Raw genomic sequence first — 99482 nt, forward strand, 5'->3', positions numbered from 1 at the left:
CTCGCTATGTCGGCATTGCGATCGACATGACGCGTTACGCGCAGTCCGAGGCGCGCCTGTGGTACGTCGCGCACCATGACGGTGTGACCCGGCTGCCGAATCAGACGCTTTTCACCGAACGGCTCGAGCTCACGATCGCGCGCTGTCAGCGCAGCGGCAGCGGCTTTACCGTGCTGATCGCCGAGCTCGATCATTTACGCAAGCTGCGCGACGCGCTTGGTTTGCATGCGGCCGAACTGGTGCTGCAGATCGTCGGCGAGCGGCTGCGCGGTCTCTTTCCCAACGACGGTACGATCGCCTCGATCGGCGGCACGCAATTCGCGCTGCTGATCAACGAAACCGGCGCGGCGGCTGATGCTTTCGCGGCCGAAGCACTGGGCCGCATCGCCGAATCGATCGACTACGCTGGCACCGCGCTGAATATCACGGCGAGTATCGGCATCGTCGCCTATCCCGCCGACGGTGCCGATGCGCCGACGCTGATGCGCCGCGCGGGCGTGGCGTTGTCGGCGGCTTCGGCAGTCAGCGGCAACGCGGTGCGGCGGTTTTCCACCGCGCTCGAAGGTCAGGCGGCGCGCCGTTTCGAACTTGAGGGAATGCTGCGCGAAGCGCTCGAACGTCAGCAACTGCATCTCGTGTATCAGCCGCAGGTGACGCTTGCCAACGGACGCATCGCGCAAGTGGAGACGCTGCTGCGCTGGAATCATCCGCAGCGTGGTTTGATCAGTCCGGTCGAATTCGTGCCGGTCGCGGAGGAGGCGGGACTGATCGAGCAGATCGGCGAGTGGGTGATCCGTACCGCGTGCCGCGATGCCGGCAAATTGCTGCGGCTTGCCGGCACGTTGCCACGGATCGCGGTGAACGTGTCGCCCCAGCAATTCCAGCGGCATAATCTGTTCGAGACGATTCGCGGAGCGCTCGAAGACGCCGCACTCGACCCTTCATATCTCGAAGTGGAGATCACCGAAGGCGTGCTGCTCGGCGACACAGAGCAGGCTTTGCAGACGCTACATGCGTTGCGAGAATTGGGCGTTGAAGTTGCGGTAGACGACTTCGGCACGGGCTATTCGAGTCTCGCCTACCTCACGCGTTTTCCGCTGAATCGTTTGAAAATCGATCGCTCGTTTGTGATGCGCATGAGTACCGATCCGCAATGCGCGGCGCTTGTCGGCGCGATTATTGCCATGGCGCACGCATTGAAGCTGCGGGTGACGGCCGAGGGCGTGGAAACAGCCGAGCAGGCCATGCAACTGGAAGCACTAGGCTGCGACGAAGCGCAGGGCTTCTGGTTTTCGCGGCCCATCACGATTGCGGCGTTGCGTAATTTGCTGAAGCCGTTGGGCACCATGTGACGCCGTAGTCGGAAGCGGGCGCCTAACTCTGGTTTCAGCAAGCCATGTGCCTCGCTTGCCGCGGTGAAAACCGTGGGAACGTATCCTGCTTCCTTGCGTCAAGAGAACATGTACGCAACGAAGGGCAGGCAAACGATGAACGATCTCCTTACCCGTATTTGGCATTTTCAGCCGTCGCTGCTTGTCACATTGACGCACGACGTCCTTCAGATCGTGCTGGCCGCGCTGATTCTGATCGTCGGCTGGTGGTTATCGAACCGCGCAGGGACGATGTTCGCGAGAGCGCTCGCCCGCACGCGCGCGGATCCGACCCTCGCGCCGATGCTGGCCGCCATGGGCACCTGGGCGGTGCGCGTGCTCGTTTTCGTCGCGGCCCTCAGTGAAGTTGGCATTGCCACGGCGAGCGTGCTTGCGGTGCTCGGCGCGGCCGGTCTGGCGATCGGCCTCGCCTTGCAAGGCACGCTGCAGAATATTGCCGCCGGCATGATGCTGCTGATGTTGCGCCCGTTTCGCGTCGGCGATGTGATCGAGGGCAGCGGGGCGGCTGCGGGCATCGTGCGCGAAGTGGGCCTTTTCACGACGCGCATTGAACGCGGTGACGGCAATGCGGTGTTCGTGCCGAATAGCCAGATCTGGAGCAATCCGGTGATCAACTACAGCAGTGGCGGCACGCAACGCATTGAGGTCGAGGTCGGACTCGCGCAGCGTACGGATGTGGATGCAGCGATCGGCGAGTTGAAAAAAGTGGTTGCCGACGAACCGCGTGTGCTGGGCGGTACGACGCTCGCACCGGTCATTACCGTCGCGGACTACCCCGAACATGGCGGCGCAACGCTTCGCATCGCAGCGTGGGTGCGCTCGCCGGACGTGTCGCTCACCACTGACGACCTGCACGATCGCGCGCAGGCCGCGCTTGAACAGGCCGGCTGTCCGGTGGCTGCCTAGCTGCGCGAACAATAGCAAAGGGGCCGTTTGGCCCTCTTTTCGCTGGATAGCGTTGCTACGGATGTACGCGCAATTCAGTGTGCAACGTTTTCATCATGAGGGTTCAAGGGTCCTAAGCGATTCAGTGTGTCTCACGCACGCGGATGAGCGAGAAAGAAACGCAGCATCTCGGCTGACGCGTCGGGACCGGCCGGGTCCGTGTATGAGCCGCGCGGGCTGCCGCCTGCCCACGCGTGGCCCGCGCCATGAATAGACCAGTATTCCGCTTCCGTACCGTTCGCTGCGACACGTCGCTGGACCGTGCAGGCGCGCTGGCCGCCCGCTGTGCCCGCAGCGGACGAGGCAGCGTTGGCCGTCGTGACGGTGGCATCGAAGCCCGCCACGAGCGCTATCGCATTCGAGGGATGCACGGTTGAATCCGCATCGCCATGAAACACGATGAGCGGCCGCTGCGGTTCGACGCGCGGACGGTTGCGAAGCGCTTTGCCGCCTTTCATTGCGGCGAGCGCCGAGGGCAGGTCCTTCGCGCATCCACAGGCGAGCCCGGAATGGATACACGCCGCCGCATAAAGTTCGGGCGAGGTCTTCAGCATGACGTCCGCCATTGCGCCGCCAGCAGACAATCCCGCCACGTACACGCGCGCCGGATCGACGCGATAACGTGCGATCACCTCGCGTGTGATGCCGGCGATCAGCGAAGGCTCGCCCTGATCGCGCTGCTGATCGCCCGGTTTGAACCAGTTCCAGCACGACGAATGATTGGCCGCCTGCGACTGATTCGGATACACGACGATGAAGCCATGACGCTCGGCCATTTCGTTCATGCGCGTGCCGGCCGCGAAGTCGTCGGCGTTTTGCGTGCAGCCGTGCAGCATCACGATGAGCGGCAACGGTTCGTTGGCGTAGACGGCCGGTACGTATAGCTTGTATTGACGTTGGCCCGCGCCATTGCTGAACGTGTGAGTGCTGAAGGTGCCCGGCGTGTCGGCGTCGAAAGTACGTTCGGCGGGGGCGTGGGGCGCGGTGGGTGTTTGTGCCTGCTGCCATGCCTGCTTCCATTGGTCGACACTCTGCGGCATGTGCGGGGCTTGCGCATGACCGCCTCCGGCCGGTCCTTTCGCGAGCGCGCGCTGAACCGCGGCGGTGGCTTCCTTCGGCCCCTTCGTGCGCAGCAGGTCGAAAGCTTCTTTCATCGACTTCAGGAAATCTTCATTCATTTTCATGATCGTAGGCGACTGCGTTGACCTGCTTTGAGCGTGACCGTGTCGGGCGATGCGCTGCACGGTTTCAACAGGGTTTGACTATGAGGACTGCCGCGCGAGACGCGACTATCTGATGCGGCCGGCGAGCACCGCCTTGACCGCCGGTGAGGCGTGAAATGCGCCGAGCACTGTCACCGATGCGATCGTGGCCGCCGCCAGTTCCGGCGACACATCGGCGGCAATGCTCGCGAGGCCGAGCACCTGAATGTCCAGTCGTTCGTTTGCGGCTTGTGCGGTTTCCAGGTCCTGCTTCGAGAAGTGTTGCAAACCGAGCACCAGCGCGCGCCGGGTGACCGTTTCCGTGACGACCTGCGCATGGACCGCGAGCTGGTTGCGGATCGCGGTGCGAATCAGGTCGGTGCGGTTCGAATAAAAACCCTCTTCGACGAGCAAGTCGATCTGACCCAGGTCCACCGGGCCGAGGTTGATGGTGATTTTTTCGGTCTCACCGCCTTTCGGGCGGGAGGTGTCGACGAGTTTGAGGTCGGGCATTTCTCTTCCGTTTGGTAGTCGCGCAGCATCCATGCGCCATCCAAATAACATCCAATGGGATGGTTATACGCGACTCGTCCGAATGGCGTCAACGAGGAAATTGAGGGCCGGTAGAGAATGAGAAGCGCAAATCCGGACTGTTTGAGCGGCAGGCGCGATGGGCTGGACGGTATGGGCGCCTGCGCCAACACCTGACGACTAGCGCTGGCTGCCGGCTCAAATTGGCGTGTGCACGATTTCGCTTACTCAGGCGAGGTCGGCGAGCGGCTGCTTCTGCGGATCGGCCGGACCTCTGAACGGCAGATCGCGTGGGAGGGGTTCTTTCGGCGGATCGAGCGGCGGCTCTGGGGGCGTACTCGACATGCGCATAACGGATGAAGTGTTCCTGACCGGCTTGAATCTGATTTGCACGGCAACCTCCACGGGTGATGGAACGTTCAGGGCGCACACAGGCGCCTATTTGCCATGCCCCTTGCTGGTTCGGGACCCATGCGGATTTTCGGTGGGCGCAAACCAGAAGAAACATGGCGCCTGCTGGATAGAAGGCATGCTGCGTACATCGATTGGTGCAGTTATTTTTATCTGCTGGGTCTTCTCGAGATCGGCCTTGTTCATACCGCCCAGGTAGAAGACCGAGAAAGCGGCGGCGGTGAGCAGGGCTTCAACGACGATCAGGAGATTGATGTTGGAAATATTCTTTGCGCGCTTATCGTTGATTTCGGCATTGGTTGCCTGGCGCTCGAGGTAATTCTTTATTAACAGCTTTCTAACTTCGCTGTCCGATGTAATCCCGAGCGCGCGCGCCGCATTTGGCGATTTTGCTATCGTGGCATCCCACTCGAGCTTGTATTTTTCCAGGTTCGTCGATACGGGCAGGGTTTTGTAGGTGTTTCGATGGAAGATCGAACCCACCGAGGATCTGAAAAAGTAGAATCCCGACGCAAGCAGCGAGGCGAAGGTCAGCGCCAGAAGCGCAAAAAACAGATAGTCCGCGAAGCCGTGCCTGTGTTGGATATCGACGTTGGCGAGCAGAAAACTAAGCGCTCCAATAATCGCGGTGACAAGCGTGAGCGATGACTGCAGTCGCGAGTCGATTTTGTCGCGCAGGTCGAGCTCACGCCAGTGCTGGCTTTCGTAGAGGTCTTCCGAAGTCAACATGCGGCTCTCCTTTAACCCGGCGATTGATGACGGTCCTTGCAGACATCCAGGCGGCACAGCAGTGTTTATTGTAGTAAGGCGTCTCTTCTTTTCGAGAATGAAATCTCGCTCATGTAGATTGAAGCGTCACCCTTTCCGAGCGAGCGCAATGCCGAGGCGTTTGCGCTTCTTCGGCACGCCGACGTTTCTCCCGGGGCAGACCCTGGTCGCGGCGATCTGGGTCATCGTGAACGTCGCCGGGCTGACAAAATTCGACGTCTATTCTTTCATTCTTTTGAATTTGGCCGTCAGTTCGCAGTCCGCGTACGCGGCGCCGCTGATCCTGCTGGCGCGGACGCGCCAAAAGTCCGCGCATGCAGGAGCGCAGGGCAAGCCCTACATCAGAACGATATCGTACTGCTCCTGGCTCAAATTCGACTCCACCTGCAACGACACCGGCTTGCCGATGAAATCGATCAGCATGGCCAGATGCTGCGACTCTTCCTCGAGAAACAGATCGATCACCTGCTGCGAAGCCACCACGCGGAACTCGCGCGGATTGAACTGCCGCGACTCGCGCAGAATCTCGCGCAGCACGTCGTAGCAGACCGTCCGCGACGTCTTGACCTGTCCCTTGCCCTGGCATACCGGGCAGGGCTCACACAGCACGTGCGCCAACGATTCGCGCGTACGTTTGCGGGTCATCTCCACGAGCCCAAGCTGCGAGAAGCCATTCACGGTCACGCGTGTGCGATCGCGCGAGAGCGCCTTCTTCAACTCACCGAGCACCTGATCGCGATGCTCGACGTTCTCCATGTCGATGAAGTCGATGATGATCACGCCACCCAGATTGCGCAGTCGCAATTGCCGCGCGATCGTGTGCGCGGCCTCGAGGTTGGTCTTGAAGATCGTATCGTCGAAGTTGCGTGCGCCGACGTAGCCGCCGGTGTTCACGTCGATGGTCGTCATCGCTTCAGTCTGGTCGATCACGAGATAGCCGCCCGACTTCAGATCGACCCGGCGTGACAACGCGCGCTGGATCTCCGCCTCGATGTTGTACAGATCGAAGAGCGGCCGCTCGCCGGTGTAGTGATGCAGTTTGGAAGACACCGCCGGCGTGAACTCCGCCGCGAAGTCGGCTAGCATCTGATAGGTCTCGCGCGAGTCGACCTGAATGCGCGAGGTCTCGTCATTCACGAAATCGCGCAGCACACGCTGCGAGAGATTCAGGTCCTGGTAGAGCAGGCTGGTCGGCGGCATGCGCTGACCTTGCGAGATGATCGTCGCCCACGTCTTACGCAGATAGGCAACGTCCGCGGCCAGCTCTTCGCTGGTCGCATCTTCGGCGATGGTGCGCACGATGTAGCCGCCTTTTTCATCGGCGGGCAGCACGGCGGTCAAACGCGCGCGCACGGCTTCGCGTTCGGCTTCGCTCTCGATCTTCTGCGAGATGCCGATGTGCGGCTCCTGCGGCAGATACACGAGCGTACGCCCGGCAATGCTCACTTGCGTGGACAGCCGCGCGCCTTTGGTGCCGATCGGATCCTTCACGACCTGCACCATCAGCGTCTGACCTTCGAAGACGATTTTCTCGATCGGCTGGTGCGGCGTTTGATGTTGCGGTTCGCCCGCAATGCGCGGATGCCAGATGTCCGCTACGTGCAGGAACGCGGCGCGTTCCAGACCGATGTCGATGAAGGCGGATTGCATGCCCGGCAACACGCGGACGACTTTGCCGAGATAGACATTGCCGACGCGTCCTCGCGACAGCGTTCGTTCGACGTGAAGTTCCTGGACGGCGCCTTGCTGGACGAGCGCGACGCGCGTTTCCTGCGGCGTGACATTGATCAGGATTTCTTCATTCATGGTGTTATTTTAGAAGTCGATGCGCGCTGCCCGCAGGAGGGCAGCGGTTTCAAAAAGCGGCAAACCCATGATACCTGAATAGGACCCGTCGATATGTTCGATAAACTCCGCGGCGCGTCCCTGCACACCGTACGCGCCTGCCTTGCCGAGCGGTTCGCCGCTCGCGGCATAGCGGCGCACGGCGTCCGCTTGCAGTGCAGCAAAACGTACCTTCGAGACCGATAGCGCCGCGGGCAGCAACGTGCCTTGCGCATCGACCACCGCGACGGCCGTCAACACTTCGTGATCGCGACCCGCGAGACGCGTGAGCATCGAGACGGCGTCGTCGGCATCGACGGGCTTGCCGAGGATCGCATCGTCGATTGTGACCGTTGTGTCGGCAACCAGAATCGGCCGCACGGTGTGGCCGCCCGCCAGGAGACGCGCGCGCGCGGCGTGCGCCTTGGCGATACAGACGCGTTGCACGTAGTCGCGGGCACGCTCGCCGGGCAGCTCGACTTCGAGTGCTTCGGCGTCTTCATCGGGGCGCGGCAGGAGCAATTCAAAACGCACGCCGAGCTGTTGCAACAACTCCTGACGGCGTGGACTCTGGGAAGCAAGGTAGACGAACGGATGCAGCGAAGCGGCGAGCGTGGGCATGAACAGGTCTCGATGAGGCGGGTTGCGTCAATGAGCGAAGAGCGCGCGAAGAGTGGGGCGGCGTATCAGTCAGGCGCCAATCGGCGCGCATGACGACACCTGAAACGAGACCTGAGATGGGATCCAGGCGCGCGATCTGCTCGCGGCCTCGTTCGCTCAAACGCGATGATAGGGGTGATTTTGCGTGATGGTCCACGCGCGGTAAAGCTGCTCGGCGAGCAGCACGCGGACCATGGCATGCGGCAGCGTCAGGCTGGAGACACGCAGCAGCATGTCGGCGCGCGCTTTCAGATCGGGATCGAGTCCGTCGGCGCCGCCGATCAGAAACGCCACGTCGCGAGCGTCCTGCTGCCAGCCGGGCAGGGCGGCGGCGAGCTGCATCGTGGTCCAATCCTTGCCGCGTTCATCGAGCGCGACGATACGCGCGTTCTTCGGCAACGCGGCTTCGATTTTCTGCCGCTCGGCCGCCATCACGCTTTCGGCCGGCCGCCCCGACGAACGCTGCTCGGGCTTGATCTCGCGCAGCTCGATGCGCAGCTCGGGCGGCATGCGTTTCGCGTATTCGTCGAAGCCGGTGGCGATCCAGTCCGGCATCTTGTGGCCGACGGCGAGGATGTGCAGTTTCATGACGGAAGCAATCGCTGATGACAGCCAACGCGCTTACTTGCGTGCGGTCGTCTTGCGCGCGGGCTTTTTCTTCGCAACCGGCGTTTCTTCCTCTTCGTCCTCGTCGTCGGGTTCGCTCGAACGCGCGCCGCCGAACGGGTCCGGCGTGGACAGCTTGATACGCACCGGCTTGTCACCCCAGATTTCTTCGAGGTTGTAGTACTGGCGCAGCGCCGGTTGCAGGATGTGCACGATCGCGTCGCCGCAATCGACCAGCACCCATTCGCCGATGTCCTCGCCTTCGGTGCTGATGATGTCGCCGCCGTTTTCCTTGACGCTCTCGCGCACGCTCGAAGCGAGTGCCTTGGTCTGGCGATTCGAGGTGCCGGAGGCGACGATCACGCGATCGAACAGCGCGGTCAGGTGGCTGGTGTTGAACACCTTGATGTCTTGCGCTTTGACGTCTTCGAGGGCGTCGACGATCACGCGTTGCAGTTTGCGAATATCCATGGGGTTACCGGTGGTACAGATGATGTTGAAGAATATAGTCCCACACCGCGGTGGGGACATGGCTCGCGGCGGCCTGGTCTTGCGGTTCGTCGCCCACGTGGGCGAGTCGTTGGCTCACCTGTTCGCGCAGATGCGCGCGAATGTCGGTGGCCGAGACGTTGAACGCAAGCGTCGTATCGATCAGCAAGTGGCCGCATGGCGTGGCTTGCAGAACGTCGGCGCGGGCACGGCGCGCGTCGATTTCTTTTGCGACCACGGGCGGAATCGACGCAAGGTCGAAACCGGGACGCGTGGCCGCGCAAATATGAGCGAAGTCGAACAGATGACGCCAGTCGCGCCAGGTGTCGAGATGCACCAGTTGATCCGCGCCGATCAGCAGCGCGATCGACGCATCCTGACCTTCGCGCTCACGCCACAACTGCAGCGTGTTGATCGTGTAGGTCGGGCCGTCGTGCTCGATCTCGTCGGTCGCCACCCGCACGGTGACGCCCGGCAGCACTAACGCGCCGGCCGCGGCGCGGGTCATGGCCAACCGGTGAACGGCTGCCGAGACGTCCGTTTTTTGCCACGGCTGGCCGGCGGGCAGCAGCACCAGCTCGGTCAGCTTCAGCACGTCGGCGAAACGCCGCGCGAGCGCGAGGTGGCCGTCGTGGATCGGGTCGAAAGTGCCGCCGAGCAATCCAATCCGGCGAGGCAGGGCGACAGGATGAGCGTTCGGCTTCAGGTGAAGATCCTTTGTCGTGGTCACGTGCAGTGCGGTGCGGGGCCTACCGCCTCACACCCACTCGCGCGGCACGAGAAAATCGCTGTAAAGACGCGCTTCCGGCGTGCCCGGTTCGGGCTGCCAGTTGTAGCGCCAGTTCACCACAGGCGGCATCGACATCAGAATCGATTCGGTGCGTCCGCCGCTCTGCAGCCCAAACAGTGTGCCACGGTCGAAGACCAGATTGAACTCGACGTAGCGGCCGCGCCGGTATGCCTGGAAGTCCCGCTCCGCTTCGCCGTACGGAATGTTGCGGCGCTTTTCGATGATCGGCATGTACGCTTTGAGGAATCCCTCGCCGACGCTTTTCAGCATCGCGAACGACTGATCGAAGCCCGGCGCCGAGAAATCGTCGAAGAAAATCCCGCCGATGCCGCGTGGTTCGTTGCGGTGCTTGAGGAAAAAATACTCGTCGCACCAGCGCTTGAAACTCGGGTAGAGGTCCGCGCCGTAAGGCTGCAGCGCGTCGCGGCAGACCCGATGGAAATGCTGCGCGTCTTCCTCATAGCCGTAGTACGGCGTCAGATCCATGCCGCCGCCGAACCAGAACACCGGCTCTTCGCCGGCTTTGGTCGCGATCAGCAGACGCACGTTCATATGCACGGTCGGGCAGTGCGGATTGTGCGGATGCAGCACGAGCGAGACGCCCATGGCTTCGAAACCACGCCCGGCCAGTTGCGGGCGCGCAGCGCTCGCCGAACCCGGCAACGCGTCGCCTGCGACGTCCGAAAAACCGATGCCGGCCCGCTCGAAGAAGTTGCCGCCTTCCAGAATCCGCGTGCAGCCGCCGCCGCGCAGCTTCTCGCCGGGGGCGCGCTGCCACGCGTCGGTCGCGAACGGCTGGCCGTCGAACGCGCCGAGCGTGTCCGCGATATGCGTTTGCAGGCCTTGCAGCCAGCTGCGCACGGCCTGTGCGTCGTAGCTCGAATCGGTCATGAATGCAGGTGCTGAGGGCGGCACGCTGGTCGCGCCGCGGGTTCTTCGTGAAGGGCGAGGGCCGGGCCTGCGTCAGGATTTTCCTGCGAAGGCGCGGCGCTACGGTCATTCCGGTCATTCGCGCCGGGTGACACGCCGGTCAAACGGCGCGCGCCCACCGGGAACGATGGGCTCCGCAACGATCGCGAAAACCCGCAGTGTAGCGCCGTTGGCGCGGCACGCGGGCAAGTGGGGCTGTGGCTTAGTGCTTGCCGTCGGTCTTGACGTCGTGCTTGCGGTTCAACGCGCGGTAGCCGATGTCGCGGCGATACTGCATGCCGTCGAACGAGATCTGGTTGATCGTCTCGTACGCGACCGATTGCGCGCTGCGCACCGAATCCGCCAGACCGACCACGCACAACACGCGGCCGCCCGAGGTGGTCAGCTTGCCGTCCTTCAGGGTGGTGCCGGCGTGGAACGTGACCGAGTCCGCGGTTTCGGCCGGGATATCGCTGATCCGGTCACCCTTGCGCGGCGTGTCCGGATAGTTGTGCGCGGCGAGCACCACGCCCAGCGCGGTACGGCGGTCCCATTCGAGTTCGATCGTATCGAGCGTGCCGGCGATAGCCTGTTCGACCACCTTCGAGAAGTCGCCTTTCAGCCGCGCCATGATCGGCTGCGTTTCCGGGTCGCCCATCCGGCAGTTGAACTCGAGCGTTTTCGGATTGCCCTGCGCGTCGATCATCAGGCCGGCGTACAGAAAACCGGTGAAGCGGATGCCTTCTTTCTCCATGCCACGCACGGTCGGCTGGATGATTTCGCGCATCACGCGCGCATGCAGTTGCGGCGTGACGATCGGTGCGGGCGAATACGCGCCCATGCCGCCGGTGTTCGGACCCTGGTCTCCGTCGAGCAGACGCTTGTGGTCCTGGCTCGAGGCGAGTGCCAGCACATGCTTGCCGTCCACCATCACGATGAAGCTGGCTTCCTCGCCGGTGAGGAATTCCTCGATCACGACACGCGCGCCGGCATCGCCCAGCTTGTTGTCCGACAGCATCATGTCGACCGCGGCGTGCGCTTCTTCCAGCGTTTGCGCAACCACCACGCCCTTGCCGGCGGCGAGGCCGTCGGCCTTGATTACGATCGGCGCGCCCTTGGCATCCAGATACGCGTGCGCGGCGGCGACGTCGGCGAAGGTTTCGTATTCGGCGGTCGGGATCGCATGGCGCTTCATGAACGCCTTGGCAAAATCCTTCGAGCTTTCGAGTTGCGCGGCTTCCTTGCTCGGTCCGAAAATCTTCAGGCCGCGCGAGCGGAACAGGTTGACGATTCCCGCGGCGAGCGGCCCTTCCGGCCCGACCAGCGTGAAGGCGATCTGTTCTTTCTCGACGAAATCAGCGAGTTCGGCCGGATCCGTGATGTCGATGTTGCGCAGACGCTCGTCCTGGGCGGTGCCGCCGTTGCCGGGAGCAACATAGACGAGCTGAACCCGTGGCGATTGCGCGAGCTTCCATGCGAGCGCATGTTCGCGACCGCCGGAACCGACGACGAGTAACTTCATGTGAATCCCCGAGACTTAAAAACCATAAACGGCTGAAGCATGACGCCTAGCCGTGGAATAACAGCAAGGTTTGCGATGGGCCCGCAGCCGGACAACGGCGCAGGGCACATGGCGAACCCGGGTGGAGGCGGTGCCGCAGGGTCCAAACCCAACGCCCGGCCAATACGCCCGTTCAGCGGCAACGCGAGGGCCCGCGAGGGCCAACCGGCGGCGCGGGCGTGGGCTGGCTCGATGCCGAACCACGCGCCGGGCGCCGCCCGGCACGCTCACTCGTCGGCGATCGCGGCGTTTGTATAGACTTCCTGCACGTCGTCCAGATTTTCCAGTGCGTCGAGCAGCTTCTGCATTTTCACCGCGTCTTCGCCCGTGAATTCGACTTCCGTCTGAGGTTTCATCGTGACCTCGGCCACTTCGGCCTTGAAGCCCGCCGCCTCGAGCGCGGACTTCACCTTCGGGAAATCGTTCGGCGGGCACAGCACCTCGATGCTGCCGTCTTCGTTCGTGAGCACGTCGTCGGCGCCGGCTTCGAGGGCGGCTTCCATCAGCTTGTCTTCCGGCGTGTCGGGTCCGAACAGGAACTGGCCGACGTGATCGAACATGAACGACACCGAGCCGTCCGTGCCCATGTTGCCGCCGTTCTTCGAGAACGCGTGACGCACGTCCGCCACCGTACGGGTGCGGTTGTCGGTCATGGTGTCCACGATTACCGCCGCGCCGCCGATGCCGTAGCCCTCGTAGCGGATTTCTTCGTAGTTTGCGCCGTCGACACCGCCCACACCGCGCTGGATCGCACGGTTGACGTTATCTTTCGGCATGTTGGCGTCGTACGCCTTTTCGACGGCGAGCCGCAGACGCGGGTTCGAGTCGATATCGCCGCCGCCCATGCGGGCCGCCACCTGAATTTCCTTGATGAGCCGCGTCCAGACCTTACCGCGCTTGGCGTCGGCCGCTGCTTTCTTATGCTTGATGTTGGCCCATTTCGAATGACCCGCCATACCTTTCTCCGTCGCGCGCGCCACTGGGCGCACGCATAGTGCAATTGTCGTTGCGATGTCGGGCGCTTGCGCGTGTGAATGCGACCTTGCGCCTCGATGTCAAACCGCTCGGCGCCGGACCGCCCGGTGTCAGGCCTTCATCAGCTTGATCGCGCCCCGCGAGGCCCGGCAAGCGGAGCCGAAAGCCGGCAGCGCGGTTGGAGACGGGGCAGTGCGGTCAGCGGGGGCTCAGCGGCGCCTCAAGCGCGCCGGTTCCGGCAGGTCCCGCGTAAAGGCGCGATGCACCGGGTGGCAGTGCAAGTCGAGCCGCTCTTTGAGCGGATTCGAATTTTATCACGCCGTGAGGGCGCGGCAGAGGGGCGCGTAGCGTGAAACAGCGTGGAAACGGTTCATCAACCGGCGGCGGCCGCGTTTTGTACGCGCCGCCGCTCGATTTTCTCAGTCCGCCGTCAGTTTTTCGTGCCGAACAGGCGATCGCCGGCGTCGCCGAGACCCGGCACGATGTAGGCGTGCTCGTTCAGATGCGAATCGAGCGACGCGACGTACAGCTTGACGTCGGGATGGGCGTCCTGGAACACCTGCACGCCTTCGGGCGCCGCCACCAACGCGAGGAACAGGATGTTTTCGCCGGCCACGTTGCGGCGCTTGAGCACGTCCACGGCGTGCACGGCCGAATAACCGGTCGCGACCATCGGATCGCACAGAATGAACACGCGGTCCTCCAGATCCGGCAGGCGCACCAGATACTCCACCGGGCGGTGGTCCTCGGCGCGATAGACGCCGATATGGCCCACCCGCGCCGACGGCACCAGCTCCAGCAGGCCGTCCGACATGCCGATGCCGGCACGCAGCACCGGCACGATCGCCAGCTTCTTGCCGGCGATCACGGGTGCGTCGATGTCGACCAGCGGTGTGGTGATGCGGCGCGTGGTCATCGGCAGGTTACGGGTGATTTCGTAACCCATCAGTAGCGTGATTTCGCGCAGCAGTTCGCGGAATGTGCGGGTTGAGGTGTCCCGGTCGCGCATATGCGACAGCTTGTGCTGGATCAGCGGGTGATCGAGGATGAAAAGATTGGGAAAACGGCTGTCCTGAGTCATGGCGGGGGCGCAAGCGGCGGCTAGAGGGATCGGTTTGGCGCGCCGCCCGGCCGGAAACCGGCTGACGGACGCGCCACGGCGCAAGTTTACCGAAAGAGTGGCGCCGGAAGATACCGGAGATTGCAGGGGCCCGGCACAGTCCGGCACCGATTCTTCTAGAATCGGGGGAAACTTTGCCGCCATTGGGCAACCGCGGGAGTGTTCCGCGCCACGATTACGTCACAAGGATACGCACATGGACATGGGAATCGCAGGACGCACCGCGCTGGTTTGCGCGGCCAGCAAGGGACTGGGGCGCGGCTGCGCGGAAGCGCTGGCAGCCGAAGGCGTCAATCTGACGATCGTCGCGCGCACGCAGGAGACGCTGGAGGCAACCGCCGCGGAGATTCGCAAGCAGAGCGGTGTTGAAGTGAAGACCGTGGCGTGCGACATCACCACGCCCGAAGGACGTGCCGCGGCGCTCGCCGCCTGTCCGCAGCCGGACATTCTGGTCAACAACGCCGGTGGCCCGCCGCCGGGCGATTTTCGCAACTTCACGCACGAGGACTGGATTCGCGCGCTGGAGAGCAACATGCTCACGCCGATCGAGCTGATCCGCGCGACTATCGACGGGATGAGCGAGCGCGGCTACGGGCGCATCGTCAATATCACGAGTTCGGCGGTCAAGGCGCCGATCGACGTGCTCGGCCTGTCCAACGGCGCGCGCTCGGGGCTGACCGGCTTCGTGGCGGGACTGGCGCGCAGCAAGGTGGCCGCCACGGGCGTGACGATCAACAACCTGCTGCCGGGGCTGTTCGACACCGACCGCATCGCCACCACCTTCGCGGCGCAGGCCAAGGCGCAAAACATTTCCGTCGACGAAGCGCGCAAGCAGCGCATGAAGACGATTCCCGCCGGCCGTTTCGGCAATCGCGACGAATTCGGCCGTGCCTGCGCGTTTCTGTGCAGCGTGCATGCCGGCTATATCACCGGCCAGAACTGGCTGGTCGATGGCGGTGCCTACCCGGGCACGTTCTGAACGGTCCCTTTCGAAGCACCGCCATCGCTCTTTACTACAACAACGACAATCACAACGGTTTCAGGAGTCTTACGTCATGACCACCCGTATTGCGCTGATCGCGCACGATCACAAGAAAGACGACATCGTCAAACTGGCCGGCGAATACGTCGATACGCTGAGGCGCTGCGACATCATCGCGACCGGTACTACCGGCACGCGCATTAGCGACGCGCATGGCCTCACGGTCGAGCGCATGTTGTCCGGCCCGCACGGTGGCGACCTGCAGATCGGCGCGCAACTCGCGGAAGGGCGAGTGGACATGGTGATCTTTCTGCGCGACCCAATGACGCCGCAGCCGCACGAACCGGATATCAACGCGCTGGTGCGTGCCTGCGACGTTCACAATATTCCGTGCGCCACCAACATTTCCACCGCGCGCATGATTCTCGACGTGCTGACCTTGCGCCTCACGCAGCAGGTCTGAATCAATCCCGCGGCGCTTCACGCTCACACTGGATCACACATCAAGGAGACATGATGGTCAAAGCAATCCGATTCGACAAAACCGGCGGCCCGGAAGTGATGAAATGGGTCGACGTCGAAGTAGGCGAGCCGGGCGCGGGCGAGATCCGCGTCAAGCAGAACGCGGTCGGTTTGAACTATATCGACGTGTATTTCCGCACGGGTCTTTATCCGTTGCCGCTGCCGGGCGGTCTGGGCATGGAGGCGGCCGGCGAGGTGACGGCGGTCGGTACCGGAGTGACGGGGCTGAAGGCCGGCGACCGGGTGGCCTACGTTGCGCGTCCGCCGGGCGCCTATGCGCAGGAGCGCGTGCTGTCCGCGGCGCAAGTGGTCAAGGTGCCCGACGCGGTGAGCGACGAGCAGGCGGCCTCCGTGATGCTGCAAGGTCTGACCGCGCAGTATCTGCTGCGCCGTACCTATCCGGTGAAAGCCGGCGACACGATCCTGATTCAGGCGGCGGCCGGCGGCGTCGGCTTGCTGGCCTGCCAGTGGGCGAAGGCGTTGGGCGCGACAGTGATCGGCACGGTCGGCTCCGACGAAAAGGCCGAAATCGCCAAGGCGCACGGCTGCGACCATGCGATTGTCTATACGCGGGAAAACTTCACGAAGCGGGTGCGCGAGATCACCAACGGCGCGGGCGTGCCGGTGGTGTACGACTCGATCGGTAAAGATACGTTTACGGCTTCGCTCGATTGCCTCGCACCGCTTGGCATATTCGTGAGCTTCGGCAATGCATCGGGCCCGTTGCCGCCGATCGACTCGTCCGAATTCGCCGGCCGCGGCTCGCTGTTCTTTACGCGCCCCACGCTGTTTACGTACATCGCGAAGCGTGCCGATTACGAGGCAATGTCGGCTGAACTCTTCGGCATGCTGGTGTCGGGCAAGGTGAAGAGCAGCATCAATCAGCGTTATCCGTTGGCGGAAGTGGGGCGCGCGCATGCGGATCTCGAAGGCCGCCGCACGACCGGCTCGACGATTCTGCTGCCGTAATGCCTGACTGACTGACCGGCCCGCGCCGCGCCGCGGGCTTGTGCCGGCCGGTCAATTCGACGCTTCGCCGGCCGCTCCGGCCCACAGAAGACGCGTGGGTCTGCGCGTCGAGCCGCACCAGCGCGGTCTTTACAGCCCTTTCCATCCGATCCCGACCGACCGGCGCGCTGAGTCAATCGACTCGAGCGCGGCGCATCGCTGCCGCCGCGATCGTTTACACGATTTTTACACATGGTCTCCCACCTTTGACCAGGCCTTTACGCGCATCGGCATAACGTTCCCCCTATCCAAAGTCCGTGTATGGAGAACAAAAATGGATGTGCTGTATGTCGGGGGGCTGGTGCTGTTTTTCGCGCTGACCTTTGCGTTGATTGCCGGCTGCGAGAAGTTGATGCAGTTCCGGCGCGGCCAGGGAGCCCGCTCATGAACTGGATTCTCTGGCTGTCGGGCGCGGCCACCGCGTTGTTGTTTGTGTACCTGGTCTATGCGCTATTGCGCGCGGAGGACATTGAATGAACTCGAACAATGTCCTGCAAGCGGGCCTTTTCCTCGTCGTGCTGCTGGCAGCCGCGGTGCCGATGTCCCGCTACCTGAGCAATGTGATGGACGGCAGCTCGCGCGTGGTTCGCCTGGGCGGCCCGCTCGAACGTTTGCTGTATCGCATCGCGGGCGTCGATCCGTCGGCGGAGATGGGCTGGAAGCATTACGCGATCGCCACTATCGCGTTCAATGCGCTCGGCGCGCTGTTCCTTTACGTGTTGCTGCGCGTGCAAGGCTGGCTGCCGGGCAATCCGCAGCAGTTTGGTCCGATGACGGTGGACGGCGCCTTCAATACGGCAGTCAGTTTCGTGACCAACACGAACTGGCAGGATTACACGCCTGAGCAGACCGTTGGCTATTTGACGCAGATGCTCGGCTTCACCGTCCAGAACTTCTTCTCGGCCGCCACCGGCATTGTGGTGGTGATCGCGCTGATTCGCGGTTTTGCCCGTCATACCGCGCAAACCATCGGCAACTTCTGGGTCGATCTGACGCGTGTGACGCTTTATGTGTTGCTGCCGATGTCGGCGATCATCGCCGCTGTCCTGATGAGCCAGGGTGTGATCCAGAACTTCAAGGCCTATCAGGACGTGCCGACGCTGCAAACCACCACCTACGCCGCACCGAAGCTCGATGCACAAGGCAATCCGGTGAAGGACGCGAAGGGCAACCCGGTCACGGTCGACACGCCGGTGAAGACGCAAACCATCGCGATGGGCCCGGTGGCTTCTCAGGAAGCGATCAAGATGCTCGGCACCAACGGTGGCGGCTTCTTTAACGGCAACTCGGCGCATCCGTATGAAAACCCGACGCCGTTCTCGAACTTCCTGCAGATCTTCTCGATTCTGATCATTCCGGCGGCATTGGCGCTGGTGTTCGGGCGCATGATCGCGGACCGCAAACAGGGCGTCGCCGTTCTCGCCGCGATGACGATTGCGTTTGCCGTCTGCGTGGTCGGCGAAATCAGCGCCGAGCAAAGCGGTAATCCGGCCTTCACCGCGTTGAACGTGGACCAATCGGCGAATGCGTTGCAGTCGGGCGGTAATACGGAGGGCAAGGAAACGCGCTTCGGTATCGCGCAGTCGGGCATGTTCACGGTGGCGACCACGGCGGCTTCGTGCGGCGCGGTGGCGAATACGCACGACTCGCTCACGCCGATCGGCGGCCTCTATCCGATGCTGCTGATGCAACTCGGCGAAGTGATCTTCGGCGGCGTGGGTTCCGGCATGTACGGCATGCTCGTGTTCGCCCTGCTGGCCGTGTTCGTGGCGGGCCTGATGATCGGCCGCACGCCTGAATACGTCGGCAAGAAGATCGAAGCGTACGAGATGAAGATGGTGTCGATCGTGGTGCTGCTCACGCCGCTGCTGGTGCTCGTGGGCACGTCGATCGCGGTGCTGACCGAGGCGGGCAAGGCTGGTATTGCCAACCCTGGTGCGCACGGCTTCTCCGAAATTCTCTACGCATTCAGCTCGGCCGCGAATAACAACGGCAGCGCGTTTGCGGGCCTGACGGTGAGCACGCCGTTCTATAACTGGCTCACGGCTATCGCGATGTGGTTCGGCCGCTTCGGCACGATCATCCCGGTGCTGGCGATTGCCGGTTCGCTGGCTGCGAAGAAGCGTATCGGTGTGACCGGAGGCACGTTGCCCACTCATGGCCCGCTGTTCGTCGTGCTGCTGCTCGGCACGGTGTTGCTGGTTGGCGCGCTGACTTATGTGCCCGCGCTGGCACTCGGACCTGGTGTCGAACATCTGATGATGATGGGCGCCCACTAAGGCGGCCCGTCGAGATGACACCAGTGAGCAACGAGTGAACACGCGCAAACGGGAAATTCGAGGATTCAATGACTGAACATAATGCAACCAGGTCCATGTTCGACCCGGCGCTGGTGCGCCCGGCGATCGTGGACTCCTTCAAGAAGCTCACGCCGCGCACGCAGTTCCGCAATCCGGTGATGTTCTGCGTGTACGTCGGCAGTATTCTGACGACCATTCTGTGGATCGCCGCGCTGGGCGGCCAGGCCGAGGCGCCCGCGGGCTTCATTCTCGCGGTCACCTTGTGGCTGTGGTTCACGGTGCTGTTCGCGAACTTCGCGGAGGCGCTCGCCGAAGGCCGTTCCAAGGCTCAGGCCGCGTCGCTGCGCAGCGCGAAGAAAGACGTGATGGCCAAGAAGCTCAACGAGCCGCATCCGAAGTCGCCGATCCGTATTCTGACGGCGTCCGATCTGCGTAAAGGCGACGTTGTGCTGGTCGAAACCGGCGACGTGATTCCGGCTGACGGTGAGGTGATCGACGGCGTTGCATCGGTCGACGAATCGGCGATCACGGGCGAATCCGCACCGGTGATCCGCGAGTCGGGCGGCGATTTTTCGTCGGTGACGGGCGGCACGCGCGTGCTGTCGGACTGGATCGTCGTGCGGGTCACGGCCAATCCGGGCGAAGCCTTCCTCGACCGCATGATCGCGATGGTCGAAGGCGCCAAGCGGCAGAAAACGCCGAACGAAATCGCGCTGACGATCCTGCTGGTCGCGCTGACGATTGTGATGTTGCTGGCTACCGCCACTCTGCTGCCGTTCTCGATGTTTTCGGTCGAAGCGGCCAAGGCGGGTCACGTGGTCACGATCACGGCGCTGGTCGCGCTGCTGGTGTGCCTGATTCCGACCACCATCGGCGGGCTGTTGTCAGCGATCGGCGTGGCCGGTATGAGCCGCATGATGCAGGCGAACGTGATTGCCACCTCGGGCCGTGCTGTGGAAGCAGCCGGTGACGTCGACGTGCTGTTGCTCGACAAGACCGGCACGATCACGCTCGGTAACCGTCAGGCATCGCAATTCGTGCCGGCGCCGGGTTTGACCGAAGAAGCGCTGGCGGATGCCGCCCAGCTTTCGTCGCTCGCCGACGAAACGCCGGAAGGCCGCAGCATCGTCGTGCTGGCGAAGCAGCGCTTCAATATCCGTCAACGCGATATGGCCTCGCTGAAAGCGGAATTCCTCGCCTTCACGGCACAAACACGGATGAGCGGTGTGGACCTGCCGGGCCGTGAGATCCGCAAGGGCGCGGCCGACGCAGTGAAGAACTACGTCGAAGCGAATGGCGGCCGTTTCCCGAACGAAGTCAGCACGGCCGTGGCCGAAGTCGCACGCCGCGGCAGCACGCCGTTGGTGGTCGCCGAGAAAGGCGAGCAGGGCGCACGCGTGCTCGGCGTGATCGAACTGAAGGACGTGGTGAAGGGCGGTATCAAGGAGCGCTTCGCCGAACTGCGCAAGATGGGTATCAAGACCATCATGGTGACGGGCGACAACCGTCTGACGGCCGCGGCGATTGCAGCCGAAGCCGGCGTGGACGATTTCCTCGCCGAAGCCACCCCGGAAGCAAAGCTCGCCACGATCCGTTCGCACCAGGCCGAGGGTCGTCTGGTGGCGATGACCGGCGACGGCACCAACGACGCCCCGGCGCTCGCGCAGGCAGACGTGGCAGTGGCGATGAACACGGGTACGCAGGCCGCGAAAGAAGCCGGCAACATGGTCGACCTCGATTCGAATCCGACCAAGCTGATCGAGATCGTCGAGATCGGCAAGCAGATGCTGATGACGCGCGGCTCGCTCACCACGTTCTCGATCGCCAACGACGTCGCCAAGTACTTCGCGATCATCCCGGCGGCGTTCGCCACCACGTATCCGGCACTGAACGCGCTGAACGTGATGCATCTGGCCACGCCGGCCTCGGCGATCATGTCGGCGGTGATTTTCAATGCGCTGATCATCGTGCTGCTGATTCCGCTCGCGCTCAAGGGCGTGAAATACCGGGCGCTGGGTGCGGCGATTCTGTTGCGCCGCAATCTGCTGGTCTACGGTCTGGGCGGGATTATCGTGCCGTTCATCGGCATCAAGCTGATCGATATGGTGCTGGCCGCGTTCGGCTGGGTTTGAGAAGCGGCAGCTTAAAAGGAGTTACCCAACATGAAAAATCTGTTCCGTCCGCTGATCGTGATTTTCGCGGTGCTGACCGCCGTCACCGGACTCGCTTATCCCGCGGTAATGACCGCCGTCGGTCAGGCAGCTTTCAACAACCAGGCCAACGGCAGCCTGCTCGAGAAGGACGGCAAGGTGGTCGGCTCGAAGCTGATCGGCCAGCAGTTCGATGCGCCGCAGTACTTCTGGGGCCGTCTGTCGGCCACCAGCCCGATGCCGTACAACCCCCAGGGCTCGAGCGGTTCGAATCTCGGACCGACCAACCCGGCGCTGCTCGATGAGGTCAAAGGCCGCATCGACGCGTTGAAGGCGGCCGGCACGGATATGTCGAAGCCCGTGCCGGTCGATCTGGTGACGTCCTCGGGCAGCGGTCTCGATCCTGAGATCAGCCCGGCGGCCGCCGCGTATCAGATCGAACGCGTCGCCAAAGCGCGTAAGCTCGCCGTGAACGATGTGCAGGCGCTGGTCGATCGTTATACGACTGGCCGCCAGTTCGGCGTTCTTGGTGAACCGCGCGTGAACGTGCTGCAACTGAATCTGGCGCTGGACGAGATGAAGCAGGGTTGAGCGCGGATCAGCGTCATTCATTGATGGCTGTGATTCGAGGAGGCGGCGACCATGCGGTGCCGCCTTCGCCATTTGCGATTGCCATTTGCGGTGGCGCTGCTGCCGTGCCACCATGGATGCACTATCGCTCGCATTATCATGAAAACCATTGAGCATGAACCGCCCCGATCCTGATGAACTGCTCGACAAGCTGCAACGCGACGAAGAAAAGCGTCAACGGGGCCGGCTGAAGATTTTCTTCGGCGCGTCGGCGGGCGTCGGCAAAACCTACGCGATGTTGCAGGCCGCGCGCCGCCGTGCGGATGAAGGCACGGACGTGGTGGTCGGCATTGCCGAAACGCATGGCCGCGGCGAAACCGCTGCGTTGCTTGAAGGTCTCGACGTGCTGCCGCTCGCGGTAATCGAGTATCGCGGCCGCAAGCTCGGCGAGTTCGATCTCGACGCCGCGCTCGCGCGCAAGCCGCAACTGATTCTCGTCGACGAGCTCGCGCATTCGAACGTGCAGGGCGCGCGGCATCTGAAGCGCTGGCAGGATGTCTACGAACTGCTCGACGCGGGCATCGACGTCTACACCACGGTCAACGTCCAGCACCTCGAAAGCCTGAACGACGTAGTCGGCCAGATTACCGGCATCCGGGTCTGGGAGACGGTCCCCGACCGCGTGTTCGATCGCGCCGACGAAGTCACGCTGGTCGACCTGCCCGCTGAAGAATTGCTCGACCGGATGCGCGACGGCAAGGTGTATTTGCCGCAGCAGGCCGAGCGCGCGGTGCGCAACTTCTTTCGCAAGGGCAATCTGATCGCGCTGCGCGAACTGGCGTTGCGCCGCACGGCGGACCGTGTCGATGCGCAGATGCGTGAGTATCGCGCCGACCGTTCGATCGAGCGGATCTGGCAGGCGCGCGAGCGCTTGCTGGTGTGTGTCGGTCCGGGGCCGGAAGCGCCGATGCTGGTGCGCGCGGCGGCACGCCTTGCCGCGAGCCTGAAGGCCGACTGGATCGCGGTCTACGTCGAAACCCCCGCGCTGCAGCGCCTGCCCGATGCGCGCCGCGAACGCACACTGAACGCCTTGAAGCTCGCCGCCGAACTCGGCGCCGAAACCGCGACGCTGGCGGGCACCGATGCGGTCGCCGCGCTGATCGGCTACGCGCAGGCTCGCAATGTCTCCAAGCTGGTGGCCGGCGCATCGGCGCGCAGCGGTTTTCAGCGCTGGGTGCGCCGTCCGCTCGGCGAACGCATCGCGGAACGCGCGGGCGACCTCGATCTCACGCTGATTCGCGCGTCGTCGGAACGCGACGGCGGCGAGCAGCGTCGCTTGCTCAATACCACGGCGAATGCGTGGCGCGAGGCGCTGAGCGCGGCGCGCGAACGCCGTTCGCCGCCGCGCGCCTACGGCATCGCACTGACGATTTGCGCGGCCATTACGCTGTTGTCGAGCCAGTTGATCGACCATATCGACCTGACCAACCTCGTCATGCTGTACCTGCTCGGCGTGATTTTCACGGCCGTGAAGCTGGGGCGTGGGCCAGGCGTCGTACTGTCGTTCATGAGCGTGGCGGCGTTCGATTTCTTCTTCGTGCCGCCGCGCATGTCGCTGTCGGTGTCCGACACGCAGTACCTGCTGACCTTCCTCGGCATGTTGCTGACTTCGCTCGTCATCAGCCATCTCACGTCGAGCTTGCGCCGCGAGGCGAGCGTCGCGCGGCGCCGCGAACAACGCACCGGCGCGATGTATGCGATGGCGCGCGAGCTGGCTGCCGCGCTTACCACCGAGCAGATCGTCGGCATCGGCAGCCGGCATGTCAGCGAAGTGTTCGGCGCGCGTGTCGCGATCCTGTTGCCGGACAGCGCCGATCAGGTGAAGCAGAAAATCGAGGACCCCGATGCGGCAATCACGCTCGAAGGCGAGATGCTCGATAGCGACGTCGGTCAATGGGTCTACGATCAGCAGAAGCCCGCCGGACACGGTACCGATACGCTGCCGGCCGCCGCCGCGCTGTACCTGCCGCTGAAGGCGCCGATGCGCACGCGCGGTGTGCTCGCGGTCGTGATGCGCGACGAGCGCGAGCTGGACGTGCCCGAGCAGCAACGCATGCTCGACGCATTTGCCGCGCAGATCGCGCTGGCGCTGGAGCGGGTGCACTACGTCGACATCGCGCGCGACGCGCTCGTCAATATGGAATCGGAGCGCTTGCGCAATTCGCTGCTGTCGGCGATCTCGCACGACCTGCGCACCCCGCTGACGACGATCGTCGGCTTCTCGTCGATGCTGGCGCAATCGCGCGAGGCGCATCCCGGTGCGCAACCCGGCGACGATCTCGTCGAAGCGATTCACGAAGAGGCGCTGCGCATGACCGGCATCGTCACCAATCTGCTCGATATGGCGCGTTTGCAGGCAGGCAGCCTGCAACTGAACCAGCAGTGGACCCTTCTCGAGGAAACGGTGGGTGCCGCGCTGCGGGCGTGCAAACGCGTGCTGGCCAATCACCCGGTGCAAGTCAAGCTGCCTGCCGATTTGCCGCTGCTGCACCTCGATGCGGTGCTGATGGAGCGGCTCTTCTCGAACCTGTTCGAGAACGCGGCCAAGTACACCCCGCCGGATACGCCGTTGACGATCGGCGCGCAACGTCTCGACGCGGACGGCAAATCGTTCGTACGCGTCGCGGTCGACGATAACGGGCCGGGTCTGCCGGCCGGCATGGAAGCGCGTGTGTTCGAGAAATTCACGCGCGGCGAGAAGGAGTCGGCCAAGCCGGGCATCGGCCTTGGCCTCGCGATCTGCCGCGCGATCGTCGAAGCGCACGGCGGTACAATCGGCGCGCTCAATCGGATGTCACCGGACGGCCGTGTCGAAGGCGCGCGCTTCTGGTTCACCTTGCCGGTGGAAACACCCCCCGAAGCACCCGATGCGCTGGAAGACGAAGGCGCCGATGCCTTGCCCGACCGCGATCCAACTTCTAACCTGCTTTCCAAGCCCAGCCATGAGTGACCCGAGCATCACCGTCGTTCTGATCGAAGACGAAAAGCAGATTCGCCGCTTCGTGCGAACCGCGCTGGAAGGCGAGGGCATTGTCGTGCACGACGCCGAAACCGGCAAACAAGGTCTCGTCGAAGCCGCGACGCGCAAACCCGATCTCGTTATCGTCGATCTCGGCCTGCCCGACACCGACGGTCTCGATGTGATTCGCGAGCTGCGGGGCTGGAGCGAGCTGCCGGTCATCGTGCTGTCGGCGCGCACTCAGGAAACCGAGAAAGTCGCCGCGCTCGACGCCGGCGCGGACGATTACCTCACCAAGCCATTCGGCGTGTCCGAACTGCTGGCGCGCATCCGTGCGCATATGCGGCGGCGCAATCAGGGTGGCGCGAATGAATCGCCGCTGGTGCGCTTCGGCGCGGTGACCGTCGACCTGGCCTTGCGCCAGGTGACGCGCGAGGGCGCCGCCATCCATCTCACGCCGATCGAATATCGGCTGCTCGCGACCCTGGTGCGCCATGCGGGCCGGGTGCTGACGCACCGGCAATTGTTGCGCGACGTGTGGGGGCCGTCCCATGTGGAGAGCCATCACTATCTGCGCATCTACATGGCGCATCTGCGCGGGAAACTGGAGCGCGATCCGGCGCAACCGGAGCACATCGTCACGGAGACGGGGGTGGGATATCGGCTGGTCGGCGCCGTATAACGCGATTTTGGTATAATTACAGTTCGTAAGGACGACCTTGCGCATCTGCTTCAAACGGGGACGGCCCCATCTGATCATGGAGCTGTCTCATGTCCTGGATTCTTCTGCTGATTGCCGGTTTGCTCGAGGTTGCCTGGGCGGCCGGTCTTAAAACCTCCGAAGGCTTTACCCGGCTGTGGCCGTCCGTATTTACGGTCGTGACCGCGCTCGGCAGTTTCGTTCTGCTTGCCATGGCGATGCGTCAACTGCCGCTCGGCACGGCCTACGCCGTGTGGACAGGCATCGGCGCGGTCGGCGCGTTCATCTTCGGCATCGTCATGATGGGCGAGGCTTTGACGGTCGCGCGGGTGGCGAGCGCGGCGCTGATCGTGATCGGCTTGATCGGGTTGAAGCTGTCGTCGGGGCATTGATCTCTCGGTGAATCTCTCATTGAGACCCTGAGATTCAAGTGGATTGGCGTGTCCGCGCGTGCGTGGATCGAGCGCCAATCCTCCGCCGTTACAGGCCAGCATTTGTTCGCCACTCTGCGTTCTGCGAATTAACGTGGCTATAATGAGACTGAATCCAACCTGAAATTGTCCGCGGCCTATTTGGCGCGGCCGGCTTGGCGCGGGTCTGACGACTTCGATGCGGCGGTTTCCTTTGCTTTGCCCGTCGAAGCGCCCGGCACGCACAGCGCGCCTGGAGGCGGCCATGCTTGAATCACTTTCGCTCGCTGCGGGCCTCTCATGGGGCAGCGGTCTGCGCCTCTATCTGACAGTCCTGCTGGCCGGCGTGTTCGCGCGTCTTGGCTTCATCCATCTTCCCGATACGTTGTCCGCGCTGTCGTCGCCGTGGGTCATCGGCGTCGCGGGTGTGCTGACGGTCACCGAATTTCTCGCCGACAAGATTCCCGCGTTCGATTCCTTATGGGACGCAGTCCATACCTTTATCCGGATTCCCGCCGGCGCGGTATTGGCCGCCGGCGCGCTCGGCCATGCCGATCCGGCGCTGCTGACGGTCGCGGCATTGGCGGGCGGCACGCTGGCAGGCACCGCGCATCTGGCTAAGGCGGGCACGCGCGCGCTGATCAATCTGTCGCCGGAACCGGTGTCGAATGTCGTGACCTCGACTGCCGAAGACGGACTCGTGTTCGGCGGCATGCTGCTCGCGCTGTTCGTGCCGCTTCTGTTCCTGATCCTGATGGTGGGCTTTCTGATGCTGGCGGGCTGGGCGTTGCCGCGGTTGTGGCGTGGGGTGCAGGGCGGTTTTCGCGGAATGGCGACGCACATGGTGTCGCGGTTTGCCAGGAGTCGGCACGATTGAGCGATACGGTAAGGAGTGTGACGGCGCGGACCGCCTCACGGCCGACGCGCCGGCTGGGCGGCGCGGATGTGCTGCGCCAGGCCATCCGCATGACGGCGCGCGACTGGCGCGCGGGCGAACTGACGATGCTGCTGCTGGCGCTGGTGCTGGCCGTCGCGGCGTTGTCGAGTGTCGGCTTTCTGGCCGACCGTTTGCATCAGGGGCTTGAGCGCGATGCGCGGCGCATGATCGGCGCCGATTTCATCGTCCGTGCCGATCATCCTGTTGATCCGCAGTTCGCGATGCAAGCTGGCGCGCTCGGTTTGAGCACCGCCAGCACGGCGATCTTCCCCAGTATGGTCAATTCGACCGGCGCACAGCCGGTCTCGCGGCTGGCCGCCGTCAAGGCGGTGTCGCCGGGTTATCCGTTGCGCGGCGAATTGCGGATCGCGTCGGCGCCGGGCGCGGCGGGCCATCCTACCCGCTCGATTCCGGCTCCCGGTACGGTTTGGGTCGATCAGGCGTTGCTCGACGCGTTGAAGCTGCATGTCGGCGACGCCGTGAAGGTCGGGTCGCGCAACTTCACGATCGGTGCGGTGATCACCCGCGAACTCGACCGTGGTTTCTCGTTCGTCAATTTTTCACCGCGTCTGATGCTGCGTGCCGACGATGTCCCATCGACCGGCCTCATCACCTACGGCAGCCGTGTGACTTACCGGCTGCTGGTGGCGGGTTCGGATGCATCGGTGGCGCGCTTCGCGCAATTCGCGCATGACAAGGTAGACGGCGGCAAGATGCGCGGCGTCGCGCTCGAGTCGTTGCAGGACGGCCAGCCGCAGGTACGTCAGACGCTCGACCGCGCGAGTCACTTCCTCACGCTCGTCTCGCTGCTCACCGCGCTGCTCGCGGCGGTGGCGATCGCGATGGCCGCGCATCGGTATATGCGCCGGCATCTGGATGGCTGCGCGGCGATGCGCTGTCTCGGTGTCAGTCAAGCCACGCTGCGCACGCTGTTCACGCTTGAATTCATGGGGCTGGGTCTGATCGGCGGCGCGCTCGGCGTGGCGCTCGGTTATCTGGGGCATATGGCGTTGCTGACATGGCTCGGCAGTCTGATCGATGTCACCTTGCCGTACCCCACGGTCTGGCCGGCGCTCGAAGGTATCGCGGCCGGTCTGGTGTTGCTGCTCGGTTTCGCGTTGCCGCCGCTGTTGCCGCTGACACGCGTGCCGCCGGTGCGCGTGCTGCGCCGCGAATGGGGCGAAGCGGGGCGTACCGCGTGGGCCGCGTATGCACTCGGCATCGTGTTGTTTGCCGCGCTCCTGATCGTTGCCGCGGGCGAGTTGAAGCTCGGCGGCATTGTCGCGGGTGGTTTCGCTGGCGGCCTGCTGGTGTTCGCGTGTATCGCGCGGCTGGCGTTGTGGGGCGCGTCGCGCGTCGTGCGCAGCGAGCGCGTGAATGCGGGAATCGGCTGGCGTTACGCGCTGGCCTCGCTGGAGCGGCGCAGCGGCGCGAGCGCGTTGCAGATCACCGCACTCGGCATCGGTCTGATGTGCCTGTTGCTGATCGCGATGACGCGTAACGATCTCGTGGCCGGCTGGCGCAAATCCACGCCGCCGGATGCGCCCAACGAATTTATCATCGACATCCAGCCCGACCAGCGCGACGCTGTCACGCAATATCTGAACACGCACGGCGTGCCCGGCACGGTGCTCGCGCCGATGGTGCGCGGCCGGCTGATCGCGATCAACGGCAAACCCGTCAATCCGGATTCATTCAAGGGCGAGGATGCCAAACGTCTCGTCGACCGCGAATTCAATCTGTCGTACACGACCGAGCTGCCTGACGACAACCGTCTTTCCGCCGGCACCTGGTATGGCGACACGAAGACGCCGCAGATCTCCATCGAACAGGGCTTGGCGAAGCTGATCAACGTGAAGCCCGGCGATACGCTGCGTTTCGACGTGACGGGTTTGCAGATCGACGCGCCGGTGACGAGTGTGCGCAAGCTCGACTGGGGTTCGTTCAAGGTCAATTTTTTCGTGTTGATGCCGCCGGCCGCGTTGCAGGATTTCCCGGCGACGTTCATTACCAGCTTCCATTTGCCACCGCAAAATCAGTCGATCATCGACGGGCTGATCGCCGCTTATCCGAACCTCACGGCAATCGATATGGGTCCGATTCTGGCCCAGGTGCAGCGCGTCTTGCAGCAGGTAATCGGCGCGGTGCAGTTCCTGTTCGCGTTCACGCTCGCGGCCGGCGTGCTGGTGCTCTACGCGGCGCTGGCCGGCACGCGCGATGAGCGTATGCGAGAATCCGCGCTGCTGCGCGCGCTGGGGGCCTCGCATCGCCAGGTGCGGGCGGTGCAGATCGCCGAGTTTGTGGCGGTAGGGGCGCTGGCCGGCTTGATGGCGGCGATCGGCGCGCAAGTGATCGGCTGGTTGCTGGCGACGCGCGTGTTCGAGTTTTATCTGAGCTTCGATCCATGGCTGTTGCCCGCGGGTATCGCCGCCGGGATCGCCTGCGCGGGTGTGGGGGGCTGGATCAGCTTGCGGCATGTGCTGACGCGGCCCGCGTTGCAATCGCTGCGGGATGCGTGATTTTTCTTTGATGTTCTTTGTGATTGGGTATGAGCGATCTTAACGACGAAGTGTCCGCCGCACAGCCGACGGCCTTCGAGCTGGTGGGTGGTGAAGCGCGCGTGCGCGAACTGGTCGACCGGTTTTATGACCTGATGGATCTCGAAACGGAATTCGCCGGGATTCGGGCCTTGCATCCGGAGTCGCTCGATGGTTCGCGCGACAAGTTTTTCTGGTTCCTGTGCGGCTGGATGGGGGGACCCGATCATTACATCAGCCGCTTCGGCCATCCCAGGTTGAGGGCGCGGCACATGCCGTTTCCGATCGCGTCCAGCGAGCGGGATCAATGGCTTCGCTGCATGGCGTGGGCAATGGAAGACGTCGGGCTCTCCGAATCGCTGCGAGAGCGCCTGTTGGCGTCGTTCTTTGAGACAGCGGACTGGATGCGCAATCGCAATGGTTGAGCGGGTCGCGGGGCTGGAAGCGGCCGAGGCGCGCGCGGTTCTCGACTGCTGGTTTGGCGCGCCGGATACGCCCACCTTCGGCCAGGCGCGCAAGCTCTGGTTTGCCCGCGATCCGGCTTTCGACGCGATGCTGCTGGAACGCTTCGGGACGCTGATCGATGCCGCGCGCGAAGGGGCACTCGATAGCTGGACGGCGACACCGTCTGGTGCTTTGGCACTGATCATTGTGCTGGATCAGTTTTCCCGCAATTGCTACCGCAATACGCCGCGCGCTTTCGCGGCAGATCATCAGGCGCTGCGCGTTGCGCAGCAGATGGTCGCAAGCGGCACCGATCTCCGGTTGCCTACCGCGCATCATCGCGCGTTCGCGTATTTGCCGTTCGAACACGACGAAACGCTTGCCAGTCAGCATGAATCGTTGCGCCTGTTCAAACAACTGAAGGCCGAGCCGGAAGGTGCGTCCTACTACTCATCGGCAGTCGGGCACGCCAGAATCATCGAACGTTTCGGACGCTTTCCTCATCGCAACGCGGCGCTCGGGCGGCAGTCTACGGATGAAGAAAGGGCTTTCCTGAAAGGACCCGGCTCGTCTTTCTAGGCGTTGGAAAAGCGGCGGCACATGGCATGGCGGCGCTCTTTGCCGCCATGCGCTACTCGCCGTCCGCGGGCTTCGCCGGAGTCCGCACAAATACCCGCAGCAACTCGCCGGTATCGCCCGGTCGCGCGCCCGACCAGAACAGCCGCCAATCGCCCGCTGGCGCGCGCGCATTGTCGCGACGGCCCTGGTCGATCAGCCACGTGCATTCGGTTGTCGCTGTGTTCGCGACCGGTTGATGCTCGATACCTGTGTAGTAGTAGAGCATCGGCGCTTCGGATTCGCCGAGTCCGGTACTGGCCATGCAGTCGCCGTCGTTCCATTCGATGTTCATGGCGGCGCCGAGGTTTTCGAACACGGAGCGGTAACTCTTTGCATAATCGAGCCATGGCAGCAGCAGGGTGCTCACCAGCCCCCACGCGAGAATTGCACCCGCGCACCAGCTCAGCGCGCCGCGCCATTTGCCGGTGTGTCTGAAGACCGGCAGCAGCCATAGCCAGCCGAGCGTCATCAGCAGCGCGGCCGCGATCAATATGGGTTTGACGGGTAGCACCCAGTCGAGTGGCAACCAGCGGCCGAGCCAGTGCAGCGACGCATGTGTATCGGCCGGACCGCTCATGATCGACCAGATGATCCAGGCGAGCGTGGCCATAGCGCCGAACAGCACGCGGCTCGCTATGTCCCAGCCTGCGTGCAGGCGCTGCGGCAGCCTGTCGATGCCTCGCGTCGCCACCAAGGCGAGCGGGGCAATGAACGGCAGAATGTACAGTTCGCGAACCGTTGCCGACGTTTGCAGCACGGCGAAACCGATGCCCGAGAACATCACCGGCAACGCCACGCGCGGATCACGCCAGCGGCGCCATCCGCCGCCGGCGAGCGCGGCTACCGCAAGCGGCACGACCGGGAAACCGACGCTCAGCACGGTGCGCAACACGAACCAGCGGCTTTCGTTTTCAGAGCCGAGTTCCGCTACCGAAAAGCCGAAGAAGCGGCCGACGTTGTTGTCCCACAGCCAGACCTTGAAGAGCGCTTCGGAGCGTAGATAGAAGCAGATTGGCCAGATCAGCGCGAAGGGCGCGCAGACCAGTGCGGCGACGCCGAGCGACGCCGCGAAGCTGCGCGTGCGGCAGGCGGGATACAGCACCAGCACGGCGACGGTGGTCGCGCCGAAGACGAGCGGCACGAACAGGCCCTTGGCCAGCAGCGACACGCCGACGCCCGCGCCGAACATCGCCGCGCCGCTCAGAATCGCGTGGCGCCGGTGGTGCACGTCGACCGGCAGCAGGCGCGCTTCGTCGCGCAGATGCACCAGCACCAGTTCGAACAATCCGCGGAAACCGAGCGCGGCGCCGGCCATCAGCGCGACGTCGGTCATCATGTCATGCACGTGCTTGACGACGACGAGCGTGCTCGCGAATAACGCCAGCGTACCGATCACGCGGATATCGAACCAGCTGGACGCGCTCACCGCGCGGCGGGCGACGCGTGCCGTGTAGTAGACGGTCAGGCCCGCGAAGAGCGCGCTCGCAAGGCGGGCAGCATCATGCAGCGGCAGATAGCGGCCGAGCATCCAGGCGAAGCCCGTGGCGACCCAGTCGTAGATCGGTGGCTTTTCGACAAAGGGCTGGCCGGCGTTGGTCGGCACGACCAGGTCGCCGGTATCGAGCATGTGCTGGATGATGCCGAACGTATAGGTCTCGTCCTGTTTCCACGGCTCGTGGCCGAGGGTGCCGGGCAGAAGCCACGCGCACAGGACGGCCAGCGCCGCCAGCCACATGAGCGGACGGGCAGCGGCCAGCGCACGCAAGCGCCGCGCGCCGCGTGAAGCGGGAGCCGACCCCGGCGCGGCGGGTGTCGAGGAGCCGGCAGGCGTGGCGGGCCTTGCGGGCGTTGCGGCTTCGGCCGCCGCCGTGAGGCCGTCTGACAAGACCGCGCCGAACTCGTCAACGCGTGCCGAGCCAGCGTGCGTGCCCGGCGCACCGTCGGCAGAGCCGGCCGGTGCAGGTGTCGCAACCGCGACGGTCCCCGTGCGCCAGGGCGCGGATGAGTTTTCGTACATGAGAATCTCTGATGGCCCTACGCGGCGGCGTTGGCCGCGGGCTTGTGGTCTAGCTGCGCACAGCCTGCGGCCGCATGCGAATGCTGCGATTGTAGACCCGCTTTATTACGAACGATTACAGAAAAAGCGAAGAATATGGCGGTCAGTCAAACGGATCGCGCCGATTCTTCGCCAGATCGAGGGGAATAGGGGGGGGGGAGGAGAAAGCGGCCGCGGGAAGCCGCTGGCCGCGCAAGCAGAAGAGGGGGCGCTTAGGGGCTTAGGGGCCCCTAGGGGCCTTAGGGTCTGCTCAGCGGCCGCCGGTGACGTCGAGCAGCGCGCCCGTCACGTACGAGGCGGCGTCGCTCAACAACCAGACGATCGACTCGGCAACCTCGTCGGCGCTGCCGGGGCGGCCGAGCGGCGTGGTCGCGCCGAGCTGGGCGGCGCGCTCGGGCTTGCCGCCGCTCGCGTGGATGTCGGTGTCGATCAGGCCGGGGCGCACCGCGTTCACGCGCACACCCTGCGGGCCGAGTTCTTTGGCGAGGCCAATTGTCAGGGTGTCGACTGCGCCTTTCGAGCCCGCGTAGTCGATGTATTCGTTCGGCGAGCCTAAACGTGCAGCCGCCGACGAGATGTTCACGATCACGCCCCCCGCGCCGCCACGGGCGGTCGACATGCGGCGCGCCGCTTCGCGTGCGCATAGGTAGGCGCCGAGCACGTTGACGTCGAACATACGCTTCAGGCGCGCAAGCTCCATGTCCGCAAGCTGACTCGACGGCGCGACAATGCCGGCATTATTGACGAGTGCATCGAGCCGGCCGAACTTTTGCTGGAGCGCGTCGAACATCGCGATCACATCGGCTTCACTGGCGACGTCGCCGGCAATCGCCAGCGCCTGGCCCCCAGCGCGTTCCACGTCGGCAACGGTTTCCCGCGCTGCCGCCAGGTTTTGCGCATAGTTCACGCCCACCGACCAGCCCCGTGCGCCCAGCAAACGCGCGGTCGCGCGGCCAATGCCGCGGCTGCCACCGGTGATCAGAACGGCTTTCGTCATCGCAACCTCATCGCTCGGGTGGGGGCCGCGGGAGTGCGCGGCCGGTTTCGTTCAGCGGGGTGAAAGAGGGCGTCGAACAGGCGCGCTACGCGGCGCTCAGACAGCGTCGCGTTTAATCGCCCATTTGTCGCTGGCAGGCGGTTGATAGCGCTGCAGCTTGCCGATCAGCGCGACCGGGTCGGCGTCCCGTTGCAGGATGTCGAAGTAGGTCTGCCGCATGAAGCCTTCGTCTACCGTGTGTTTGAGCAGCGCGATCAGCGGATCGTAGAAGCCGTCGATATTCAGCAGTGCCACCGGCTTCTGGTGATAGCCGAGTTGCGCCCACGTATAGACCTCGAACAGTTCTTCGAGCGTGCCGGCACCGCCCGGCATTGCAACGAACGCGTCGGACAGGTCGGCCATCATCTTCTTGCGATGATGCATATCGGGTACGACATGCAATTCCGTCAAACCGTTATGGCCAACTTCCTTGTTGACCAGCAACTCGGGAATCACGCCGATTGCGCGGCCGCCCTCGGCCATCACCGTATCGGCGATCACACCCATCAGGCCGACCTTGCCGCCGCCGTAGACCAGCGCGAGATCGGCCTGTACCAGCGCGCGGCCAAAGGCGCGCGCGGCTTCGGCGTACAACGGTCTGGCTCCGTCGGAGGAGCCGCAATACACACACACCGACTTCATACTCAAACGTCCTTCGGTTCGTTGCGGGGCGCGGCGCCCTCCTTCGGCGGCAGGTAGTCGTAGAACTCGCGCTTGGGCAGCTTGCCCGATACGAGGTCGTCGAAAATCTGCCGTGAGCGCCCGCGCAGATAAGGCGCCATCAGCGACACGATCTGCACGCTCACCTGATGCAGTTCGGCGCGAATGGTTTCCTGCTCGTTGTACTTGCGCGGGTTCATCACGAACTGGTACGACAGCCAGTACGTGGCGATCACGCCGATGTTGGTGGCGATCACCTGCAGCTCTTCGGGCGTGGCGACCATTTCGCCGTCCGCCACGAGCTGCTCGCAGAACTGGCTCGCAAAGCGCACCTTGTGGCTGATGATCTGCTTGAAATGTGTTTCGAGCGTACGGTTGCGCGCCAGCAGATCGTTCAGATCACGATACAGGAAACGATAGCGCCAGGTGAAATCGACCATGTACTGCAGGTACGACCACATCTCGTCGATCGTGGCGCGGTGATCGTCGGGAAAGCGCAGACGCTTTTCGATCTCCTGCTCGAACTGGCTGAAGATGCTGTTGATGATGTCGTCTTTGTTGCGGAAGTGGTAGTACAGGTTGCCTGGACTGATTTCCATTTCCTCGGCGATCGTCGTGGTCGTGACGTTCGGCTCGCCGATTTCGTTGAACAGTTTCAACGACAGTTCGAGGATCCGTTCGCGGGTGCGGCGGGGAGGTTTGGCTTCCATGTCGTCCGGCCCTGGTTACGCCGGGCTGGGCGCGTGGCGGCTTGCCGCTCTAGCGTGATCCACCCGGACGCGGTTGGTATATTGAGCGCCCCAGCGATTTTCCGTAGGGCTGTCGGACGATTATAAACCGACCGTTCTAATACCAAGCGGATACTCAGGGTTTTCATTGCCCGCTGCGGCGGCCGGGGCGCGCGAGGCGCCGCGGGAAGGGGCTACCGTCGCGCTCACAGCCACGCTTTGATCCAGTGCACGATCAGCGGCCCGACAATCAGCCCCCATGTCATCACGCACATGCCGAGCGCGACCATCACCGCCGCGCTGCCGAGATCCTTGGCGCGGCGCGACAACTCGTGGCGCTCGAGTGAAATCCGGTCGATGGCCGCCTCGACGCTCGAATTCAGCAACTCGACGATCAGCACCAGCAGCACCGAGCCGAGAAGCAACACGCGCGACACCGGATCGACCGGCACCAGCACGCCGCATGGAATCAGGATCGCCGCGAGCGTGAGCTCCTGGCGAAACGCGCTTTCCTCGCGGATCGCCACCCGAAACCCGGCCAGCGAATTTTTCATCGCGTGCCATGCGCGGGTCAGGCCGCGATTGCCCTTGTACGGATTGAAGGGGAGCGGGGCGAATGGATCGTCGGGACTGAGCGGTTCGTGATGGGGCTCGTTATCGAACTGCTCGGAGCCCTCGGGACCCACGCCTTTCATGCCGTGAAAACCGTTCGCGTGCTGGACATGATCCGGCGTGGCTTGCTCGCTCACGTCTTCGAACGGCTCGACGCTGGCAGCGCCGGTATCGGGTTTGACAGCGCGCAACGCGCCGTTCGGTGCGCGCGCTGCGTTGGAGTGTCGGGTTGGCATAGGCGGCTCGGCGCGCCGCTTCATGCGGCGGCGCTTTCCTCGCTGTATGACGCGCGCGGCAGCGGCTTCAGATGGGCCGCGAACTGCTCGGACGCCGCGGCCCAGGAGAAACGTTCGGCCCACGCGCGTGCATGGCCGCGGTCGATTTTCAGCGCTTCGAGGCAGGCTTCACGCAAGTCCTCGTGCATGGCGCCCGCGCCGCCGTCGCCGAGCACGTCGATCGGGCCGGTCACCGGATACGCCGCGACCGGCGTGCCGCAAGCCAGTGCTTCAAGCAGGACGAGCCCGAAAGTATCGGTGCGGCTCGGGAACACGAAGACGTCGGCAGCGGCGTAGACCTTGGCCAGCTCGGCTTGCGTGAGGACGCCCAGGTAGTTCGCCTGCGGATAGCGCGACTTCAGCTCGGCGAGTGCCGGGCCTTCGCCCGCGACCCACTTGGAGCCGGGCAGATCGAGCTTGAGGAACGCCTCGACGTTCTTTTCGACCGCCACCCGTCCCACATACAGAAAGATCGGTCGCGCGGTGTTGAGCACCTTCGAATCCATCTGGTGAAAAATGTCGAGGTCGACGCCGCGGGTCCACAGCACCACATTGGTGAAGCCAAATTTTTCGAGGTCGGCCTTGACCACCGGTGTGGGCGCCATCACGGCCAGCGACGCCTTGTGGAACCAGTGCAGAAACTTGTAGGTCACCGCAAGCGGAATGCCGAAACGCGCCTGCACATATTCGGGAAAGCGCGTGTGATAGGCGGTCGTGAACGGCAGCTTGTGTTTGATCGCGTAGGCGCGTGCGGCCATGCCGAGCGGACCTTCGGTGGCGATGTGCAGCGCGTCCGGCGCGAATTCGTCAATGCGCTGATGGAGCTTGCGGCGCGGCAGCAGCGACAGGCGAATCTCAGGATAGGTCGGGCACGGAATCGTCTTGAATTCGAGCGGTGTCAGCAAGTCGACGCGGTGGCCGAGTGCGGTGAGCTCGCGCGTGGTGTTTTTCAGCGTGCGCACGACGCCATTGACCTGCGGTTCCCATGCATCGGTGACGATCATGATCTTCATCGGTTTCGGCCCAATAGAAGTGGAGAGGTGCTACGCGGTCGCCCGGGCTTTTTGCACGCCGACTTCCGGGGCGCGCATCACAGTCCAGTAGATCACTTTGAGTTCGCCTTCGTACGTCTCGACGAGCGCCGACAGGCTTTCGACCCAATCGCCGTCGTTGCAATACAGCACACCGTCGATTTCGCGGATTTCGGCTTTGTGAATGTGTCCGCACACCACGCCGTCGCAACCGCGGCGGCGTGCTTCGTCGGTCATCACGCGCTCGAACGACGAGATGAAATTCACTGCGTTCTTCACCTGATGTTTCAGGTATTGCGACAGCGACCAGTACGGGAAGCCGAGCCGGCTGCGGATCCGGTTGAACCAGCGGTTCAGGATCAGGATCATCGTGTAGAGCGTGTCGCCGAGATAGGCGAGCCACTTGGCGTGCTGGATCACGCCGTCGAACAGATCGCCGTGCACGATCCAGAGGCGTTTGCCGGCGAGCGTCGTGTGGAATGCTTCGCCACGCACATGGATATCGCCGAACGCGAGGTCGCAGAACTGACGCGCGGCTTCGTCGTGATTGCCTGGGACGTAGATGACCTGGGTGCCTTTGCGCGCTTTGCGCAGGATCTTCTGTACGACGTCGTTGTGCGCCTGCGGCCAGTACCAGCCTTTTTTCAACTGCCAGCCGTCGATGATGTCGCCCACCAGGTACAGGTATTCCGACTCGTTGTGCCGCAGGAAGTCCAGCAGATACGGCGCCTGACAACCGCTCGAGCCGAGATGGATGTCGGACAGCCAGATGGTGCGATAGCGATGCGGTTCGCCGTGTTCGTCGTCTTGATGGCTGGCTTGCGCGTCGAGGGGCAGCGATGGCACAGGCAGCGGTCGTCCGTGACTGGGGTTGGGTTCCGGGCGGAACGCGACGGGGTCGACGCTCGGGCCGGTCTGGCGGAACAGGGAAGTCGCGGACGTTTTGGGGTCCATGGCTCACGCGTCGAGTTGCGGTGCCCGTATTGCGCCAGTCGCGCGTGACCGCGCCGTGACAGTCACGAGAAGTTCTTATTACTGTGTCGGAAGAAGGGGACGGCGGCGGAGCGGCGATGCTCGGAGAAGGACGATGCCGGGCGGTAAGTCCGGTAGTACAGCAAACGCGAACCGCGGGCGCGGCAGCGTGGTCAGTTTGCGACGCTAATGACGCGGGTGCCGGCGAGGCGGTCGTGCAGGAATTGACGCTGCGGGTCGAAGCGGCCGGTGGCGGCCCACAGCACGAACCAGAGTGCGGCGATCAGCAGAGTCTGCGGCACGGTGAGGCCTAGCAGCGGGTGCAGTGCGAGGGGCGGCAAAAACCACAGCCACGCCAGCACGTAACGAACGATCGCGCGGCCGGTGGATAGCGGCGCGCCGTTAGCGTCGACGACGCGCAGGCGCCACGTTTTCATCGGCAGCGTCTGGCCGCTGTGGGTCCAGAACCAGACGAAATACAGGCCGACCACGAGGCCGATCCACGCGGCGAGCAGGTTGTGATGGGTGAGACCGTTGCGCTGCTGCGTCAAGGTGCTGAACAGATAACCCGCAATGAACACGACGCCGAACAGGATCACGGCTTCGTAGAGCAGCGTGGCGAGGCGCCGGCGAACCGTGGGTGTGCCGGACGAGGCGGTGGGCAGTGTCGAGGTGGCGAGCGGCTGGGACACAGGCGGGCTCCGCTCAGGAGCCGTTGAAGATCGATGGCGCCTCGGACGGCGAAACCGGCACCGGGATGGCGGGCACGAAGCTGCCCGCAGCCGGAATCGCCGGCGTGGTGGCCGGGCTCGGCAGCGCCGCGGCAGCCGCGGCGCTCGCCGCTGCGGCGCCGCTCGCCTCGTGCTCGCGGGCCTTGACGAGGCGATCCAGGCCCTTGATCTCGGTCTTGCCCGACGGCGGTGCGCTCACCACGCTCGGCCGCCGCTTACGCTCGCTCGCGGCGAGCCGCTCCTTCTGCTCTTCCGGCAATTGCTGATAAGCCTTCCAGGCGTTCTGGCGGGTTTCGCGCGGTAATTCTTTCGACACCTGGTAGTTCTCGCGTGCGACGCGCCGCTGATCGGGGGTCATACGCACCCATTCAGTCATGCGGTCATGCAGGCGTTTTTGTGCTTCAGGCGACAACTTCGGATAACGCGACGCGATTTTGATCCATTTTCGCTTGCGTTCTTCGCTGAAGGTGTCCCATTCGCCGGCGAACGGCGCGAGCGCGACGTGATCGGCCGCACTCAGGCGGGACCATGCCATTGGGCTCTTGCTGCCGGGCAGGCCCGGCAGGTCGACGGCGAGGGTGGGCGCGGGCGCCTTGGCGGTCGCGTTGCCGCTTGCGGCAGGCGCGCTGGCGGGCGAGGCCGGGCTCGGATAGAAGCGCGGATACGTCGCGGCGAACGACACCAGGGCCGCGATCGTGCATCCGAAAACAACGGCCAAGCCGCGCTTGTAACTCACCCGAAGAATCTCCCGCTCAGTGGGCGCGTGATAGATACGCGTTGAAACCGTGGTCGAGATAGGCATTGAGCGGCAGGTCGTCGCTTAGCATGGCTGCATCGATATCGGCGAGTTCGGCCGTGCGTTGCTGGTCTTCCCAGTAGGCAATACCCACGAGGCTGATGACCAGCGCGGCGAGCGGCCACGCGAGCGCAAAACGGCGCAGCGGCGAACGGCGGCGCTGCGGCATCTCGACTTGCGGCATGCCGGCAGCGGCGAAGGCGGGCACGAAGACCGGCGCGCTCACGGTTTCGGGCTTCTTGCGTGCAAGTGCGGCGCGGCGCGCGACGGCGAGCCGGTCGACGGTGGCGGCCGGAATGCTGGCGGCGTTTTCGTCGAGCGCGCGGCGCACCTGGCGGGCGAATTCGAGTTCTTTGGTTTCCAGGGAGCTCATAGCGTGATTCCTTTAGCCTTGAGCGCTTGCGCCAGCGTGTGCGTGGCCCGCGAGCAGTGCGTTTTCACGCTACCCTCGGAGCAGCCCATCGCGGCGGCAGTCTCGGCGACATCCATATCTTCCCAATAACGCATGAGAAACGCCTCCCGTTGACGTGCCGGTAATTTTTGGATCTCGTCGTCGATTAACTGTAAGACCTGTTCGCGTTCGAGTTTCTGTTCGTTGCTCTCGGCGCCCGCCGAGCCTTGCTGCGCCTCGAATGTTTCGAGCGGGTCGAATTCGTCGTCGTCGGCGTTGCCGAGCGAAGAAAAGAGACTAACCCAGGTATTGCGCACTTTGGCACGACGGAAATAGTCGTGCATCGCATTCTGGAGAATACGCTGAAACAGGAGCGGAAGTTCGGCGGCTGGACGATCACCGTATTTTTCGGCGAGCTTGATCATCGCGTCCTGCACGATATCGAGCGACGCGTCGTCGTCCCGCACGGCGTAGACCGTCTGCTTGAATGCGCGCCTTTCGACGCCCGCCAGAAAATCGGCGAGTTCCTTGTCTGATGCCATCCGTTTGGGGGTCGGCGCAGCGTGCGTGCGCGTAATCGGTCGAAAAATGTCGTAAAACTCGCGGATGCTAACAAACTTTCGCTCCGCTGGGGCGAAACCCGCCCTAGCTTGCATCTCTATAACAGGATTTCGGTCGTTTTTATTCGTTAGCGAGATTGACGGCGGGGCGCCAGGGCAATATTTGCTTGACCGCGCGGACTTCTGCAGATATCGTCGCTCGTTCGCAACATAAGTGACTTGTCTCAATTGAGGTGTGGCCCAAGAAGCTCACCTGTCAACTGGACGCGCCGCTTGAACCCGAGCCACAAGCCCGGCAGAGAGCACCCGATCAATTTTTTGCCGAAAATTCGAAAGGTGAATAAATGAATATGCCCAGCGCGGAATTCTCCACGTCGGATACGACCCCCCATCCCGAAGCTGACTCTATCGGCGCCACCGTGCTCATGAAGGCACTGGCCGACGAAGACGTCGAGTTCATCTGGGGCTATCCCGGCGGCTCGGTACTCTACATTTACGACGAGCTGTACAAGCAGGACAAATTCCAGCACGTCCTCGTGCGCCACGAACAAGCCGCAGTCCACGCCGCTGACGCCTATGCGCGTTCCACCGGCAAAGTGGGTGTGTGCCTCGTGACCTCCGGCCCCGGCGTCACCAATGCGGTGACCGGCATCGCGACGGCCTACATGGATTCGATCCCGATGGTGATCATCAGCGGCCAGGTGCCGACTGCCGCGATCGGTCAGGATGCGTTCCAGGAGTGCGATACGGTCGGCATCACGCGTCCTTGCGTGAAGCACAACTTCCTCGTGAAGGACGTGCGCGACCTCGCCGCTACCGTCAAGAAAGCGTTCTATATCGCCCGTACCGGCCGTCCCGGCCCGGTGCTGATCGACATTCCGAAAGACGTCTCGAAGATGCCGTGCCAGTACGAACCGCTCAAGAGCGTTTCGCTGCGCTCGTACAACCCGGTCACGAAAGGTCACTCCGGCCAGATTCGCAAGGCGGTTGCCTTGCTGCTGTCGGCCAAGCGTCCGTATATCTACACCGGCGGCGGCATCATCCTCGCGGATGCATCGCGTGAGCTGAACCAGTTCGCCGATCTGCTCGGCTATCCGATCACGAATACGTTGATGGGTTTGGGCGGCTACCGCGCGAGCGACAAGAAATTCCTCGGCATGCTCGGCATGCACGGTACGTACGAAGCCAACATGGCGATGCAGCACTGCGACGTGCTGATCGCGATCGGTGCGCGCTTCGACGACCGTGTGATCGGCGACCCGGCGCACTTCGCGTCGCGCCCGCGCAAGATCATCCATATCGACATCGATCCTTCCTCCATCTCCAAGCGCGTCAAGGTCGACATTCCGATCGTCGGCGACGTGAAGGAAGTGCTGAAGGAACTGATCGAGCAGTTGCAGACGGCCGAGCATGGCCCGGACACCGCGGCGCTCGCCGACTGGTGGAAGGACATCGAAGCCTGGCGCGCCAAAGACTGCCTCAAGTTCGACCGTAAGAGCGACATCATCAAGCCGCAGTACGTGGTGGAAAAGGCGTGGGAACTGACCGACGGCAATGCCTTCGTGTGTTCCGACGTCGGCCAGCACCAGATGTGGGCGGCGCAGTTCTATCGCTTCAACAAGCCGCGCCGCTGGATCAACTCCGGTGGTCTCGGCACGATGGGCTTCGGCCTGCCGGCGGCGATGGGCGTGAAGATGGCGCATCCGGACGACGACGTGCTCTGTATCACGGGCGAAGGCTCGATCCAGATGTGTATCCAGGAGCTCTCGACCTGCAAGCAGTACGAGACTCCGGTGAAGATCATTTCGCTGAACAACCGCTATCTGGGCATGGTGCGTCAGTGGCAGCAGATCGAATACAGCAAGCGCTATTCGCATTCGTACATGGATGCGCTGCCGGATTTCGTGAAGCTGGCTGAAGCGTACGGTCATGTGGGCATGCGTATCGAACGCACGGCCGACGTGGAACCGGCGTTGAAGGAAGCGCTGCGCCTGAAAGATCGCACGGTGTTTCTCGATTTCCAGACCGATCCGACCGAAAACGTCTGGCCGATGGTCCAGGCCGGCAAGGGCATCACCGAGATGCTCATGGGATCGGAAGATCTATAACGACGGCGCGTTGAGTTAAACGCAGCGTTGGCTTCGTCAAGCGCGCCTCCACAAAGGGCGAAAGCGGACGAAGCGGCGCGAACCGGCTCGCATACATCGACAAAACATCTGGAAGAAGCGAAACATGAGACACATCATTTCAGTCCTGCTGGAAAACGAACCGGGCGCGTTGTCACGCGTGGTCGGTCTCTTCTCGGCACGCGGCTACAACATTGAAACCTTGACGGTGGCTCCGACCGAAGACCGTTCGCTGTCGCGCATGACCATCGTTTCCATTGGCTCGGACGACGTGATCGAACAGATCACGAAGCATCTGAACCGCCTGATCGAGGTGGTGAAAGTGGTCGACCTTACCGAGGGCGCCCACATCGAGCGTGAGCTGATGTTGATCAAGGTGAGGGCGGTCGGCAAGGAACGTGAGGAGATGAAACGGATGTCGGATATTTTCCGCGGCCGCATCATCGACGTCACAGAAAAGACCTATACGATCGAACTGACGGGCGCGAGCGACAAGCTCGATGCCTTCATCGAAGGGATCGACGCGACCGCGATTCTCGAAACCGTCCGTACGGGCAGTTCGGGCATCGGCCGCGGCGAGCGCATTCTGAAGGTTTGACGCGCGCGCTGAGTTGCGGTTATTAGCCGTCTTAACCGTCTCGATCGAAACCGGGCAGTGCCGGCAACTGGCGCCGCCCGGTCAGCAACACAACATTCGCAGTATTTGTATTTCACTGATTTCACCGAATTTAGCCAAGGAACCGACATGAAAGTTTTCTACGACAAGGACGCCGACCTCTCCCTCATCAAGGGCAAGCAAGTCACCATCATCGGCTATGGCTCGCAAGGCCATGCTCACGCGCTGAACCTGAAGGAAAGCGGCGTGAACATCACGGTCGGTCTGCGTAAGGGCGGCGCATCGTGGAGCAAGGCTGAAAACGCCGGCCTGCAAGTCAAGGAAGTGGCGGAAGCCGTCAAGGGCGCGGACGTCGTCATGATGCTGCTGCCGGACGAGCAGATCGCCGACGTCTACGCAAAGGAAGTGCACGCCAACATCAAGCAAGGCGCGGCACTGGCTTTCGCGCACGGCTTCAACGTGCACTACGGTCAAGTGATCCCGCGTGCGGATCTGGACGTGATCATGATCGCGCCGAAGGCGCCGGGCCACACGGTTCGCGGTACGTACTCGCAAGGTGGCGGCGTGCCCCACCTGATCGCCGTTGCGCAAGACAAGTCGGGCGCAGCACGTGACATCGCTTTGTCGTACGCGGCAGCGAACGGCGGCGGCCGTGCCGGCATCATCGAAACGAACTTCCGCGAAGAAACGGAAACCGACCTGTTCGGCGAACAAGCCGTGCTGTGCGGCGGTACGGTCGACCTGATCAAGGCCGGCTTCGAAACGCTGGTGGAAGCAGGCTACGCGCCGGAAATGGCGTACTTCGAATGCCTGCACGAACTGAAGCTGATCGTCGACCTGATCTACGAAGGCGGCATCGCGAACATGAACTACTCGATCTCGAACAACGCCGAATACGGCGAGTACGTGACGGGTCCGCGTATCGTCACGGCTGAAACGAAGAAGGCGATGAAGGCCGTGCTGACGGACATTCAGACCGGCGAGTACGCAAAGAGCTTCATCATCGAAAACAAGGCCGGCGCACCGACGCTGCAATCGCGCCGCCGTCTGACGGCCGAGCACCAGATCGAAACGGTGGGCGCGAAGCTGCGCTCGATGATGCCGTGGATCGCCGCGAACAAGCTGGTCGACCAGTCGAAGAACTAAGCAGCCAGTTCTGCCGCATCTGACCGGCGCGGCGCATCGTCGCGGCAGCCGGTAATGCAAAAAGCCGTCCAAGGGTGCTGAACCCTGGGCGGCTTTTGCTATCCTACGGTTTTACGTGCGACACGCACGCTCGTGTCCGTCAGCCCCACGTTACGGGGCATCGACTAGAGGGTTATTGAGGAAGGTCTCGACTGGACTCACCATGCCCTCCGCAGGCGGCTCCCTTGTGAGCCGCACTTTAAGCAGTAGATGTGTCCTTAGGGGCACACCTTAGTAGTGAACACGGGAAACGGGGCATTCCGCCGTCAACCGTATTGCATTGACCTGATTACCGTCAGGTCCCGCCCAGTCAGCGGCTTCATCTCCGCCGACAGGGCGGGGTGATGTTTGCAATTCCTGCGCCTCAGGGCAACGGAGTCGCTAAACGATACGAGCGAAAAGCTCGGTGTGTCATTGTTCGGCCTCGCTGGCTGCATTGGCGAGGGTAGTGAACCTGCTGTACGACCAGCAGTAGCCTAGGAAGACATGCGTCACTGGCAATGGTGGGGTGTGAAGCTCTTCTAACAATGTACCCCCCGGAAGTTCGGGCGGATGGTGGTTGCGAGATGACCATCCGGAGACTCCCAGCAGCAACGGGGTTGAGGGGCTAGGCTGGCTGATATGGTTAATGCAAGTGAACTGCTGATAAACCTCGTAAGTAGGACGGTGCCAAAGCTGCTGACAGGCATCAACCAAACAGGTGTGCGGTCGGATAACCCGCTGTAAATTCGGGTTACGTCGTCATCGGACCGCCGGGGAATAGGCAGAACCTAAGTCAGTCGTGTGACACGCTGGGAACGTGGTAAGCCTGTATGGTTGCCGGTCGTAGTTTGACTGGCAGGCGAACCGTGAGGGACGCTGTTGATTGTGCAGGTATGGGATGACGGAGAAAGCGAAAGCCGGTCTGTAATGGGTCGGATAGGGGTTGGAACATTACCCCACGCGAAAGCGGGCAGACTTCCGTCTGGTCTACCGTCGCAAGATGGCTGACTAACCCTTAGCTGGAAGATGATTGCTGTCGGGCTTCTGGACCGTCAGCATATGTTTTTAACCCCCTTGCGGGAGCAGATCGCTCCCGCAAGGGGCGATCTGTTCTTCGCTCGGGATTCACTTCTTCGAGTAGGAGAGCAGCATGAGAGTATCTGTCCGAAAGGACGGATCTGCGCTTTCCCACGCGCCGGACAACTGGTACGCCGTAGATTGGCGGCGGGTTGAACGGAACGTGAGAGGGATGCAGATTCGAATTGCGAAGGCGACGCGGGAAGGCAACTGGCGCAGGGGGAGAGCCCTGCAACGGATGTTGACCCGCACGTTGTCCGCAAAGCTGTATGCGGTACGACGTGTTACGCAGAATCAGGGTGCGCGAACGGCTGGAGTCGATCGCGAACTTTGGGACTCGCCTGAGAGCCGATGGCTTGCTGTCGGCAGGTTGAAGCGGCGTGGATATAAGCCTCTGCCTTTACGGAGAGTCTTTATCCCCAAGGCCAATGGAAAGGAGCGCCCTCTGGGCATTCCGACCATGCGGGACAGGGCGATGCAAGCCTTGTATCTGCTGGCCTTGGAGCCGGTGTCGGAATCGACGAGCGACCCGAACTCTTATGGGTTCAGGTTAAACCGTTCGACGGCTGACGCCATGTCACAGATATTCGTCGCCATGTCCCAGAAGGGCTCAGCCCGTTGGGTGCTGGAGGCGGATATCAAGGGATGCTTCGACCATATTAGCCATAACTGGTTGGAGACCCATGTCCTGATGGACAAGGAAATCCTCCGGAAGTGGCTGAAAGCTGGCCTGATTTACAAGGGGCAGCTTCAGGCGACAGAGGCCGGTACGCCGCAAGGAGGGATCATTTCTCCGACGCTGGCGAATGTGACGCTGAACGGGCTGGAGCGAGAACTGCTAGCGCACCTTAGTGCGAAGTTTGGGATCGCAAAAGCCAACAAGCTTAAAGTCAATGTGGTGCGGTACGCGGACGACTTCGTGATCACCGGTGACTCGCAAGAGTTGCTGGAGCAGGAAGTTCGACCTTGGGTGGAAACATTCCTTGCCGTTCGAGGTCTGCAACTGTCCGAGGAGAAAACGCGGATCACGCACATTGACCAAGGCTTCGATTTCCTGGGGTGGAATTTCCGTAAGTACTCTGGGACGCTACTCATCAAGCCGAGCAAGAAGAACGTGAAAACGTTCTATCGCAAGGTGGCGGATACGATCAGCGGTCATAAGACGGTAAAGCAGGAGAATCTGATTCGACTGCTGAACCCGATGCTACGGGGCTGGGCGCAGTATCACAGTCCTGTGGTCGCCAAAGAGGCATACAGCCGCATGGAGTCTTTGGTTTTCCGAAGGCTTTGGCGGTGGTCGAAGAGGCGGCACCTGAACAAGAGCGCCGAATGGGTGAAGAAGAAATACTTTCACTCGGAGGGCAATCGACACTGGGTGTTCGCTGTTCCTGTAGCTCGTGACGACGGTGGTAAGGGGTTGCTTAGCCTGTACCAGATCAGCGGTACGGAAATTAAGCGACACAGAAAGGTCAAAGGAGCATTCAATCCCTTTGATCCTGAGTGGGAGCAGTACGGCGAACAGTTGCGACAGGCGCGCATGGAACACTCAATGCGTTATCGGAAGCAATGGGTTTCGCTGTATATGTCGCAAGACGGGCTTTGCTCGCATTGTGGCTGTGCCCTGACAAAGGAGACCGGCTGGCATGACCATCATCTAGAGTATCGGATGCATGGTGGCACGGACGCTCTCTCGAACAGGGTTCTGCTTCACCCGCACTGCCATCAGCAGGTGCACGCAGGTAAAATCGCGGTAACTAAGCCGGCCCGGTCCTAAGACCGGGCTTTGTTTGTAGATTTGAGCCGTATGCGGGGAAACTCGCACGTACGGTTCTTAGGGGGCCCTTCTTCCGCGAGGAAGGGGGGCTACCCTCCAAAAATACTGAAGCCATCCATGAATTACCCTCATCCGATCATCGCGCGAGAAGGCTGGCCGTTCATCGCCATCGCAGCCGTCGTAGCATTACTGGTTCAATTCTTCGCGGGGTTCGGCTTGGCATGGCTGTTCTGGCTGCTTCTGGCCTTCGTGGTGCAGTTCTTCCGCGATCCGGCGCGCCCGATTCCGACTCAGGCCAATGCCGTGCTGTGCCCGGCAGACGGTCGTATCGTCGCGGTCGAAACAGCGCATGACCCGTATGCCAACCGTGAAGCGCTGAAAATCAGCGTGTTCATGAACGTCTTCAACGTGCATTCGCAACGCTCGCCGGTAGACGGCGCGATCTCCAAGGTCGAATATTTCCCGGGTGCGTACCTGAACGCCGCCGTGGACAAGGCTTCGACCGAAAACGAGCGCAACGCGGTGGTGATCCAGATGGCCGGCGGGCAGACGGTGACCTCGGTGCAGATCGCCGGCCTGATTGCACGGCGGATTCTTTGCTACGTGCGAGCCGGAGAGCCGCTCACGCGTGGTCAACGCTATGGATTTATCCGGTTTGGCTCGCGCGTCGACGTGTATCTGCCGGTGGGCAGCCGTCCGCGTGTGTCGATCGGCGAGAAGGTTTCCGCGTCGTCCACGATCCTCGCTGAACTATAAAGCGGCACCAAGGAGGTTTTCCGAATGGCCGCATTCAAACCGCGTCGACCCCGTAACAGTGGACCGCTGCCGCGTCCATTCCGCCGTAACAAGCCGATCGTGACGGAATCGCCGGCAGTCGATAGCCGGCGCGCGCAGCGTCAGCAGTTCTTGAGAAAGCGCGGCATTTATCTGCTGCCGAACGCGTTCACCACCGCCGCGCTTTTCTGCGGCTTCTTCGCCGTGGTGCAGGCGATGAACGTGCGCTTCGAAATCGCGGCGATCGCGATCTTCGTGGCAATGGTGCTGGACGGCATGGACGGCCGCGTCGCCCGTATGACCCATACGCAGAGTGCGTTCGGCGAGCAGTTCGACAGCCTCTCGGACATGGTGTCGTTCGGCGTGGCGCCGGCGCTCGTGATGTACGAGTGGATTCTGAAGGATCTCGGCCGCTGGGGCTGGCTTGCCGCGTTCGTTTACTGTTCGGGGGCGGCGCTGCGTCTGGCGCGCTTCAACACGAACATCGGCGTGGTCGACAAGCGTTTCTTCCAGGGCATGCCGAGTCCGGCGGCTGCGGCGCTGATCGCCGGTTTCGTGTGGCTCGCCACCGACAACCGCGTGCCGCTCAAGCTGGTGTGGCTGCCGTGGGTCGCCTTCGTACTGACCATTTATGCCGGTGTGACGATGGTGTCGAACGCGCCTTTTTATAGCGGCAAGGCGCTCGACGTGCGGCACCGCGTGCCGTTCGGCGTGATTTTGCTGGTGGTCGTGGCGTTCGTGCTGGTGTCGTCCGATCCGCCGCTGATGCTGTTTGGCCTGTTCGTGCTGTACGGTCTGTCGGGCTATGTGTTCTGGGGCTATCAGGCGCTGCGGGGCAGAGCGAACCCGGCTCGGTCCGTGGCACGGGACAGGTAAAGCGCTCAACCGGTGCATGAAAGCGACACAAGAAAACGGCAGCCTTTCGAGGCTGCCGTTTTTCGTTTTGGAGCCCGTCCCACGGCGCGCGGCAGGCAGGTCTGACGCCAATTGCACGATGAGGGGAATGCCGCTATAGTCGTTTGAGAGATGCGTTCGCGTTCCCGTTTGAGCCGCGACGCGAGCCTCAACAAGCCGGTGCGCAGCCAGGCGCGCCAGTGCGGCGCGTCTACCGCGTTGATCGCCGAGCTTTTTGCCCTCCGTCTGCCTCGTCTGTGGTTTATAGCGTCGCCAACGGTGGCGCAAACCCCAAAATTCCAGAATCCGATCCCCGCAATTGAACGACTCCCCAGGAGACCCGACATGTCCGACAAACTGATCATATTCGACACCACCTTGCGCGACGGCGAGCAATCGCCCGGCGCGTCGATGACGAAAGAAGAAAAAATCCGTATCGCCAAGCAACTCGAACGGATGAAAGTGGACGTGATCGAAGCGGGCTTCGCGGCCAGCTCGAACGGCGACTTCGATTCGATCCAGACGATCGCGGGCCTGATCAAGGACAGCACGATCTGCTCGCTCGCCCGTGCCAACGATAAAGACATTCAACGCGCTGCCGACGCACTCAAACCGGCCGATCATTTCCGCATCCATACGTTCATCGCAACGTCGCCGCTGCATATGGAAAAGAAGCTGCGCATGACGCCGGATCAGGTGTTCGAGCAGGCGAAGCTGGCGGTGCGTTTCGCCCGCAAATTCACGGACGACGTCGAGTTTTCGCCGGAAGACGGCAGCCGCTCGGATATGGATTTCCTGTGCCGGGTGCTGGAAGCGGTGATCGCCGAGGGCGCCACCACCATCAACATCGCGGACACGGTGGGCTATGGCGTGCCGGAGTTGTACGGCCAGCTCGTGAAGACGCTGCGTGAGCGGATTCCGAACTCGCATAAGGCCGTGTTCTCGGTGCATTGCCATAACGACCTTGGCATGGCCGTGGCGAACTCGCTGGCCGGCGTGCAGATTGGCGGTGCGCGTCAGGTCGAGTGCACGATCAACGGGCTCGGCGAGCGCGCGGGTAATACGTCGCTCGAAGAAATCGTGATGGCGGTGAAGACCCGCAAGGATTACTTCGGCCTCGATATCGGACTCGACACGACGCAGATCGTGCCGGCTTCGAAGCTGGTGTCGCAGATCACCGGTTTCGTTGTGCAGCCGAACAAGGCGGTGGTTGGCGCGAACGCATTTGCGCACGCATCCGGTATTCACCAGGATGGCGTGCTGAAGGCGCGCGACACGTACGAAATCATGCGTGCCGAAGATGTGGGCTGGAGCGCGAACAAGATCGTGCTGGGCAAGTTGTCGGGCCGCAATGCGTTCAAGCAACGTCTGCAGGAACTGGGTATCGCGCTCGATAGCGAAGGCGAGTTGAATACCGCGTTCGCACGCTTCAAGGAACTGGCGGACCGCAAGTCGGAAATCTTCGACGAAGACATTATTGCGATCGTCACCGAGGAGTCGGCCGAGGCGCAGGAGAAAGAGCACTACAAGTTCCTGTCGCTGGCGCAGCATTCGGAGACCGGCGAGCAGCCGCACGCGAAGATTGTGTTCTCGGTCGAAGGCAAGGAAGTCACCGGAGAAGCGCGCGGCAACGGTCCCGTGGATGCGACGCTCAATGCGATTGAAACGGAAGTGGGCAGTGGGTCGGAACTGCTGCTTTATTCGGTGAATGCCATCACGACCGGTACGCAGGCGCAGGGCGAAGTGACCGTGCGCTTGTCGAAGAGCGGGCGGATCGTCAATGGCGTGGGCACCGATCCGGATATCGTCGCGGCTTCCGCGAAGGCTTATATTTCGGCGCTCAACAAGCTGTATTCGAACGTCGATAAATTGAATCCGCAACGCTCGGAGTGATGGCCGCAGGCGTGCTCCTGGTTGCGCGCTTTGCTGAACCAGATTGACAAGAAGGTGACAAGAAACCCTGTGTCCTGAACGGCACGGGGTTTCTTTTTTTGCGGCGCTTGCAATCGCATTACCTTGACTCAGGCTACTCCGTCGCCGCGCGCCGCATCGACCAACCACGCGCCGCGCGTGCCTGTGCCTGCACCTGATGCCGCACATCAACCACGATCTCGCGGCGCGGTGCGTCGGCGACAAACGTGTCCAGCAGTTCACGCACATCGTGATCGACGAAGTCGGCGCGCGTTGCGTCGACGATCAGGGTCGCGCCGTCGGGAATCTGTTGCAGATAGTGCTTGAGCGGCACCTTGCCGAGAAACGACACGTCCTTGCGAAACGACAGCAGATAGTGATCGCCATGCTGCGCGAGTACGATCGGGCTGCGCAGATTCTCATACAACGCGAGCAACACGCTGCACAGAACGCCGAGCACGATGCCGATCAGCAGATCGGTGGCGAGCACGCCGACCAGCGTGACGATGAACGGTGCAAACGGCGCAAAACCTTGCCTCGCGATGCCGACGAACAACGATGGCTTGGCGAGCTTGACACCGGTAAAGATGAGAATGGCCGCGAGGCAGGCAAGCGGAATCAGGTTGATGATGCTGGTGAGCAGGAAGATGCTGACCAGCAGCAACACGCCATGAATGATTGCGGAGAGCCGGCTCTGGGCGCCCGCGTGCACGTTCGCGGAACTGCGCACAATAACCGAGGTGATCGGCAAGCCACCGATCGCGCCGGCGATCAGATTACCCACGCCCTGCGCCTTCAATTCGCGATCCGGCGGCGCGGCGCGTCGGGCAGGGTCGATCTGCTCGACGGCTTCGAGGCTCAACAGCGTTTCGAGACTGGCGACGATCGCCAGCGTGATGGCGACGCGCCAGACATCGGGGTTGACGAGTTGTGCGAAGTGCGGCCCGAAGTCGGCCCATTCGAGAGCGAGCCGCAACGCGCCGAAGGATTCGATCGAAGGCAGCGCGACGCGATGCTCGGCAGGCGGCGCAAACGACGGGGCGAGCAGGCCGAGTAGCAGCGTGGCGCCGATCCCCAGCAGAACCACGGCGAGCGGCGCGGGGACGAGGCGCACGAGTCTGAAGCGGCGCAGCGCGCGGGTTTCCCAGCCCACCAGAATCGCTAGCGACAGCAACGTGATGACGCAGGCCGCAGGCGATATCGAGCCGAACGGGGTCGTTACGCTGCCGGCCGGCGCACTCGCGCTGAACAGCCCGAGCGCGAGCGGGAATTGTTTGACGATCAGCAGCACGCCGATCGCCGCAAGCATGCCTTTGATGACCGGCGACGGCACATAGGCCGCGAATCTGCCGGCCTTCAACATCCCGAAGCCGAACTGAATCGCGCCGGACAGCAGCACTGCGAGCAGGAATGCCGGGAAACTGCCAAGTTGCGCGATTCCGTCGACGACGATCACGACGAGGCCCGCCGCCGGTCCACTGACGCTCAGGCGCGAACCGCTCAGCACGGCCACCACCAGACCGCCGACGATGCCCGACACAAGCCCGGCGAATGGCTCGACGCCCGAAGCGTTCGCGATACCCAGACACAGCGGCAACGCCACCAGAAAAACAACGGTGCCGGCCAGTAGATCGCGCTGAAACGTGGAAAAGAAAGCTCGAAGGTTCATGGAGTCGGTGCAGTAGTGGTGGGAGTTGCGTAGGCGGCGCGACTCAAACCGAGGGCCGTCCGCGATAAAAGTCGCGCATCAAGCGGCGCTATGGGCGGCTGTCGCGCAGGTCATCGCGTCGTCGGCTTCATAGCCGGACGTGAGCACCTTGATGCGGCCGTCCTCAAGCGCGAAGATCCAGCCGTGAACGAGCGGTGCGGGGTCGGCGTCCCGTACGATCGGACTTGCGCGTAACTGGCGCACCTGTTCGAGCACGTTGAGCTCTGCGAGGTGATTAACCCGCGCCTGCTGGCTCGCATGACTCCTGAGCTCGTCGCTATGTGCTTTTGCTAACGCGCATAACGGCGCGATCCGGCGATTGACGTGTGGCAGTGTGGGTTCCGGCGGCAGCAGGGCGGCGCGCACGCCGCCGCAGCCATAGTGACCGCAGACGATTACGTGCCCCACCTTAAGTACCCGCACGGCATATTCGAGGACGCTGACGGAGTTGTCGTCGTCGGGATGAAAGAGATTGGCGATGTTGCGGTGAACGAACAGATCGCCCGGCTCGCAATGCGTGATGGTTTCCGCGGGCACACGGCTGTCCGAGCAGCCGACCCACAGCACGTGCGGATTTTGGCCTCGCGCGAGATCACGGAAAAATTCCGGGTTGCGCGCAGCGGTTTCGTGCGCCCATGCGACATTGGCGACTAGCAGACGTTTCGGACGGTTCATCGAGAGCGGCTCCGTAAGTGGGCGCATCGATTCATGGCCGGATTCACGGCGTGCGGACCACGGCAAGCGCAGTCAGCACCGAATCAATGCTTACGAAAACCTTTCTATCAAAAAATAAATCCGCCGTGCGCGAAATAAAATTCGCTGTCATGCGACATAAATAAAAAAAGCCGCCTGAGGAGGCGGCTTCGCGGATTCATGGGCAATGGGTTCGAGCGGATGCTCAGAACAGGTTGCGGCGATCCGGATCGTGCAGCGGGTCAGGTGTCTTCTGCGTGAGACGCACAATGCCCTGATCGTCGAAATAGAAGCTGTACATCATGTACCAGACGTTGTCTTCCAGATAGCGATACGTCCAGACCTCACGCTTCATCAGCGGGAAGTACGAGGTTTCGACCGGACGGCCAAAGTTCACCAGCACGTCGCTCTTCGTCCACTTGCCGATTTCCGCGCGGTAGAACTCGTTAGGCTGAAGCACCTGGCGTACCGAGACGATCTTGCCGGATGCGTCGATATCGGCAGCGGTGGTGGTTTCGCCCATTGGCTGGGTCGGCCACATCAGCCGCTTGCCGCCGTTGGGCAGGTCGTAGCTTTCACGCGGTGCGCCGAGGCGGGCGATGATGGTGGATGCGTCCGCGCCCTGGGTGTATTGCTGCCAGGGTTGGGCGCAGCCGGCGAGCGCAACCGTGAGCGCGAGCGCGCTCAGGCAGACGAGCGCGGCGCGGCGCAGAGGTGTGGCGGACTGCGCTTCGATCGAGGCCGCCGTGAATGGGTGGCGGTTGAACATGAATTCCTCCGATGGCGTTTGATTGGCGGTTTTTATCATCGAGACGCATTATTTTGACACGGGCGAAGGCAAAAGATCTGCGCTTCGTGCGAGGTGTCGCTGGATACACAATAACGAATTCGCCGGCTTGCTTATTCCGTCTGGAACGCCCTATGATCCGCGCTTCGACGAATCAAGCGGGGCAATGACGATGGCGAAGTGGCAACGGGCGGCAGCAGCGGCAGTCGTCGCGCTGGCGGCGATTTCGATGACCGTGGCGGGTCACGCCGCAGGGGAGGCGGCGTCGGGTCCGGCAGGTAAGCCGGTCAATAAGCCCACGGGTACGCCGATCCAGCTGGCGCTGATCGAAGGCATGTCCGGCCCGTTCGCGAATGCAGGCGCGGCGGTGGAGCGCAATCTGCGCTTCGGCGTCGAACAGGTGAATGCGCAAGGTGGTGTGAAACTCGCCGACGGCGCACATCCGCTCGAACTGGTCGTGCTCGACAGCAAAGGCAGCACGGAAGAAGCGCTGGTGCAACTGCGCGCCGCCGCGGACCGGCACATCGGTTACATCATGCAGGGCAACAGTTCAGCCGTGGCGGCCGCGCTGATCGGCGCGATCGACAAGCAGAACAGCCGCGAGCCGGACAACCGCGAACTGTTCCTCAACTATTCCGCCGACGATCCCGCACTGACCAACGCCAATTGCAGTTTCTGGCACTTCCGCTTCGACGCGCACGCGGGCATGCGCATGGATGCGCTGGCCGACGTGATCCAGCGCGACAAGGCGGTGAAGAAAGTCTATCTGCTGAACCAGGACTACAGCTTCGGCCACGATGTCAGCAGTCTGGCGCGGTCTGCGCTCGCCGCGAAGCGCCCGGACATCGCCGTGGTCGGTGACGAGTTCCATCCGATTGGCCGCGTGAAGGACTTCGCGCCGTACATCGCGAAGATCCGTGCGAGCGGCGCCGACGCGGTGATCACCGGCAACTGGGGCAACGATCTGACGCTGCTCGTCAAAGCGGCGCGGGAGCAGGGCCTGGACACGCGGTTCTACACGTTCTACGGCAATAGCCTTGGCGCGCCGGCCGCACTGGGCGATGCCGGCGTCAAACATGTGGTCGCGGTGGCCGACTGGCATCCGAATGCCGGTGGAGCGGCCTCGGATGCATGGTATGCGGCCTTCCGGGCGCGTTTTCCGGCTGCCCAGGACGACTACCCGGTGCTGCGCATGGTGTTGATGATCGAAACGCTCGCCGCGGCAATGAATCGCGCCGGGAGTGCCGACCCGACCGCCGTCGCCCGCGCTTTGGAGGGAATCAAGTTCGACAACGGCTTTCATGCGTCGTGGATGCGGCCCGACGACCATCAGCTGATCCAGCCCCTTTACGTGATGGAGATGGACAAGGCCGGTACGCCGGGTGTGAAGTTCGACAACGAAGGTTCAGGCTACGGTTTCCGCACGGTGCTGGCGTTGCCGCCCGAGCGCACGGTGCCGGCGACCGTCTGCAAGATGAAGCGGCCGTAAGGCGTCCCCGGCCGGCGTGGGTTGCCCCCGATCCCGCCCGGTACAGCAGGGTTCGCGGCCGGATTGGGCTGTGCTACAATACGGGTCCCGTTGTGAGGCATGCTTGCAAAGATTCTATGAATTGCACGGATTGCACACACGGGTAACCCACGGCACGGCCTTTCTTCCGTGACCGCCTGTCTAGTTCTCAAGGAAATCGACATGTCCGCAGTTGAAACAAGCAAGAAGTCCGACGTCGTTGCGCAATTCGCACGCGCAGCTAACGACACGGGCTCCCCCGAAGTTCAGGTCGCGCTGCTCACGACCCGCATCAACGAACTGACCGTTCACTTCAAGGCTCACACGAAGGATCACCACAGCCGCCGCGGTCTGCTGCGCATGGTGAGCCGCCGTCGTAAGCTGCTCGACTACCTGAAGGGTAAGGACGCGGATCGTTACCGCGCACTGATCGAGAAGCTGGGTCTGCGTAAGTAATCGGCCAGTCGTTCAGCAAGATGCCTGTGTCAGTTCCACTGATACAGGCATTTTGTTTTTGCACGGTGCGCTTCATGTGATGCGCACCGCCTGCCGGCCGCGCCAGCGTGACGATTCATGTGGCGGCCAGCAGGGAAATAGCAGTAAAAAGTAGAAATACGGCCGGGCTTCAGGGCGGAGCTTTGTGTCATTCCAGCGGTTCGCGCGCGTACATCACGTAGAGCGTGGTTCTCTGGAATGGCATAACACTACTCTTCCCATGTGGCGCCGGTCCTGGCGTTGCCGCGCCGCTTCTGGTCCGCGCGGCATAACGATGAGGAAAAGAAATGACTATGTTCAACAAGATCGTCAAAGAATTTAAGTGGGGACAACACAACGTTCGCCTCGAAACGGGCGAAATCGCTCGCCAGGCGAGCGGTGCGGTGATCGTCGACGTCGAAGACACCGTCGTGCTGGCTACCGTGGTCGGCGCCAAGACTGCCAAGCCGGGCCAGGACTTCTTCCCGCTGACCGTCGATTACCTCGAAAAGACCTACGCCGCAGGCAAGATCCCCGGCGGTTTCTTCCGCCGCGAAGGCCGTCCTTCGGAAGGCGAGACGCTGATCTCACGCCTGATCGACCGTCCGCTGCGCCCGCTGTTCCCGGAAGGCTTCTACAACGAAGTTCAGGTCGTGATCCACGTCCTGTCGTTGAACCCCGAAATCCCCGCTGACATCCCCGCGCTGATCGGCGCGTCGGCGGCGCTCGCCGTGTCCGGCCTGCCGTTCAACGGCCCGGTCGGCGCAGCACGCGTGGCCTACATCAACAACGAATACGTGTTGAACCCGACGCGTCCGCAAATGAAGGAATCGGCGCTCGACCTGATTGTCGCCGGTACGGAACGCGCGGTGCTGATGGTGGAATCGGAAGCGCAGCAACTGAGCGAAGAAGTGATGCTCGGCGCCGTGGTGTTTGGCCACGATCAAATGCAGATCGCGATCAACGCGATCCACGAACTGGTCGCCGAAGGCGGCAAGCCGGAATGGGATTGGCAGCCGGCGGCGAAGAACGAGCCGCTGATCGCCCGCGTGACGGAACTGGCGCAAGCCGACCTGCTCGCCGCGTATCAGATTCGCGACAAGCAGGCTCGCTCGGCCAAGCTGAAGGAAGTCTACGCGGCGACGTCGGCCAAGCTGGAAGAAGAAGCGGCGGCAGCCGGCACGGTTGCGGCAGACAAGGCGAGCGTCGGCAATGTGCTGTTCGACATTGAAGCGAAGATCGTCCGTTCGCAGATCCTGAACGGCGAGCCGCGTATCGACGGCCGCGACACGCGCACCGTGCGCCCGATCGAAATCCGTACCGGCGTGCTGCCGCGTACGCACGGCTCGGCGCTGTTCACGCGCGGCGAAACGCAAGCCATGGTGGTCGCAACGCTCGGCACGAAGGGCGACGAGCAGAACATCGACGCGCTCGAAGGCGAGTACCGCGAACGCTTCATGCTCCACTACAACATGCCTCCGTTCGCGACCGGCGAAACGGGCCGCGTCGGTTCGCCGAAGCGCCGTGAAATCGGTCACGGCCGTCTGGCCAAGCGCGCGCTGGCCGCGTGCCTGCCGAGCGCCGACGAATTCGGCTACTCGATCCGCGTCGTGTCGGAAATCACCGAATCGAACGGTTCGTCGTCGATGGCCTCGGTGTGCGGCGGCTGCCTCGCACTGATGGACGCCGGCGTGCCGATGAAGGCGCACGTCGCCGGCATCGCAATGGGCCTGATCCTCGAAGGCAACAAGTTTGCGGTCCTGACCGACATCCTCGGCGACGAAGATCACCTCGGCGACATGGACTTCAAGGTGGCGGGTACCGAGCAGGGCGTGACCGCGCTGCAGATGGACATCAAGATCCAGGGCATCACGAAGGAAATCATGCAGGTCGCCCTCGCGCAAGCGAAGGAAGGCCGTCTGCACATCCTCGGCAAGATGACCTCGGCGGTGTCGGGCGCGAACACGGTTTTGTCGGACTACGCACCGCGCATGATCACCATCAAGATTAATCCGGAAAAGATCCGCGACGTGATCGGCAAGGGTGGTTCGGTGATCCGCGCGCTGACGGAAGAAACCGGCACGACGATCGATATTTCGGACGACGGCGTCGTCACCATCGCGAGCACGAGCAGCGAAGGGATGGCCGAAGCGAAGAAGCGTATCGAGAACATCACGCTGGAAGTCGAAGTGGGTCAGGTGTATGAAGGCACCGTGCTCAAGCTGCTCGATTTCGGCGCGATTGTGAACATCCTGCCGGGCAAGGATGGTCTGCTGCACATCTCCGAAATCGCCAACGAGCGTATCAAGGACATCAACGACTACCTGAAGGACGGCCAGCAAGTGAAGGTCAAGGTCATTCAGACGGACGAAAAGGGCCGCGTGCGTCTGTCGGCCAAGGCGTTGCTGAACGACGCCCCGAACGGCGCGCCGCAAGGCGAATCCGCGCCGCAGTAATGCGGTAGCAGGGCGACGGCCGGCAGCGCGAATGCGTGCCGGCCGTTTTTCATGAAGGGTGCAGGGTGGATTGCGTTGCCGGCAGGCACAAGCTGGCGCAGGCAGGTGCGAACCGGCGCAAACGGGTACTCTGTCTGGATGAGGCGTTTTGTCTCGATTCAGACGATTTCCGACGGTAGGCAACGCAATCCAATCTTGGAGTTGACGCAGATGAAAGCGATCGAAATCACCGAATTTGGTGCGCCGGAAGTGCTCAAGCTGGCGGAGCGGCCCATGCCGCAGCCGAAAGCGGGCGAGGTGCTGATCAAGGTGGCGGCATCGGGCATCAATCGCCCGGACGTGTTCCAGCGCAAAGGCGGCTATGCACCGCCGCCGGGCGCTTCGGACCTGCCGGGGCTGGAAGTGGCGGGGGAGATCGTCGGCGGTACCATCGACGAGAAGAACAATCCGTTCGGTCTGAAAGTGGGTGACCGCGTGTGCGCATTGCTTGCAGGCGGCGGCTACGCGGAATATGCGACCGCGCCGCTGTTGCAGTGCTTGCCGGTGCCCGCGGGCTTGTCGGATGTCGAAGCGGCTTCGCTGCCGGAAACATTCTTCACGGTGTGGAGCAATGTATTCGACCGTGCGCAGCTCGGCAAGGGCGAGGGCGCGCCGAACGAGACGCTGCTGGTGCAAGGCGGCTCGAGCGGCATTGGTGTGACGGCGATCCAGATCGCGCACGCACTGGGTTTTCGCGTGTTCGCCACGGCTGGATCGGACGAAAAGTGCCGCGCGTGCGAAGCGCTCGGCGCCGAGCGGGCGATCAACTACAAGACTGAGGATTTTGTCGAAGTCATCAAGTCGCTGACGAACGATCGCGGCGTCGACGTGATTCTCGATATGGTGGCGGGCAGCTACGTGCCCCGCGAGCTATCCGCGCTGGCCGACGGCGGCCGCATCGTGCTGATCGCTCTGCTGGGCGGTGCGAAAGCGGAACTGAATCTGAACGAAGTCCTGCGCCGCCGCTTGACGGTGACGGGGTCGACGTTGCGTCCGCGGCCGATCGAGTTCAAGGCGAAGATCGCGGCGCAATTGAAGGAGCACGTGTGGCCGCACCTCGAAGATGGCCGCATCAAGCCGGTGGTGCACAGAGTATTTCCGGCCGCGCGAGCCGCTGAAGCACACGCGCTGATGGAAAGCAGCACGCACGTCGGCAAGATCGTGCTGACTTGGGGTCAGGACGCTTGACACGGTCGGTTTGACCCGATCCACCCCACGCAGTAAAATTGCGCGTTTTGCGCACGCCGCATGAATCCGAAAGGCGGGCACAGGCGCAAACCAAGTCCGCCGCCAATACAAGACGAGACGACGAGACGATGTCGAAACAACGAGCCAAGCTGGTAGTCGGTAACTGGAAGATGCACGGGCGCCTCGCCGGGAACGCAACGCTGTTGCAGGCCGTGGCGCAGGGTGCGGGCGAATTGCCGGCTGATGTGCGCGTCGGTGTCTGTGTGCCGTGCCCTTATCTCACGCAGACTCAGTCGTTGCTGGAAGGCAGCAGGGTCGTGTGGGGCGTGCAGGACGTCTCCGCATTCACGCATGGGGCCTATACCGGCGAAGTGGCGGCGCAGATGGTGGTGGATTTTGGCGCCACACTTGCGATTGTTGGTCACTCGGAGCGCCGTGCTTACCATCGTGAAAGCTCGGACCTGGTGGCGGTGAAGACGCAACGTTCACTGGAGGCGGGTTTGACCCCGATCGTCTGTGTCGGTGAAACGCTCGAGGAGCGTGACGCCGGTTCGACGGAGCAGGTGGTCGGCGCGCAACTGGATGCGGTGTTGGCAACGCTGTCGGCGGACGATGCGGCACGGATCGTCGTCGCGTACGAGCCGGTCTGGGCAATTGGTACTGGCAAGAGCGCCACGTCGGCGCAGGCGCAGGCGGTGCATGCTTTCTTGCGGGCTCGTCTGGCCGCCAAGGGCGCGGCGGTGGCAGACGTACCGGTGTTGTATGGCGGCAGTGTGAAGCCGGAGAACGCGGAAGAACTGTTCCGCGAGCCGGATATCGACGGTGGCCTGATCGGCGGCGCGTCGTTGAAAGACCAGGATTTCCTGGCGATCTGCAAGGCGGCGGCCGCGACGAGCGTCGCCGGTTAAGCAGGGCGCCTTGGCGAGGATGACCCAATCCCGCGCGGCACAATTTGTGTGGCGCGGTTAAATAAAGACTCAGGTGAGTGTGATGCTGTATTTGAAAACATTGATTATCGTCGTTCAGCTGTTGTCGGCACTTGGGGTCATCGGCCTCGTCTTGCTGCAACACGGCAAAGGCGCCGATATGGGCGCTGCTTTCGGTAGCGGCGCATCGGGCAGTCTGTTCGGCGCGACCGGTTCGGCAAACTTTTTGTCGCGTACTACGGCCGTGCTTGCAGCCGTGTTTTTTGTAACGACATTGACGCTTACCTACCTTGGCGCGTATCGCGCAAAACCTTCGGCAGGCTTGCTGGGCACGGCTGTGACCGCTCCGGTTGCGGCGTCTGCAGCGTCTGCGCCGGCAGGTGGTTCGGCCGTCTTGCCGGCGTCGGCTGCGTCCGTCCCGGCGACCGATGTGCCGAAATAAATTTTTCGTTCAAAGTGCTTTTGTGCGTTGAACAAACTGTTTAGACCAGTTACAATCTAAGTCTTGAAGCGATTCGCGGGTTTTATAAGTTGTTTTCCCGGATTGCAATTAGTGCCGACGTGGTGAAATTGGTAGACACGCTATCTTGAGGGGGTAGTGGCGAAAGCTGTGCGAGTTCGAGTCTCGCCGTCGGCACCAAATGTTATCTAAATGCCAGCCGCTTGCTTCGCTTCGGCTGGCATTTTCACTTCTGACGCATGGCTTGCGTTGGGTGGCGTGTGCATTGCCGAAGTGATTTCGCGTCAAGAGTGCTATGCTCTTGGCGGCATTCAGAACCAACCGATAGAGGATAGTCTTGAACCTCGCAGCCTATTTCCCCGTCTTGTTGTTCCTTATTGTGGGCACCGGTTTAGGCGTAGCACTGGTCAGCATTGGCAAGATCCTCGGTCCCAACAAGCCCGATACCGAGAAAAACGCACCGTACGAGTGCGGCTTCGAAGCATTCGAAGATGCGCGCATGAAGTTCGATGTGCGTTACTACCTCGTCGCCATTCTCTTCATCATTTTCGACCTTGAAACCGCGTTCCTGTTTCCGTGGGGTGTGGCCCTGCGCGACATCGGCTGGACTGGCTTCATGGCGATGATGATTTTCCTGCTCGAATTCCTGCTGGGCTTTGCCTATATCTGGAAGAAGGGCGGCCTCGACTGGGAATGATGGATTAATCGCCGGTTTGCGTGGGTGGCCATGGCTTGCCGCCCCGTCTGGAGTGGAAAGCAAATGAGTATCGAAGGGGTCTTGAAGGAAGGGTTTGTCACCACCACGGCAGACAAACTGATCAACTGGACGCGCACCGGCTCGTTGTGGCCGATGACGTTCGGTCTCGCGTGCTGCGCGGTTGAGATGATGCATGCGGGCGCTGCCCGTTATGACCTTGACCGTTTCGGCGTGGTGTTTCGTCCGAGTCCGCGTCAGTCGGACGTGATGATCGTCGCCGGCACGCTGTGCAACAAGATGGCGCCGGCTTTGCGCAAGGTCTACGACCAGATGGCCGAGCCGCGCTGGGTGATTTCGATGGGCTCGTGCGCGAACGGCGGCGGCTACTACCATTATTCCTATTCGGTGGTGCGCGGCTGCGATCGGATCGTGCCGGTCGACGTCTATGTGCCGGGTTGCCCGCCTACGGCGGAAGCGCTGGTGTATGGCGTGATCCAGCTGCAGGCCAAGATCCGTCGCACCAACACAATCGCCCGTCAATAAGGCCAACGCCTCCCCCACAATATGGCAAGCAAACTCGAGACCCTGAAAGCGAACCTCGAGGCGGCCTTTGGCGGCCTCCTGTTGAGCACCACCGAGGCAATCGGTGAGTTGACGATCGTCGTGAAGGCGAGCGACTACATCAATGTGGCAACGCGTCTGCGCGACGACCGCTCGCTCGGTTTCGAGCAACTGGTCGATCTGTGTGGCGTCGACTATCAAACTTATGCCGACGGCGGCTATGACGGCCCGCGCTTCGCGGCCGTTCTGCATTTGTTGTCGGTGCAGAACAACTGGCGCCTGCGCTTGCGCGTATTCGCGCCGGACGACGAAGTGCCGATCCTCGCGTCAGTCGTCGATGTCTGGAACTCGGCCAACTGGTACGAGCGCGAAGCATTCGACCTGTACGGCATCGTCTTCGAAGGCCACCCGGACTTGCGCCGCATCCTGACCGACTACGGTTTCATTGGTCACCCGTTCCGTAAAGATTTCCCTGTCTCCGGCTATGTCGAAATGCGTTACGACCCGGAAGAGAAGCGCGTCGTCTATCAGCCTGTGACGATCGAGCCGCGGGAAATCACGCCGCGCGTGATCCGCGAGGATCGCTATGGCGGTCTGAAACACTAAGAGAACGCCATGGCAGAGATCAAGAACTACACGCTCAACTTCGGCCCTCAGCATCCGGCGGCACACGGTGTGTTGCGCCTCGTGCTCGAGCTCGACGGCGAAGTCATCCAGCGCGCCGATCCGCACATCGGTCTGCTGCATCGCGCGACCGAAAAGCTTGCGGAAACCAAAACCTTCATCCAGTCCGTGCCGTACATGGACCGTCTCGACTACGTGTCGATGATGGTCAACGAACACGGCTACGTGATGGCGATCGAAAAGCTGCTCGGCATTGAAGTGCCGGTGCGTGCGCAGTACATCCGCGTCATGTTCGACGAAATCACACGGGTGTTGAACCACCTGATGTGGATCGGCGCACACGCGCTGGACGTCGGCGCGATGGCGGTGTTTCTGTACGCATTCCGCGAACGCGAAGACCTGATGGACGTGTACGAAGCGGTGTCCGGCGCACGGATGCACGCAGCGTACTACCGTCCGGGTGGCGTGTATCGCGATCTGCCTGACGCCATGCCGCAATACAAGGCGTCGAAGATCCGCAATGCCAAGGCATTGTCGAAGATGAACGAGAACCGCCAGGGTTCGCTGCTCGACTTCATCGACGATTTCTTTACGCGTTTCCCGAAGTGTGTCGACGAATACGAAACGCTGCTGACCGACAACCGGATCTGGAAGCAACGTCTGGTTGGGATTGGCGTGGTCACGCCAGAGCGCGCGCTGAACCTCGGTATGACCGGCGCGATGCTGCGCGGCTCGGGTATCGAGTGGGATCTGCGCAAGAAGCAGCCGTACGAAGTGTACGACAAGCTCGATTTCGACATTCCGGTCGGCGTGAATGGCGACTGTTATGACCGGTACCTGGTGCGCGTCGAAGAAATGCGCCAATCCACGCGGATCGTGAAACAGTGCATTGAGTGGCTGCGTAAGAATCCCGGTCCGGTGATGGTCGACAATCACAAGGTTGCGCCGCCGTCGCGTGTCGGCATGAAGTCGAACATGGAAGATCTGATTCACCACTTTAAGCTCTTCACGGAAGGCTTCCATGTACCGGAAGGTGAGGCGTACGCCGCCGTCGAACATCCGAAGGGCGAGTTCGGTATCTACCTGATCTCGGACGGCGCGAACAAGCCGTATCGCCTGAAGATTCGCGCGCCGGGCTATGCACACCTGTCCACACTCGATGAAATGGCGCGCGGTCACATGATCGCCGACGCCGTGACGATCATCGGTACGCAGGACATCGTGTTCGGCGAAGTGGATCGCTAGGACGTAGTCATCCGCGCGCGTCTTCAGTCTGCACCGAAGCGCGCGTCAAGCAAAGGAACGCCGGGTCTGTCGCAACATGCAACGCGCGACAGGTTTTCGTTCGGTAGGAATTGAAAGAGTCGTGTCTGAAAATGATCTCAGCTGAAGGCCTGAAAGAAATCGATCGTGCGATCGCGAAGTATCCCGCCGATCAGAAACAGTCCGCCGTGATGTCGGCGCTGGCTACTGCTCAGGAAGAGCATGGCTGGCTGTCGCCCGAACTCATGCAGTTCGTCGCGGACTATCTCGGCATGCCGGCGGTCGCGGTGCAGGAGGTGGCTACCTTCTACACGATGTATGAGACCTCGCCGGTCGGCAAGTACAAGATCACGCTCTGCACGAACCTGCCGTGCCAGCTCGGCCCGGACGGCGGCTCGGACAGTGCCGCTGAATATCTGAAGCAGAAGCTCGGCATCGACTTCGGCGAAACCACCCCCGACGGTAAATTCACCCTGAAAGAAGGTGAGTGCATGGGTTCGTGCGGCGACGCACCGGTGATGCTGGTGAACAACCATCGCATGTGCAGCTTCATGAGCCGCGCGAAGATCGACCAGCTGCTCGAGGAACTTTCGAAATGACGTCTTTACACGATCGTCACATCAAACCGCTGATTCTCGCCGGCCTGAACGGCGACAACTGGCATCTCGAAGACTATGTGGCGCGCGGCGGTTACGCCCAGCTGCGCCGCATTCTGGAAGAAAAAATTCCGCCCGAGCAGGTGATTGCCGACGTCAAGGCGTCGGGTTTGCGCGGCCGTGGCGGTGCGGGTTTCCCGACCGGCCTGAAGTGGAGCTTCATGCCGCGTCAGTTCCCGGGTCAGAAATATCTCGTCTGCAATTCGGACGAAGGCGAGCCGGGCACGTTCAAGGATCGCGATATCCTTCGTTTCAACCCGCATTCGCTGATCGAGGGTATGGCCATCGGCGCGTACGCGATGGGCATTACGGTCGGCTACAACTACATCCACGGCGAAATCTGGGAAGTCTACAAGCGCTTCGAACAGGCGCTGGATGAAGCCCGCCGTGCCGGATTCCTCGGCGACAACATCATGGGTTCGGGCTTCTCGTTCGAGCTGCATGCGCACCACGGTTACGGCGCCTACATTTGCGGCGAAGAAACCGCGTTGCTCGAATCGCTCGAAGGCAAAAAAGGCCAGCCGCGCTTCAAGCCGCCGTTCCCGGCGAGCTTCGGCGTCTATGGAAAGCCGACCACGATCAACAACACCGAGACGTTTGCGGCGGTGCCATTCCTGCTTGCGATCGGTCCGCAGAATTACCTCGAGATCGGCAAGCCGAACAACGGCGGCACGAAGATTTTCTCGGTCGCAGGCGACGTCGAGCGTCCGGGCAACTATGAAGTTCCGCTCGGCACGCCGTTCGCGACGCTGATGGAACTCGCCGGCGGCATGCGTGGCGGCAAGAAGATCAAGGCCGTGATTCCTGGCGGCTCGTCGGCGCCGGTGATCCCGGGCGACATCATGATGCAGACCGACATGGACTACGACTCGATCGCCAAGGCTGGCTCGATGTTGGGCTCCGGCGCGGTCATCGTGATGGACGAGACGCGTTGCATGGTGCGCTCACTGCTGCGTCTGTCGTATTTCTATTATGAAGAGTCGTGCGGTCAGTGCACGCCGTGCCGCGAAGGTACCGGCTGGCTGTATCGCGTCGTGCATCGCATCGAACACGGGCAAGGCCGTCCGGAAGATCTGGATCTGCTGAACTCGGTTGCTGAAAACATCATGGGCCGCACGATTTGCGCGCTCGGCGATGCAGCGGCCATGCCGGTTCGCGGCATGCTCAAGCACTACTGGGACGAATTCGAATACCACGTCGCCCATAAGCATTGCCTCGTCGGCGGTCATGCCGGCGCGGCAGCGGCGTCAGAAACAGTGGCTGCCTGAGTACGCCGAATAGCGCACCAGAACACGTCAACCGCGGGATTCGTCGTCCGGAACGGGCGATGAACAGGGCGAACGATTGAGCGGTAACAGGTTAAGGAAGATTGACCATCATGGTTGAACTTGAAATAGACGGCAAGAAAGTAGAGGTGCCTGAAGGCAGCATGGTGATCCAGGCTGCGCATAAGGTCGACACGTACATTCCTCACTTCTGCTATCACAAGAAGCTGTCGATTGCGGCCAACTGCCGGATGTGTCTGGTCGATGTCGAAAAGATGCCGAAGGCAGTGCCCGCATGCGCCACGCCGGTCTCCGCCGGCATGATCGTGCGCACCAAGTCCGAGAAGGCGGTGAAGGGCCAGCAAGCCGTGATGGAATTCCTGCTGATCAACCACCCGCTGGATTGCCCGATCTGCGATCAGGGCGGCGAGTGTCAGTTGCAGGATCTGGCCGTGGGCTACGGTAAGTCGTCGTCGCGTTACAGCGAAGAAAAGCGCGTGGTGTTCCACAAGAACGTCGGCCCGCTGATCTCGATGGAAGAAATGTCGCGTTGCATTCACTGCACGCGTTGCGTCCGCTTCGGCCAGGAAGTCGCCGGCGTGATGGAACTCGGCATGCTGGGCCGCGGCGAGCATTCGGAAATCACGTCGTTCGTCGGCAAGACGGTCGACTCCGAACTGTCGGGCAATATGATCGATCTGTGCCCGGTCGGCGCGCTGACCAGCAAGCCGTTCCGCTACAGCGCCCGCACGTGGGAACTGTCGCGCCGCAAGTCGGTGAGCCCGCACGATTCCGTCGGCGCCAACCTTGTGGTGCAAGTCAAGAACAACCGCGTGATGCGTGTTCTGCCATTCGAAAACGAATCCATCAACGAGTGCTGGATTTCGGACAAGGACCGCTTCTCGTACGAAGCGCTGAATAGCCCGGAACGTCTCACGCAGCCAATGCTCAAGCAAGGCGGCAAGTGGGTCGAGACCGATTGGCAAACGGCGCTTGAATATGTGGTCAAGGGGCTGAAGGGCATCAAGGGCGACCATGGCGCGAGCGCGCTGGCCGCGCTCGGCAGCGCTCACAGCACCGTCGAAGAACTGTTCCTGTTGAAGCAGCTGGCGCAGGCGGTCGGTACGCCTAACGTCGACTTCCGTCTGCGTCAGTCGGATTTCTCAGCACCCGTCAACGGTGCACCGTGGCTTGGCACGGCGATCGCCGATCTGTCGAACCTGGATTCGGCGCTCGTGATCGGTTCGGACCTGCGCCGCGATCATCCGCTGTTCGCCGCGCGTCTGCGTCAGGCTGCCAAGAGCGGGACGAAGCTCACGCTCGTGCAGGCCACCAATGACGACGCGCTGATTCCGCAAGCGCAACGCGTGGTCGCCGCACCGTCCGCATGGCTCGATGCACTGGCCGGTATCGCCGGCGCGGTGTCGGAAGCGAATGGCGCGGCGCTGCCGGAAGCCTTCGCTGGCACGCAACCTACGGACGCCGACAAGCAAGTCGCGAAGTCGCTCGCTACCGGCGAACATCGCGTGGTGTTGCTCGGCAACGCCGCGGTTCGTCATCCGGACTTCGCCGCGATTCACGCCGCAGCGCAATGGATCGCAGACGCGACCGGCGCTACGCTGGGTTTCCTCACGGAAGCCGCTAACACGGTCGGCGCGCATCTCGTGAACGCATTGCCGGGTGAGGGTGGTCTGAACGCCCGCGAAGTGTTCGAGCAACCGCGCAAGGGTTATGTGCTGTTGAACGTCGAACCCGAGTTCGACACGGCCAATCCGGTGCAGGCTTTGGCCGCGCTGAAGCAGGCTGAAATGGTCGTCGTGATGTCGCCGTTCCAGATTGGCGCCGAGTACGCTGACGTGCTGCTGCCGATCGCGCCGTTCACGGAAACGGCCGGCACGTTCGTCAACGCCGAAGGTACCGTGCAGACGTTCAACGGCGTCGTGCGTCCGCTTGGCGATACGCGTCCGGCGTGGAAGGTCTTGCGCGTGTTGGGCAGCCTGCTGGGCGTCCCGGGTTTCGAATTCGATACATCGGAAGAAGTGCGCACGGCAGCCCTCGGCGACGGCGAGATCAAGTCGCGTCTGTCGAACAAGACGGGCGTCACGGTAGCACGCGGCAACGCAGCGAAAGCAACGGAAGGCAAGTTCGAGCGTATCGCCGATGTGCCGATCTACCACGCCGACGCGCTTGTGCGTCGCGCCGAGTCGTTGCATCTGACGGCGGCGGCGCGCGCTGCAAACTCGGTCGGCCTGCCGGCCGCGCTGTTCGACAAACTGGGTTTGAAGGAAGGCGACGCAGTGCGCGTGCGCCAGGGCGAGCAATCGGTGCAGTTGCCGGCCGTGCGCGACGCAAATCTTGCGGAGACGGTCGTCCGCGTATCGGCGGCTACGCCTGCCGGTGCAGCGCTGGGCAGCCTGTTCGGTGAACTGGTGGTGGAGAAGGCGTAAATGAGCTTGTTCGATACGATCAACTCGGGCGGCACCCAGCTTCTCGGTGTGGCATGGCCCACGGTGTGGGCACTGGTGCGCATCCTGGTGGTGGCCGTTGTGATCCTGCTGTGCGTGGCTTACCTGATTCTCTGGGAACGTAAGCTGATCGGCTGGATGCACGTGCGTCTCGGCCCGAACCGCGTCGGCCCCGCAGGCTTGCTGCAGCCGATCGCCGACGTGCTGAAGCTGTTGCTGAAAGAAGTGATTCAGCCGGCCCAGGCGAGCCGCTGGATTTACATGATCGCGCCGATCATGGTGGTGGTGCCGGCCTTCGCGGTCTGGGCGGTGATTCCGTTCCAGGCCGGTGCGGTTCTCGGCGACATCAACGCCGGTCTGCTTTACGCAATGGCGATCTCGTCCATCGGCGTGTACGGCGTGATTCTGGCGGGCTGGGCGTCGAACTCGAAGTACGCATTCCTCGGCGCCATGCGCGCGGCCGCTCAAATGGTTTCGTACGAAATTTCGATGGGCTTCGCCCTCGTCGTCGTGCTGATGACGTCGGGCAGTCTGAATCTGTCGGACATCGTCGGTTCGCAGGAACGCGGCATTTTCGCCGGTTACGGCCTGAACTTCCTGTCGTGGAACTGGCTGCCGCTCCTGCCTATGTTCGTCGTGTACTTCATCTCGGGCATCGCCGAAACGAACCGTCACCCGTTCGACGTGGTGGAAGGCGAGTCGGAAATCGTCGCGGGTCACATGATCGATTACTCGGGGATGGCGTTCGCGCTGTTCTTCCTCGCCGAGTACATCAACATGATCGTGATCTCGGCATTGGCTGCAACGCTGTTCCTCGGCGGCTGGAGCGCACCGTTCGGCTTCCTGTCGTTTATCCCGGGCATCGTTTGGCTCGTCGGCAAGGTTTTCTTCCTGTTGTCGGTATTCATCTGGGCGCGTGCCACGTTCCCGCGCTACCGCTATGACCAGATCATGCGTCTGGGCTGGAAGGTTTTCATTCCGGTTTGCGTGGTGTGGCTCATCGTGGTCGGCTTCTGGATCATGTCGCCGTTGAATATCTGGAAATAAAGGGCGGATGAACCCATGACCGCAATCCAAAACTTTTTCAAGACCTTCTTCCTGACGGAACTGCTTAAAGGCCTCGCGCTGACCGGACGTTACACGTTCCAGCGCAAGATCACAGTGCAGTTCCCGGAAGAGAAGACGCCGATTTCACCGCGTTTCCGCGGCCTGCATGCGCTGCGCCGCTATGAAAACGGCGAAGAACGCTGCATCGCCTGCAAGCTGTGCGAAGCGGTGTGCCCGGCGCTCGCCATTACGATCGAATCGGAAACCCGTGCGGACAACACGCGCCGCACGACGCGTTACGACATCGACCTGACCAAGTGCATCTTCTGCGGTTTCTGCGAAGAGAGCTGCCCGGTCGATTCGATTGTCGAGACGCACATTCTCGAATATCACGGCGAAAAACGTGGCGACCTGTATTTCACGAAGGACATGCTGCTGGCCGTTGGCGATCGTTACGAAGCAGAGATCGCCGCGAACAAGGCAGCCGATGCACCGTATCGTTGAAGCGCTTCTTCTGTTGAAGCAGTAAATGCAGCAGTAACACGGCCTGTTGTCGGGCCGAGCGCCGCGGTTTGACCGCCGCGGCACGGCGCACCTGTGCGGCAGTTCTGGCGGTTCGGCCGCTTTTACCCGCCACGTGCCAAAGAACAATGCCTGACGATGGCCTAACGATGAACCGGTAATCATGGAATTCACGACCGTACTGTTCTACATCTTCGCGCTGCTCCTGGTGGTTTCAGGGCTGAAGGTGATCACCTCGCGCAACCCGGTTTCGTCCGCACTGTTTCTGGTGCTGGCGTTCTTCAATGCAGCCGCGATCTGGATGCTGCTGCAGGCCGAGTTCCTCGCGATCCTGCTGGTGCTGGTGTATGTCGGCGCGGTGATGGTGCTGTTCCTGTTCGTCGTGATGATGCTGGACATCAACATCGACGTGCTGCGAAAAGACTTCAAACGCTTCGTGCCAATGGCCACGCTGGTGGGCGCGATCATCGTGATCGAGACCGCACTGATTCTGTGGCACGGTTACGGCGCGACCGCTACGGCGCTGCGCGACACCACGGCTGCCGCGAATGGCATGGGCGACTGGTCGAACACTCGCCTGATCGGCAAGGTCATCTACACCGACTACATCTTCGCGTTCGAAGTCGCCGGCCTCGTGTTGCTGGTGGCGATCATCGCGGCGATCGCGCTGACTACGAGTCACAAGAAAGACAGCAAGCGCCAGAACGTCAGCGAGCAGGTCAAGGTGCGTGCTCAGGACCGCGTGCGCGTCGTGAAGATGGCATCTGAAAAGACCGCGGCAACAGTCGCGGCGGAAGAAGCCGCCGCAGCGGCAGCAGCGGCGGCCGACTCGGCACCCGCTAAAAACAGCTGAGCGGACAGGAGATAGAAATCATGTTGACCCTTGCTCATTACCTTGTCCTCGGCGCGATCCTGTTTGCGATCAGCGTGGTGGGCATTTTCCTGAACCGTCGCAACGTCATCATCATCCTGATGGCGATCGAGCTGATGCTGCTGGCGGTGAACACCAATTTCGTCGCGTTTTCGCACTACCTCGGCGACATCCATGGCCAGATCTTCGTCTTCTTCGTGCTGACGGTTGCAGCAGCGGAAGCAGCGATCGGCCTGGCGATTCTGGTGACCCTGTTCCGTAGCCTCGACACGATCAATGTCGAGGATCTCGATCAGCTCAAAGGTTAATTTCAGGTAAAGCGGTTATGTCAACGATACTCAATGAAAACCTGCTGCTGGCGATCCCGCTGGCACCGCTGGCCGGCTCCCTGATTGCGGGGCTGTTCGGGAAAGCGGTAGGGCGAGCCGGTGCGCACTCGGTTACGATCCTCGGCGTCGCGATCTCGTTCATCCTTTCGGCTGTCGTCTTCTTCCAGGTGATGGACGGCGCGAGCTTCAATGCGACCGTCTATAACTGGATGCAGATCGGCCAGACCAAGTTCGAGATCGGCTTCCTGGTCGACTCGCTGACGGCAATGATGATGTGTGTGGTGACCTTCGTGTCGCTCATGGTGCACATCTACACGATCGGCTACATGGCCGACGACGACGGCTACCAGCGTTTCTTCTCCTACATCTCGCTGTTCACGTTCTCGATGTTGATGCTCGTGATGAGCAACAACTTCCTGCAACTGTTCTTCGGCTGGGAAGCAGTGGGTCTGGTTTCGTACCTGCTGATCGGCTTCTACTTCACGCGCCCGACCGCGATCTACGCCAACATGAAGGCGTTCATCGTGAACCGCGTCGGCGACTTCGGTTTCCTGCTCGGTATCGGCCTGCTGTTCGCGTTCGCCGGTTCGATGAACTACGGCGATGTATTCGCGAAGCGTACTGAACTCGCGGCATTGAGCTTCCCGGGTACCGACTGGGGTCTGCTGACGGTGGCCTGCATCTGTCTGTTCATCGGCGCGATGGGTAAGTCGGCGCAATTCCCGCTGCACGTGTGGCTGCCGGATTCGATGGAAGGCCCGACGCCGATCTCCGCGCTGATTCACGCGGCTACCATGGTGACGGCCGGTATCTTCATGGTCACGCGCATGTCGCCGCTGTTCGAGTTGTCGGATACGGCGCTGTCGTTCGTCATGATCATCGGCGCAATCACTGCGTTGTTCATGGGTTTTCTCGGGATCATCCAGAACGACATCAAGCGCGTGGTCGCTTACTCCACGCTGTCGCAGCTCGGCTACATGACGGTCGCGCTGGGCGCATCGGCTTACTCGGTCGCGGTGTTCCACCTGATGACGCACGCGTTCTTCAAGGCGCTGCTGTTCCTCGGCGCGGGTTCCGTGATTATCGGCATGCACCACGATCAGGACATCCGCAACATGGGCGGCCTGCGCAAGTACATGCCGATCACCTGGATCACGTCGCTGGTCGGTTCGCTGGCGCTGATCGGTACGCCGTTCTTCTCAGGCTTCTACTCGAAAGACTCGATCATCGACGCAGTGAAGCTGTCGCATCTGCCGGGGTCGGGCTTCGCCTACTTCGCGGTCGTGGCGAGCGTGTTCGTCACGGCGCTGTACTCGTTCCGTATGTACTTCCTGGTGTTCCACGGCAAGGAGCGCTTCCGCGGTCCGAAGCATCCGGAATCGCCGATGGGTATCGAAGCGGCCGCGCATGCGCATGACGCTCACGGCCATGATGCACACGGGCACGGCCACGGCCACGGCCACGACGACCACGCGCACGAGCCACATGAAACGCCGTGGGTGGTGTGGGTGCCGCTGGTGTTGCTGGCAATTCCGTCGATCGTGATTGGTGCGATCGGTGTGGGCCCGATGCTGTTTGGCGACTTCTTCCAGCACGGTGTGGCGTTCGACAAGGTGATTTTCATCGGCGAAAACCATCCGGCGCTGCATGAAATGGCGGAGGAATTCCAGGGCTGGGCTTCGATGGGCCTGCATTCGGTTTCGGGCTTGCCGGTGTGGCTGGCACTCGCGGGTGTGGTGGTCGCGTGGTTCCTGTACCTGGTTCGTCCTGATCTGCCGGCTGTCATCAAGCGCGCGTTCGGTCCGATCTACACGCTGCTCGATAACAAGTACTACATGGACAAGATCAACGAAGTCGTGTTTGCGCGGGGCGCTGTGGCAATTGGCCGTGGTCTCTGGAAGGAAGGCGACGTCGTGGTTATCGACGGTATCGTCAACGGCAGCGCACGCTTTATCGGCTGGTTCGCCGGCGTGATCCGCTTCCTCCAATCCGGCTACATCTACCACTACGCGTTTGCCATGATTATCGGCATGTTGGGGCTCCTGACCCTGTTTGTAACGCTCGGCGGCAAATAAGGCGAGGGACACTAATGCACGCTTATCCGATTCTCAGTATCGCGATCTGGTTACCGATCCTCGTAGGTCTGCTGGTCCTTGCCATTGGCTCCGACCGGAATCCGGCTCCGGCGCGCTGGATTGCGCTGATTGGCTCGGTCGTCAGTTTCCTAGTGACGATCCCGCTGATTACCGGCTTTGATTCGAGCACCGCCGATCTGCAGTTCGTCGAAAAGGCGAACTGGATCGAGCGCTTCAATATTACGTACCACCTGGGTGTCGACGGCATCTCGATGTGGTTCGTCGTGTTGACCGCATTGATTACGGTGATCGTCGTGATCGCCGCGTGGGAAGTCATCACGAAGAACGTCGCTCAGTACCTCGCTGCGTTCCTGATCCTGTCCGGCATCATGGTCGGCGTGTTCAGCTCGGCCGACGGCATGCTGTTCTACGTGTTCTTCGAAGCGACGCTGATTCCGATGTACATCATCATCGGCGTGTGGGGCGGCGCGAACCGCGTGTACGCGGCGTTCAAGTTCTTCCTGTACACGCTGATGGGTTCGCTGTTGATGCTGGTTGCGCTGCTGTACCTGTACATCCAGACCGGCACGTTCGATCTGGCCACATGGCAGAACGCGCAGATCGGCATGACCCCGCAGATATTGTTGTTTATAGCGTTCTTCATGGCCTTCGCCGTGAAGGTGCCGATGTGGCCGGTTCACACGTGGTTGCCTGACGCCCACGTGGAAGCGCCGACCGGCGGCTCGGTCGTGCTGGCCGCGATCATGCTGAAGCTGGGCGCCTACGGTTTCCTGCGCTTCTCTCTGCCGATCACGCCGGACGCAAGCCATTTCCTCGCACCGGTCGTCATCACGCTGTCGCTGATCGCTGTGATTTACATCGGTCTGGTCGCGATGGTGCAAGCCGACATGAAGAAGCTGGTCGCGTATTCGTCGATCGCGCACATGGGTTTCGTGACGCTGGGTTTCTTTATCTTCAATCAGCTCGGCGTGGAAGGCGCGATCGTGCAGATGATCTCGCACGGCTTCGTGTCGGGCGCGATGTTCCTGAGCATCGGCGTGCTGTACGACCGTATGCACTCGCGTCAGATCGCCGATTACGGCGGTGTCGTGAACGTGATGCCGAAGTTCGCGGCGTTCGTGATGCTGTTCTCGATGGCCAACTGCGGCCTGCCGGGTACGTCCGGTTTCGTCGGCGAGTTCATGGTGATTCTGGCTGCTGTCCAGTACAACTTCTGGATCGCGGGCGGTGCGGCTGTCACGCTGATCCTCGGCGCGGCCTACACGCTGTGGATGTACAAGCGCGTGTACTTCGGCGCGATCGCCAACGATCACGTGAAGGGCCTCGTCGACATCAACCGCCGCGAGTTTTTCATGCTGGCAGTGCTCGCAGCACTGACGCTGTTCATGGGCCTGTATCCGAAGCCCTTTACCGATGTGATGCACGTATCCGTGGAAAACCTCCTCTCCCACGTCGCGCAGTCCAAGCTGCCGTTGCCACAGTAATGCAGAGCGGAGGAATTTAAAGATCATGCAAAACGCCCCTATGACTGCCCTGTTACCCGACGCACTGGTGATGCTCGCCGTTGTCGTTGCGTGGCTCAACGACACGTTCGTCGGCCAGGCTGGTCGCCGCACCACGTATTTCATCGCGTTCTTCTCGACGCTGATTTCCGGCATCTGGTTCGCGGTGAACGCGTTCGATCCGCAGGTGCACTACTTCTTTGGTCACATGTACGTGGTGGATTCGTTCGCCAGTGTGATGAAGGCAGTGGTCACGCTCGGTTATGCCGTGTCGATCGTCTATTCGCGCCGGTATCTGGAGGATCGCGGGCTGTTCCGCGGCGAGTTTTTCCTGTTGGGCATGTTCTCGTTGCTCGGCCAGCTCGTGATGATCTCCGGCAACAACTTCCTGACGCTGTATCTCGGTCTGGAACTGATGTCGCTGTCGCTGTACGGCGCGATCGCCCTGCGTCGTGATGCGGCGCCTTCGAACGAAGCGGCGATGAAGTACTACGTGCTCGGCGCGTTGGCTTCCGGCTTCCTGTTGTACGGTATTTCCATGCTGTACGGTGCAACCGGCTCGCTTGATCTGAACGAGGTGTTCAAGGCGATCGGCACGAGCCACTACGATCCGAGCGTGTTGCTGTTCGGCGTGATCTTCATCGTGGCGGGCGTGGCGTTCAAGATGGGCGCGGTGCCGTTCCACATGTGGGTGCCTGACGTGTATCAGGGCGCTCCGACGGCGATGACGCTGATGGTGGGTGGTGGTCCGAAGGTGGCTGCGTTCGCTTGGGGCCTGCGCTTCCTCGTGATGGGTCTGCTGCCGCTGGCTGTCGAATGGCAGCAGATGCTGGTGATTCTGGCCGCGCTGTCGTTGATCGTCGGCAACATCACCGGTATCGTGCAACGCAACGTCAAGCGCATGCTCGCGTATTCGGCGATCTCGAACATGGGCTTCGTGCTGCTTGGCCTGCTGGCCGGCGTGGTGGATCAGAAGACGACCGGCGCGGCCAATGCGTACGGCTCGGCGATGTACTACAGCATCGTCTACCTGATTACGACGATGGGCACCTTCGGCGTCATCATGCTGCTGGCTCGCCGCGATTTTGAGGCGGATACGCTCGAAGACTTCAAGGGTCTGAATCAGCGTAGCCCGGTGTTCGCGTTCGTCATGATGGTGATGATGTTCTCGCTCGCTGGCATCCCGCCCGCGGTCGGCTTCTACGCCAAGCTCGCGGTGCTGCAGGCAACCATGAATGCCGGCTTGACCTGGCTGACCGTGTTGGCCGTGATCACGTCGCTGTTCGGTGCGTTCTATTACCTGCGTATCGTCAAGCTGATGTACTTCGACGAACCGCAAGACAAGTCGCCGATCGTTGCCGATACCAGCACGCGTGCTTTGCTCGCACTCAATGGTGTTGCCGTACTGGTGCTCGGTATCGTGCCGGATCCGCTGCTGAAGGCCTGCCTGCAGGCTATCCAGCACACGCTGCTGCTCTGATGTCAGCTGCGGGTTGGTTTATCGTGTTGTTGGCGCTGGTCGGCGCCAACCTGCCGTTTCTGAACCAGCGTCTCTTCGCCGCCGTGCCGTTGAAAGCGGCGAAGAAAAGTGCCTGGATCCGGATTGCCGAACTGATCGTGCTGTACTTTGTGGTCGGTGCGTTCGGTTTTCTGCTGGAAGCGCGCGCGGGTAATCGCTTCGAACAGGGGTGGCAGTTCTACGCGATCACGTTCGCGTTGTTCATCGTGTTCGCTTTTCCCGGCTTTACCTTCCAGTATCTCGTCAAACGTCGCTGACGGTGTCTCGCCGTCGCGCCCCAAGCTGTCCTGAGGTCGCATATGGCTGAACTTCCCAATCACGATGCCGCGCTCACCGAGACCTGTCTCGAGAGCAAAACGATCCATCAAGGGCCGTTCCTGACACTCAAATGCGACACGGTCAGCTTGCCTGATGGGAAGCAGGCCACTCGCGAGTACGTTCAGCATCCGGGCGCCGTGATGGTGATTCCGCTATTCGACGACGGCCGCGTATTGCTGGAAAGCCAGTACCGCTATCCGATGGGTAAGGTCATGGTCGAGTATCCTGCGGGCAAGCTCGATCCGAACGAAGGCGCATTGGCTTGCGCGAAACGCGAGCTGCAGGAAGAGACCGGCTATACGGCGCGCGAGTATGTTTATTTGACGCGCATTCATCCCATCATTTCCTACTCGACCGAATTCATCGATATCTACCTGGCGCGTGGGTTGACTGCCGGCGAGCGCAAACTCGACGACGGTGAGTTTCTTGAACTGTTCACGGCAACTGTTGCCGATGTGTCCGAATGGGTGCGCACCGGCAAGATCACCGACGTGAAAACCGTCATCGGTACGTTCTGGCTGGAGAAGGTGCTGTCGGGTGTGTGGCCGATGGCCGCGCCGCAATAGCGAGCCCGGTTCAGAGCGCACGGCGGGCGCGAATCGCGCACCGTGCGGGCAATCTGCGAAAAGCCCCTGTTGGTCTATGACCGGCAGGGGCTTTGTCATTGCGGGTAGCGCATCGACTCGACGCATTGCATCCGTGTCAGAAGAAGGCTCTTGTCCTATGCCATCCGGCCGTCTCGCCCCACGGCAGTTGCCGTTCTAGTATCGACGTCTGGCAACCAGATTTGCCATCGTACTTATCCTGGATAGCGAAGAGTGTGCGATGGGCTGGATTGCGGACACATACGAGCATGGTTGTCATTTGACAACCATGCTCGTATGCACTAGATTGGAGGGTATAGATGGTTCGTGGAGTCCATTCCAAAAAAGAGATTGAGGCTGCGCTGGCTTATGCGGAAAGCCACGGCTGGCGTATCCGGGGCGGCGGCAAAGGTCATGCGTGGGGAAAGATGTACTGTCCATACAACGACGCGGAATGTCGTTGCGGTGAGCTCTGCATTTCGAGTGTGTGGAGTACGCCGAAGAATCCGGGCAATCACGCAAAGCATCTCAAACGCATCGTCGACAACTGCACGACGCACCGGCAATGAAAATGTTCGAGGGTAAGCCCGAGACGGAATGAAGGCAGGAGTAGCTTATGGAATATGTATTCACCTTGAAGTATCAGCTTGCTGTGCAAGATTGCGATCTTGACGAGATCGTCGAGCGCCTTGGCGAAGCCGGATGCGACGACGCTACGATCGGCGTTGGGCAACCGGGGCGTATTGCGCTGGTTTTTACCCGCGAAGGCACGTCGGCATTCGAGGCGCTTGTCAGCGCACTCCAGGATATCAAGCAGGCGGTGCCGTCGGCGCGCCTTGTCGAGGCGGGGCCGGATTTCGTCGGCCTCACGGATGTCGCTGAGGTAGCCGGCGTGTCGCGGCAAAACATGCGCAAGCTGATGTTGAGCCACGCACTCGACTTCCCGCCGCCCGTTCATGAGGGGAGCGCGTCGGTATGGCATCTGTCAGACATACTTGACTGGCTGAATGCGCGTGGTGGGTATGACATCAAGGCGGACATATTCGATGTCGCGAAATCGGCCAAGCAGATCAACCTCGCCAAAGAGGCGCTTCAACTCGAGCGGCGGCTCAACCGCCGGCTCGAATCCCTTGTGGCTTAAGAAGTGCGGGATGGAGGCAGCCTGAGCCCACGAGCGCCATACGATCAGTAAGTCCCGTCATCCATGGATTCAAGGTATGCCGCTCGCGGTTGAATCACCTTCGGCAGCCCGATGCGCAACGCGTTAAAATCGCCCACCACGTTCGATTTGTAGGCGACGCCTGGTGTCGACGCGTCGGCCGTAAAAATTTACGAACGATCGTTCACAAATTTCCATTTTGCGCTAAACTGGCACGCAAGCCCTGATTCCACATGAAGGTCCTCGATTTACAGTGTCCGCATGGCCATCGGTTCGAAGGCTGGTTTGCTTCGGCCGATGACTTCGAGTCGCAGCAGTCCCGCAAGCTCGTCGAATGTCCGATCTGCGGTGCGCATGAAGTGAGCCGGCTGCCGTCGGCGCCCCGGCTGAATCTGTCGGGTGCGACTGACACGAAAGTCCCTGCGGGCGCTGGGGAAATGCAGGCGCGCGTGATGCGCGCATTGCGCGAGGTACTGGAAAAGACGGAGAACGTGGGCGACCGCTTCGCCGAGGAAGCACGGCGCATTCACTACAACGAAGCGCCCGCACGCAATATTCGCGGTGTTACGACACCGGAAGACGCGAAAGCCTTGGTCGAAGAAGGCATCGAAGTGATGCCGCTGCTGGTCCCGGCTGCTTTGAAGGAACCGCTGCAATAGTGCAGTGGCTCTCTGGCAGCGGGCGGTTGCGGCCAGGAGACACTACGCATGAATCTGGACTATTCCCCCGCTGACGACGCGTTCCGCGCCGACATCCGCGCCTGGCTCGAAGCGAATCTGCCTCGCGAGCTGAGCGACAAAGTACTCAACCACAAGCGTCTGAACCGCGAAGACTTCGCAAGCTGGCACAAGCTGCTCGGCACGCGCGGCTGGTCGGTCGTCGCGTGGCCGAAAGAATACGGCGGCCCGGGCTGGGACGCGACCCAGCGGCATATCTGGGACGAAGAGTGTGCGCGTATCGGTGCGCCGTCCGTGCTGCCGTTCGGTGTCTCGATGGTTGCGCCGGTGTTGATGAAGTACGGCAACGAGGCGCAGAAACGCCACTATCTGCCGCGCATTCTCGACGGTACGGACTGGTGGTGCCAAGGGTACTCCGAACCGGGCTCCGGGTCCGACCTGGCCTCGCTGCGCACACGTGCCGAGCGCGTTGGCGATCACTATGTGGTCAATGGTCAGAAGACCTGGACCACGCTGGGCCAGTACGCCGACATGATGTTCTGCCTCGTGCGCACTGACAGCGGTGCGAAAAAGCAGGAAGGCATCTCGTTCCTGCTGATCGACATGAAGACGCCCGGTATTACGGTGCGTCCGATCATCACGCTCGACGAAGACCACGAAGTCAACGAAGTCTTCTTCGAAGACGTGAAGGTGCCGGTCGACAATCTGGTCGGTGAAGAAAATCGTGGCTGGACCTATGCGAAGTACCTGCTCGGGCACGAGCGCACGGGCATTGCGCGCGTCGGGCAATCGAAACGCGAACTCGTATTCCTGAAGCGCCTCGCGCTGGATCAGAAGAAGAACGGCAAGCCGCTGCTGCAAGACCCTGTGTTCGCCGCGAAAGTCGCGAACCTCGAGATCGAACTGATGGCGCTTGAAGTCACCGTGCAACGTGTGGTCGCCAATGAAACGGGGGGGCGTGGGCCGGGACCGGAAGCCTCCATGCTCAAGATCAAGGGCACGGAAGTGCAGCAGGCGCTAACCGAACTGATGTTCGAAGCCATTGGACCACTTGCCGCACCGTTCGACGTGCCTTTCCTCGAAGGTGAGCGCGAGCATAGCCTCGCCGGCGATGATGACGCCGCGCCGCTGGCCGCGTACTACTTCAACTTCCGCAAGACGTCGATTTATGGCGGCTCGAATGAAATTCAAAAGAACATCATCGCGCAGATGATTCTGGGACTTTGAGGAGCGGCGCATGGACTTCACTTTTAACGACGAACAACAGCAATTTGCTGACGCGCTGCGCCGCTACCTTGATAAGAGCTACGGGTTCGAGGCGCGTCAGGCGATCGTGCAATCGGAGACCGGTGTGTCGGACGCGCATTGGGCGGCCTTCACCGAATTGGGGCTGACCGCGTTGCCGGTGCCGGAAGCGCAAGGTGGCTTTAACGGCAGTCCGATCGATATGCTGGTGGTGATGCAGGAGCTCGGTCGCGCTGTGGTGGTCGAGCCGTATTGGGCGACTGCGGTGGGTGTCGAAGCACTGCGGCTGTCAGGTAGCGGGCAGGGCGAAGACGCATCGCTGCTCGAACGCGCGGCCCAGGGCGAGATCAAGCTCGCGGTGGCATTTCACGAACCGCATGCACGCTACGACCTGTTCGAAGTCGAGAGCGCCGCGAGCGGTGAGGGCGATCGGCAGACGTTGAGCGGCACCAAATCGGTGGTGTTGCACGGCGCGCAGGCAGATTACTGGATCGTGCCGGCCCGGTTCAATGGCGAGATTGCGCTCTTTGTCGTCGCCCGCGATGCGGCCGGCGTCAAAATCACTGACTATCGCACCATCGACGGTCAGCGTGCCGCTACGCTCAGGTTCGAGGGGACGCCTGCACGCCGGCTCACGGGCAAGCACGCAGGTGCCGCGGCGCTCGAGCATATCGCGGATTACGGGACGGTGCTGTTGTGTGCGGAAGCGGTTGGCGCGCTCGATGCGCTGAACCATGCAACGGTCGAGTACACCAAAACACGCCAGCAGTTCGGTCAGCCGATTGCGCGTTTTCAGGCGTTGCAGCATCGCATGGTCGAGATGCTGATTCACGCCGAGCAGGCGCGTTCGGTCACTTATCTTGCGGCGGTGCGCTATACCAGCGCAGATGCTGACGAACGTCGCCGTGCGGTTTCCGCTGCCAAAGTACGCGTCGGTCAGGCGGCCCGTTTCGTGGGGCAGCAGGCCGTCCAGTTGCACGGCGGCATGGGCGTCACGAACGAAGTCGCAGCGGCACATCTGTTCAAACGCCTTGCTATCATCGAAACCACATTGGGCGATGTCGATCACCATCTTGCGCGGTTCGCTGCGCTGCCCGGTTTTGTCACTGCCGAAGCTTGATCAGCCGGTCGAATCGGATGGGAAGGAGGTGTGGCGATGGGTTTGAGTTTCGAGGACATGGTAGTCGGTACGACTACCGAAATCGGCAAGCACACGTTCACGCGTGAAGAGATTGTCGAGTTCGCGGAGAAGTTCGATCCACAACCGTTTCACGTGGACGATGCCGCCGCTGCGGAGTCGCCGTTTCGCGGCCTGGTCGCAAGCGGCTGGCACACCTGTTCGGTCATGATGGGCATGCTGGTGCGTAACGCGATCGCGGGTTCCACGTCGATGGGTTCGCCCGGTATCGACGAGATCCGCTGGTTGAAGCCGGTGCGCGTCGGCGACACGATCACGATGACGAACGCCGTGCTCGACAAGCGTGTTTCGGAGAGCAAACCGGACCGCGGCATCGTGTCGACGCAGTGGGAAGGCATCAATCAGCGCGGTGAAACGGTGATTACCGTGCGCTCCAAAGGCTTGTTTGGATTGCGCAATCCGGGAGCTGCGTCGTGACGGGCAGCAGCGCGGCGGCTGCCGCGACGTTCGGCGACGCAGCGGGTTTGCGTGCGCTGATTGGCGCCGAGCCGCTCGTCAGCGACTGGATAACGGTCGATCAGGCGAGCGTCGATCGCTTCGCCGAGGCGACCGGCGATCATCAATGGATTCATGTCGACCCCGAGCGGGCGCGGCGTGAGTCGCCGTTTGGTGGTCCGGTCGCGCATGGGTTCATGACGCTGTCGTTGATTCCGGCGTTGCTTGGCAAGACGGTGGCGCTCGAGCAGCGCATGGGCGTCAATTACGGATTGAATCGTGTACGATTCACGTCGCCGGTACTGGTCGGCTCGCAGCTGCGTGCACGGTTTGCCGTGGAATCCGTCACTGACGTCGACAACGCAGGCGTGCAGGTTGAATGGAATGTGACGCTGGAGCGGCAGGGCAGCGAGCGGCCGGTATGTGTCGCGGAGTTCATCACGCGGCACTACTTCTAGGCGTTCATAGCCGGCAGGTTGGCAAAAAGCGCGAGCGGTAGTATTGCCGCTTCGCGCTTTTTTATATCTATGCTTCCAGGGATGGCGATGCCGCAGTTGCATGCGTCTCATCGTCAAACCCAAAGAGCGCCGGTGCTATATACCGGCAGCGCGACTACCGTTTGGCGTACTGCGTCGCGCCGAACAGCATCTCTTTGGCTTTGTCATCCATGAGTGGCTTACGGGCCGACGCGAGCACTTCGACGCCGCGCACCACCGCCGGACGTGCGGCAATTTCTTCGTGCCACCGCTTCACATTTGCAAACGCATCCAGTTCGATACCCTGGTTCTGCCACGAGCGTGTCCAGGGAAATGCCGCGATGTCGGCGATCGTGTAGTCATTGCCGGCCAGGTACCGCGTCTTGCCGAGTTGCGTATCCATCACGCCATAAAGACGCCGCGTTTCGTTCGTGTAGCGATTGATCGCGTACTCGATCGGTTCCGGCGCGTAGATGCGGAAATGATGCGTTTGCCCGAGCATCGGACCGATACCGCCCATCTGGAACATCAGCCATTGCAGCGTCGCATAGCGTGCAGCCGGATCGGCGGGCAGAAACTTGCCGGTTTTCTCCGCGAGGTAAACCAGAATCGCGCCTGATTCGAATAGCGCGAACGGTTTGCCGTCGGCATCTTTAGGACCCTCGGAATCGGTGATCGCCGGAATCTTGTTGTTCGGGCTAATCGCGAGGAATTCGGGTTTGAACTGGTCGCCCGCCCCGATATCGATGCCATGCGCCGTGTACGCGAGGCCCGTTTCCTCGAGCATGATGTGAACTTTATGGCCGTTCGGGGTTGCCCAGCTATAGACATCGATCATCCTGGCTCCTTCGTTTCGTGAAAGCGGCGCCGCAAAGGGCGCCGCAATTGACAAAAATTAGAGCACAGATCGAGCGATGCTGCTGGCGGCGCCCTCATGTGCCGGGCCCGGACACGCCCTCAAGCGATCAAACGCTCAAACCCGGGTAACCGGCATCTCCACGCGAGCCGCAGCGCCAGCATCCATATAGCGCGCCAGCTCGAGCTTTGCGATCGCGTTGCGGTGCACTTCGTCTGGCCCATCGGCGAAGCGTAACGTCCGCGCGGATGCATACGCATACGCCAGAGGAAAATCGTCGCTGACACCGCCGCCGCCGTGCGCCTGAATTGCCCAGTCGATCACCTGGCATGCCATATTCGGTGCGACCACCTTGATCATGGCGATCTCGCCACGCGCGCCCTTGTTGCCGACCGTATCCATCATATACGCGGTTTTTAGCGTCAGCAGCCGTGCCTGTTCGATCATGCAACGCGCTTCGGCCAGACGTTCCTGCGTGACGCCTTGCGCCGCAACCGGCTTGCCGAAAGCGACGCGTTGAATCGAACGTTTCGCCATGAGTTCGAGCGCGCGCTCGGCGAGACCGATCAAACGCATGCAGTGGTGGATGCGTCCCGGGCCGAGGCGGCCTTGAGCGATTTCGAAGCCGCGCCCTTCGCCGAGCAGCATGTTGCTGGCCGGCACGCGCACGTTCTGCAGCGTGATTTCCATGTGACCGTGCGGCGCGTCGTCGTAGCCGAACACGGTGAGAGGGCGGTGCACGGTGATGCCGGTAGCATCGGCGGGGACCAGGATCATCGACTGCTGCGAATGGCGCGGCGCCTCGGGATCGGTCTTGCCCATCACGATGTAGACCTTGCAGCGCGGATCTCCGGCACCGGATGACCACCACTTGTGGCCGTTGATCACGTAGGTGTCGCCATCGCGCACGATGCTTGTCTGGATATTGGTCGCGTCCGACGACGCCACTTCCGGCTCGGTCATCAGAAATGCCGAGCGGATGTGCCCTTGCAACAGCGGTTCGAGCCACTCGCGCTTGTTGTCGTCGCTGCCGTAGCGCTCGATCGTTTCCATGTTGCCGGTGTCGGGCGCGTTGCAGTTGAACACTTCCGGCGCCCAGGGCACGCGGCCCATGATCTCGCAAAGCGGCGCGTACTCGAGATTCGTCAAACCGGCCCCGCGCACTGATTCAGGCAGGAACAGATTCCACAAGCCGGCGTCGCGTGCCTTCTGTTTCAGTTCCTCGATCAGTTCGGTCGGCAGCCATGCGTTGCCGTTCTGACGATTACGCGCGATCTCGGCGTAGAAGGCCTGTTCGTTCGGATAGATGTGCTCGTCGAAGAAGGCGAGCAATTTCTCGCGCAGCGCCTGAACCTTCGGGGTGTAATCGAAATTCATGTATGACCTCGCGGATGACGAACGACGTTTGTTCAGGAGCGCAATCAGAAGCGCCGGGTTGCTTAACGTACTTTCTGGGCGTAGCGCCAGGCGAGTTCGGCCATCGGCTTCGCCCGGCGGCCGGCATCGAGCGCCTGAGCGCTGGCTGCAGTGCCGTCGACCACGCGTTTCATGATGCCTTGCAGGATGGCGGCGATGCGGAACATGTTGTACGCCAGATAGAAATTCCAGTCGCCGTGGATCTCGAAGCCCGTGCGCTTGCAGTAGCGCTCGACATATTGCGCTTCGTCGGGAATGCCAAGCGCAGTCCAGTCGAGACCCGCAATGCCGCGAAACTGCGCCGGGTCGACGTGCCACGCCATGCAGTGGTAGGCGAAGTCGGCGAGTGGGTCCCCGAGCGTGGACAGTTCCCAGTCGAGTACAGCCAATACGCGCGGCTCGGTGGGATGGAAGATCAGGTTGTCGAGCCGGTAGTCGCCGTGCACGACCGAGGCGCGCTCGCTCGTTTCCGCCGGCATATGCTGTGGCAGCCATTCGATCAGACGCTGCATCGCGTCGATCGGCTCGGTTTCGGAGGCGACGTACTGTTTGCTCCAGCGGCCGATCTGGCGTGCGAAGTAATTGCCCGGTTTGCCGTAGTCGGCAAGACCGATTGCCGTGACGTCGACGCTATGCAGCGCGGCAATCACACGATTCATTTCGTCGTAGATCGCTGTGCGCTCCACAGGCGTCATGCCCGGTAAAGACTGGTCCCACAGCACGCGGCCTTCGACAAACTCCATTACGTAGAACGCTCGGCCGATCACACTTTCGTCCTCGCACAGCGCGAGCATGTTGGCGACCGGCACCCCTGTGCCGGCCAGCGCATGCATCACGCGATATTCGCGTTCGACGGCGTGCGCCGAGGGCAGTAATTTCGCGGCCGGCCCGGGCTTCGCGCGCATCACATACGAGCGCGACGGCGTGACGAGTTTGAAGGTGGGATTCGACTGGCCGCCGGCAAATTGCTCCAGGGTGAGCGGTCCGGAAAATCCATCGACATGCTGGGTTAGCCACGCGGCGAGCGCGTCGCTGTCGAAGCGTTGCCGCTCATTGACCGGACGCGTGCCCTCGAAAGCCGAATAATCCGGTTTGTGTTCTGGTTCGCCGGTCTGTGTGGCTTGCACCATATGTCTCCTCCAGTTCGGGTTCAGCTACGCCGGTATTGAATGAATTGTGCGTAGAGCATTTCCATCGTGGTATTGCGAACGTCGCGATGAAGCGGCGACGGCGGTGAATAGTTGATTGTGCGCAGCACCCAGTCGCGTGGCGCGGCGCCGACATCGAGCGCGTTGATGCAACCGGTGGCCTGCGCCAGATGACCAAAAAAAGTGCGGCCGCCTGCAGTGAGCGCATGCGACAGAATTGCGCGATTCACTCCGCCGTGCAGCACCAGCAGTACGCTGTCCCACGATGTGTCCTCGCGTAGCGCCGACACTGCGGGCAACACGCGGTCGAACAATTCACCGATGGTTTCGCCGTCGAGAAAGCGGGTGCTTTCTGGCACGATGCCGTCGAACGCGCCGAGAAATGCTGCTTCGATATCCTGCGGTGGAATGTTGCTTAGCTTGCCACCGCGAATTTCCTGCAGCGCGGGTTCGATATCGAGCTCGATCTGCTGACCGGTCTCGGCCAGCACCCGTTGCGCGGTTTCGACCGTGCGCGGCAAACCGCTCACGATCACCCGGTCGAAGCGGATTTGCTGCGCGGCGAAAGCACGGCCGGCGGCGCTTGCCTGCTCGCGGCCGTTCGCGTTCAACGGCACGGTTTCAGGATCGATCGCACGGCCGGAGTCGTCGAAGTAGGTCACGTCGCCGTGACGCATGAGGAAGATGCGGCGGCGTTTGGGGAGTTGGAAGACAGGCATTGTCTCTTCGTTCACTTAGGTTCGCTCGCGTTCATTTGTAGACCGGCGCACGTTTTTCGAGGAATGCGGAGATCCCTTCGAGTCCGTCGCGATGGTGCAGTGACGCAACGAAGTTGTCGCGTTCGGCGACCAGATGTTCAGCCAGCGGCTGCGCGCCGGCCGCGCCGATGAGCGCCTTGATGCGCGCGATCGAATTCGGCGAAATCTTGCCGAGTTCGTCGGCCCAGGCGACAGCGGTGTCGCGTGCGGAGCCGGCCTTCGCCAGTTTGTTGACGACGCCGAGATCGTGCAGACGTGCGGCGCCAATCGGTTTGCCTTCGATCAGCACTTCGGTCACCAACTGGCGCGGCAACGCGTGTGCGAGAAACCACGAACCGCCGCCATCGGGTGTGAGACCCACGCGCGCGTACGACATCACAAATTTGGCGTCTTCCGCGGCAACGATCAGATCGCACGCGAGCGCGAGCGAAAATCCCGCGCCGGCTGCGGCTCCGTCAACGGCGGCAATCACCGGTTTCGACGATAAACGCAGCGCCGAAATCCATTCGCCGAGCAGGTCGATGCTCTCCGCCTGCACCGACGGATCTTTCGCGCGATTTTCCAGCAGGCGGTTCAGATTGCCGCCGGCGCAGAAGAAATTGTCCGCGCCGTTAATCACGACCGCGCGTATGGACGGATCGCGCTCCACTGATTCAAGCGCTTCGATGCCTGCGGCATACATGTCGGGATGCAGCGCATTGCGCGCGCCGGGGTTCGACAGCGTGAGGACTAACGTCGATTCGCTTTCGGTAGGGCGCGAGGTCAGCAGTTCGGCGCTCATTGTTGGGTCTCCGTTTGAGTATCGGCAGCATCGCGTTGTGTCAGCGACAGGCCAAGTTGTGCCCGCCGTGCAAGCCAGGGCGACGGACGATAGCGTGGATCGCCGAGCACGCTGTGGATATTGCGCAAGATCGTGAGGATCGTGTTCGCGCCGAGCGCATCGCCGAGCGCGAGCGGTCCGCGCGGGTAGCCGAGGCCGAGTGTCACGGCGAGGTCGATGTCCTCCGGCGTCGCGATCTGTTTTTGCGCGATGTCGCAGCCGATGTTGACGATGGTCGCCACGACACGTTGCGCGACGAAGCCGGTCGAATCGCGGATTACGGTGACGGGAACGCCGTCGGCAGCAAAGAGCGCGTGCGCGGCGTCGCGCGCGGCCCGACTGGTGGCCGGTGTTGTCATCAGTGTGCGGCGCGGCGCTATGGCCAGCGGGAATAGGGTATCGATAGCGACAACGCGCGTTGCATCGAGTGCTTCTTCGACGGCGGCGGTGGTCGCGTCATGACCGAACGGCGTTACGACGATCAGCGAGTCCGCTGCGGGCGTGGCGCCTTCGTCGAGCTTGACGCCGGCCTTGGCGATGAGTTGCACGACGGCGGCATGCGCTTGCGGATAGCGCTTGCTGACCCACACGCTATGCGGCAGTTCAGTCGGCGCGGACGCTTCCGCGGGCACTTGCTGCTTGCCGTCTTCATAGCGGTAAAAGCCTTCGCCCGTTTTACGGCCGATCAGTCCGCCCGCGAGCCGCGTGCCCGTGATTGGCGAGGGGGTGAAACGCGGCTCCTCATAGAACTGGTGATAGATCGATTCCATCACCGGATGCGAAACGTCGAGCGCGGTCAGATCGAGCAGTTCGAACGGGCCGAGGCGAAAGCCTGCCTGCTCGCGCATGATTCGGTCGATGTCGGCGAAACTCGCCACGCCTTCGCCGGCCACCCGCAAACCCTCGGTATTCATGCCGCGGCCGGCGTGATTGACAATGAAACCGGGCATATCTTTCGCGCGCACCGGCGTGTGCCCCATGCGGCGCGCAAGATCCATCAGCGCGTCGCCCACGGCAGGATCGCTGCGCAGGCCGTCGATTACCTCGACGACTTTCATCAATGGAACCGGATTGAAGAAGTGATAGCCGGCTACCCGCGACGGATTCGTGCAACCCGCGGCAATTGCCGTAATCGACAGCGATGAAGTGTTCGACGCCAGCACGCACCGGCCGCTCACCACTGTTTCGAGCTCGCGGAAGAGGGCCTGCTTCACATCGAGTTTTTCGACGATCGCCTCGACGATCAGATCGCAATCGGCCAGATCGCCGATAACCTGCGCGCCGCTCACGTTCGCGAGCGCGGCGAGCGAGCGGGCCTGGTCGAGCTTGCCTTTGGCGGTTAATTTGGCGAAAGTCTCGGCAAGGTAGTCGCGCGCGGCGCCGATCGCGACGGGATTCGTGTCGTAAAGACGCACGGTGAGACCCGCCAGCGCGGCAATCTGAGCGATGCCGCGGCCCATTGCACCGGTTCCGACAATGCCGATAGTCTCGATGCTGAAATTGCGAGAGGTCATTGTGTTGCTCGACTCCATGGTTATTTTAGAATAGCACGATCGTGCAATTTACTGGATGATTGATCGAAGGCCGCTGCGTTGATTTTGACGGGCGGTCTCAAACAAACTTAAGAAAGGGGACACCCGATGATCAAGCTGTGCGGTTTCGCGCTCTCTAACTATTACAACAAGGTGAAGTTCGTGCTCCTCGAACACGGCATTCCGTTCGAAGAAGTGTTCGTGAAGCCGAGCCAGGAAGAGGCGATGCTCGAGCATTCTCCGCTCGGCAAGGTGCCCTATATTCAGACTGAACAGGGCGATCTGTGCGAATCGCAAGCCATTGTCGAATATCTGGCCGCGCGTTTTCCCGACAAGGCGATTTTCTCCGCTGACCCATGGGAAGCGGCCAAGGAGCGCGAGTTGATCACGTTCGTGGATGTGCATCTCGAACTGACCGTACGCAACCTCTATAAAGAAGCGTTCTTCGGCGGGACCGTGACCGACGCGACCAAAGGGCGTGTCGAGAAGCTGCTCGTGCATCACATCGCCGGCTTCAAGCGGATCGCGAAATTCGCGCCTTATTTGCGCGGCGAGCGTTTCAGTGTCGCCGACGCAGCAGGGTATGTGAGCCTGCCGCTGGTCGGTATGGCGACGCAGATCGTCTATGGTCGCGATTTCCTGCTCGACGCTGGCGTGGACTGGAAAAGCTATGTGAAGGCGATCAACTCCCGGCCGGCCGCGCAGCGCGTGAGCGAGGACCGTAAAGCGGCTGTCGCGGCCTCGCGCCCGGCGTGAAGCGAGGCGATGGCCGCGCGGCGGGCGACACGAACCTGCGCGTGCAACGCACGCGTGAACTGCTGCGCGCGATGGCGAGGAACGTGGCTTCGTTCGCAGCATCGCGCAGGGCACTCTAGAGCCGCACCAGCCGGTCTAGCGCGGTGGCGAGGGTGGCTTCCTGCTTCGCAAAGCAGAAGCGCACCACGCCCGATTCGTGTGCCTCGTGATAGAACGCCGACACTGGAATCGCCGCGACACCGATTTCGCCGGTCAGCCATTGCGCGAATTCGGCTTCGGGAAGATCGCTGATCGCCGAATAATCGACGCACTGAAAGTAGGTGCCTGTGCAAGGCAGCAGCTTGAAGCGTGAATTCGCCAGGCCGGCGCGGAAGAAGTCGCGTTTCTTCTGATAAAACGCGGGTAGGTCCAGATACGGTGCCGGATCCTTCATGTAGTCCGCGAGGCCGACCTGCATCGGCGTGTTGACCGTGAACACGTTGAACTGATGCACTTTGCGAAATTCAGCGGTGAGCGCGGCGGGCGCGGCGACGTAGCCGACTTTCCAGCCGGTGACGTGATAGGTCTTGCCGAAGCTCGACACGACGAAGCTGCGCTGCGCCAGTTCCGGATAGCGCGCCACGCTTTCGTGCGGTGCGCCGTCGTACACCATGTGTTCATACACTTCATCGGAGAGAATCAGCACGTTGGTGCCGCGCACGATTTCTTCGAGCTTGCGCATGTCTTCCGCACGCCAGACCGTACCGGTCGGATTGTGCGGCGTGTTGATCAGCAGGAGGCGCGTTTTCGGCGTAATCGCGGCGGCGAGCTTGTCAAACGGGATCGCGTAGTCGGGCGCTTCGAGCGTAACGAATACCGGCTTGCCGCCGGCCAGTTCGATCGACGGCACGTAGCTGTCATAGTTCGGCTCGATCACGATCACTTCGTCGCCCGGATGCACGGTGCAGAGAATCGCGGTTAGCAGCGCCTGGGTGGCGCCCGCCGTCACGGTGATCTCGCTCGTGGCGTCGTAGCAGCGGCCGTACAGGCTCGCGATCTTGTCCGAAATCGCCTGACGCAGCGGCGCGGCGCCGGCCATCGGCGGATATTGATTGTGGCCGTCGCGCATGGCGTTCGCCACTGCGTCGACAATGCGGGGATCGCAGCCGAAATCGGGAAAACCCTGGCCGAGGTTCACCGCGCCTTTTTCGGCGGCGAGCGCGCTCATCACGGTGAAAATCGTTGTGCCGACGTTCGGCAGACGAGACGGAAACGAGGGACTCATGGGCGTGTCGTGCGGTGCATTCATGGCGCTGTCCGGAGCGTGGTCGAGTGAGTAGGCGAGTGAACGGAGGGCGTCGTTTGAAAAGGACGAAGCCTGATTGTAGGGAATCGCGGCGCTACGTGCGCGCGTTCGCCTCATTGTTGGCCATCCGGCCAGGGGTCATAGGTACGCCGGCCCGACTGCCATACACGCGCTGACGAACGGTGCCGGCTGTGCAATCTGGAAACCGAAGTCGCGTGCAATCCGCTTGGCGAGTTTCAGTACCGCGCGGTCTTTCGACACCAGCCAGTCGGCCTGCGCGGCGTGCGCGAGTTCGAGGAATTTCTGGTCGTCGCGGTCTTTGCATTTGGGCAATGGCCTGGCATCTTCCGCAGGGGCGGCGGGTTCGACCAACTGCGCAAGGCGTGCAACGACGGCCAGCGCCGCCGCTTTGTCGACATTGCGATGCACGAATTGCGGATAGTCGAGCACGTAGGTAAGCTCGGCGAGGCAGCGCGCGTCGATCAGCGCGGCTAGCGCGCCGCTTTCGAGCGCGGCGCGGATCGGCCGCGTGTGCGGATCGTCGAACACGAGAATATCGATCCAGACATTGGAATCGAGGACGACGCGCAAAGCGCCGTGTGAGGCATGGGAACCGGGCATTCGTTACAATCTGGCTTTCGTCTTTGACCGCCAGGCACGGCGTGCCTGCAAGGCCTCTATGATAATCGTTCTGTCACCGGCGAAATCGCTTGACTACGAAACCCCTGCGCATGTCAAAAAGCACACGATCCCCGATTTCGTCGACGATGCGGCCGAATTGATTGGCGGATTGCGCCTTTTGTCGCCGCAGCAAATCGGTTCGTTGATGAGTATTTCGGATCAGCTCGCCCACCTCAATTTTCAGCGTTACGCAGACTGGTCGCGCAGTTTCGGCACGCACAACGCCAAGCAGGCCGTGCTCGCGTTCAACGGCGATGTGTATGAAGGCTTCAACGCCAGGACCTTGTCGTCGGCCGATCTGGATTACGCGCAGAATCACGTGCGGGTGCTTTCCGGCCTGTATGGGCTGCTGCGCCCGCTCGATCTGCTGCAACCGTACCGCCTCGAAATGGGTACGCGGTTTGCCAATACGCGCGGCAAGGATCTGTACGCGTTCTGGGGCGAACGGATCACGCAGGCTTTGAATGCGCAACTGAAGAAGCGCGCTGCCGCTTCACGCGTGCTGGTCAACTGCGCTTCCGGTGAGTACTTCAAGTCGGTCAAACCCAAGGTGCTCGAAGCGCCGATCGTCACCCCCGTGTTTGAAGACTGGAAGGGCGGCCGCTACAAGATCATCAGTTTCCACGCCAAGCGCGCGCGGGGCCTGATGGCGCGCTACGCGGTCGAAAACCGTCTCGACAGGCCCGACCAGTTGAAGGATTTCGACGCCGAAGGCTACGCGTTCAACGCCGAGGCCTCGAACGATTCCACCTACGTATTTCGTCGCCGTATCGCCGACTAGGCGATTGCGGCGTGCACAAGCAGGGAAGAACATCATGACGTTATCGATTACGAGCAACTTCGACGCGGGCGCGATCGAAGTGCTGGCCTGCGAAGACGCCGGCAACATTCGTCTGCGCGTGCGGCCCGACAGTCACGCCGAGTTCGCGCAGTGGTTTTATTTCCGTTTGTCCGGCGCGGCCGGCGAGCGCTGCGTGATGACCTTCGAGAATGCCGCGGCATGCGCTTTCGCCGAAGGCTGGCGCGACTACCAGGCGGTGGCAAGCTATGACCGGGTAAACTGGTTCCGTGTGCCGACCTCTTACGATGGCCGTGTGTTGACGATCGACCATACGCCGGATTTCGACCGCGTCTATTACGCGTATTTCGAGCCGTATAGCGAGGAGCGTCATTCGGAGTTTCTCGGTGCGATCCAGCAGATGCCGCAGGCCACGCTGACGGAGTTGGGCAAGACCGTCGAAGGTCGGCCGATGTCTTTGCTGACGCTTGGCACACCGCAAACCGGCGACACGCCGAAAAAGAAAATCTGGCTGATCGCGCGCCAGCATCCTGGCGAGACGATGGCCGAGTGGTTTATCGAGGGTCTCGTCAAGCGGCTCGCCGGTTGGGGCGATTGGGCGGGCGACCCGGTGGCGCGCAAGCTCTACGATCACGCGGTGTTCTACATCGTGCCGAATATGAATCCGGACGGCAGCGTGCACGGCAATCTGCGCACCAACGCGACCGGTGCGAACCTGAACCGCGAATGGATGGAGCCGGACGCCGCGCGTAGTCCGGAGGTGCTGGTGGTGCGTGACGCGATTCACGCGACCGGTTGCGATCTCTTTTTCGATATCCACGGCGACGAGGCGCTGCCGTACGTCTTCGTAGCCGGCTCCGAAATGCTGCCCGGTTTCACGGAGCGGCAGGGAGAAGAGCAGAAAGCGTTCATTGAAGCATTCAAGCATGCGAGTCCGGATTTCCAGGACAAGTACGGCTATGCTGCGAGCAAGTATCGTGAAGACGCGCTCAAACTGGCTTCAAAGTACATCGGCAACGAATTCGGTTGTTTGTCGTTGACGCTGGAGATGCCGTTCAAGGACAACGCCAACTTGCCGGACGAGCGGGTGGGCTGGAATGGCGAGCGTAGCGCGTCGCTGGGCGCCGCCATGCTGCAGGCGATTTTGCGGCACGTAGAGACGTTTGCCTGAACGGACACCGTATAAAAACGGGGCACACACTTCTAAAGTGTGTGCCCCGTTTTTTTTGGGGGTATGACACGCGGCGCAGGTTATTGAAACGGCCGTAGGTCATGCTCGCTATTGAGTCTTATTGAGACTTTTTCGCCGGGGACTTCTTTGCGGTCGATTTGCTTGAAGACTTGCCAGAAGATTTGCTGGAAGTTGCTCGCGAAGATTTCCCCGAGCTTGCCTTGGACGTCTTTCCGGTCGCTTTTTTGGTGGTTTTGCCGCTGGCGGCGTGCTTGCCCTTCACGCTCTTATGCTTGCCGGAGGACGCTCGCGATCCGCCAGAGCCGGAGCTATGCGCCCGGGCGGGCGGCACCGGATCGTTCCAGCTGAACGCGAGCATCTGTGAACCGACGTAGCCGCAGCGGAATTTGAGATCGGCTGGATCGCCACCGCTCTGGGGAATGCCGAGGCCCTCGACGGTAACGATGTTATCTACCTTGACGCGCTGCTTGCCCTCGTCGAACGAATCGTTCCAGGGGGTGACCGACGCATGCGCGCTGTCGAAGGAACTGGGCGGAAATTCGACATGGTCGAAAGCGGTCGATGTACTTGCAACGAAGTTGCCATGAGCGGCGCAATCCGCAACAAGCGGATCCGCATGCATGTCATTGACAAATTTGTTGACGAGATCGTTGTGCTGTTCGAGTTGATCGGCGTATGCGGGAGCAGTGCAAATGAGCGAGAGACTCGCTGCAAATGTTGCTAACCGGCCGACCAACCGCAGCAATCGGCGCGGTACGTTGGTGCGATCCATCTAGTTCGTTAGACGCTAATGAGACATGAGGCACGTAAGATGCCTGGCGAGAGGGATGAGTTCAATCCTGACACAAATATTTTGTCCTGTCGTGGTGCGTGAACTCAGGCGCCATGTGGGCCGAGATGGCCGATTGTCACGGATAGGTGCTTGATGCCGCACCCGTGTCAGGTGCGTGGGCCACCCAATCGATATCGGCGTACATCATAAGTAGTAACCCACGCGGGTCGGTAGACCGCGATCAACGCCGTCGACATGCCCGTGAACCATGCCTCGCCGATGGCCAGCAGAAGCACGCTGAACGCGTAGCCAGCCGGCACTACGGTCATCGAACCGTCGGCGAGCGCGATGTGGATGCCGAGTGCGGCGGCCGCCGTGAACGATACGGCAATGGCGGGTGAGACAAAACCCTGGCCGAAGATAAACATGAAGAGGTTACGCGGCAGCCACGCGATGCTGGCGCGCTGGATCAAGGTCGAAATGCCGACAGGCAGCGCACCGAACACGAGAAAAGTCACTGCTATGCCCTGCCAGGGAGCGTCGAAGACGACGGCGGCAAGACCGGTGACTATTGCCATGGCGATCAGCGCGAGTCCCCAGTCGAACAACGTGACGACCAGCGTGGCCCCGAGCAGATGCATGACCGTGCCGTCGTCGAGCCAGGCGTTGCTCGCCCACAGCACCGACACGGCGACAATGATCGCGAGCCAGACATGCTGGAGTGTGCCGTCTTGAAGTCGTTTGAAAGGATTTTTCCACAGCGCGAGCGCGACCACTATCGCAGTGGCGATCCAGCCACCGACAGCGACCCAGAACGGAAGCGGTGTGTAGAGGAAACCCATGTATCTCATATTACTCGTTGGACGAGAAAAGGTGTGAGCGGATTCCATGCCAGCCGGCATGAACGCTGCCAGAAAGTGCGTGTTCCGATTCTGGTGCGCGCGCCGGCTGACGTCATGCCGGACCTTGCGTAGCCTGTTCCGATGCCGGTCCGGCGGGCGCGTCGCCGTATGGCGTGTTCGGTTCGGCTGCCATTGGCAGCGCGCCCGCCGTGTCGTTCGCGGGCAACGGATACTGGAAACGCCGTGACGTACGGCGCCGCAACGGCACCACGCCAGCTTGCCCCATGACCGGACGAACCGGACCTTCGTGATCGTTGCGCAGTACTTGCAAATGAGCCGACAGCCAGCCGTTGTAAAGCGCGACCGCGGCGGCGCGGTTAGGCGCTCCGAGTTGCTGGAATATGCTGGTCAGGTGGATCTTGACGGTGCCCTCACTGATACCGAGCGTGCGCGCGATCATCTTGTTGGTGCTGCCCATGTGGACGCAGCGCATGATCTGCTGCTGGCGGGGCGACAGACCGGTGGAAAGTCTGCTCCGGCGCGGTGGTGGATTTTTTTCGTCGAATGGCCGGATGGCGGAATCCGGCGGCAGCGGAGGGTTGAGTGCCAACGCTCCCGGCGGCACATAGTGACCGCCCAGCAGAACCATCTCTAAAGCGCGCACGATCAGGCACGGGTCGGTTTCGCGCGGAATCACGCCGAGCACACCTTCGTCCATGAGGTTTCGCACGACGGCTGGAGAGGCGTCGTCGGTCAGCACGGCAATGCGCAGGTCCGGGTAATGGCTGAGCAGATGACGGGCATCGTCAACCGACATCCAGTCCTGCCAATCGATCACGAGCAGGTCGGGCAGCAGGCGCTTGAGGGTACGTTCAACCTGACGCCAATCCTGTGCTTCGTTAAAGCGGGCCAACCGATCGATTTGCCGCAGTAGTGCCTTGAGTCCGTCGCGTCGTTCCGCGTCTGAGTTGAGTATTGAGAATCGCATGCCATGTCTCCAGATGAATCGGACGAGGTGGCGCGATGCGTGCGGGCCGGCGGGGTGCCGGGAGCATGACGATGCGCCACCGCCACCATGATGACAAATTCCCTTCGTTTTGACGGCCTGTCCAAAAGGCATAGGAGGAATGACATAAAAAAGCCCCGCGCTCGGCGGGGCTTCTTGATGTCGACGCCGCGGCGCAGTGACGCCGGCACCTGTTAATCAGTGGAAATGCGGTTGCGCGGGCTCCGCGTCCTCCGGCATTTCAGCATGGACGATTTCGCCGAGCGGGTCGGCATAGAGGGGGACACCGCAGTCATCGCAATATTCCGGCTCGAAGCGGCCCGCGTGACGGCGCACGTCTGTCACGCCGGTTTCCTTGAGCAAGGCGACGATTTCTTCGAGCGGGTCGTCTGATGCGGCCGTCTCTTGCGGTTCTTCATCAATGCCGGGCTCGCCATTTTCGCGGCCATAAAGTGGCCACACGACGCCGTAGATCACATCATTGCTGCCCTTGCGTGTGAAGCCGACGCGATATTCGTCGATCCGGCGCTCGCCGAAGCCTGCGACAACCGCGCGCAACTCCTGTGGGGCCGTGCCGATTGTGTCGAACAGATAACGCACAGCGGTACGTACCGTGTGAGGGCGCACGCTTTCGTCCGCGTCGCGGCAGGCTGAATAGTAGGCATCCGGCAGCAGGCACTCGAATTCACATCCGGGCAGCACCAGCGACAGATTGGCGCCGCCTTGCGTCGCCCATTGTTCGAGGCATTGACCGCGCTCGATCCGGCTGCCGTTCTCCTCCTCCTGCCAGCGAAATGCTGGCTCGCCTACCGGCGCCGCGACGACGGCCAGCAGAAAACGCGGGTCGGCGAGGATTGGCGAGGTTTCCGGCAGTTCACCAAAATTAAGTTTGACGTTGCCGCCGGCCATAGCTGCCTGAGCGAGCTGCTGGGCAATACGCCAGGTTTCGACGTGGTGACGCGGCAGTTGGTCGATGCTGTAAAGGAACGGCACCATGGCGACACGCGTATTGGCCGCGAGCACGTGCGCCTGCAGATGCGCGCGCAACGCATCGGCCGCGTCCGTTTTGAGCGGGCCGGAAGGAATCATGTAACGAGTCCAGGCCAGCACCGGCGCAGCAATCAGCAGCGCCTCATAAGGAACACCTTCGTGTTCGAGGACGAACGACTCGCTGTGCGTTTCCGCCATGTCGGCGAGTGCGCCGTAAGCATCAGGATGATTCTGCTGCAGATGATCGAGCGCGGCGTCCAGCGTTGTCTGGTTGGCGTTGCGGATGATCTTGGCCAGCAACACATCGAGCTTCGCTTCCCAGAAGCGATCCTCGGTGCGGCTGCCCGACGCGAAAAGCGCGAGCGAAAGACCGACAAGCTTGTCGGCATCGGGGGGGAGACGTTTGGCGATTCGCGAGCGCATAAATCCAGAATTTGGGGGGCACAGAACCTTATATTCTAGTCTTTTCTATGCCGCCATATTATTTAGCTGACTATGCGGGATGGATTGGGACCTTCTCGCCTTGAAAATAAGGCTGTGGCGAGCGCTGTCAGATGCGTTGCATGGCATCCTGGCCGGATGATATAAGACATGCCCGGGAGCGGGACTCGCTTCTATACTGACTGCGGTCAGTGGGCGCCTGGCAGGTGCATGTCTACTCGTCGCTGTGGTCTGGCGCAACAGGAGATTCATAGTGAAATCGGACCAACTGATTGAGCGTCTCGCCGCAGTGTTCGCGTTGATCATACTGGTGGGCGGCTCGCTGCTGGTGCTTGCGCCTTTTACGACTGCGCTGCTGTGGGGCGCCATCCTCAGTTATAGCTCGTGGGGCTTGTACCGGCGGCTCACTGCGGCGGTTGGTGGGCGGCGGAAGCTGGCCGCGACATTGATCGTGCTCATCATTCTGGTTGTGGTGCTTGGCCCGTTTGTGTATGCAGGCTTTGCTTTCGGTGCGCACGTGCATGAGATCGTCGCGGTAGTACAGCGGCTCTTTGAGGCTGGCTTGCCGGATCTGCCGCCGTGGGTGGGGAGAATTCCGCTGGTCGGTTCGAACATCGAGGCGTTTTGGGCGAATGTAACAAGTAGCAACTCCGAACTGATCGCGCAAATGCGTGCGCTTGCGGCGCCGGCCGGTAAGTGGATCCTGGCGGCTGCGATCGCTGTTACGCACGGTCTGGGATTGCTGGCGCTGAGTATCGTGCTCGCGTTTTTCTTTTATACCGGCGGGGAGGGCGCGGCGGCCTGGTTGCGGGCGGGCATGCGGCGTATTGCCGGCGAACGCGCCGATTATCTGTTGACACTGGCTGGCAGCACGGTGAAGGGCGTGGTCTACGGAATCCTCGGCACTGCGCTTGTGCAAGGCATTCTTGCCGGATTCGGATGCTGGATTGCGGGCGTCCCGGCACCGGCGCTGCTTGGGCTGGCGACATTCTTTCTGTCAGTCATACCCGGTGGCCCGGTAATCGTCTGGTTGCCCGCGGCGATCTGGTTGTATCACGGCGGCGCAACGGGTTGGGCAATCTTTCTGGTTGTGTGGGGCGTGCTGGTTGTCGGCATGTCCGACAATGTCATCAAGCCGATTTTGATCGGCAAGAGTAGCGACATGCCGCTGATCCTGGTGATGCTGGGTATCCTGGGCGGTGCGTTTGCTTTTGGTTTCCTTGGTGTTTTCATCGGCCCAACGTTGCTGGCGGTTGCCTATACCGTGCTGCACGATTGGACGATCGGCGCCCCGGCGGCGCACGTCCCGATGTCCGACGTGGAAGTGCCAGTTGTCGATAAGCCCGAGGCACATGGAAAAGGCGCTCTGAAATAAATTCCAGATAACGCTTGCAAGGCGGGGTCCGGCTCGCTAGAATCTCGCTCTTTCGTGCTCCGGACGCCGGGGCACGGGAAGCGGGAGAGCCAGTCGTGGCAAGGCTTTGCGCGACGTGAGCGGGTTCAGGAAGTGATAAAAACCTGTTGACGATGTAGCGAAAGTTCTTCATAATCTCGTTTCTCTGCTGCTGATGCAGCGACGCAGAACGAAGCGGTGCCGGTGGTTGCGCAGGTGGGCAGCGCGGTGCGGATTCGGTAGTGAATGCGGACTCGATCTTTAAAAATTAACAGCCGATAAGTGTGGGCGCTTGATGCGCGACGCGCGGTGGACTCCCCGGAGTCTGCCGGAAGCGAAAGTATCAAGTCTCACACGAGTATTAAAGGAAGGTTTTCCTGCTGGGGTGGATTCACACCGGCAGGTTAATCATTCGTCAGTACGTTGAGTGAGCGACCGGTTTCGAAAGAGACCGAAAAACAGTAACAGGTTTGAACTGAAGA

Annotated in this window: 96 protein-coding genes, 1 tRNA gene and 1 pseudogene (1 of these 98 only partly in view); 59 read left to right on the plus strand and 39 right to left on the minus strand. The window is 61.9% G+C overall.

From position 1 onward, the window contains the following. On the plus strand, positions 1-1352 hold the 3' portion of the coding sequence (locus HWX91_RS22805; RefSeq protein WP_028196901.1) for a putative bifunctional diguanylate cyclase/phosphodiesterase. 358 nt of this gene lie to the left of the window's left edge; only the last 1352 of its 1710 coding nucleotides appear in the window; the start codon falls outside the window, past its left edge; its stop codon occupies positions 1350-1352. Positions 1353-1487: 135 nt separating this feature from the next. Next, entirely contained in the window at positions 1488-2297 is an 810-nt protein-coding gene (locus tag HWX91_RS22810) for a mechanosensitive ion channel family protein (RefSeq protein WP_028196902.1), read from the plus strand. 131 nt (positions 2298-2428) lie between these two features. Here HWX91_RS22810 and HWX91_RS22815 read toward each other — a convergent pair whose 3' ends face one another. From HWX91_RS22815 to HWX91_RS22830, 4 genes are all read right to left on the minus strand, one after another. Then, entirely contained in the window at positions 2429-3520 is a 1092-nt protein-coding gene (locus tag HWX91_RS22815) for an extracellular catalytic domain type 1 short-chain-length polyhydroxyalkanoate depolymerase (protein ID WP_028196903.1), read from the minus strand. A 105-nt stretch (positions 3521-3625) separates the two neighbouring features. Continuing rightward, the gene (locus tag HWX91_RS22820) at positions 3626-4051 is read right to left on the minus strand and encodes a CopG family transcriptional regulator (protein ID WP_028196904.1); all 426 of its coding nucleotides are present in this window, start codon (positions 4049-4051) and stop codon (positions 3626-3628) included. A gap of 246 nt (positions 4052-4297) precedes the next feature. Continuing rightward, positions 4298-4462, minus strand: a complete 165-nt coding sequence (locus HWX91_RS22825; protein WP_156034522.1) for a hypothetical protein — start codon at positions 4460-4462, stop codon at positions 4298-4300. Between the two features lie 45 nt (positions 4463-4507). Beyond that, positions 4508-5209, minus strand: coding sequence for a hypothetical protein (locus tag HWX91_RS22830; RefSeq protein WP_028196905.1), 702 nt, complete (start codon positions 5207-5209; stop codon positions 4508-4510). Between the two features lie 148 nt (positions 5210-5357). Between HWX91_RS22830 and HWX91_RS40865 the strand changes: the two are divergent. After that, positions 5358-5549 (plus strand): annotated as a pseudogene (locus HWX91_RS40865) (DUF1003 domain-containing protein); the annotation flags it as partial. A 35-nt stretch (positions 5550-5584) separates the two neighbouring features. On the opposite strand, the gene rng reads toward HWX91_RS40865, so the two are convergent. The 9 genes from rng to upp all read right to left on the minus strand — a co-directional run bounded on the left by rng (position 5585) and on the right by upp (position 14143). Next, positions 5585-7054: a ribonuclease G gene (rng, locus tag HWX91_RS22840; protein WP_028196906.1), complete on the minus strand. Its 1470-nt coding sequence runs from the start codon at positions 7052-7054 to the stop codon at positions 5585-5587. Between the two features lie 9 nt (positions 7055-7063). Continuing rightward, positions 7064-7693 (minus strand): Maf family protein, encoded by a 630-nt coding sequence (locus HWX91_RS22845; RefSeq protein WP_028196907.1) that lies wholly within the window; start codon positions 7691-7693, stop codon positions 7064-7066. 156 nt (positions 7694-7849) lie between these two features. Further along, the gene (rlmH, locus tag HWX91_RS22850) at positions 7850-8320 is read right to left on the minus strand and encodes a 23S rRNA (pseudouridine(1915)-N(3))-methyltransferase RlmH (RefSeq protein WP_028196908.1); all 471 of its coding nucleotides are present in this window, start codon (positions 8318-8320) and stop codon (positions 7850-7852) included. 33 nt (positions 8321-8353) lie between these two features. Continuing rightward, positions 8354-8809, minus strand: a complete 456-nt coding sequence (rsfS, locus tag HWX91_RS22855) for a ribosome silencing factor (protein WP_028196909.1) — start codon at positions 8807-8809, stop codon at positions 8354-8356. A gap of 4 nt (positions 8810-8813) precedes the next feature. Next, positions 8814-9557, minus strand: coding sequence for a nicotinate-nucleotide adenylyltransferase (locus tag HWX91_RS22860; RefSeq protein WP_370577213.1), 744 nt, complete (start codon positions 9555-9557; stop codon positions 8814-8816). A 27-nt stretch (positions 9558-9584) separates the two neighbouring features. Then, positions 9585-10508 (minus strand): oxygen-dependent coproporphyrinogen oxidase, encoded by a 924-nt coding sequence (gene hemF / locus HWX91_RS22865; protein ID WP_028196911.1) that lies wholly within the window; start codon positions 10506-10508, stop codon positions 9585-9587. Between the two features lie 241 nt (positions 10509-10749). Next, positions 10750-12048, minus strand: a complete 1299-nt coding sequence (purD, locus tag HWX91_RS22870; RefSeq protein WP_028196912.1) for a phosphoribosylamine--glycine ligase — start codon at positions 12046-12048, stop codon at positions 10750-10752. Between the two features lie 266 nt (positions 12049-12314). Next, positions 12315-13043: a YebC/PmpR family DNA-binding transcriptional regulator gene (locus tag HWX91_RS22875; protein ID WP_028196913.1), complete on the minus strand. Its 729-nt coding sequence runs from the start codon at positions 13041-13043 to the stop codon at positions 12315-12317. A gap of 449 nt (positions 13044-13492) precedes the next feature. Further along, positions 13493-14143: a uracil phosphoribosyltransferase gene (gene upp / locus HWX91_RS22880; protein ID WP_028196914.1), complete on the minus strand. Its 651-nt coding sequence runs from the start codon at positions 14141-14143 to the stop codon at positions 13493-13495. Between the two features lie 235 nt (positions 14144-14378). On the opposite strand from upp, the gene HWX91_RS22885 reads away from it, so the two are divergent. The 15 genes from HWX91_RS22885 (at position 14379) to HWX91_RS22955 (ending at position 30340) form a co-directional block, all read left to right on the plus strand. Continuing rightward, on the plus strand, positions 14379-15161 hold the full coding sequence (locus tag HWX91_RS22885; protein WP_028196915.1) for an SDR family oxidoreductase: 783 nt from the start codon (positions 14379-14381) through the stop codon (positions 15159-15161). A gap of 76 nt (positions 15162-15237) precedes the next feature. After that, the gene (locus tag HWX91_RS22890) at positions 15238-15627 is read left to right on the plus strand and encodes a methylglyoxal synthase (RefSeq protein ID WP_028196916.1); all 390 of its coding nucleotides are present in this window, start codon (positions 15238-15240) and stop codon (positions 15625-15627) included. Positions 15628-15680: 53 nt separating this feature from the next. After that, positions 15681-16655, plus strand: coding sequence for a quinone oxidoreductase family protein (locus HWX91_RS22895; RefSeq protein ID WP_028196917.1), 975 nt, complete (start codon positions 15681-15683; stop codon positions 16653-16655). Between the two features lie 313 nt (positions 16656-16968). After that, complete coding sequence (locus HWX91_RS22900; protein ID WP_028196918.1) at positions 16969-17082, plus strand: hypothetical protein; 114 nt, start codon at positions 16969-16971, stop codon at positions 17080-17082. Next, positions 17079-17171, plus strand: a complete 93-nt coding sequence (kdpF, locus tag HWX91_RS22905; protein WP_011487462.1) for a K(+)-transporting ATPase subunit F — start codon at positions 17079-17081, stop codon at positions 17169-17171. Before HWX91_RS22900 ends, kdpF begins: the two co-directional genes overlap by 4 nt. Continuing rightward, a complete protein-coding gene (kdpA, locus tag HWX91_RS22910) occupies positions 17168-18973 on the plus strand; it encodes a potassium-transporting ATPase subunit KdpA (protein ID WP_028196919.1) in 1806 nt (601 codons plus the stop codon). The genes kdpF and kdpA overlap by 4 nt, the downstream gene beginning before the upstream one ends. A gap of 68 nt (positions 18974-19041) precedes the next feature. After that, entirely contained in the window at positions 19042-21126 is a 2085-nt protein-coding gene (gene kdpB / locus HWX91_RS22915; protein WP_028196920.1) for a potassium-transporting ATPase subunit KdpB, read from the plus strand. 30 nt (positions 21127-21156) lie between these two features. Beyond that, positions 21157-21735 (plus strand): potassium-transporting ATPase subunit KdpC, encoded by a 579-nt coding sequence (gene kdpC / locus HWX91_RS22920; protein ID WP_028196921.1) that lies wholly within the window; start codon positions 21157-21159, stop codon positions 21733-21735. 154 nt (positions 21736-21889) lie between these two features. Continuing rightward, positions 21890-24724: a DUF4118 domain-containing protein gene (locus tag HWX91_RS22925; protein WP_028196922.1), complete on the plus strand. Its 2835-nt coding sequence runs from the start codon at positions 21890-21892 to the stop codon at positions 24722-24724. Further along, on the plus strand, positions 24717-25415 hold the full coding sequence (kdpE, locus tag HWX91_RS22930) for a two-component system response regulator KdpE (protein ID WP_028196923.1): 699 nt from the start codon (positions 24717-24719) through the stop codon (positions 25413-25415). The genes HWX91_RS22925 and kdpE overlap by 8 nt, the downstream gene beginning before the upstream one ends. Positions 25416-25504: 89 nt before the next feature. Continuing rightward, a complete protein-coding gene (gene sugE, locus HWX91_RS22935; protein WP_028196924.1) occupies positions 25505-25825 on the plus strand; it encodes a quaternary ammonium compound efflux SMR transporter SugE in 321 nt (106 codons plus the stop codon). Positions 25826-26108: 283 nt separating this feature from the next. Further along, positions 26109-26720, plus strand: a complete 612-nt coding sequence (locus tag HWX91_RS22940) for a DUF4126 domain-containing protein (RefSeq protein WP_028196925.1) — start codon at positions 26109-26111, stop codon at positions 26718-26720. Continuing rightward, the gene (locus HWX91_RS22945; RefSeq protein WP_028196926.1) at positions 26717-29299 is read left to right on the plus strand and encodes an ABC transporter permease; all 2583 of its coding nucleotides are present in this window, start codon (positions 26717-26719) and stop codon (positions 29297-29299) included. Before HWX91_RS22940 ends, HWX91_RS22945 begins: the two co-directional genes overlap by 4 nt. Positions 29300-29328: 29 nt before the next feature. Beyond that, positions 29329-29742, plus strand: coding sequence for a group II truncated hemoglobin (locus tag HWX91_RS22950; protein ID WP_028196927.1), 414 nt, complete (start codon positions 29329-29331; stop codon positions 29740-29742). Further along, entirely contained in the window at positions 29735-30340 is a 606-nt protein-coding gene (locus tag HWX91_RS22955) for a DUF924 family protein (RefSeq protein ID WP_028196928.1), read from the plus strand. Before HWX91_RS22950 ends, HWX91_RS22955 begins: the two co-directional genes overlap by 8 nt. A gap of 52 nt (positions 30341-30392) precedes the next feature. Here the strand turns inward: HWX91_RS22955 and HWX91_RS22960 are convergent, their stop codons facing one another. From HWX91_RS22960 to HWX91_RS23010, 11 genes are all read right to left on the minus strand, one after another. Then, positions 30393-32396 (minus strand): ArnT family glycosyltransferase, encoded by a 2004-nt coding sequence (locus HWX91_RS22960; RefSeq protein WP_102857318.1) that lies wholly within the window; start codon positions 32394-32396, stop codon positions 30393-30395. Between the two features lie 289 nt (positions 32397-32685). Then, on the minus strand, positions 32686-33432 hold the full coding sequence (locus tag HWX91_RS22965) for an SDR family oxidoreductase (protein WP_028196929.1): 747 nt from the start codon (positions 33430-33432) through the stop codon (positions 32686-32688). Between the two features lie 96 nt (positions 33433-33528). Continuing rightward, on the minus strand, positions 33529-34113 hold the full coding sequence (locus HWX91_RS22970) for an LOG family protein (protein ID WP_028196930.1): 585 nt from the start codon (positions 34111-34113) through the stop codon (positions 33529-33531). 2 nt (positions 34114-34115) lie between these two features. Continuing rightward, on the minus strand, positions 34116-34841 hold the full coding sequence (locus HWX91_RS22975; RefSeq protein ID WP_028196931.1) for a TetR/AcrR family transcriptional regulator: 726 nt from the start codon (positions 34839-34841) through the stop codon (positions 34116-34118). Between the two features lie 224 nt (positions 34842-35065). After that, positions 35066-35707, minus strand: coding sequence for a diacylglycerol kinase (locus HWX91_RS22980; protein ID WP_081833069.1), 642 nt, complete (start codon positions 35705-35707; stop codon positions 35066-35068). Between the two features lie 20 nt (positions 35708-35727). Next, positions 35728-36759 carry a glycosyltransferase family 4 protein gene (locus HWX91_RS22985; RefSeq protein WP_028196932.1) on the minus strand — a complete coding sequence of 344 codons (1032 nt, stop codon included), beginning with the start codon at positions 36757-36759 and terminating at the stop codon, positions 35728-35730. 30 nt (positions 36760-36789) lie between these two features. After that, a complete protein-coding gene (locus tag HWX91_RS22990) occupies positions 36790-37731 on the minus strand; it encodes a UDP-2,3-diacylglucosamine diphosphatase (protein WP_028196933.1) in 942 nt (313 codons plus the stop codon). 191 nt (positions 37732-37922) lie between these two features. Then, a complete protein-coding gene (locus HWX91_RS22995) occupies positions 37923-38441 on the minus strand; it encodes an RDD family protein (RefSeq protein ID WP_028196934.1) in 519 nt (172 codons plus the stop codon). Between the two features lie 13 nt (positions 38442-38454). Further along, positions 38455-39216, minus strand: a complete 762-nt coding sequence (locus tag HWX91_RS23000) for a DUF3106 domain-containing protein (RefSeq protein WP_028196935.1) — start codon at positions 39214-39216, stop codon at positions 38455-38457. Positions 39217-39232: 16 nt separating this feature from the next. Further along, positions 39233-39649 (minus strand): DUF3619 family protein, encoded by a 417-nt coding sequence (locus tag HWX91_RS23005; RefSeq protein ID WP_028196936.1) that lies wholly within the window; start codon positions 39647-39649, stop codon positions 39233-39235. After that, positions 39646-40209 carry an RNA polymerase sigma factor gene (locus tag HWX91_RS23010; RefSeq protein WP_011487480.1) on the minus strand — a complete coding sequence of 188 codons (564 nt, stop codon included), beginning with the start codon at positions 40207-40209 and terminating at the stop codon, positions 39646-39648. The genes HWX91_RS23005 and HWX91_RS23010 overlap by 4 nt, the downstream gene beginning before the upstream one ends. Positions 40210-40571: 362 nt before the next feature. Between HWX91_RS23010 and HWX91_RS23015 the strand changes: the two genes are divergently transcribed. From HWX91_RS23015 to HWX91_RS23045, 7 genes are all read left to right on the plus strand, one after another. After that, complete coding sequence (locus HWX91_RS23015) at positions 40572-42335, plus strand: acetolactate synthase 3 catalytic subunit (RefSeq protein ID WP_028196937.1); 1764 nt, start codon at positions 40572-40574, stop codon at positions 42333-42335. A gap of 124 nt (positions 42336-42459) precedes the next feature. Next, positions 42460-42951: an acetolactate synthase small subunit gene (gene ilvN / locus HWX91_RS23020; protein WP_011487482.1), complete on the plus strand. Its 492-nt coding sequence runs from the start codon at positions 42460-42462 to the stop codon at positions 42949-42951. A gap of 147 nt (positions 42952-43098) precedes the next feature. After that, positions 43099-44115: a ketol-acid reductoisomerase gene (ilvC, locus tag HWX91_RS23025; protein ID WP_025496089.1), complete on the plus strand. Its 1017-nt coding sequence runs from the start codon at positions 43099-43101 to the stop codon at positions 44113-44115. 1171 nt (positions 44116-45286) lie between these two features. Next, a complete protein-coding gene (ltrA, locus tag HWX91_RS23030; protein ID WP_028196938.1) occupies positions 45287-46987 on the plus strand; it encodes a group II intron reverse transcriptase/maturase in 1701 nt (566 codons plus the stop codon). A gap of 117 nt (positions 46988-47104) precedes the next feature. Beyond that, on the plus strand, positions 47105-47743 hold the full coding sequence (locus tag HWX91_RS23035; protein WP_025496088.1) for a phosphatidylserine decarboxylase: 639 nt from the start codon (positions 47105-47107) through the stop codon (positions 47741-47743). A 24-nt stretch (positions 47744-47767) separates the two neighbouring features. After that, positions 47768-48637: a CDP-diacylglycerol--serine O-phosphatidyltransferase gene (gene pssA, locus HWX91_RS23040; RefSeq protein ID WP_025496087.1), complete on the plus strand. Its 870-nt coding sequence runs from the start codon at positions 47768-47770 to the stop codon at positions 48635-48637. A gap of 363 nt (positions 48638-49000) precedes the next feature. Continuing rightward, entirely contained in the window at positions 49001-50548 is a 1548-nt protein-coding gene (locus HWX91_RS23045; RefSeq protein WP_028196939.1) for a 2-isopropylmalate synthase, read from the plus strand. Between the two features lie 133 nt (positions 50549-50681). On the opposite strand, the gene HWX91_RS23050 is transcribed toward HWX91_RS23045, so the two are convergent. From HWX91_RS23050 to HWX91_RS23060, 3 genes are all read right to left on the minus strand, one after another. Then, positions 50682-52235, minus strand: coding sequence for a SulP family inorganic anion transporter (locus HWX91_RS23050; RefSeq protein WP_028196940.1), 1554 nt, complete (start codon positions 52233-52235; stop codon positions 50682-50684). A gap of 78 nt (positions 52236-52313) precedes the next feature. Then, positions 52314-52949: a carbonic anhydrase gene (locus HWX91_RS23055; RefSeq protein ID WP_028196941.1), complete on the minus strand. Its 636-nt coding sequence runs from the start codon at positions 52947-52949 to the stop codon at positions 52314-52316. A 223-nt stretch (positions 52950-53172) separates the two neighbouring features. Then, positions 53173-53736, minus strand: coding sequence for a hypothetical protein (locus HWX91_RS23060; protein ID WP_025496083.1), 564 nt, complete (start codon positions 53734-53736; stop codon positions 53173-53175). A gap of 184 nt (positions 53737-53920) precedes the next feature. On the opposite strand from HWX91_RS23060, the gene HWX91_RS23065 reads away from it, so the two are divergent. The 30 genes from HWX91_RS23065 to HWX91_RS23205 all read left to right on the plus strand — a co-directional run bounded on the left by HWX91_RS23065 (position 53921) and on the right by HWX91_RS23205 (position 82295). Continuing rightward, positions 53921-55243 (plus strand): branched-chain amino acid ABC transporter substrate-binding protein, encoded by a 1323-nt coding sequence (locus HWX91_RS23065; protein ID WP_028196942.1) that lies wholly within the window; start codon positions 53921-53923, stop codon positions 55241-55243. A gap of 201 nt (positions 55244-55444) precedes the next feature. Next, entirely contained in the window at positions 55445-55717 is a 273-nt protein-coding gene (gene rpsO, locus HWX91_RS23070) for a 30S ribosomal protein S15 (RefSeq protein ID WP_025496081.1), read from the plus strand. Between the two features lie 326 nt (positions 55718-56043). After that, the gene (gene pnp / locus HWX91_RS23075; protein ID WP_028196943.1) at positions 56044-58191 is read left to right on the plus strand and encodes a polyribonucleotide nucleotidyltransferase; all 2148 of its coding nucleotides are present in this window, start codon (positions 56044-56046) and stop codon (positions 58189-58191) included. Between the two features lie 210 nt (positions 58192-58401). After that, positions 58402-59418 carry an NAD(P)H-quinone oxidoreductase gene (locus HWX91_RS23080; RefSeq protein ID WP_025496079.1) on the plus strand — a complete coding sequence of 339 codons (1017 nt, stop codon included), beginning with the start codon at positions 58402-58404 and terminating at the stop codon, positions 59416-59418. Positions 59419-59546: 128 nt separating this feature from the next. Beyond that, a complete protein-coding gene (tpiA, locus tag HWX91_RS23085) occupies positions 59547-60326 on the plus strand; it encodes a triose-phosphate isomerase (protein WP_025496078.1) in 780 nt (259 codons plus the stop codon). A gap of 82 nt (positions 60327-60408) precedes the next feature. Further along, positions 60409-60786, plus strand: a complete 378-nt coding sequence (secG, locus tag HWX91_RS23090; RefSeq protein WP_025496077.1) for a preprotein translocase subunit SecG — start codon at positions 60409-60411, stop codon at positions 60784-60786. Between the two features lie 113 nt (positions 60787-60899). Further along, positions 60900-60984: transfer RNA gene (locus HWX91_RS23095), tRNA-Leu, on the plus strand. Between the two features lie 157 nt (positions 60985-61141). Further along, the gene (locus HWX91_RS23100) at positions 61142-61501 is read left to right on the plus strand and encodes an NADH-quinone oxidoreductase subunit A (protein ID WP_025496704.1); all 360 of its coding nucleotides are present in this window, start codon (positions 61142-61144) and stop codon (positions 61499-61501) included. A gap of 63 nt (positions 61502-61564) precedes the next feature. Further along, entirely contained in the window at positions 61565-62044 is a 480-nt protein-coding gene (locus tag HWX91_RS23105; RefSeq protein ID WP_006052903.1) for a NuoB/complex I 20 kDa subunit family protein, read from the plus strand. A gap of 21 nt (positions 62045-62065) precedes the next feature. Beyond that, on the plus strand, positions 62066-62668 hold the full coding sequence (locus tag HWX91_RS23110) for an NADH-quinone oxidoreductase subunit C (protein ID WP_025496703.1): 603 nt from the start codon (positions 62066-62068) through the stop codon (positions 62666-62668). Between the two features lie 9 nt (positions 62669-62677). After that, the gene (locus tag HWX91_RS23115; protein WP_025496702.1) at positions 62678-63931 is read left to right on the plus strand and encodes an NADH-quinone oxidoreductase subunit D; all 1254 of its coding nucleotides are present in this window, start codon (positions 62678-62680) and stop codon (positions 63929-63931) included. A gap of 131 nt (positions 63932-64062) precedes the next feature. Continuing rightward, on the plus strand, positions 64063-64548 hold the full coding sequence (gene nuoE, locus HWX91_RS23120; RefSeq protein WP_007175612.1) for an NADH-quinone oxidoreductase subunit NuoE: 486 nt from the start codon (positions 64063-64065) through the stop codon (positions 64546-64548). Next, positions 64545-65873 carry an NADH-quinone oxidoreductase subunit NuoF gene (gene nuoF / locus HWX91_RS23125; protein WP_028196944.1) on the plus strand — a complete coding sequence of 443 codons (1329 nt, stop codon included), beginning with the start codon at positions 64545-64547 and terminating at the stop codon, positions 65871-65873. The genes nuoE and nuoF overlap by 4 nt, the downstream gene beginning before the upstream one ends. A 110-nt stretch (positions 65874-65983) precedes the next feature. Beyond that, a complete protein-coding gene (gene nuoG, locus HWX91_RS23130) occupies positions 65984-68317 on the plus strand; it encodes an NADH-quinone oxidoreductase subunit NuoG (protein WP_028196945.1) in 2334 nt (777 codons plus the stop codon). Continuing rightward, positions 68318-69382 carry an NADH-quinone oxidoreductase subunit NuoH gene (nuoH, locus tag HWX91_RS23135; protein WP_028196946.1) on the plus strand — a complete coding sequence of 355 codons (1065 nt, stop codon included), beginning with the start codon at positions 68318-68320 and terminating at the stop codon, positions 69380-69382. Between the two features lie 15 nt (positions 69383-69397). Next, positions 69398-69886 (plus strand): NADH-quinone oxidoreductase subunit NuoI, encoded by a 489-nt coding sequence (gene nuoI, locus HWX91_RS23140; RefSeq protein ID WP_012401389.1) that lies wholly within the window; start codon positions 69398-69400, stop codon positions 69884-69886. Between the two features lie 181 nt (positions 69887-70067). Next, positions 70068-70757 (plus strand): NADH-quinone oxidoreductase subunit J, encoded by a 690-nt coding sequence (locus HWX91_RS23145; protein WP_028196947.1) that lies wholly within the window; start codon positions 70068-70070, stop codon positions 70755-70757. 20 nt (positions 70758-70777) lie between these two features. Further along, positions 70778-71083, plus strand: a complete 306-nt coding sequence (gene nuoK / locus HWX91_RS23150; RefSeq protein ID WP_028196948.1) for an NADH-quinone oxidoreductase subunit NuoK — start codon at positions 70778-70780, stop codon at positions 71081-71083. Positions 71084-71100: 17 nt separating this feature from the next. Continuing rightward, complete coding sequence (nuoL, locus tag HWX91_RS23155; RefSeq protein WP_028196949.1) at positions 71101-73179, plus strand: NADH-quinone oxidoreductase subunit L; 2079 nt, start codon at positions 71101-71103, stop codon at positions 73177-73179. A gap of 14 nt (positions 73180-73193) precedes the next feature. After that, positions 73194-74684: an NADH-quinone oxidoreductase subunit M gene (locus tag HWX91_RS23160; protein WP_028196950.1), complete on the plus strand. Its 1491-nt coding sequence runs from the start codon at positions 73194-73196 to the stop codon at positions 74682-74684. Between the two features lie 25 nt (positions 74685-74709). Further along, the gene (gene nuoN, locus HWX91_RS23165) at positions 74710-76182 is read left to right on the plus strand and encodes an NADH-quinone oxidoreductase subunit NuoN (protein WP_035520589.1); all 1473 of its coding nucleotides are present in this window, start codon (positions 74710-74712) and stop codon (positions 76180-76182) included. After that, on the plus strand, positions 76182-76478 hold the full coding sequence (locus HWX91_RS23170) for a DUF2818 family protein (protein ID WP_028196952.1): 297 nt from the start codon (positions 76182-76184) through the stop codon (positions 76476-76478). Before nuoN ends, HWX91_RS23170 begins: the two co-directional genes overlap by 1 nt. Positions 76479-76520: 42 nt before the next feature. Continuing rightward, entirely contained in the window at positions 76521-77105 is a 585-nt protein-coding gene (locus HWX91_RS23175) for an NUDIX domain-containing protein (RefSeq protein ID WP_028196953.1), read from the plus strand. Between the two features lie 338 nt (positions 77106-77443). Then, the gene (locus tag HWX91_RS40870; RefSeq protein WP_028196954.1) at positions 77444-77692 is read left to right on the plus strand and encodes a hypothetical protein; all 249 of its coding nucleotides are present in this window, start codon (positions 77444-77446) and stop codon (positions 77690-77692) included. A 47-nt stretch (positions 77693-77739) separates the two neighbouring features. Then, entirely contained in the window at positions 77740-78264 is a 525-nt protein-coding gene (locus HWX91_RS23180) for a helix-turn-helix transcriptional regulator (protein ID WP_028196955.1), read from the plus strand. A 251-nt stretch (positions 78265-78515) separates the two neighbouring features. Further along, on the plus strand, positions 78516-78941 hold the full coding sequence (locus HWX91_RS23185) for a DUF1178 family protein (protein ID WP_028196956.1): 426 nt from the start codon (positions 78516-78518) through the stop codon (positions 78939-78941). Positions 78942-78989: 48 nt separating this feature from the next. Next, positions 78990-80186, plus strand: a complete 1197-nt coding sequence (locus HWX91_RS23190) for an acyl-CoA dehydrogenase family protein (RefSeq protein ID WP_028196957.1) — start codon at positions 78990-78992, stop codon at positions 80184-80186. Between the two features lie 10 nt (positions 80187-80196). Further along, positions 80197-81324 carry an acyl-CoA dehydrogenase family protein gene (locus HWX91_RS23195; protein ID WP_028196958.1) on the plus strand — a complete coding sequence of 376 codons (1128 nt, stop codon included), beginning with the start codon at positions 80197-80199 and terminating at the stop codon, positions 81322-81324. A gap of 36 nt (positions 81325-81360) precedes the next feature. Then, positions 81361-81819 (plus strand): MaoC family dehydratase, encoded by a 459-nt coding sequence (locus tag HWX91_RS23200; RefSeq protein ID WP_028196959.1) that lies wholly within the window; start codon positions 81361-81363, stop codon positions 81817-81819. After that, complete coding sequence (locus HWX91_RS23205; RefSeq protein ID WP_028196960.1) at positions 81816-82295, plus strand: MaoC family dehydratase; 480 nt, start codon at positions 81816-81818, stop codon at positions 82293-82295. The genes HWX91_RS23200 and HWX91_RS23205 overlap by 4 nt, the downstream gene beginning before the upstream one ends. 154 nt (positions 82296-82449) lie before the next feature. Here the strand turns inward: HWX91_RS23205 and HWX91_RS23210 are convergent, their stop codons facing one another. The 6 genes from HWX91_RS23210 to HWX91_RS23235 form a co-directional block, all read right to left on the minus strand. Next, a complete protein-coding gene (locus HWX91_RS23210; protein WP_028196961.1) occupies positions 82450-83151 on the minus strand; it encodes a glutathione binding-like protein in 702 nt (233 codons plus the stop codon). Between the two features lie 135 nt (positions 83152-83286). Then, positions 83287-84546, minus strand: a complete 1260-nt coding sequence (locus HWX91_RS23215) for an acyl-CoA dehydrogenase family protein (protein ID WP_028196962.1) — start codon at positions 84544-84546, stop codon at positions 83287-83289. Between the two features lie 62 nt (positions 84547-84608). Continuing rightward, positions 84609-85715 (minus strand): phosphotransferase, encoded by a 1107-nt coding sequence (locus tag HWX91_RS23220; RefSeq protein ID WP_028196963.1) that lies wholly within the window; start codon positions 85713-85715, stop codon positions 84609-84611. Positions 85716-85735: 20 nt separating this feature from the next. Continuing rightward, positions 85736-86452 (minus strand): histidine phosphatase family protein, encoded by a 717-nt coding sequence (locus tag HWX91_RS23225; protein ID WP_028196964.1) that lies wholly within the window; start codon positions 86450-86452, stop codon positions 85736-85738. Between the two features lie 31 nt (positions 86453-86483). Beyond that, a complete protein-coding gene (locus HWX91_RS23230) occupies positions 86484-87272 on the minus strand; it encodes an oxepin-CoA hydrolase, alternative type (protein ID WP_028196965.1) in 789 nt (262 codons plus the stop codon). Then, complete coding sequence (locus tag HWX91_RS23235) at positions 87269-88825, minus strand: 3-hydroxyacyl-CoA dehydrogenase (protein ID WP_028196966.1); 1557 nt, start codon at positions 88823-88825, stop codon at positions 87269-87271. The genes HWX91_RS23230 and HWX91_RS23235 overlap by 4 nt, the downstream gene beginning before the upstream one ends. Before the next feature lie 126 nt (positions 88826-88951). Between HWX91_RS23235 and HWX91_RS23240 the strand changes: the two genes are divergently transcribed. After that, on the plus strand, positions 88952-89599 hold the full coding sequence (locus HWX91_RS23240; RefSeq protein WP_028196967.1) for a glutathione S-transferase family protein: 648 nt from the start codon (positions 88952-88954) through the stop codon (positions 89597-89599). 115 nt (positions 89600-89714) lie between these two features. Here HWX91_RS23240 and HWX91_RS23245 read toward each other — a convergent pair whose 3' ends face one another. Both HWX91_RS23245 and HWX91_RS23250 read right to left on the minus strand, forming a co-directional pair. After that, a complete protein-coding gene (locus HWX91_RS23245) occupies positions 89715-90887 on the minus strand; it encodes a pyridoxal phosphate-dependent aminotransferase (RefSeq protein WP_028196968.1) in 1173 nt (390 codons plus the stop codon). A 135-nt stretch (positions 90888-91022) separates the two neighbouring features. Next, positions 91023-91505 (minus strand): putative toxin-antitoxin system toxin component, PIN family, encoded by a 483-nt coding sequence (locus tag HWX91_RS23250; RefSeq protein WP_028196969.1) that lies wholly within the window; start codon positions 91503-91505, stop codon positions 91023-91025. 58 nt (positions 91506-91563) lie between these two features. Between HWX91_RS23250 and yaaA the strand changes: the two genes are divergently transcribed. After that, the gene (yaaA, locus tag HWX91_RS23255; RefSeq protein WP_025648043.1) at positions 91564-92346 is read left to right on the plus strand and encodes a peroxide stress protein YaaA; all 783 of its coding nucleotides are present in this window, start codon (positions 91564-91566) and stop codon (positions 92344-92346) included. A gap of 34 nt (positions 92347-92380) precedes the next feature. Continuing rightward, positions 92381-93535 carry a M14 family metallopeptidase gene (locus HWX91_RS23260; protein ID WP_028196970.1) on the plus strand — a complete coding sequence of 385 codons (1155 nt, stop codon included), beginning with the start codon at positions 92381-92383 and terminating at the stop codon, positions 93533-93535. A 118-nt stretch (positions 93536-93653) separates the two neighbouring features. On the opposite strand, the gene HWX91_RS23265 is transcribed toward HWX91_RS23260, so the two are convergent. The 4 genes from HWX91_RS23265 to HWX91_RS23280 form a co-directional block, all read right to left on the minus strand. Beyond that, positions 93654-94328, minus strand: coding sequence for a BspC domain-containing protein (locus HWX91_RS23265; RefSeq protein WP_028196971.1), 675 nt, complete (start codon positions 94326-94328; stop codon positions 93654-93656). Positions 94329-94495: 167 nt separating this feature from the next. After that, positions 94496-95170 (minus strand): energy-coupling factor ABC transporter permease, encoded by a 675-nt coding sequence (locus HWX91_RS23270; RefSeq protein WP_025648076.1) that lies wholly within the window; start codon positions 95168-95170, stop codon positions 94496-94498. Positions 95171-95282: 112 nt separating this feature from the next. Further along, positions 95283-96158 (minus strand): LuxR C-terminal-related transcriptional regulator, encoded by an 876-nt coding sequence (locus HWX91_RS23275; RefSeq protein WP_028196972.1) that lies wholly within the window; start codon positions 96156-96158, stop codon positions 95283-95285. A 216-nt stretch (positions 96159-96374) separates the two neighbouring features. Further along, complete coding sequence (locus HWX91_RS23280) at positions 96375-97589, minus strand: DUF2863 family protein (RefSeq protein WP_028196973.1); 1215 nt, start codon at positions 97587-97589, stop codon at positions 96375-96377. A gap of 271 nt (positions 97590-97860) precedes the next feature. Between HWX91_RS23280 and HWX91_RS23285 the strand changes: the two genes are divergently transcribed. Then, on the plus strand, positions 97861-98982 hold the full coding sequence (locus HWX91_RS23285) for an AI-2E family transporter (RefSeq protein WP_028196974.1): 1122 nt from the start codon (positions 97861-97863) through the stop codon (positions 98980-98982). Positions 98983-99482: the final 500 nt, after the last annotated feature.

Source organism: Paraburkholderia fungorum (assembly GCF_902833645.1).
Taxonomy (GTDB): Bacteria; Pseudomonadota; Gammaproteobacteria; order Burkholderiales; family Burkholderiaceae; genus Paraburkholderia; species Paraburkholderia fungorum.

What these genes read in the sequence shown, in the direction of transcription:
- HWX91_RS23190 (WP_028196957.1), top strand. Translation starts at nt 78,990, where the DNA reads ATGAATCTGGACTATTCCCCCGCTGACGACGCGTTCCGCGCCGACATC.
- yaaA (WP_025648043.1), top strand. Translation starts at nt 91,564, where the DNA reads ATGATAATCGTTCTGTCACCGGCGAAATCGCTTGACTACGAAACCCCT.
- HWX91_RS23170 (WP_028196952.1), top strand. Translation starts at nt 76,182, where the DNA reads ATGTCAGCTGCGGGTTGGTTTATCGTGTTGTTGGCGCTGGTCGGCGCC.
- nuoK (WP_028196948.1), top strand. Translation starts at nt 70,778, where the DNA reads ATGTTGACCCTTGCTCATTACCTTGTCCTCGGCGCGATCCTGTTTGCG.
- HWX91_RS23180 (WP_028196955.1), top strand. Translation starts at nt 77,740, where the DNA reads ATGGAATATGTATTCACCTTGAAGTATCAGCTTGCTGTGCAAGATTGC.
- HWX91_RS23145 (WP_028196947.1), top strand. Translation starts at nt 70,068, where the DNA reads ATGGAATTCACGACCGTACTGTTCTACATCTTCGCGCTGCTCCTGGTG.
- HWX91_RS23270 (WP_025648076.1), bottom strand. Translation starts at nt 95,170, where the DNA reads ATGGGTTTCCTCTACACACCGCTTCCGTTCTGGGTCGCTGTCGGTGGC.
- HWX91_RS23060 (WP_025496083.1), bottom strand. Translation starts at nt 53,736, where the DNA reads ATGTTCAACCGCCACCCATTCACGGCGGCCTCGATCGAAGCGCAGTCC.
- HWX91_RS23035 (WP_025496088.1), top strand. Translation starts at nt 47,105, where the DNA reads ATGAATTACCCTCATCCGATCATCGCGCGAGAAGGCTGGCCGTTCATC.
- HWX91_RS22895 (WP_028196917.1), top strand. Translation starts at nt 15,681, where the DNA reads ATGGTCAAAGCAATCCGATTCGACAAAACCGGCGGCCCGGAAGTGATG.
- nuoH (WP_028196946.1), top strand. Translation starts at nt 68,318, where the DNA reads ATGAGCTTGTTCGATACGATCAACTCGGGCGGCACCCAGCTTCTCGGT.
- purD (WP_028196912.1), bottom strand. Translation starts at nt 12,048, where the DNA reads ATGAAGTTACTCGTCGTCGGTTCCGGCGGTCGCGAACATGCGCTCGCA.
- HWX91_RS23280 (WP_028196973.1), bottom strand. Translation starts at nt 97,589, where the DNA reads ATGCGCTCGCGAATCGCCAAACGTCTCCCCCCCGATGCCGACAAGCTT.
- HWX91_RS23175 (WP_028196953.1), top strand. Translation starts at nt 76,521, where the DNA reads ATGGCTGAACTTCCCAATCACGATGCCGCGCTCACCGAGACCTGTCTC.
- HWX91_RS22960 (WP_102857318.1), bottom strand. Translation starts at nt 32,396, where the DNA reads ATGTACGAAAACTCATCCGCGCCCTGGCGCACGGGGACCGTCGCGGTT.
- HWX91_RS23065 (WP_028196942.1), top strand. Translation starts at nt 53,921, where the DNA reads ATGACGATGGCGAAGTGGCAACGGGCGGCAGCAGCGGCAGTCGTCGCG.
- HWX91_RS23015 (WP_028196937.1), top strand. Translation starts at nt 40,572, where the DNA reads ATGAATATGCCCAGCGCGGAATTCTCCACGTCGGATACGACCCCCCAT.
- tpiA (WP_025496078.1), top strand. Translation starts at nt 59,547, where the DNA reads ATGTCGAAACAACGAGCCAAGCTGGTAGTCGGTAACTGGAAGATGCAC.
- kdpF (WP_011487462.1), top strand. Translation starts at nt 17,079, where the DNA reads ATGAACTGGATTCTCTGGCTGTCGGGCGCGGCCACCGCGTTGTTGTTT.
- HWX91_RS22845 (WP_028196907.1), bottom strand. Translation starts at nt 7,693, where the DNA reads ATGCCCACGCTCGCCGCTTCGCTGCATCCGTTCGTCTACCTTGCTTCC.
- HWX91_RS22925 (WP_028196922.1), top strand. Translation starts at nt 21,890, where the DNA reads ATGAACCGCCCCGATCCTGATGAACTGCTCGACAAGCTGCAACGCGAC.
- rng (WP_028196906.1), bottom strand. Translation starts at nt 7,054, where the DNA reads ATGAATGAAGAAATCCTGATCAATGTCACGCCGCAGGAAACGCGCGTC.
- HWX91_RS22980 (WP_081833069.1), bottom strand. Translation starts at nt 35,707, where the DNA reads ATGCCAACCCGACACTCCAACGCAGCGCGCGCACCGAACGGCGCGTTG.
- HWX91_RS23250 (WP_028196969.1), bottom strand. Translation starts at nt 91,505, where the DNA reads ATGCCCGGTTCCCATGCCTCACACGGCGCTTTGCGCGTCGTCCTCGAT.
- HWX91_RS22875 (WP_028196913.1), bottom strand. Translation starts at nt 13,043, where the DNA reads ATGGCGGGTCATTCGAAATGGGCCAACATCAAGCATAAGAAAGCAGCG.
- HWX91_RS22815 (WP_028196903.1), bottom strand. Translation starts at nt 3,520, where the DNA reads ATGAAAATGAATGAAGATTTCCTGAAGTCGATGAAAGAAGCTTTCGAC.
- HWX91_RS23275 (WP_028196972.1), bottom strand. Translation starts at nt 96,158, where the DNA reads ATGCGATTCTCAATACTCAACTCAGACGCGGAACGACGCGACGGACTC.
- HWX91_RS23225 (WP_028196964.1), bottom strand. Translation starts at nt 86,452, where the DNA reads ATGCCTGTCTTCCAACTCCCCAAACGCCGCCGCATCTTCCTCATGCGT.
- secG (WP_025496077.1), top strand. Translation starts at nt 60,409, where the DNA reads ATGCTGTATTTGAAAACATTGATTATCGTCGTTCAGCTGTTGTCGGCA.
- HWX91_RS22965 (WP_028196929.1), bottom strand. Translation starts at nt 33,432, where the DNA reads ATGACGAAAGCCGTTCTGATCACCGGTGGCAGCCGCGGCATTGGCCGC.
- HWX91_RS22955 (WP_028196928.1), top strand. Translation starts at nt 29,735, where the DNA reads ATGGTTGAGCGGGTCGCGGGGCTGGAAGCGGCCGAGGCGCGCGCGGTT.
- HWX91_RS23050 (WP_028196940.1), bottom strand. Translation starts at nt 52,235, where the DNA reads ATGAACCTTCGAGCTTTCTTTTCCACGTTTCAGCGCGATCTACTGGCC.
- HWX91_RS22990 (WP_028196933.1), bottom strand. Translation starts at nt 37,731, where the DNA reads ATGGACCCCAAAACGTCCGCGACTTCCCTGTTCCGCCAGACCGGCCCG.
- HWX91_RS23105 (WP_006052903.1), top strand. Translation starts at nt 61,565, where the DNA reads ATGAGTATCGAAGGGGTCTTGAAGGAAGGGTTTGTCACCACCACGGCA.
- HWX91_RS22885 (WP_028196915.1), top strand. Translation starts at nt 14,379, where the DNA reads ATGGACATGGGAATCGCAGGACGCACCGCGCTGGTTTGCGCGGCCAGC.
- HWX91_RS23195 (WP_028196958.1), top strand. Translation starts at nt 80,197, where the DNA reads ATGGACTTCACTTTTAACGACGAACAACAGCAATTTGCTGACGCGCTG.
- kdpA (WP_028196919.1), top strand. Translation starts at nt 17,168, where the DNA reads ATGAACTCGAACAATGTCCTGCAAGCGGGCCTTTTCCTCGTCGTGCTG.
- HWX91_RS23010 (WP_011487480.1), bottom strand. Translation starts at nt 40,209, where the DNA reads ATGGCATCAGACAAGGAACTCGCCGATTTTCTGGCGGGCGTCGAAAGG.
- HWX91_RS22950 (WP_028196927.1), top strand. Translation starts at nt 29,329, where the DNA reads ATGAGCGATCTTAACGACGAAGTGTCCGCCGCACAGCCGACGGCCTTC.
- ilvC (WP_025496089.1), top strand. Translation starts at nt 43,099, where the DNA reads ATGAAAGTTTTCTACGACAAGGACGCCGACCTCTCCCTCATCAAGGGC.
- HWX91_RS22900 (WP_028196918.1), top strand. Translation starts at nt 16,969, where the DNA reads ATGGATGTGCTGTATGTCGGGGGGCTGGTGCTGTTTTTCGCGCTGACC.
- HWX91_RS23260 (WP_028196970.1), top strand. Translation starts at nt 92,381, where the DNA reads ATGACGTTATCGATTACGAGCAACTTCGACGCGGGCGCGATCGAAGTG.
- pnp (WP_028196943.1), top strand. Translation starts at nt 56,044, where the DNA reads ATGACTATGTTCAACAAGATCGTCAAAGAATTTAAGTGGGGACAACAC.
- kdpE (WP_028196923.1), top strand. Translation starts at nt 24,717, where the DNA reads ATGAGTGACCCGAGCATCACCGTCGTTCTGATCGAAGACGAAAAGCAG.
- HWX91_RS23210 (WP_028196961.1), bottom strand. Translation starts at nt 83,151, where the DNA reads ATGATCGATGTCTATAGCTGGGCAACCCCGAACGGCCATAAAGTTCAC.
- HWX91_RS22890 (WP_028196916.1), top strand. Translation starts at nt 15,238, where the DNA reads ATGACCACCCGTATTGCGCTGATCGCGCACGATCACAAGAAAGACGAC.
- nuoL (WP_028196949.1), top strand. Translation starts at nt 71,101, where the DNA reads ATGTCAACGATACTCAATGAAAACCTGCTGCTGGCGATCCCGCTGGCA.
- nuoN (WP_035520589.1), top strand. Translation starts at nt 74,710, where the DNA reads ATGCAAAACGCCCCTATGACTGCCCTGTTACCCGACGCACTGGTGATG.
- HWX91_RS23215 (WP_028196962.1), bottom strand. Translation starts at nt 84,546, where the DNA reads ATGAATTTCGATTACACCCCGAAGGTTCAGGCGCTGCGCGAGAAATTG.
- HWX91_RS22975 (WP_028196931.1), bottom strand. Translation starts at nt 34,841, where the DNA reads ATGGAAGCCAAACCTCCCCGCCGCACCCGCGAACGGATCCTCGAACTG.
- HWX91_RS23235 (WP_028196966.1), bottom strand. Translation starts at nt 88,825, where the DNA reads ATGACCTCTCGCAATTTCAGCATCGAGACTATCGGCATTGTCGGAACC.
- HWX91_RS22985 (WP_028196932.1), bottom strand. Translation starts at nt 36,759, where the DNA reads ATGAAGATCATGATCGTCACCGATGCATGGGAACCGCAGGTCAATGGC.
- rpsO (WP_025496081.1), top strand. Translation starts at nt 55,445, where the DNA reads ATGTCCGCAGTTGAAACAAGCAAGAAGTCCGACGTCGTTGCGCAATTC.
- HWX91_RS23230 (WP_028196965.1), bottom strand. Translation starts at nt 87,272, where the DNA reads ATGAGCGCCGAACTGCTGACCTCGCGCCCTACCGAAAGCGAATCGACG.
- HWX91_RS22820 (WP_028196904.1), bottom strand. Translation starts at nt 4,051, where the DNA reads ATGCCCGACCTCAAACTCGTCGACACCTCCCGCCCGAAAGGCGGTGAG.
- kdpB (WP_028196920.1), top strand. Translation starts at nt 19,042, where the DNA reads ATGACTGAACATAATGCAACCAGGTCCATGTTCGACCCGGCGCTGGTG.
- ltrA (WP_028196938.1), top strand. Translation starts at nt 45,287, where the DNA reads ATGAGAGTATCTGTCCGAAAGGACGGATCTGCGCTTTCCCACGCGCCG.
- HWX91_RS23160 (WP_028196950.1), top strand. Translation starts at nt 73,194, where the DNA reads ATGCACGCTTATCCGATTCTCAGTATCGCGATCTGGTTACCGATCCTC.
- HWX91_RS23200 (WP_028196959.1), top strand. Translation starts at nt 81,361, where the DNA reads ATGGGTTTGAGTTTCGAGGACATGGTAGTCGGTACGACTACCGAAATC.
- HWX91_RS23110 (WP_025496703.1), top strand. Translation starts at nt 62,066, where the DNA reads ATGGCAAGCAAACTCGAGACCCTGAAAGCGAACCTCGAGGCGGCCTTT.
- sugE (WP_028196924.1), top strand. Translation starts at nt 25,505, where the DNA reads ATGTCCTGGATTCTTCTGCTGATTGCCGGTTTGCTCGAGGTTGCCTGG.
- nuoF (WP_028196944.1), top strand. Translation starts at nt 64,545, where the DNA reads ATGACGTCTTTACACGATCGTCACATCAAACCGCTGATTCTCGCCGGC.
- ilvN (WP_011487482.1), top strand. Translation starts at nt 42,460, where the DNA reads ATGAGACACATCATTTCAGTCCTGCTGGAAAACGAACCGGGCGCGTTG.
- HWX91_RS22810 (WP_028196902.1), top strand. Translation starts at nt 1,488, where the DNA reads ATGAACGATCTCCTTACCCGTATTTGGCATTTTCAGCCGTCGCTGCTT.
- HWX91_RS22940 (WP_028196925.1), top strand. Translation starts at nt 26,109, where the DNA reads ATGCTTGAATCACTTTCGCTCGCTGCGGGCCTCTCATGGGGCAGCGGT.
- HWX91_RS23245 (WP_028196968.1), bottom strand. Translation starts at nt 90,887, where the DNA reads ATGAATGCACCGCACGACACGCCCATGAGTCCCTCGTTTCCGTCTCGT.
- kdpC (WP_028196921.1), top strand. Translation starts at nt 21,157, where the DNA reads ATGAAAAATCTGTTCCGTCCGCTGATCGTGATTTTCGCGGTGCTGACC.
- HWX91_RS23115 (WP_025496702.1), top strand. Translation starts at nt 62,678, where the DNA reads ATGGCAGAGATCAAGAACTACACGCTCAACTTCGGCCCTCAGCATCCG.
- rsfS (WP_028196909.1), bottom strand. Translation starts at nt 8,809, where the DNA reads ATGGATATTCGCAAACTGCAACGCGTGATCGTCGACGCCCTCGAAGAC.
- HWX91_RS22830 (WP_028196905.1), bottom strand. Translation starts at nt 5,209, where the DNA reads ATGTTGACTTCGGAAGACCTCTACGAAAGCCAGCACTGGCGTGAGCTC.
- HWX91_RS23185 (WP_028196956.1), top strand. Translation starts at nt 78,516, where the DNA reads ATGAAGGTCCTCGATTTACAGTGTCCGCATGGCCATCGGTTCGAAGGC.
- nuoG (WP_028196945.1), top strand. Translation starts at nt 65,984, where the DNA reads ATGGTTGAACTTGAAATAGACGGCAAGAAAGTAGAGGTGCCTGAAGGC.
- HWX91_RS23080 (WP_025496079.1), top strand. Translation starts at nt 58,402, where the DNA reads ATGAAAGCGATCGAAATCACCGAATTTGGTGCGCCGGAAGTGCTCAAG.
- HWX91_RS40870 (WP_028196954.1), top strand. Translation starts at nt 77,444, where the DNA reads ATGGTTCGTGGAGTCCATTCCAAAAAAGAGATTGAGGCTGCGCTGGCT.
- HWX91_RS23045 (WP_028196939.1), top strand. Translation starts at nt 49,001, where the DNA reads ATGTCCGACAAACTGATCATATTCGACACCACCTTGCGCGACGGCGAG.
- rlmH (WP_028196908.1), bottom strand. Translation starts at nt 8,320, where the DNA reads ATGAAACTGCACATCCTCGCCGTCGGCCACAAGATGCCGGACTGGATC.
- upp (WP_028196914.1), bottom strand. Translation starts at nt 14,143, where the DNA reads ATGACTCAGGACAGCCGTTTTCCCAATCTTTTCATCCTCGATCACCCG.
- pssA (WP_025496087.1), top strand. Translation starts at nt 47,768, where the DNA reads ATGGCCGCATTCAAACCGCGTCGACCCCGTAACAGTGGACCGCTGCCG.
- HWX91_RS23005 (WP_028196936.1), bottom strand. Translation starts at nt 39,649, where the DNA reads ATGAGCTCCCTGGAAACCAAAGAACTCGAATTCGCCCGCCAGGTGCGC.
- HWX91_RS22970 (WP_028196930.1), bottom strand. Translation starts at nt 34,113, where the DNA reads ATGAAGTCGGTGTGTGTGTATTGCGGCTCCTCCGACGGAGCCAGACCG.
- hemF (WP_028196911.1), bottom strand. Translation starts at nt 10,508, where the DNA reads ATGACCGATTCGAGCTACGACGCACAGGCCGTGCGCAGCTGGCTGCAA.
- nuoE (WP_007175612.1), top strand. Translation starts at nt 64,063, where the DNA reads ATGATCTCAGCTGAAGGCCTGAAAGAAATCGATCGTGCGATCGCGAAG.
- HWX91_RS23265 (WP_028196971.1), bottom strand. Translation starts at nt 94,328, where the DNA reads ATGGATCGCACCAACGTACCGCGCCGATTGCTGCGGTTGGTCGGCCGG.
- HWX91_RS23220 (WP_028196963.1), bottom strand. Translation starts at nt 85,715, where the DNA reads ATGGTGCAAGCCACACAGACCGGCGAACCAGAACACAAACCGGATTAT.
- nuoI (WP_012401389.1), top strand. Translation starts at nt 69,398, where the DNA reads ATGACCGCAATCCAAAACTTTTTCAAGACCTTCTTCCTGACGGAACTG.
- HWX91_RS23055 (WP_028196941.1), bottom strand. Translation starts at nt 52,949, where the DNA reads ATGAACCGTCCGAAACGTCTGCTAGTCGCCAATGTCGCATGGGCGCAC.
- HWX91_RS23240 (WP_028196967.1), top strand. Translation starts at nt 88,952, where the DNA reads ATGATCAAGCTGTGCGGTTTCGCGCTCTCTAACTATTACAACAAGGTG.